The 114087-nt window shown below is 63.1% G+C and carries 107 protein-coding genes and 1 riboswitch (1 of these 108 only partly in view); of the genes, 52 read left to right on the forward strand and 55 right to left on the reverse strand.

The genetic code is table 11. From position 1 onward, the window contains the following. Together IGW04_RS09790 and IGW04_RS09795 are read right to left on the reverse strand one after the other, a co-directional pair. Positions 1-277, reverse strand: a 277-nt coding sequence (locus IGW04_RS09790) for a thiamine pyrophosphate-binding protein (protein WP_267253688.1), incomplete at its 3' end; no start/stop codon positions are given. A gap of 530 nt (positions 278-807) precedes the next feature. Further along, positions 808-984 (reverse strand): hypothetical protein, encoded by a 177-nt coding sequence (locus IGW04_RS09795; RefSeq protein WP_194712894.1) that lies wholly within the window; start codon positions 982-984, stop codon positions 808-810. A gap of 279 nt (positions 985-1263) precedes the next feature. On the opposite strand from IGW04_RS09795, the gene IGW04_RS09800 reads away from it, so the two are divergent. The 6 genes from IGW04_RS09800 to IGW04_RS09825 all read left to right on the forward strand — a co-directional run bounded on the left by IGW04_RS09800 (position 1264) and on the right by IGW04_RS09825 (position 7821). After that, the gene (locus IGW04_RS09800) at positions 1264-2289 is read left to right on the forward strand and encodes a Bug family tripartite tricarboxylate transporter substrate binding protein (protein ID WP_194712895.1); all 1026 of its coding nucleotides are present in this window, start codon (positions 1264-1266) and stop codon (positions 2287-2289) included. 101 nt (positions 2290-2390) lie between these two features. Continuing rightward, positions 2391-2912 (forward strand): tripartite tricarboxylate transporter TctB family protein, encoded by a 522-nt coding sequence (locus IGW04_RS09805; protein WP_194712896.1) that lies wholly within the window; start codon positions 2391-2393, stop codon positions 2910-2912. Positions 2913-2975: 63 nt separating this feature from the next. Continuing rightward, complete coding sequence (locus tag IGW04_RS09810) at positions 2976-4505, forward strand: tripartite tricarboxylate transporter permease (RefSeq protein ID WP_194712897.1); 1530 nt, start codon at positions 2976-2978, stop codon at positions 4503-4505. 13 nt (positions 4506-4518) lie between these two features. Next, entirely contained in the window at positions 4519-5352 is an 834-nt protein-coding gene (locus IGW04_RS09815; protein ID WP_194712898.1) for a cytidylate kinase family protein, read from the forward strand. Positions 5353-6066: 714 nt separating this feature from the next. Then, positions 6067-7398 carry a M20/M25/M40 family metallo-hydrolase gene (locus IGW04_RS09820; RefSeq protein WP_194712899.1) on the forward strand — a complete coding sequence of 444 codons (1332 nt, stop codon included), beginning with the start codon at positions 6067-6069 and terminating at the stop codon, positions 7396-7398. 279 nt (positions 7399-7677) lie between these two features. Then, positions 7678-7821 carry a hypothetical protein gene (locus tag IGW04_RS09825; protein WP_194712900.1) on the forward strand — a complete coding sequence of 48 codons (144 nt, stop codon included), beginning with the start codon at positions 7678-7680 and terminating at the stop codon, positions 7819-7821. Between the two features lie 197 nt (positions 7822-8018). Here the strand turns inward: IGW04_RS09825 and IGW04_RS09830 are convergent, their stop codons facing one another. Then, entirely contained in the window at positions 8019-8435 is a 417-nt protein-coding gene (locus IGW04_RS09830; RefSeq protein WP_228526968.1) for a DUF1772 domain-containing protein, read from the reverse strand. Positions 8436-10038: 1603 nt separating this feature from the next. On the opposite strand from IGW04_RS09830, the gene IGW04_RS09835 reads away from it, so the two are divergent. The 4 genes from IGW04_RS09835 to IGW04_RS09850 all read left to right on the forward strand — a co-directional run bounded on the left by IGW04_RS09835 (position 10039) and on the right by IGW04_RS09850 (position 13124). Continuing rightward, positions 10039-10995: a CAP domain-containing protein gene (locus tag IGW04_RS09835; protein ID WP_228526969.1), complete on the forward strand. Its 957-nt coding sequence runs from the start codon at positions 10039-10041 to the stop codon at positions 10993-10995. Between the two features lie 339 nt (positions 10996-11334). Then, complete coding sequence (locus IGW04_RS09840) at positions 11335-11943, forward strand: hypothetical protein (protein WP_228526970.1); 609 nt, start codon at positions 11335-11337, stop codon at positions 11941-11943. Positions 11944-11975: 32 nt separating this feature from the next. Next, positions 11976-12569 carry a hypothetical protein gene (locus IGW04_RS09845; RefSeq protein WP_228526971.1) on the forward strand — a complete coding sequence of 198 codons (594 nt, stop codon included), beginning with the start codon at positions 11976-11978 and terminating at the stop codon, positions 12567-12569. Between the two features lie 27 nt (positions 12570-12596). Beyond that, positions 12597-13124 carry a hypothetical protein gene (locus IGW04_RS09850; protein ID WP_194712902.1) on the forward strand — a complete coding sequence of 176 codons (528 nt, stop codon included), beginning with the start codon at positions 12597-12599 and terminating at the stop codon, positions 13122-13124. 399 nt (positions 13125-13523) lie between these two features. On the opposite strand, the gene kdgD is transcribed toward IGW04_RS09850, so the two are convergent. Continuing rightward, positions 13524-14438, reverse strand: coding sequence for a 5-dehydro-4-deoxyglucarate dehydratase (kdgD, locus tag IGW04_RS09855; protein WP_194712903.1), 915 nt, complete (start codon positions 14436-14438; stop codon positions 13524-13526). A 382-nt stretch (positions 14439-14820) separates the two neighbouring features. Here kdgD and IGW04_RS09860 point away from each other — a divergent pair, with 382 nt between their 5' ends. After that, the gene (locus tag IGW04_RS09860) at positions 14821-15456 is read left to right on the forward strand and encodes an SAM-dependent methyltransferase (RefSeq protein ID WP_194712904.1); all 636 of its coding nucleotides are present in this window, start codon (positions 14821-14823) and stop codon (positions 15454-15456) included. A gap of 72 nt (positions 15457-15528) precedes the next feature. On the opposite strand, the gene IGW04_RS09865 is transcribed toward IGW04_RS09860, so the two are convergent. The 6 genes from IGW04_RS09865 to IGW04_RS09890 all read right to left on the reverse strand — a co-directional run bounded on the left by IGW04_RS09865 (position 15529) and on the right by IGW04_RS09890 (position 22810). Beyond that, on the reverse strand, positions 15529-17208 hold the full coding sequence (locus tag IGW04_RS09865) for a sensor histidine kinase (RefSeq protein WP_194712905.1): 1680 nt from the start codon (positions 17206-17208) through the stop codon (positions 15529-15531). Between the two features lie 153 nt (positions 17209-17361). Next, positions 17362-17760, reverse strand: a complete 399-nt coding sequence (locus IGW04_RS09870) for a response regulator (protein ID WP_194712906.1) — start codon at positions 17758-17760, stop codon at positions 17362-17364. Positions 17761-17763: 3 nt separating this feature from the next. After that, positions 17764-20055, reverse strand: a complete 2292-nt coding sequence (locus tag IGW04_RS09875; RefSeq protein WP_194712907.1) for an ATP-binding protein — start codon at positions 20053-20055, stop codon at positions 17764-17766. A 497-nt stretch (positions 20056-20552) separates the two neighbouring features. Next, positions 20553-20873: a hypothetical protein gene (locus IGW04_RS09880; RefSeq protein WP_194712908.1), complete on the reverse strand. Its 321-nt coding sequence runs from the start codon at positions 20871-20873 to the stop codon at positions 20553-20555. A 364-nt stretch (positions 20874-21237) separates the two neighbouring features. After that, positions 21238-21672: a hypothetical protein gene (locus tag IGW04_RS09885; RefSeq protein WP_194712909.1), complete on the reverse strand. Its 435-nt coding sequence runs from the start codon at positions 21670-21672 to the stop codon at positions 21238-21240. Positions 21673-22066: 394 nt separating this feature from the next. After that, on the reverse strand, positions 22067-22810 hold the full coding sequence (locus tag IGW04_RS09890; protein ID WP_194712910.1) for a FadR/GntR family transcriptional regulator: 744 nt from the start codon (positions 22808-22810) through the stop codon (positions 22067-22069). 195 nt (positions 22811-23005) lie between these two features. Here IGW04_RS09890 and garD point away from each other — a divergent pair, with 195 nt between their 5' ends. Then, positions 23006-24583 carry a galactarate dehydratase gene (gene garD / locus IGW04_RS09895; protein ID WP_194712911.1) on the forward strand — a complete coding sequence of 526 codons (1578 nt, stop codon included), beginning with the start codon at positions 23006-23008 and terminating at the stop codon, positions 24581-24583. Between the two features lie 66 nt (positions 24584-24649). Continuing rightward, positions 24650-25633, forward strand: a complete 984-nt coding sequence (locus IGW04_RS09900; protein WP_194712912.1) for a Bug family tripartite tricarboxylate transporter substrate binding protein — start codon at positions 24650-24652, stop codon at positions 25631-25633. A 65-nt stretch (positions 25634-25698) separates the two neighbouring features. Here IGW04_RS09900 and IGW04_RS09905 read toward each other — a convergent pair whose 3' ends face one another. Then, positions 25699-26748: a LacI family DNA-binding transcriptional regulator gene (locus tag IGW04_RS09905; protein WP_194712913.1), complete on the reverse strand. Its 1050-nt coding sequence runs from the start codon at positions 26746-26748 to the stop codon at positions 25699-25701. Between the two features lie 294 nt (positions 26749-27042). On the opposite strand from IGW04_RS09905, the gene IGW04_RS09910 reads away from it, so the two are divergent. From IGW04_RS09910 to IGW04_RS09935, 6 genes are read left to right on the forward strand one after another with little or no spacing between them, the layout of a single operon-like run. Further along, on the forward strand, positions 27043-28455 hold the full coding sequence (locus IGW04_RS09910; protein ID WP_194712914.1) for an ABC transporter substrate-binding protein: 1413 nt from the start codon (positions 27043-27045) through the stop codon (positions 28453-28455). A 10-nt stretch (positions 28456-28465) separates the two neighbouring features. Then, entirely contained in the window at positions 28466-29383 is a 918-nt protein-coding gene (locus IGW04_RS09915; RefSeq protein ID WP_194712915.1) for a carbohydrate ABC transporter permease, read from the forward strand. After that, on the forward strand, positions 29380-30231 hold the full coding sequence (locus IGW04_RS09920) for a carbohydrate ABC transporter permease (RefSeq protein WP_194712916.1): 852 nt from the start codon (positions 29380-29382) through the stop codon (positions 30229-30231). Before IGW04_RS09915 ends, IGW04_RS09920 begins: the two co-directional genes overlap by 4 nt. Continuing rightward, the gene (locus IGW04_RS09925; protein WP_194712917.1) at positions 30228-31280 is read left to right on the forward strand and encodes an ABC transporter ATP-binding protein; all 1053 of its coding nucleotides are present in this window, start codon (positions 30228-30230) and stop codon (positions 31278-31280) included. The genes IGW04_RS09920 and IGW04_RS09925 overlap by 4 nt, the downstream gene beginning before the upstream one ends. Before the next feature lie 55 nt (positions 31281-31335). Next, a complete protein-coding gene (locus IGW04_RS09930) occupies positions 31336-32952 on the forward strand; it encodes an arylsulfatase (RefSeq protein WP_194712918.1) in 1617 nt (538 codons plus the stop codon). Continuing rightward, positions 32949-33899: a formylglycine-generating enzyme family protein gene (locus tag IGW04_RS09935; protein ID WP_228526972.1), complete on the forward strand. Its 951-nt coding sequence runs from the start codon at positions 32949-32951 to the stop codon at positions 33897-33899. The genes IGW04_RS09930 and IGW04_RS09935 overlap by 4 nt, the downstream gene beginning before the upstream one ends. An 18-nt stretch (positions 33900-33917) precedes the next feature. On the opposite strand, the gene IGW04_RS09940 is transcribed toward IGW04_RS09935, so the two are convergent. After that, positions 33918-35135: an MFS transporter gene (locus tag IGW04_RS09940; RefSeq protein ID WP_194712998.1), complete on the reverse strand. Its 1218-nt coding sequence runs from the start codon at positions 35133-35135 to the stop codon at positions 33918-33920. Positions 35136-35232: 97 nt separating this feature from the next. Here IGW04_RS09940 and IGW04_RS09945 point away from each other — a divergent pair, with 97 nt between their 5' ends. Beyond that, a complete protein-coding gene (locus IGW04_RS09945; RefSeq protein WP_194712919.1) occupies positions 35233-36150 on the forward strand; it encodes a LysR family transcriptional regulator in 918 nt (305 codons plus the stop codon). Between the two features lie 497 nt (positions 36151-36647). On the opposite strand, the gene IGW04_RS09950 is transcribed toward IGW04_RS09945, so the two are convergent. Then, the gene (locus IGW04_RS09950) at positions 36648-37115 is read right to left on the reverse strand and encodes a hypothetical protein (protein ID WP_228526973.1); all 468 of its coding nucleotides are present in this window, start codon (positions 37113-37115) and stop codon (positions 36648-36650) included. Positions 37116-37225: 110 nt separating this feature from the next. After that, a complete protein-coding gene (locus IGW04_RS09955; protein WP_194712920.1) occupies positions 37226-39457 on the reverse strand; it encodes an ATP-dependent DNA helicase in 2232 nt (743 codons plus the stop codon). A gap of 655 nt (positions 39458-40112) precedes the next feature. Between IGW04_RS09955 and IGW04_RS09960 the strand changes: the two genes are divergently transcribed. Continuing rightward, positions 40113-40427: a TM2 domain-containing protein gene (locus IGW04_RS09960; protein WP_194712921.1), complete on the forward strand. Its 315-nt coding sequence runs from the start codon at positions 40113-40115 to the stop codon at positions 40425-40427. A 381-nt stretch (positions 40428-40808) separates the two neighbouring features. Here IGW04_RS09960 and IGW04_RS09965 read toward each other — a convergent pair whose 3' ends face one another. The 13 genes from IGW04_RS09965 to IGW04_RS10025 form a co-directional block, all read right to left on the reverse strand. Beyond that, positions 40809-41687 carry a universal stress protein gene (locus IGW04_RS09965; RefSeq protein WP_228526974.1) on the reverse strand — a complete coding sequence of 293 codons (879 nt, stop codon included), beginning with the start codon at positions 41685-41687 and terminating at the stop codon, positions 40809-40811. Further along, positions 41684-44530, reverse strand: coding sequence for a beta-phosphoglucomutase family hydrolase (locus IGW04_RS09970; RefSeq protein WP_194712923.1), 2847 nt, complete (start codon positions 44528-44530; stop codon positions 41684-41686). The genes IGW04_RS09965 and IGW04_RS09970 overlap by 4 nt, the downstream gene beginning before the upstream one ends. 62 nt (positions 44531-44592) lie before the next feature. Then, positions 44593-45156: a cytochrome b gene (locus tag IGW04_RS09975; protein WP_228526975.1), complete on the reverse strand. Its 564-nt coding sequence runs from the start codon at positions 45154-45156 to the stop codon at positions 44593-44595. A gap of 401 nt (positions 45157-45557) precedes the next feature. Beyond that, positions 45558-45728 (reverse strand): hypothetical protein, encoded by a 171-nt coding sequence (locus tag IGW04_RS09980; protein WP_194712924.1) that lies wholly within the window; start codon positions 45726-45728, stop codon positions 45558-45560. Positions 45729-45836: 108 nt separating this feature from the next. Further along, on the reverse strand, positions 45837-46580 hold the full coding sequence (locus IGW04_RS09985; protein ID WP_194712925.1) for a hypothetical protein: 744 nt from the start codon (positions 46578-46580) through the stop codon (positions 45837-45839). A gap of 48 nt (positions 46581-46628) precedes the next feature. Next, on the reverse strand, positions 46629-47957 hold the full coding sequence (locus IGW04_RS09990; protein ID WP_194712926.1) for a hypothetical protein: 1329 nt from the start codon (positions 47955-47957) through the stop codon (positions 46629-46631). Positions 47958-48024: 67 nt separating this feature from the next. After that, the gene (locus tag IGW04_RS09995) at positions 48025-48774 is read right to left on the reverse strand and encodes a hypothetical protein (protein WP_194712927.1); all 750 of its coding nucleotides are present in this window, start codon (positions 48772-48774) and stop codon (positions 48025-48027) included. A gap of 194 nt (positions 48775-48968) precedes the next feature. Further along, a complete protein-coding gene (locus IGW04_RS10000) occupies positions 48969-49175 on the reverse strand; it encodes a hypothetical protein (RefSeq protein WP_194712928.1) in 207 nt (68 codons plus the stop codon). Next, the gene (locus IGW04_RS10005; protein WP_194712929.1) at positions 49169-50491 is read right to left on the reverse strand and encodes a hypothetical protein; all 1323 of its coding nucleotides are present in this window, start codon (positions 50489-50491) and stop codon (positions 49169-49171) included. The genes IGW04_RS10000 and IGW04_RS10005 overlap by 7 nt, the downstream gene beginning before the upstream one ends. 866 nt (positions 50492-51357) lie before the next feature. Beyond that, positions 51358-51816: a single-stranded DNA-binding protein gene (locus IGW04_RS10010; RefSeq protein ID WP_194712930.1), complete on the reverse strand. Its 459-nt coding sequence runs from the start codon at positions 51814-51816 to the stop codon at positions 51358-51360. Positions 51817-51858: 42 nt separating this feature from the next. Continuing rightward, positions 51859-52365, reverse strand: coding sequence for a siphovirus Gp157 family protein (locus IGW04_RS10015; RefSeq protein ID WP_194712931.1), 507 nt, complete (start codon positions 52363-52365; stop codon positions 51859-51861). Beyond that, on the reverse strand, positions 52362-53390 hold the full coding sequence (locus IGW04_RS10020; protein ID WP_228526976.1) for an ATP-binding protein: 1029 nt from the start codon (positions 53388-53390) through the stop codon (positions 52362-52364). The genes IGW04_RS10015 and IGW04_RS10020 overlap by 4 nt, the downstream gene beginning before the upstream one ends. Before the next feature lie 106 nt (positions 53391-53496). After that, on the reverse strand, positions 53497-54141 hold the full coding sequence (locus tag IGW04_RS10025; protein WP_194712932.1) for a hypothetical protein: 645 nt from the start codon (positions 54139-54141) through the stop codon (positions 53497-53499). Positions 54142-54341: 200 nt separating this feature from the next. On the opposite strand from IGW04_RS10025, the gene IGW04_RS10030 reads away from it, so the two are divergent. Continuing rightward, positions 54342-54755, forward strand: coding sequence for a hypothetical protein (locus IGW04_RS10030; RefSeq protein WP_194712933.1), 414 nt, complete (start codon positions 54342-54344; stop codon positions 54753-54755). A gap of 667 nt (positions 54756-55422) precedes the next feature. Here IGW04_RS10030 and IGW04_RS10035 read toward each other — a convergent pair. Beyond that, positions 55423-56349, reverse strand: a complete 927-nt coding sequence (locus IGW04_RS10035) for an ornithine cyclodeaminase family protein (RefSeq protein WP_194712934.1) — start codon at positions 56347-56349, stop codon at positions 55423-55425. 14 nt (positions 56350-56363) lie between these two features. Continuing rightward, positions 56364-57071 (reverse strand): GntR family transcriptional regulator, encoded by a 708-nt coding sequence (locus IGW04_RS10040; RefSeq protein WP_194712935.1) that lies wholly within the window; start codon positions 57069-57071, stop codon positions 56364-56366. A 394-nt stretch (positions 57072-57465) separates the two neighbouring features. On the opposite strand from IGW04_RS10040, the gene IGW04_RS10045 reads away from it, so the two are divergent. From IGW04_RS10045 to IGW04_RS10090, 10 genes are all read left to right on the forward strand, one after another. After that, a complete protein-coding gene (locus tag IGW04_RS10045; protein ID WP_194712936.1) occupies positions 57466-58998 on the forward strand; it encodes a hypothetical protein in 1533 nt (510 codons plus the stop codon). Between the two features lie 380 nt (positions 58999-59378). Next, positions 59379-60110 carry a TenA family transcriptional regulator gene (locus tag IGW04_RS10050; protein WP_194712937.1) on the forward strand — a complete coding sequence of 244 codons (732 nt, stop codon included), beginning with the start codon at positions 59379-59381 and terminating at the stop codon, positions 60108-60110. A gap of 79 nt (positions 60111-60189) precedes the next feature. Beyond that, positions 60190-61641, forward strand: a complete 1452-nt coding sequence (locus tag IGW04_RS10055) for an aldehyde dehydrogenase family protein (protein WP_194712938.1) — start codon at positions 60190-60192, stop codon at positions 61639-61641. Positions 61642-61670: 29 nt separating this feature from the next. Continuing rightward, entirely contained in the window at positions 61671-62150 is a 480-nt protein-coding gene (locus IGW04_RS10060; RefSeq protein WP_194712939.1) for a GlcG/HbpS family heme-binding protein, read from the forward strand. Between the two features lie 38 nt (positions 62151-62188). After that, a complete protein-coding gene (locus tag IGW04_RS10065) occupies positions 62189-63208 on the forward strand; it encodes a 2Fe-2S iron-sulfur cluster-binding protein (RefSeq protein WP_194712940.1) in 1020 nt (339 codons plus the stop codon). A 44-nt stretch (positions 63209-63252) separates the two neighbouring features. After that, entirely contained in the window at positions 63253-63594 is a 342-nt protein-coding gene (locus IGW04_RS10070) for a 2Fe-2S iron-sulfur cluster-binding protein (RefSeq protein ID WP_194712941.1), read from the forward strand. An 18-nt stretch (positions 63595-63612) separates the two neighbouring features. After that, on the forward strand, positions 63613-63909 hold the full coding sequence (locus IGW04_RS10075; RefSeq protein WP_194712942.1) for a ferredoxin: 297 nt from the start codon (positions 63613-63615) through the stop codon (positions 63907-63909). 31 nt (positions 63910-63940) lie between these two features. Then, entirely contained in the window at positions 63941-64240 is a 300-nt protein-coding gene (locus tag IGW04_RS10080; RefSeq protein WP_194712943.1) for a 2Fe-2S iron-sulfur cluster-binding protein, read from the forward strand. Positions 64241-64274: 34 nt separating this feature from the next. Further along, positions 64275-65015: a sulfite exporter TauE/SafE family protein gene (locus IGW04_RS10085; RefSeq protein ID WP_194712944.1), complete on the forward strand. Its 741-nt coding sequence runs from the start codon at positions 64275-64277 to the stop codon at positions 65013-65015. A gap of 577 nt (positions 65016-65592) precedes the next feature. After that, complete coding sequence (locus IGW04_RS10090; protein ID WP_194712945.1) at positions 65593-66126, forward strand: hypothetical protein; 534 nt, start codon at positions 65593-65595, stop codon at positions 66124-66126. A 262-nt stretch (positions 66127-66388) separates the two neighbouring features. Here IGW04_RS10090 and IGW04_RS10095 read toward each other — a convergent pair whose 3' ends face one another. After that, positions 66389-67066: a dienelactone hydrolase family protein gene (locus tag IGW04_RS10095; protein ID WP_194712946.1), complete on the reverse strand. Its 678-nt coding sequence runs from the start codon at positions 67064-67066 to the stop codon at positions 66389-66391. A 1-nt stretch (position 67067) separates the two neighbouring features. Then, positions 67068-67577, reverse strand: coding sequence for a c-type cytochrome (locus tag IGW04_RS10100; RefSeq protein WP_194712947.1), 510 nt, complete (start codon positions 67575-67577; stop codon positions 67068-67070). 838 nt (positions 67578-68415) lie between these two features. On the opposite strand from IGW04_RS10100, the gene IGW04_RS10105 reads away from it, so the two are divergent. From IGW04_RS10105 to rarD, 3 genes are all read left to right on the forward strand, one after another. Then, entirely contained in the window at positions 68416-69192 is a 777-nt protein-coding gene (locus tag IGW04_RS10105) for an SDR family NAD(P)-dependent oxidoreductase (RefSeq protein WP_194712948.1), read from the forward strand. A 1149-nt stretch (positions 69193-70341) separates the two neighbouring features. Next, positions 70342-72024 (forward strand): ShlB/FhaC/HecB family hemolysin secretion/activation protein, encoded by a 1683-nt coding sequence (locus IGW04_RS10110; RefSeq protein WP_194712949.1) that lies wholly within the window; start codon positions 70342-70344, stop codon positions 72022-72024. Between the two features lie 265 nt (positions 72025-72289). Then, positions 72290-73201 carry an EamA family transporter RarD gene (rarD, locus tag IGW04_RS10115; RefSeq protein WP_323744839.1) on the forward strand — a complete coding sequence of 304 codons (912 nt, stop codon included), beginning with the start codon at positions 72290-72292 and terminating at the stop codon, positions 73199-73201. A 110-nt stretch (positions 73202-73311) separates the two neighbouring features. Here the strand turns inward: rarD and IGW04_RS10120 are convergent, their stop codons facing one another. Continuing rightward, positions 73312-75897: a bifunctional aconitate hydratase 2/2-methylisocitrate dehydratase gene (locus IGW04_RS10120; RefSeq protein WP_194712950.1), complete on the reverse strand. Its 2586-nt coding sequence runs from the start codon at positions 75895-75897 to the stop codon at positions 73312-73314. A gap of 344 nt (positions 75898-76241) precedes the next feature. Then, on the reverse strand, positions 76242-77525 hold the full coding sequence (locus IGW04_RS10125) for an FAD-dependent oxidoreductase (RefSeq protein WP_194712951.1): 1284 nt from the start codon (positions 77523-77525) through the stop codon (positions 76242-76244). A 47-nt stretch (positions 77526-77572) separates the two neighbouring features. On the opposite strand from IGW04_RS10125, the gene IGW04_RS26035 reads away from it, so the two are divergent. The 3 genes from IGW04_RS26035 to IGW04_RS10135 all read left to right on the forward strand — a co-directional run bounded on the left by IGW04_RS26035 (position 77573) and on the right by IGW04_RS10135 (position 79769). Continuing rightward, positions 77573-77695, forward strand: coding sequence for a hypothetical protein (locus tag IGW04_RS26035; protein ID WP_267253689.1), 123 nt, complete (start codon positions 77573-77575; stop codon positions 77693-77695). Between the two features lie 84 nt (positions 77696-77779). After that, positions 77780-78766 (forward strand): Vgb family protein, encoded by a 987-nt coding sequence (locus IGW04_RS10130; protein ID WP_194712952.1) that lies wholly within the window; start codon positions 77780-77782, stop codon positions 78764-78766. A gap of 223 nt (positions 78767-78989) precedes the next feature. Continuing rightward, complete coding sequence (locus tag IGW04_RS10135) at positions 78990-79769, forward strand: PEP-CTERM sorting domain-containing protein (protein ID WP_228526977.1); 780 nt, start codon at positions 78990-78992, stop codon at positions 79767-79769. Between the two features lie 56 nt (positions 79770-79825). Here IGW04_RS10135 and IGW04_RS10140 read toward each other — a convergent pair whose 3' ends face one another. The 8 genes from IGW04_RS10140 to IGW04_RS10175 form a co-directional block, all read right to left on the reverse strand. Then, a complete protein-coding gene (locus tag IGW04_RS10140) occupies positions 79826-80968 on the reverse strand; it encodes an ABC transporter permease (RefSeq protein ID WP_194712953.1) in 1143 nt (380 codons plus the stop codon). After that, the gene (locus IGW04_RS10145; protein WP_194712954.1) at positions 80965-81906 is read right to left on the reverse strand and encodes an ABC transporter ATP-binding protein; all 942 of its coding nucleotides are present in this window, start codon (positions 81904-81906) and stop codon (positions 80965-80967) included. Before IGW04_RS10145 ends, IGW04_RS10140 begins: the two co-directional genes overlap by 4 nt. Position 81907: 1 nt before the next feature. Continuing rightward, entirely contained in the window at positions 81908-82924 is a 1017-nt protein-coding gene (locus tag IGW04_RS10150; protein WP_194712955.1) for an HlyD family secretion protein, read from the reverse strand. A 103-nt stretch (positions 82925-83027) separates the two neighbouring features. After that, positions 83028-84254, reverse strand: a complete 1227-nt coding sequence (locus IGW04_RS10155; RefSeq protein ID WP_194712956.1) for a type II toxin-antitoxin system HipA family toxin — start codon at positions 84252-84254, stop codon at positions 83028-83030. Next, positions 84251-84577, reverse strand: a complete 327-nt coding sequence (locus IGW04_RS10160) for a helix-turn-helix domain-containing protein (protein WP_194712957.1) — start codon at positions 84575-84577, stop codon at positions 84251-84253. Before IGW04_RS10160 ends, IGW04_RS10155 begins: the two co-directional genes overlap by 4 nt. 339 nt (positions 84578-84916) lie before the next feature. After that, complete coding sequence (locus IGW04_RS10165; RefSeq protein ID WP_194712958.1) at positions 84917-85984, reverse strand: lysylphosphatidylglycerol synthase transmembrane domain-containing protein; 1068 nt, start codon at positions 85982-85984, stop codon at positions 84917-84919. A 436-nt stretch (positions 85985-86420) separates the two neighbouring features. Then, positions 86421-87857, reverse strand: coding sequence for a heavy metal sensor histidine kinase (locus tag IGW04_RS10170; protein ID WP_194712959.1), 1437 nt, complete (start codon positions 87855-87857; stop codon positions 86421-86423). Continuing rightward, a complete protein-coding gene (locus tag IGW04_RS10175) occupies positions 87854-88525 on the reverse strand; it encodes a heavy metal response regulator transcription factor (RefSeq protein ID WP_194712960.1) in 672 nt (223 codons plus the stop codon). The genes IGW04_RS10170 and IGW04_RS10175 overlap by 4 nt, the downstream gene beginning before the upstream one ends. 151 nt (positions 88526-88676) lie before the next feature. On the opposite strand from IGW04_RS10175, the gene IGW04_RS10180 reads away from it, so the two are divergent. Continuing rightward, positions 88677-89189, forward strand: a complete 513-nt coding sequence (locus IGW04_RS10180) for a GlcG/HbpS family heme-binding protein (protein ID WP_194712961.1) — start codon at positions 88677-88679, stop codon at positions 89187-89189. Between the two features lie 15 nt (positions 89190-89204). Next, positions 89205-89627: a hydroxyisourate hydrolase gene (gene uraH, locus IGW04_RS10185; protein ID WP_194712962.1), complete on the forward strand. Its 423-nt coding sequence runs from the start codon at positions 89205-89207 to the stop codon at positions 89625-89627. A gap of 299 nt (positions 89628-89926) precedes the next feature. Here uraH and IGW04_RS10190 read toward each other — a convergent pair whose 3' ends face one another. Genes IGW04_RS10190 through IGW04_RS10200 form a run of 3 tightly spaced genes read right to left on the reverse strand, consistent with a single transcriptional unit; the run spans position 89927 to position 94740 of the window. After that, positions 89927-91411 (reverse strand): efflux transporter outer membrane subunit, encoded by a 1485-nt coding sequence (locus IGW04_RS10190; RefSeq protein WP_194712963.1) that lies wholly within the window; start codon positions 91409-91411, stop codon positions 89927-89929. Then, entirely contained in the window at positions 91404-93503 is a 2100-nt protein-coding gene (locus IGW04_RS10195; protein WP_194712964.1) for an ABC transporter permease, read from the reverse strand. The genes IGW04_RS10190 and IGW04_RS10195 overlap by 8 nt, the downstream gene beginning before the upstream one ends. Before the next feature lie 4 nt (positions 93504-93507). Beyond that, complete coding sequence (locus IGW04_RS10200; RefSeq protein ID WP_228526978.1) at positions 93508-94740, reverse strand: efflux RND transporter periplasmic adaptor subunit; 1233 nt, start codon at positions 94738-94740, stop codon at positions 93508-93510. A gap of 465 nt (positions 94741-95205) precedes the next feature. Here IGW04_RS10200 and IGW04_RS10205 point away from each other — a divergent pair, with 465 nt between their 5' ends. Further along, positions 95206-95853, forward strand: a complete 648-nt coding sequence (locus IGW04_RS10205; RefSeq protein WP_228526979.1) for an NADPH-dependent FMN reductase — start codon at positions 95206-95208, stop codon at positions 95851-95853. Between the two features lie 15 nt (positions 95854-95868). On the opposite strand, the gene IGW04_RS26040 is transcribed toward IGW04_RS10205, so the two are convergent. The 9 genes from IGW04_RS26040 to cobT form a co-directional block, all read right to left on the reverse strand. Beyond that, positions 95869-96003 (reverse strand): hypothetical protein, encoded by a 135-nt coding sequence (locus IGW04_RS26040; protein WP_267253690.1) that lies wholly within the window; start codon positions 96001-96003, stop codon positions 95869-95871. Then, positions 96000-96806 carry an ABC transporter substrate-binding protein gene (locus tag IGW04_RS10210; protein WP_194712965.1) on the reverse strand — a complete coding sequence of 269 codons (807 nt, stop codon included), beginning with the start codon at positions 96804-96806 and terminating at the stop codon, positions 96000-96002. Before IGW04_RS10210 ends, IGW04_RS26040 begins: the two co-directional genes overlap by 4 nt. After that, positions 96803-98086, reverse strand: coding sequence for a cobalamin-binding protein (locus tag IGW04_RS10215; protein ID WP_323744840.1), 1284 nt, complete (start codon positions 98084-98086; stop codon positions 96803-96805). Before IGW04_RS10215 ends, IGW04_RS10210 begins: the two co-directional genes overlap by 4 nt. After that, positions 98083-99462, reverse strand: a complete 1380-nt coding sequence (locus tag IGW04_RS10220) for a cobyrinate a,c-diamide synthase (protein WP_194712966.1) — start codon at positions 99460-99462, stop codon at positions 98083-98085. The genes IGW04_RS10215 and IGW04_RS10220 overlap by 4 nt, the downstream gene beginning before the upstream one ends. After that, positions 99455-100240: an ABC transporter ATP-binding protein gene (locus IGW04_RS10225; RefSeq protein WP_194712967.1), complete on the reverse strand. Its 786-nt coding sequence runs from the start codon at positions 100238-100240 to the stop codon at positions 99455-99457. The genes IGW04_RS10220 and IGW04_RS10225 overlap by 8 nt, the downstream gene beginning before the upstream one ends. After that, a complete protein-coding gene (locus IGW04_RS10230; protein ID WP_194712968.1) occupies positions 100240-101304 on the reverse strand; it encodes a FecCD family ABC transporter permease in 1065 nt (354 codons plus the stop codon). The genes IGW04_RS10225 and IGW04_RS10230 overlap by 1 nt, the downstream gene beginning before the upstream one ends. A 165-nt stretch (positions 101305-101469) precedes the next feature. Continuing rightward, positions 101470-101700: riboswitch (cobalamin riboswitch) on the reverse strand. Positions 101701-101756: 56 nt separating this feature from the next. After that, the gene (locus tag IGW04_RS10235; RefSeq protein WP_194712969.1) at positions 101757-102317 is read right to left on the reverse strand and encodes a histidine phosphatase family protein; all 561 of its coding nucleotides are present in this window, start codon (positions 102315-102317) and stop codon (positions 101757-101759) included. A 4-nt stretch (positions 102318-102321) separates the two neighbouring features. After that, positions 102322-103122 (reverse strand): adenosylcobinamide-GDP ribazoletransferase, encoded by an 801-nt coding sequence (locus IGW04_RS10240; protein ID WP_194712970.1) that lies wholly within the window; start codon positions 103120-103122, stop codon positions 102322-102324. Continuing rightward, entirely contained in the window at positions 103119-104159 is a 1041-nt protein-coding gene (gene cobT, locus IGW04_RS10245; protein ID WP_194712971.1) for a nicotinate-nucleotide--dimethylbenzimidazole phosphoribosyltransferase, read from the reverse strand. Before cobT ends, IGW04_RS10240 begins: the two co-directional genes overlap by 4 nt. Positions 104160-104512: 353 nt before the next feature. Here cobT and IGW04_RS10250 point away from each other — a divergent pair, with 353 nt between their 5' ends. Continuing rightward, a complete protein-coding gene (locus IGW04_RS10250; protein WP_194712972.1) occupies positions 104513-104887 on the forward strand; it encodes an alpha/beta fold hydrolase in 375 nt (124 codons plus the stop codon). An 11-nt stretch (positions 104888-104898) separates the two neighbouring features. Beyond that, positions 104899-105372 carry an alpha/beta fold hydrolase gene (locus IGW04_RS10255; RefSeq protein ID WP_194712973.1) on the forward strand — a complete coding sequence of 158 codons (474 nt, stop codon included), beginning with the start codon at positions 104899-104901 and terminating at the stop codon, positions 105370-105372. Positions 105373-105414: 42 nt separating this feature from the next. On the opposite strand, the gene IGW04_RS10260 is transcribed toward IGW04_RS10255, so the two are convergent. Beyond that, positions 105415-106398: a Bug family tripartite tricarboxylate transporter substrate binding protein gene (locus IGW04_RS10260; RefSeq protein WP_194712974.1), complete on the reverse strand. Its 984-nt coding sequence runs from the start codon at positions 106396-106398 to the stop codon at positions 105415-105417. 160 nt (positions 106399-106558) lie between these two features. On the opposite strand from IGW04_RS10260, the gene IGW04_RS10265 reads away from it, so the two are divergent. From IGW04_RS10265 to IGW04_RS10275, 3 genes are all read left to right on the forward strand, one after another. Next, on the forward strand, positions 106559-107485 hold the full coding sequence (locus tag IGW04_RS10265; RefSeq protein ID WP_194712975.1) for a LysR family transcriptional regulator: 927 nt from the start codon (positions 106559-106561) through the stop codon (positions 107483-107485). A 158-nt stretch (positions 107486-107643) separates the two neighbouring features. Further along, positions 107644-108165, forward strand: coding sequence for a hypothetical protein (locus IGW04_RS10270; protein ID WP_194712976.1), 522 nt, complete (start codon positions 107644-107646; stop codon positions 108163-108165). Positions 108166-108297: 132 nt separating this feature from the next. Then, complete coding sequence (locus IGW04_RS10275; RefSeq protein ID WP_194712977.1) at positions 108298-108621, forward strand: hypothetical protein; 324 nt, start codon at positions 108298-108300, stop codon at positions 108619-108621. A gap of 10 nt (positions 108622-108631) precedes the next feature. Here the strand turns inward: IGW04_RS10275 and IGW04_RS10280 are convergent, their stop codons facing one another. After that, on the reverse strand, positions 108632-109867 hold the full coding sequence (locus IGW04_RS10280; protein WP_194712978.1) for a methyl-accepting chemotaxis protein: 1236 nt from the start codon (positions 109865-109867) through the stop codon (positions 108632-108634). Positions 109868-110232: 365 nt separating this feature from the next. On the opposite strand from IGW04_RS10280, the gene IGW04_RS10285 reads away from it, so the two are divergent. The 6 genes from IGW04_RS10285 to IGW04_RS10310 all read left to right on the forward strand — a co-directional run. Further along, a complete protein-coding gene (locus tag IGW04_RS10285) occupies positions 110233-110391 on the forward strand; it encodes a hypothetical protein (RefSeq protein ID WP_194712979.1) in 159 nt (52 codons plus the stop codon). Positions 110392-110465: 74 nt separating this feature from the next. Continuing rightward, the gene (locus IGW04_RS10290; RefSeq protein ID WP_194712980.1) at positions 110466-111128 is read left to right on the forward strand and encodes a TetR family transcriptional regulator; all 663 of its coding nucleotides are present in this window, start codon (positions 110466-110468) and stop codon (positions 111126-111128) included. A 77-nt stretch (positions 111129-111205) separates the two neighbouring features. Beyond that, complete coding sequence (locus tag IGW04_RS10295) at positions 111206-111958, forward strand: molybdate ABC transporter substrate-binding protein (protein WP_194712981.1); 753 nt, start codon at positions 111206-111208, stop codon at positions 111956-111958. A 458-nt stretch (positions 111959-112416) separates the two neighbouring features. Beyond that, entirely contained in the window at positions 112417-112794 is a 378-nt protein-coding gene (locus tag IGW04_RS10300; RefSeq protein ID WP_228526980.1) for a DUF1622 domain-containing protein, read from the forward strand. After that, the gene (locus IGW04_RS10305; protein WP_228526981.1) at positions 112791-113324 is read left to right on the forward strand and encodes an HPP family protein; all 534 of its coding nucleotides are present in this window, start codon (positions 112791-112793) and stop codon (positions 113322-113324) included. Before IGW04_RS10300 ends, IGW04_RS10305 begins: the two co-directional genes overlap by 4 nt. Beyond that, a protein-coding gene (locus IGW04_RS10310; protein ID WP_194712982.1) for a cation:proton antiporter crosses the window boundary here: on the forward strand, positions 113317-114087 show its 5' portion. Its footprint extends 477 nt past the window's final position; 771 of the gene's 1248 nt are visible here — the first part of the coding sequence; the start codon lies at positions 113317-113319; its stop codon lies beyond the right edge, outside the window. The genes IGW04_RS10305 and IGW04_RS10310 overlap by 8 nt, the downstream gene beginning before the upstream one ends.

The following is a 114087-nucleotide window of genomic DNA, read 5'->3' on the forward strand; positions in this document are numbered from 1 at the left end:
TCTTGGTCAGGTAGCCGGCGATGGCGGCGGCATTGACGGCATTGGCTTCATGGCGGAAGCCGATGAAGCGAAAGCCCTCGGCCTGGGCCAGGCGGGCCAGGTCGGTGATGGGGATGCCGACCAGGCCGTAGATGGTCTCGACGTCATTGGCCTTCAATGCATCGAGCAGCACGTGGAAGCCGTCGGTCTGTTCGGCGACGGCTTCGACCGGTTCCTGATCCTGCGTGGCCAGCAAGGTGGTCTCGTCGGTCTCGGTCTTTTTCAGTACTGAAGACATGCGTTCTCCTCTGTATGGTTTTATGCGTGTGGCTCGCCATGAAGGGACATGGCCAGGCAGCTTGTCTGCCGACCCGTGCCGCAGGGTGCCCCCGGGTCAGGTTGCGGCCATCATAGCGATTGCCCGGCTTTTTTCTCATTGACCAGGGTCAAGTTTGACAACATGAGTTTTGGCCTGCAATTTGGGCGGGACAAGCGCGTGCGCAATTACTGAAACAGGGAAAAGGCCCGCCCACAAAGGCTGAAATGCGATCGGCGTTGCCACGCGCGGAAGCCATGCCCTGGCTGACGCGCATTAAATTTGCGGAATTTTGGAAACTTAACCGCGATCAAGGAGAAAGCTGGGGCGTTCTCTGAAAATCAGGCCCAAGTTACCAGAAGCCATCAGGCATACCATCGGCATCCCACGATACGGTTCCGCATCCTGGCCACCCGATCCTGTGGAAGCCGGCCAAGCGGGAAGGGCGGCTTGCAGGCAGCATCATGCTGTCACGACCGCCCTGCATTGAACGAGGAGACCAAGTTCATGAATCAGCCCGGTAACACCATCGCCACAGCGGTCGACCCATGTTCGCTCCACATGCCCTTGCCGGCCCTGCCATGGGTGCCGACGCCGCGCCTCGGGCCGCACACACCCTTTACCTGACGAACCGGTCCGGCCACGCCAGCCAGCGGGATCGTGATCCTGCTTTCGCAGTCAGCAGACATGATGAACACGCCGTATTCGCGGCCAAACGTCAAGCGCGGACTGAACCAACGACACAGATAGATCAAGCGACGTCTCCGCTTTCCCGGCAAGCCGGCCGCATGGCGGGAAAATTTAAAAACTTGACGTCGGTCAATTGAATTTCGAGCAAAGTTGTCCAGTATTTTTGTACCCATCCATGAATCGGAAAGATATCCGGACAAGGCCGGTAGCTTCTAAGGCGGCAAATGGCAATACCAGCGCCCTGCTGGTTAAACAATATAACTACGACGGAGACTGAAATGGATAAGACATTGCAATCAAGGGTCATCAGCGGTTCTGTGAAATTTGCCGGCTGCGCGCTGGCAGTGGCGGCCGCATTCGCGAGCGCACCCGCTGCGGCATGGGAGCCGACCAAGCCGGTGGAGTTCGTGGTCCCGGCCGGCACCGGCGGCGGCGCCGACCAGATGGCGCGCCTGATACAGGGCATCATCGTGAAGAACAAGCTGATGAAGCAGCCAATGATCGTGGTGAACAAGTCAGGCGGCGCCGGCGCCGAAGGCTTCCTCGAGATCAAGGGCGCCAAGGGCGACCCGCACAAGATCGTCATCACGCTGTCCAACCTGTTCACCACGCCGATGGCGACCGGCGTACCCTTCAGCTGGCGCGACATGACGCCGCTGTCCATGCTGGCGCTCGACCAGTTCGTGCTGTGGGTGAACGCCGATTCGCCCTACAAGACATCGAAGGATTTCGCCGCCGGCGTGAAAGCCGCCGGACCCAACAAGACCAAGATGGGCGGCACCGGCTCCAAGCAGGAAGACCAGATCCTGACGGTGGGCCTGGGCAAGGCGATCGGCACCAAGTTCATCTACGTGCCATTCAAGGGTGGCGGCGAAGTGGCAGTGCAACTGGTGGGCGGCCACATCGATTCCACCGTCAACAACCCGATCGAGGCCGTCGCGCAATGGCGCGCCGGCAAGCTGCGTCCGCTTTGCGTGTTCGACGACAAGCGCATGGACTACAAGGAAAAGGTGACCGACGCCCAATCGTGGGCGGATATCCCGACCTGCAAGGAAGGCGGCATTCCCACCAGCTACACCATGTTGCGCGGCATCTTCATGCCGCCGGGCGTGACCAAGGAGCAGACCGAGTTCTATCTCGACCTGCTCAAGAAGGTGCGCGAGACGCCTGACTGGAAGGACTACATGGAGAAGGGCGCCTTCAACCAGACGGTCATGACCGGCACCGAATTTACCCAGTGGCTCGAAAAGACCGAGACCATGCATCGGGACCTGATGAAGGAAGCAGGCTTCCTGGTGCAGTAACAGGGTTGGTGGATGCGGGAACGCCGGTTAAGCCTTCCCGCATCCGCGCCCGTCCGGTCCCATCCGGTTTCGTCGTCCAATCAATCTATCGGGGCATACAAATGGAGCAAATCAAGGAAGCCGACGAGGGCGCTCGCACCGGCGTTCCCACTTATGTCGTTGAAGCCGTTGTCGCCGGGCTGGTGCTGATCGCCGGCCTGGTCGTCATCTTTGGCAGCCGCAAGCTCGGCTCCGGCTGGACCTCGGACGGTCCCGGCGCCGGCTATTTCCCCTTCTACATCGGGCTGATCACCGCCATCTCGGGCCTCGGCGTGCTGTACCAGGCCCTGCTGGGCAAGAACCGCAACACCGAGATCTTCGTCGATGGCGAGCAGTTCAAGCGCGTGATGTCGGTGCTGGTTCCGGCCGCCGTCTATGTGCTGGCCATCCAGGTGATCGGCATCTATGTCGCGTCCGCGATCTATATCGCGCTGTTCATGGTCATCCTGGGCAAGTACTCCTGGGTGCGCAGCGTGATCCTTGCGCTGGCCGTGGCGGTCCTGTTCTTCTGCCTGTTCGAGGTGTGGTTCAAGGTACCCCTGTTCAAGGGGATGTACGATCCGCTGAGTTTCCTCGGCTACTGATCCCCACAGGCGCGGCGCGGCCTGCATGGCGCGCCCTTGAAACGGAATTAAAGGAGTTTTCTTATGGATGAAATCAGCGCGCTGTTCCATGGCTTCGCGGTCGTTCTGACACCGATGAATACGGTCCTGATGTTCGTGGGGATCATTCTTGGTGTGCTGATCGGCGTGTTGCCCGGGCTGGGAGGCGCCAACGGTGTGGCGATCCTGCTGCCCCTGACCTTCAGCATGTCCCCTACCACCGCCATCATCATGCTGTCCTGTATCTACTGGGGCGCACTGTTCGGCGGCGCAATCACCTCGGTGCTGTTCAATATCCCCGGCGAGCCGTGGTCGGTGGCAACCACCTTCGACGGCTATCCGATGGCGCAGAGGGGGCGGGCCGGCGAAGCACTGGCCGGCGCTTTCACCTCGTCCTTCGTCGGCGCCTTCGTCGCAGTGGTGATGATTACCTTTATGGCTCCGCTGGTGGCCAAGTTCGCGTTGAAATTCGGCCCGCCGGAATTCTTCGCGGTCTACCTGCTGACCTTCTGCAGCTTCGTCGGCATGGGCAAGGGATCGCCGTTCAAGATCCTGGCATCGATGGCGCTTGGTTTTGCGCTGGCGTCGGTCGGCATGGATACCGTTACCGGCCAGCTGCGCCTGACCTTCGGCTGGGCCGAGCTGATGCGCGGCTTCGACTTCCTGATCGCCGTGATCGGCCTGTTCGGCATCGGAGAGATCCTGCTGTCGATGGAAGAAGGCCTGGCCTTCTCCGGCAAGTCGGCCAAGATCAGCCCGAAGGTCGTGCTCGAAACCTGGAAGCAGCTGCCCAAGTTCTTCATGACCTATGTCCGCAGCTCCCTGATCGGCATCTGGATGGGCATCACCCCGGGCGGCGCCACGCCGGCATCGTTCATGAGCTATGGCATTGCCAAGAAGACCTCCAAGAACGGCGCGAAGTTTGGCACCGGTGAACTCGAAGGCGTGGTCGCGCCCGAGACCGCGGCGCATGCGGCCGGCACCAGCGCGCTGCTGCCGATGCTGGCGCTGGGCATCCCTGGCTCGCCTACCGCCGCCGTGCTGCTGGGCGGACTGCTGATCTGGGGCCTGCAGCCTGGTCCGCTGCTGTTCGTCGAGCAGAAGGACTTCGTCTGGGGCCTGATCGCCAGCATGTATCTCGGTAACCTCGTTGGCCTGATCGTGGTGCTGACCACCGTGCCGCTGTTTGCGTCCATCCTGCGCATTCCGTTCTCGATCATTGCGCCCATCATCATCGTGATCTGCGCCATCGGCGCCTACACGGTGCATAACGCGATGCTCGACATCTGGTTCATGCTGCTGTTCGGCGTGATCGGCTATGTGTTCAAGAAGCTCGACTATCCGCTTGCGCCGCTGGTGCTGGCGCTGGTGCTGGGCGACAAGGCCGAGGACTCGTTCAGGCAGGCGATGCTGGTGTCGCAGGGCGAGCTCTCCATCATGTGGTCCAACTACCTGGTGGGCGGCATCACCCTGCTCGCAATGATCCTGCTGTTCTGGCCGCTGATCTCGCTGGTGCTGCGGAAAGTACGCCCGGTCCCCGTCAATACGCTGGCTGCGCAGCAGCCGGTCGACTGATCAGGAGGATGCCATGCCCGTGATTGCAATCACGCAGGAAATGGGTTCGCTTGCCAAGGATGTCGGCATGCAGCTGGCCGACGCCCTGAAGCTCGACACCATGCGCCATGAAGTGGTGGAACGCCTTTCGGAAAAGATGAACATGCCGAAAAGCGTGATCCGCCGGCTTCGGGAAGGCAAGGCCGGCATCGTCGAACGCCTGACTACCGACCGGCAGAAGATCGCGGTCTATTCGGCCGAAGAGGTGTTCGAGCTGGCCAACAGGGGCAACATCGTGCTGCGCGGCTGGGGCGCCACCTGCATGCTGCGGCCCGTGCCGCATGTAGTGGGCGTGCGCATCACGCGCTCGTTCGAGAAGCGGGTGGACTGGCTGATGGAGAATCTCGGCACTGACGACCGCGGCTTCGCCGAGGATGAAATCCGTCGCAGCGACGAAGCCCATGCCGCGCGCATGCATCAGCAATTCGGCGTCACCTGGGGCGATCCGCTGCTGTACGACCTGGTGCTCAACACCGACCGGGTCTCGGTCGCCAGTTGCGTGGAACTGATCACGCAGCTGACCCGGCGTCCGGAGTTCGAGGAAACCGAGGCATCCCGCGCGATGCTGGCCGACATGACCCTGACGGCGCGCATCCGCGCCGCCTTCAAGGACAACGAGGCCACCCGCGATACCAAGGTAACGATCGAGTCGCACGGCGGGCATGTCAGCCTGCAGGGCATCGTGATCAGCGATGCCGAACGGGGCGCGGCGCAGCAGGTTGCGGCTGCGGTGCAGGGCGTGACCGGGGTCGACAACCAGCTGCGGGTGATGTCGACGTCGAGGCGGTTCACATCGGCGAAGTATTAGCGCCGCTGCGGTGCAACTGGCGCGCCTGGCTGAAGCAATTCAGCCAGGCGTTTTCATTTGTGAACATCGTGGTGTGTTCCAGGGCTCATGCCCATACGAGGCTGGATTGATGGGTTGTCATTTCTGCTTCCACAGTTGCCGTTGCGTTTGAAATGGCGGTTGCAGTTCAATCCGGTGATCGAGCCTCGCTGCCGCGGGGCTCGCGTGCTGCCGACGTTTGCAGCGGAACGCGGCTAAATTCGCTTCGCTCCACTCAGACTGACACTGCGTCTTTTCCCGCTCCGGGCACCGCTGACACGGCGCGTTCAACGGGATTCAAACCCAACGGCGGCTGCGCAGCGAGCTCGACAAATGGCGCACCGTCGCCCAGGAAAGCAGATCAGCACGGGGTGACCGCACGACAGGCTAGCGCTTCAAGCACGGCCGCCAGGTTAGAACTGGGGCGGCTTAGGGCCGGATTGCCAGCTCGGCAGGCTCAACCTGATCGGCCAGGCGCAGCGGCCGGCAGACAATGCCGTTCGCCGCGACCTGCCGATTCCTTTGACCGAATCCGCGTCACGGCCGGGAAAGCCCGTCAACCGTGCATGCCGGCTCGTACAATCGGCAGGCTGCGCCGCAGGCATTGCCGGTCGATGCGTTCCAGTCCATATCGCATGGCTGGCATGGCTGCGCTCAATTGCCGCGCCCTCAATCACACTGAACGGGACCCACTCAATGCATTCCAGCTTCCGCCTGCTCCCTCTCCTCATCGGCATCTCGGCCGCGCCGCATGCGATCTCCGCCGAAGCCGCTCCGCCTCTTGCGCCCGCCATCGACGCGCCGATGAGCCAGCTCGCCAGGCAGCCATCGGTCAAACAGGCGCTCGACTTCATCGAACAGAACGAGGCGAAAACAGTGGCCAACACCAAGGCCATCAATGCCATTCCGGCACCGACCTTCGAAGAGGGCAAGCGCGCCGCCGACTTCGCTGCTCGCCTGAAGGCGCTTGGCCTGGAGCAGGTGCATATCGACGAAGCGGGCAATGTGATGGGAACCTTGAAAGGCAGCGGCAATGGCCCGACGGTGATGCTGGCCGCCCACCTCGATACGGTCTATCCGATGGCAACCGATCTCACGCTGTCGGAGAAGGATGGACGGCTGTACGCGCCCGGCATCGCCGACAATGCCCGCTCGCTGGCAGCGATCCTGACCATCGCCGAGGCGATGAAGGCGGCAAAGATCCAGCCGGAAGGCGACATCATCTTTTGCGGCAATGTCGGTGAAGAGGGACTGGGCGACCTCAAGGGCGTCAAGCATATCTTTGCCCAGCACAAGGAGATCAGGGCCTTTGTCGGCCTGGAGCCGACCCTGGGCGGCGACGAGGGCGAGCCGGTTACTTATCTCGCCACCGGCAGCCGCCGCTACAAGATCAATTTCAAGGGACCGGGCGGCCACAGCTACGAAGCCTTCGGCCTGCCTTCGGCAATCCATGCGCTGGGAAGGGCGGTGGCCCATATCGACGAGCTGCGCGTTCCCGCCGACCCGAAGGTGACGTTCAATGTAGGCGTGATCGAAGGCGGCCAGTCGGTCAACACCATCTCGGGCGCGGCGTCGATGCTGGTCGACATGCGTTCGGAGGACAAGGCGGCGCTGCAGACGATCGAAAAGCAGGTCCTGGCCGCAGTGCAGCAGGGCGCGGACGAGACCAACAAGCGCTGGAACAGCACGGCGATCAAGGTGGAACCCGTGCTGATCGGGGACAGGCCGGCCGGCAAGATGGCGGTGACGTCCCCCATTGTCCAGATCGCCCTCGCCGCGGCATCCGCACAAGGCAGAAAGCCCGCGCTCGACAGCGCTCACTCGACTGACGCCAACCTGCCGATGAGCATGGGCATCCCGGCGATCACGATGAGCGGCGGCGGTGCGTCCTCCGGCATCCACTCCGCGAAGAATGAATGGTGGTCGCCGGTGAATGCGCATGCCGGGCCGCAGAACGTGCTGCTCACCATCCTGGGCCTGGCTGGCGTAAAGGGGGTTCAACCTTCGCTGCTCAATGCAACGCCGTAATACGGTATTTCGGGGCTATGCATGGAAGGGGCGTGGGCTAGCAGTCCCTGCAACAGGCCGTCGTCCCGGACTGCCGGCGGCCTATTAAGCTTGCGAATTTTCAGCAATGGACCGCGAATAGGACCGGCTATTGCAGCGCGGCAGTATGCATCTTGCATCCTGCCGCCGCTCTCCGAAACGTGTCGGAGCACGCCTACCTGCAGATGAGACATCGTGGAATGGTGCGCTGCAGCAGACATGGGTAACCTGCGTGTTGTAAATCGACATTAAGGAGTAATCATGTTTGACCACTTCACGCAAATCGCAACAACGCAAGGCGATTTTTCAGCCGAGCAGGACGAGTTCAGCGCCTTCGGTTCCCTGGAAGGTCCGCCGGCGCAGCTTGAGCATTTGCCGCAGGGGCTGATCGAAGACCAGCTGTAAATTTTCCGCACTGCCGCACCATTAGAGGCGCGACGCGTCGGCCGAATCGTCGTGCCCCAAACGCCATGGCAGTTGCCCGGGCGTTGGACAAAACGCCGGCCACGCAAGCCGGTCGTTCAACAAGGCGCTGTGCTTACACGGCGCCAATCGGCTTGCTGAAACAGGCTCTTATCGCCGGTTGAACATGATGGAAAGCGTCAGCGAAGCGAGAGCGACCAGATACAGCACTGCGCCAGCCGCATGGGAATATTCCCATTGCCGCGGAGCGCTTCCCACCCCGGCGGCAGGATGGCCCAGTTCTGTGTTGCCCTGTTGACCGGAAGCGTAAAAATCAGGAACACGGCGAGCCCGAGCGCGATAGCGAGCGCGGCGATAGCGACGAAATAAAAGGCAATGCCCTCCCCACGCTGAAGCAGGGCAAGCAGTACGGTGACAACCAGCGCGCCCACCAGCACGAATCCAAGCAAGGCCCAGCCACGATAGATCTGCTGCACGCTAAGGTAGTCCGCGTGACTCAGCGCCATCTTGTTGGGAAGCTCAAGCAGATGCGCCCAGCCGGCCGCCATGGTGATGGCAGTAAGGAGCACAGCGAGAAACTGCAGCGTCCTGAACATTATCGCCTCCAGCGCATGCGATGAAGAATCAACGCATATAGACCACCGCGGGTGGGAAAAATTTGCTTGTCGCATGGCAGGGAGCGGGGAGGCTGCGTTTGTTTTTAGCTCTGAAGCGGACCTTCAACGTTACGATCTCCGGCCGAGCGGTATGAGCCTGAAGCGATTCCTCGCGGGCCTCGCCGTACTCTCTTTATCACGAAACGAGTGAATAAATGCTTAGGGCTTAACGAAAATCTTAATCTTGAGCAGCGGACCAATTTTTCAGTGCAGACGTCGAAGCGACCGAGAGGATTTTTGCTCAGTGAAACCATAACCGCGGAATCCCAAACAACAGGATAGAAGTTCCCAGAAAAAATCCGGTAGCGACCGCAGCGGCGATACTGAGAGAACGGCCAAAAATACGTTTTCGCCACCATATAAAAACATAGGTCAATAAAAATGCAAGCGACCACACTAAAAGAGGAACGACGAGAACGATATCTTTCTCGCTACTGAAAGATTGCCTCTCCAGCATAAGCCAGGCGAACAGGAAAGTCAGGAATAAAGGTGCAACGGCTACCAACAAGTTGGATAAGATTCGCATAAGTTTAATTGGAGCGTTGCGTATCTGGGCATGACGATTTAGTTTATACCGGTCAGTTAGCCTCAATTTTGTCCTCATATTGCTTCAACCGCTTGATTACCGCTAAATTATTCTTGTAACGCATCCTTAATGCTGCTTGTCGCCGGTCCGTGCCAGAACAATAAATCTCGATGCTTTCTTGGATAAACGCTCGTCTTTCCCTCATCTGCGGTGTATCTCCATCATACGGCCCATCCGGAAAATGCTCGCAAATGTCCCGTTCCTCAATGAAGTGACTGACTTCAATAGGAACCTTTTCCTGAGCCCGTGTGGCTAAAGACCAATTTATACACAATAGGAAAAGCGCAGCAGTTCTCATTGGATATTTAACGTTTGGTTTGAAACAGACTGTCATGCGCAAATGCGCTTTAGGGAAGGCAGTGGCATCTGGTGGATTTTAGGAGCTTGATTGCCGAGGCAGTGTAAAGACTAGTCGTCGAGGGTGTCTAGACTGGCTGGCTAACGCCTCCTTGATCGATTGAAAGTTTGATTGATTTTCCCAAGGATGGAATGGAGTCAAGAAACGCCTCCAATGCTGTTTGCAAACTCCAACTAGTCGCGCCCTACTTAATTTACTGATGCGTTCATGAAATTAAATCGCGACCCGTCATTTGGCGTGACCTCGAGGATTTTCCTGCTTCCGCTTCGATGTCGCGCAAAGGCTTGTAACTAAATTGGCTTAAAAAATGAAAACTTGCATCAATTGCACATTTGCAGCAACCGTTTCCCCGTCGAATCAAATATTCGCATAACCGCATCTCGCTTGAGACACGCCAACATCGCAAAACTTTGCCCTTCAAATACGAGAGCAGCCGCCTACTCTCTAATCATGGTGTCACAGCGAGAAAATGCATTGAAGTCCCTTTTCTCATATGAGGCACATAGTGCTGTGCAAATTAATGACCAGAGAAGCCGTGAGGGAAATTTACAGTTGAGATTATTGTGAAGCCATGGCTCTTGTTAGAAGCGAAGCGACCAATGTTACGGATTTTGCTATTTATCACAACTATAGCGGTTTCTGGTTGTGGTGGAGGCAGTGGCGGAAATAGCAATACCCGGAATCAGCAAGCCAATGTTGATTCCCTCACACCAAAGCCAAATGACGTTGCCGCCGAGATAAGCCAACCTGTGCCAACAGGCCAGACAGCCATTGATGGCTATTACTGGTTTAACTTTCGCCGGCAGCAAATGGGGCTAGCGATCGTGTCGGAAAACCCGATCATCAGCAAAGCGGCGCAAGCGCATTCCGACTATCAGCGCCTTAACCAAACGATTACCCATCTGGAGGTGCCGGATCGGCCGGGATATACTGGGGTAACGCTGGCTGACCGGCTAGATGCGGCGCATTATCAGCTCCCTCCTGTTAATTATGCCTACGGAGAAGTCATCTCGGCGGCCGGCTATACCAGCGGTATTCTGGCTGCTGAATCGCTGCTCGGTGCCATTTATCACCGCTTTGTCGTATTCGAGCCAAAGTTCACCCAAGCTGGTGTGGGTGCGGCAACAGCCACCAATGGCTATACTTATTTCACAACCAATTTCGCGAGTAACGATCTATTCCGAGCCGGTCTTGGTAGTGGCCGCCTAGTCGCTTTTCCGTTCCCTGGCCAGCGAGAAGTACCCACGACGGTTTTCTCTGATCAGGAACAGCCGGATCCAGTGCCCGATCAAAACGAGGTGGGCTACCCGGTAAGTGTGCATGCGGATATCACTTCTGTAGTCCAGGTGGACACCTTCACAATACATCCACGAGGCGGCACGCAGGCAGCGACCCGATTGCTGACGCGCGAATGGGATAAAAATATTTCTTTTCCTTCCGTCGCCGCCATTATTCCTTTGTACCCGTTACAGCCCAAAACCGACTATGACGTGCAGTTTACCGGCACTGTGGATGACATCCTCGTCAGCCTGTCATGGACTTTTAAAACCCAATGAAAATTTCACACTCCTCAGTATCTTCATAGCCTATAGGCCTGGTTTTTAATTGATGCTTACCCTCTGCGACGTACTGGGCTTAGTGACGCTGGGCAGCGTAATTCAGAAACACGGAGCCCACTCCCTGCAAATAGCTTATCCCTTTAAATATTTGCATGCCAATAATTTCTTAGGACCGCCATTTCGCGTAACACCCATCAGATGCGTCGTTACGTAAAGACAACATTTCGTTGACGCATTACTATTTTCGCAATTACAATCAATTTCCTTTTTGCAAGTGAAAAAGGAAGCCGTACGGGTTCCGGCGATAAGAAGCCAATACCAAAAAAGAAAGTAGCAATGCAACATAAAAGACACAGGGACATTCCGGCAGTGGCCAATTACCGGCGGGCGATGAGCGTACTAGCTGCGTTACTAGTCACATTAGGTAACACCGGCTGCACGATGATGGCACCGCAGTATGCGCCGCTATTAGAAAACGTACAGACCTTACGAAACGGTGGGATGTATTCAGCGCAAGTGGCGGAGTTCGACTCACAGCCGGGTCAGCAAAATGAAAACCCGCTTTCGATTCGTGGAAATACGATCGTATCGCCATACGGCGGCAACTATGCAGGCTATCTGGCTGAGGCGCTGCGTCAGGAATTAGCATTGGCCAAAAAATGGTCTCAGTCAGCTGATACGACTGTCACAGGCATGGTCCTCAGAAACACAGTGGACGGATCAGGGATGAATACCGGCACCGCGGACATCGCCGTACGCTTTGTCGTCAAACGCAGTAACCAGGTGCGCTATGAACAGGTCAAAAGCGTACACCACGAGTTCCCGTCAGCCTTTGCAGCCGCCGTCGCAGTGCCGCGCGCTATGCAGGAATACCAAGTAGCAGTGCAAAAGCTGCTTGGTACCTTGTACGCGGATCCAGCCTTTTTTGCCGCCGTAAAACCGTAAAACCGTAAAACAACTTCATTTCCGGAGGAGTCATGATGTATTTCACCAAAGTTGCGACCGTATTCTCCATAGCCACCGCTCTAGTCGGATGCGCGCACCCGATTGTCGTCAGTCCTGATGTCGCGAAAATTGAAACGACAGCGAAGGTAGCGCCGCACAAAGCAGTGGTCGGCTACTTCATTAGCGACGAGCAGCGTGCGCGAGAAGTCATTACCCCTGGCGGCGGTGGCGATCGCGTCAGCTATTTCCCTTATCGCGATATGGAGACGGGTCTGTATAAAGTATTGGGCAATACATTCACTGATGTAGTCCGCCTAAAGTCGTCCACTGATAAAGACGCTATTACTCAAAATAATGTCGGCTACATAATTACTCCGCAGGTAACGACCAACTCTCAATCGCCTAGCCCATTTACTTGGCCACCAACACAATTCACCGTGGACCTAAGCGCCAACATTACGGACAACGTCGGCAAGCCTATTGTCACTAAAACAGTGCAAGGTGTCGGGCGCGCAGAGTTTGAAGAATTCAAGTCTGATTTTGGCTTGAGTGGCAAGCGGGCGATGCAAGATGCGCTCCAGAAGCTGCAGGAACTTCTTTCCGATGCCAAAGCTTTAAGCAATTAACAAGGCAACGACCGAATCGCAAATCTTGTGATCGACTGCCGCGATCAAAACCCGTCCTATCTGGAAAGAAAAATGTTCCTTCGAATTTCAACCGCTTTTATTCTGGCCGCCTCCTTGGTATTGACAGGCTGCGCTTCGATCGTAAATGGTAGCAACCAAGTGGTGTCAGTTGAGACCCGTAACTCGGCCGGGCCGGTAATCGGCGCTAATTGCAAACTGGAAAATCCTAAAGGGGTATATTACGTAACTACACCAGGCACTGTGTCAGTTAACCGTGCTTATGACGAACTCAACGTGAAGTGTGAGAAGGCGCAGGAGCAGCCCGGCCTGGCGAGCGTGAAGTCCAATACAAAGGCAATGGCCTTTGGCAACATTCTCTTCGGGGGTGTGATCGGCGCCGCCGTGGATGTTGGCACTGGGGCTGCGTACGATTACCCGATGCTGATTACAGTGATCATGGGACAGTCTATCAACGCGCCGGTCAACACTGGACCATCAAGCCCGGTATCAGCGAACCCTGTAGTAGCGCCTGACAAAGTCGCCGCTAACCCATAGGACCATAGTGCAGTCTTGTGCTCAGCGCGGAGTGCTTGCCGTTCTCGCTTGCGCTACCAGGAAAAAAGCCTTGAGTATGTCCAGTATGTGAAAAGTGGACATGCAGTGGAAAACGGGAATGCCTGATAAGCCTGCGGCATCGGGCAGTGCAGAAGAATCAGGGCAATAGGCCATGCCATGGCTTAGGTGAATGAGCCTTGGCAGGCAAGAGAGCATAGGGACCAGTGTTTAACGTCGTCGCAACACAAGCGGCAGAACATCCCCTGGCTGCGCGGCGTTTTGGCAGCCCGCCCAGTGCGGAAGCTTGCGGCGGGCGTGAGGCAGGGGGCCGGCCAGCCTGCCGGCTTCCCACACCGCTTTTATTCCCGAAGGCGGCCACGCCGCCCTCCAACTCTGCTCTTACTGCGGCCCGAGCGCCTTGATCAGCGCATCCAGCTGCTCGCATTCCTCCCCGGTCAGGTCGGTCAGCGGCGGCCGCACCGGGCCGGCGCCGCGGCCGACCAGGGTTGCGCCAGCCTTCACGATGCTGACCGCGTAGCCGGCCTTGCGGTTGCGGATGGCCAGGTAGGGCAGGAAGAAACTGTCGATCAGGCGCTCGGTGGTGGCGTAGTCGTTGGTGCGGATCGCTTCATAGAATTCCACCGCGGTCCTCGGGATGAAGTTGAACACGGCCGAGGAGTACACCGGCACGCCGATCGCCTTGTAGGCAGCGGCGTAGACTTCGGCGGTGGGCAGGCCGCCGAGGTAGCTGAAGCGATCGCCGAGGCGGCGGCGGATGGTGACCATGGATTCGATCTCGCCGACGCCGTCCTTGAAGCCGATCAGGTTGGGGCAGCGGTCGGCCAGTTTCAGCAGCGACTCCGCATTCAGGCGGCACACATTGCGGTTGTATACCACCACGCCAAACTTCACCGATTTGCACACGGCCTCGACATGGTCCACCAGGCCGTCCTGGCTGGCCTCGGTCAGGTAATGCGGCATCAGCAGGATGCCATGCGCGCCCAGCCGCTCGGCTTCCTGCGCATAGGCGATCGCGGTGCGGGTCGGGCCGCCGGCGCCGGCCAGGATGGGCACCTTGCCACGGCAGGTCTCCACCGCTGTCTTCACCACTTGCGAATAATCCTCCGGTGTCAGCGAAAAGAATTCGCCGGTGCCGCCGGCAACGAACAGCGCGGTCGCGCCATAGGGCGCCAGCCATTCCAGGCGCTCGATATAGGCGCCGGCCTTGAAATCGCCATTGGCATCGAAATCGGTGATCGGGAAGGACAGCAGGCCGGACGACAGGGTTTGTTTCAGGTCTTGTGGAGTAATCATTTGGCAGATGGACGCGGTCAAGGGTTAAAGGGACAGCAACACTGAAATGCAGCGTTGAAAAGGAAGTTAAGAGGTGTGTTATCAGTCATCGTACAACATGGTCCGATCAGATGCAAGCTTGGCACCGCGGCGCGGCTCGCCAATGTGGGCGGACTTATTTGCCTTCCGGCTGCGCCGGCGGCCGGTTGTTCTGCCTGCCGCGCTTACCTCGGGCATGACCGGCGGGCGACCTGCTGCCTCCTGCAGGCGGTGCAGTTCGTGGCTGTGCTGCGCCTGAATGTGCTGCTGCTCGTCTCCCATGCACTGGACAGGCGCGGCAGCCAGCGAAAGAAATGGCCGGCGGCGTGCTGTATCATCCCGTTCCGTAGAACGAAAGCTGCACATGCTCATCATCACCATTAAACAGGGTAAGGAAAAAGGCCTGCTTGCCGGCGACCCGTGGATTTATGTCTCCGCCATCGAAAAGGTCGAAGGCAAGCCGCAGGAGCGCAACAGGCCAGGCGCCACGGCGATCGTACAGTCGTCGGCCCGCCAGTTCCTGGCCCGCGCCGCCTATAACGCCAAATCGCAAATTGCCGCCCGCGTCTGGACCTTGCGCGAGGACGAGCCGGTTGACCACGCGATGATCAAGCGGCGCGTGCAGGCTGCCGTGCTCCTCCGTGCCGATGCGCTGCGCAGCGCCGATCCGCAGGCGCTGGTCCAGTTGGTCGATGGCGAAAAGGACGGCTTGCCGGGCCTGCTGGTGCACAGCTATGGCGGCGCCGCAGGCTATCTGATCTGCCAGTTCAATGCCGGCGGCGTCGACCTGTGGAAGGTGCCTGTGGTGCAGGCGCTCCTTAAAGACACGGGATGCCGCAACGTCTACGAACGTTGCGATGCCATGTTGCGCAAGGGCGAAGGCCTGTCCGCCACGCCGCGCGCGCTGGCGGGCGACGAACCGCCCCAGCGGCTGATGGTGCGCGAGGGCGGCCGTCTGGTGCCGATGGATATTCGTACCGGCTTTACCTACCCGCGCTGAGGGGCGCGCCGGGTGGGGAATGGCCGGAGCCATGCGCGAAGGCGTGCCGCAACTCGCAGCCATGCGCTGCCGTCACTGGGTCGATCTTGCATCCAATGGCAGCGTGACCCGGAACGTCGTTCCGAGTTCCGCAGCGCTTTCCACTTCCACTGTTCCGCCATGCGCTTCTGAAATGCCGCGAACCACCGTCAGCCCGAGCCCCCATCCCCTCTGTGATGCAAGGCCATCAGACTCATTGCGTCGAAATGGCTGGAACATGTTGAGCTGATCCTGCATCGGTATCGCCGGGCCTTCATTATGGACTTCGATCCTCGCCTGCATTGCGCCGTGCCGCAGCAGCCTGACCGTCACAGGACGGACCGCCGCACCGTATTTGATGGCATTGCCGCACAGGTTTTCCAGGAGGCGGCGGATAGCGCTCATGCACCAATAGCCCTCGATGGGTTCCATCGCCTGCAGGTCAAAGCGATTGCCATGGATGGTGGCAAGCTCATCCAGGGTTTCCGATACGAGTCCGCGCAGTTCGCAGTGCCCGACCTTGATAGGCAGTGTCTCTCCCGCCCTGATGCGGTTAGCGTCAAGCAAGTCGCGGATCATCTGATCAATACGATCGAGATTGCGTATGACCCTGCCTGTCAGCTTCACTACTTCCACTGGATTGTCCGCTTTGCGGGAGATGAGACTCGATCCCATCTGAGCCGCTGCCAGGGGTGTGCGCAAGTCATGGGTCAGTGTCACCACGAACTGCTCGCGCAATGCGCGCTCCTGTTCCAGCCCGGCCAGCGCTGCCCTGATCGCTGCGTCAGTGCGCACCTGCTTCGTTACATCGATCGTCGCGGTAATGACGCCCTTGACCTTGCGATCCTCGCCCAGCAGGGGGTGCCATGACAGGTCATAGAAATGTTCATTTGCTTTGCCGGTCCGTTCCGCATCCCAGACGATGCGTTGCTGGTTAGCCCAGAAAGGCTGGCCCGTCTGGAATACGCTGTCCAGGATGGGAAGCACATCGTCAACCGCATCGGGGACTGCCTCTCGAAATGTTTTTCCGACCAGCTCCCTGCCGGCAGACATGACCCTGTGGGCATCGTTTTCGAGATAGAACCGATGCTCGGGCCCAAGCAGCACGGAAACCGGAACGGGTACCGCCATCAGGAGCGAATGCAGATACTCACGCTCCGCATTCAAGGCATGCGTGCGCTCGGAGACCAGCTGATCCAGTCTTTCCTTCGCTTCCTGCAGATTCTGGTTGGCCCCTTGAATCTCCATTGCCTGCAACTCGACTTCGGGTGCCAAGCCATTGACGCCTGTTTGCCTCTGCATGAACTGCGTCACATCCTCCACGCGATGGATGATATGCGTGAGATCGCCTTGTTCGTCAAACACCGGCGTGTTGACCGGGCTCCAGTACCGCTCTTCGAACAATCCCGGTTCAACGCCCGGAAGATCATATTTTTGCACCGCCATCGTATCGGGTGCCCTGCCTTGCACGACCCGATTCAGGGAAGCGCGCAAATTTGCCAACGTTATGGCGTTAGGTCCATGCGCATGCTCTTGGAACGCTTCGAACAGGTTTTTGCCCACGATATCGTCGATCACGACCTGACTGCGATGCAGATAAGCATGGTTGGCCGCGACGATCGTCAAGTCGGCAGACAAAACCAGGTAGGGCGTTGGCAACTGGGCGAACAGAGTGCGGTAGTCCAGTTCGCTGGCATGTCGTGGTTCAACAGGATCGAATATATGTTCAGGCATTTTTTTTCGGCGGGACGGCTTCTGGCCGAATGCGGTCCGACTGCAACCGGTTATTTCGACCCAAATATGACACTCGCGCTTTGAATGACGGTAATTGGGAAACCTGGGAAATCCGGCCTTATTTCAAGGACAACCTTATCAGGTAACGCTTGTTCATATGCATTGGAGTATTGCGTCGCGCAATGCGGCGATTCCAATCGGCTTGGCAAGCACAGACGCTTGCAGATGCTGCAGGCGTTCCGATGACGGAATGTAGCCACTCATTAACAGGATAGGCAACTCGGGCCGCTGTCTGGCGATTTTTTCAGCCAGGCTGACACCATCCATCGAGCCTGGCATCTGCACATCCGACAGCAGCAAATCATAATCCTGGATAGGTTCTTGCAGAGCTGCATCGGCACTGCACACCCACCGTGTTTTGCATCCCATCATATCCAGCAGGATGGAAACCAATGCGCCGACGTCCGCTTCATCTTCTACATAGAGGATGCGAATACCTTTCAGACGGTCGGTGTTGGTGGAGACGCTGGGATTCATTGAGAGTGCCGCCATTTTCTATATCGCCTGTACCTGTGCATGGATGTCTACATCAGCAGCCAGGGGAAGCGTGAACAAAAAGGCGCTGCCGCCCTCAGGGATACTGCGCGCCCAGATCCTGCCTTGATGCTGTTCCACGATTTCCCGCGCAATGGCAAGTCCAAGACCAGTGCCCTCGGCGCTCGCCTTTTCTTCCTGCCAGAAGCGGACGAAGATCCGTTCTATGTTTTCCGGTGAAATGCCCACCCCCGTATCCTCTATGCTGAAAATCAGCAAGTCCTCGGATTTCCTGGCCGAGACAGTAATGCGTCCATCTTGCGGCGTGAATTTCAACGCGTTGCTGATCAGGTTGCCCAATACCTGGTCGATCCGATTGCGCTCGCAGAATACTTCGCTGTCAGACTCCTCCACGCATTCCAGCAACGATATTGACTTTCTTTCGGCAAGCGGCATGGCGAGTTCGATTGCATCCCGCACCAGTTCGCCGGCTCCCACCCTGGTGCGGTTACGCTTGGCCGTACCGTTTTCCACCTTGACCAGGTCGAGAACGCCGCTGGCCAGGCGATCGATCGCATCCGCGGCTCGCAGGCCGCGCTGCAGCAGGGAATGCACGGATTGCGGTAACTCGTTTTCTTTACGCTGCATCATATCGAGGCTTATCTTGATAATGCTGAGTGGCGTTCGCAAGTCGTGCGAAACCACATGCACCATGTTTTCCTTTTCCAGACTTGCCTTCTCGGCCGCAGCCCTTGCGTACTGCTCCTTGTGGAATTCGCGCTCCAGGTCCAGCGCCAGTATGCTGTTCCTCAATTCCGTAATCGCATCGATCTCTACCCTTTTCCATGGCAGGGAAACACCCTCGACCGTTTCCAGCCACGACTTGAACGACGCGCGCGGATGCAGGGTGAAATGATCTCCCTCCTGCCGAACCGCCTTTTCCGGGTTGCCGGCCCAGACCACCGTCGTAGCCACTTCCGGCCTGAACCACAGGATGTAATTGCGCTCGGACTTGGGTATCGGTACAGCCGCCAGGCCGCTTGCAACATTCTTGTAGCCATGGGCCGGCGGGAAGTGTTTGCTCAACTGGTTGGTGAAATACAGGTCATTGCGGTTGGGCCGTTGGCTCAGCCAGTCAACCAGCTTTTCAATATCTGCTATGTCCGGCGTATCGCCGACAACCGTCCATTTATTGTCGTGATAGACCGCAGCCGCAGCGCCCCGGGCGGCGGCCAGGTCAAGCATGTTGGGTTGATGCTTGACCAGACCCGCTACCAGGTCCTCCTCCTGCTCCATGTGATGGAGCAAGGACCGGTGCACCGTGCGCAGTCGTGCTCTATAGTGCGTGTCGTCGAGCGAATGTTTCAGGTGGATCTGGGAAGACACCAGCTGGCCAACCATCCTTGCGCCGACGCGGCTGCTGGTATCGAGAAGCCGCGGCGTTGCGTGGTGACAGGCAATGAGACCCCATAACTTCCCATCGTCGAGCAGGGAGACGGTGAGCGTGGCCTTGACCTGCATGTTGCGCAGGTACTCCAGATGGACGGGCGCAACGCTTCTCAGTGCCGCATGGCTGAGATCCAGGGGCGTCCCATTCAGAGGGTTAATGCCTGGATGCAGAGGGACAGGCGAATACGTGACTTCAGGAATCATGCGCAGCCAGTTTTGCAGGAAGACCGCCCTTGCCTGGGGAGGAATGTCGGAGGCGGGAAAATGGTGGCCGAGATAAGAATGCATATGCGGCGCGCAGGCTTCCGCTATCACCTTCCCGTGCCAATCTTCCGTGAACTGGTAAAGCATCACGCGATCGAACCCGGTGATTTCCTTCACCTGCCGCACAGCGACGTCACACAGTTGTTGCAGGCTGCCGGTCGCATAGAGCATTTGCACGGCGGTGCCCAGTCTGCGGTTGTAGGAAAGCAGGTCCAGGTTTCCGGCGCTGCTTGGCTCCAGTTCAAGAAGCAGGCAGCCGGAATGCCTGTGCGCCGTCAGTTCCCAATGCCGGTTACGCAGGGAAGACGGCAGAGAGAGAGTAAGGTCGAATGCAGGCTGCTCGCGTACATTCTCGCTGACGAGATATTCCTGAAGCCGCGCAAATTGATCTTCAGGGATGAATTCTGCGAGTGACCGGCCGATCAGGTCCTCTGCTCTGACACCGAATGCTTCCTGACAATTCAGGCTGGCATTGTGGATGCCCAGACTCGGGTAATGAACGCCTAGCAGCAGTCCGAATGGCTGAACGGCACCGGGAATGTGGATGGGTTCTTTTGCGCAATCCGGGAAAGACCCTGGATCGATTGTGTTTATTTCCATACAGAAGATTTTAATCAGGGCCGCTGACAGTTGCGTTCCTCCATGCGGGCTATACCGATTTGATCAACATCCTTATGTGAAGGGCAGTTGTCAAATTAAAAATCAAATTTCCAGTTAATTGCCGTCTCATGCACCAGGCACTGGCGTGCGCATTCTGTTTTGTATCCCGAAATACGATGCGTTATTCGCGGCAGCCGTGAGAAAGGATCTTTGTCATTTTCCGACGTGCGCAATGAGTTGTTTAAAGAGCCGGAAGGCTAATGCGCGAAGCCGGAATGCAAAGCAAGCACCGGAGGCAACAGGAGGGTTTCGCTGGAAAGCACCATGCGATTGCGCGGGCACAGAAATGTTCATTCTGACAATTTGTTACAACCCGGATAGAACCTTAGTCGGATGGAGCGACTCAATTAAAGGTGCTTCTACTGAGTACACGGCTTTAAGAAACACCAATGAATTACAAGGAGAAAATCCATGCGACGCAAAACTGAACGATTCTCTTACCTGATTGCAGCCTTTATCACCGCAGCCTCTGCGACGGCATTTGCCCAGACAAGCACGACACTGGGTACGGGTGCCAGCACGGCGGGCAATGGGAATGCCAGCTCCACGCTGGGCACTGGCGCAAGCAGCGCTGGCGGCGGCAGTTCCGGCAGTTCCAGCACCCTGGGTACAGGCGCAAGCTCCGCAGGCAATGGTTCGACCGGATCGGCCATTGGCACCGGGGGCAGTTCTGCCGGCAGCGACCGCTCCTCAGGCAGTTCCAGCACCCTGGGCACGGGCGCAAGCTCGGCAGGCAACGGTTCGACCGGATCTGCCATCGGCACCGGGGGCAGCACCGCGGGTAGAGGATCGACCGGATCGACGGTTGGTACGGGAGGCAGCGCTGCAGGAGCCGGTTACTCTGGATCGACGGTTGGGACCGGAGGCAGTTCAGCGGGTCATTCCCGCGATAGCGGCATGAATTCGCGCACTTCGGGAGCGTCCACATCAGGCACGACTGCATCGGGCAGCGCCATGATGGATGACGACCGTGGCGGCAGGAAGGGCCACAAGGAGCATAACGGCAAAAACTGCCCGCCGGGCCTGGAAAAACAGGGCCGCTGCTAACGGCTCGCCGCGTGTTCCAACAGCCTCATCCTCGATGGGGCATTCATGAGATGAATCTGCGCCGCACAACGGAAGCTATCCATGAGCGGCAAGAGGAGAATGAATGATGAAGACCAGACTCGGCATGACCCTGCTCGCCGGCGCCATGGCGCTTGCGGCTTCAGCGGCCCTGCACGCCCAGGGAACCACGTCAGGCAGCACCAGCACGACCGACAGCAGCGGCTTTGCCGCGGGCCGCCATGCGGATGGCGGTACCGGCGTTCGCAAGGCACAGAGCAGCAGTACGACCAGCACGAGCGGCGTCAGTACAGGCGGCTCCAGCAGCGCGGCTGGCAGTTCCAGCACATCCGGCAGTGGCGGCAGCGCAACCGCTGGCGGCGGCGTCAGCGCCTCCACGCTAGGCACGGGCGGCTCGTCGGCCGGAACGCGGAACAGCACTGGCGGCACGGCCACCAGCGCAACCGGCACCGGCAGCAGCGCCACTGCGACGGGCCCGAGCGGCAGGAGCACGTCGAGTTCCTCGGGCAGCAGCGCAGATCCTGCGCCAGGCGCTTCCGGTTACGCGCACGATAAGGCGCATTCCCCTGCGCATGGAAAAGATGCTGCACCAGGCCAGCGAATGAAGTGAATGAAGCAGGAATGGACAGGCCAGGACGGTTCTTCAACCTCCAGCCGCTCATGTGCAGTGGTTCCAGCTTGATCTGACAGAACGCGTCAGATCAAGCCTATCGCAGCCCGACCCGTCGTAGCTGTCGCAGCAGAAAGGGCTGCCGGCCTGTTGGTAGAGCCAAGCCCGGCAAGATGCAGTCCTTCGACAAGCACATCCGAGATGGGCACGCAATTATCCTCCTCCACATAATCGTTCAGACGCCCGCCTTTATTCAAGTGGCGGTTCAAACTGCGGCTATTTGGGCGCAGCCCGTTCCTGCGCCTGGCGCAGCCGTTCCCGGCTGTTGGAAAGATGGGTGCGCATGGCCGCGCGCGCCGACTCCGGGTCCTGCCGCGCAATGGCGTTGAAGATATCCTCATGCTCGCGTATCACCCGCTCCATATAGGCCACCGGATCATCCTGGGCCAGCTTGGCCGAGTTGAGGCGCGAGCGCGGGATGATATTGGTGCCGAGCTGGCCAAGGATGTCGTGGAAGTAGCGATTGTCCGAAGACTGGGCGATGGCCAGGTGGAATTCCATGTCGGCCGCCACGGTGTCGCCGCCATTGCGCACCTGTTGCTGGAAACGGTCGAGGGCGTCCCGCAGCGCCTGCAGTTGCGCCGCGGTGCGGCGGTTCGCCGCCAGGCCGGCGGCTTCGGTTTCGAGGCTGATCCGCAGTTCAAGGATCGCCAGCACGTCGCGCATCGTGACCACGGTGCTGGGGTCGATGCCCAGCGCCTGGGCGGGCGCCGGCTGCAGCACGAAGGTGCCGATGCCGTGCCGCGTCTCCACCATGCCGGCGGCCTGCATGTGGGAAATCGCTTCCCGCACGACGGTACGGCTCACGCCCATCAGCCGCATGATCTCCGATTCGGTGGGCAGCTTGTCGCCGGGCTTGACCGTGCCGTTGCGGATGCCGTCGGCGATGTAGGCAACCACGCCCTGGGCGAGGTTGCGGGGCTTGCGGGATGCGGCGGGCGGAAAGGGGACGGTATTCATGCTGTCGGCCTGGACGGAAGTTGTATCGCTTGACGGTTGCCAATTTCGGACGGGGTAATTATACTCTGTCATATGTTGTCTGATGACTGATGACATGTTCATGCTCGTCTTGGCAATACGCTTCAGCGAACACCGCAGCCTGGGAGTTTTAACGTCCTGTGGCGTGCGGTACAGCGGCAATCTTTCAGGAATCCCATGGAAATCCGGCACACCGAATCAGAGCAGGGCGCGGCGGCAATCAAGCCGCTGTATATCAGGATGCATCCGGACGACAATGTCGCCATTGTCGTCAACGACGGCGGCCTGCCCGCCGGCACCGAATTCCCCGGCGAGTTCGTGTTAAAGACGCGGGTGCCGCAGGGCCACAAGATCGCGCTGGTCGACCTGGCCGAGGGCGATGCCATCCGGCGCTACGACGTCACCATCGGCTACGCAATGCGCGACATAGCGCAGGGCAGCTGGATCGAGGAGTCGGCGGTGCGCATGCCGCCGGCGCGCGAGCTGACCAACCTGCCCATCGCCAACCGCGCGGCGCAGAAGGTCGAGCCGCTGGAGGGCTATACCTTCGAGGGCTACCGCAATGCCGACGGCAGCGTCGGCACCCGCAACATCCTGGCCATCACCACCACCGTGCAGTGCGTCGCCGGCGTGGTGGAGCATGCGGTGCAGCGCATCAAGACCGAGCTGCTGCCGCGCTACCCGAACGTGGATGACGTGGTCGGGCTGGAGCACAGCTATGGCTGCGGCGTGGCCATCGATGCGCCCGATGCGGTGGTGCCGATCCGCACCCTGCAGAACATCAGCCGCAATCCGAATTTCGGCGGCCAGCCCATGGTGGTCAGCCTGGGCTGCGAAAAGCTGCAGCCGGCGCGGCTGTTCCCGGCCGGCAGCATCCCGATCCGCGGCGACGAGCCATCCAATACCGTCTGCCTGCAGGACGACGCCCATGTCGGCTTCCAGTCCATGATCGATTCCATCATGACGATGGCCGAGCGCAGGCTGATTGAGCTGAACCAGCGCCGGCGCGAGACCTGCCCGGCGTCCGAGCTGGTGGTCGGCATGCAGTGCGGCGGCAGCGACGCGTTTTCCGGGGTGACCGCCAACCCGGCGCTGGGCTATGCCACCGACCTGCTGGTGCGCGCCGGCGGCACGGTGATGTTCTCCGAGGTGACCGAGGTGCGCGACGGCATCGACCAGCTGACCTCGCGCGCCGTCAGCGCCGAGGTGGCCGAGGCGATGATCCGCGAGATGGCCTGGTATGACGACTACCTGAAGAAGGGCGGCGTCGACCGCAGCGCCAACACCACGCCCGGCAACAAGAAGGGCGGCCTGGCCAACATCGTGGAAAAGGCGATGGGCTCCATCATCAAGTCCGGCACCAGCCCGATTTCCGGCGTGCTTGCGCCCGGCGAGAAGGCCAGGCAGAAGGGCCTGCTGTATGCGGCCACGCCGGCCTCGGACTTCATCTGCGGCACTTTGCAGCTGGCCTCGGGCATGAACCTGCATGTGTTCACCACCGGGCGCGGCACGCCCTACGGCCTAGCCGCGGTGCCTGTGGTGAAGGTCGCCACCCGTTCCGACCTGGCGCGCCGCTGGCATGACCTGATGGACGTCGACGCCGGCCGCATCGCCACCGGCGAAGCCACCATCGAGGACGTGGGCTGGGAACTGTTTCGCCTGCTGCTCGACGTGGCCAGCGGCAGGAAGACCTGGGCCGAGCAATGGAAGCTGCACAACGCGCTGACGCTGTTCAACCCGGCGCCGGTGACCTGAGCACGGGCGCAGCCGCATCGCCATCGATACAAAATCACCGATACAAGACCAACGAAGGAGACAACCATGCAAGTCGCACGCCGCACCCTGATCGCCGCCTCCCTGTCGGCGCTGGCGCTTTCCGCCATTGTCCTGCCGGCGCATGCCGAAGATAAATGGCCCAGCAAGCCCATCACTTATGTCGTGCCGTTCCCGGCCGGCGGCACCACCGACATCCTGGCCCGCCTGATCGGCCAGAAGCTCGGCCCGGCGCTGGGCACCACCGTCATCATCGACAACCGTCCTGGCGCCGGCGGCAACATCGGCTCCGAACTGGTGGCGCGCGCCGCGCCGGATGGCTACACCATCATGGGCGGCACCATCAGCTCGCATTCGATCAATGCCAGCCTGTACAAGCTGTCCTATGACCCGCTGAAGTCGTTTGCGCCGATCACGCTGATCGGCACCAATGCCAATGTGCTGGTGGTCAATCCGGGCAGCCCGTTCAAGTCGGTGAAGGAACTGGTCGCCGCCGCCAAGGCCAAGCCCGGCAGCCTGTCGTTTGCGTCCGCCGGCAACGGCACCTCGCAGCACCTGTCGGCCGAGCTGTTCAAGACCATGACCGGCATCGACATGGTGCACATTCCCTACAAGGGCAGCGCGCCGGCGATCCAGGACGTGATCGGCGGCCAGGTGCCGCTGATGTTCGACACCACGGTGGTGGCTGGCCCCTTCATCCAGAGCGGCAAGGTGCGGCCGCTGGCGGTCACTTCCGCCAAGCGGGTGGCCAGCCTGCCGGATGTGCCGACCATGGCCGAAGCCGGCGTGCCGGGCTATGAAGTGGTGTCGTGGCAGGCGATGTTCGCGCCGGCCGGCACGCCGAGCGCCATCGTGCAGCGCCTGCAGACCGAGGTGGCGGCCATCCTCAAGCAGCCGGATATTCAGGAGCGCCTGGCCAAGCTGGGCGTGGACCCGTCCGGCATGGCGCCGCAGCAGCTGGCCGAGTTCCAGGCTGCCGAGATCGCCAAGTGGGCCAAGGTCGTCAAGGCGGCCAATGTGAAGGTCGACTGAGGCCAACCCTTCCGCCGCATCCCGCGGCGGCGCTTCGTTCCCGAGCCAGGCAAGCCGGCGCGCCGTCAGGACGCCGGCTTGCCCGTGCTTCCGCGGTACACCACTTCGATCGGAAATGCTTCGAACGGCTCGTACGGCTGGCCTTCCAGCCGGGCGATGACCTGGTTCGCCGCCGCATGGCCGATTTCGATGATGGGCGTACGTATGCTGGTCAGGCCCGGCGTCTGGGTGGCGCCGAGATCGGTGTTGTCGACGCCGGTGATCGAGATGTCTTCGGGTATCCGCACGCCCACCTCGCGGCAGGCGACCATCGCGCCGACCGCGAACACGTCATTGGTCGCCACCACCGCGGTGGGCGGGCGCGGCAGCGCCAGCAGGCGCGCCATCGCCGCCTGCGCCGCCGGCAGCGAGATCGGCGCGTACTGCACGCATGCCGCATCGAGCGCCAGCCCGGCCTCGGCCAGCGCATCGCGCACCCCGGCGCCGCGGGCGCGCGCCCGGTCGTTGCCCTCAACCGGCGCGCTGATCAGGCCGAAGCGGGTGTGGCCCAGCGCCAGCAGGTGGCGCGTGATCTCGTAGGTCGCGGCACGGTTGTCGAAGCCCACGCTGGGATGCCGGCGGAACGGGTCCACGCCCCAGGTCAGCACATAGGGCCGGCCGTAGTCCTCCAGCAGGCCGAACAGGTTGGGGTCGTGGTCCAGGCCGACGAAGACCAGCGCATCCACGCCATGCTCGATCAGCTGGCCCGCCATCTTCAGTTCCATCGCCAGGTCGTAATGATGCTCGGCCAGCACCAGCGAATAGCCGCGCTCGCCCAGGCGCTGCTGCAGCGCGCTGGTGGTCCTGGCATAGAGCGCGTAGTCGAACGAGGGCACCACCGCGCCCACCATCTTGCTGCGATGGCTGCGCAGCGAGCGCGCCGCGCCATGCGGCACGTAGCGCAGCTTGGCTGCCGCTTCCAGCACCCGGCGCCGGGTGTCCGGCTCGACCTGCTCGGGCGTGTTCATCACCCGCGACACGGTGGCGGTGGAGACGCCGGCCAGCCGCGCCACGTCCTTGGCGCCGGCGCGTGCCTTTCCGTCTTCCGGCCTGGGGTGGGGCGTGGTTTGGCTCATGGGTGGCAGGCTTTCCTTGAAAAGCGTGATGATATCGATTTCAGAAAACCAATAAGTAAATGCAAAAACATTCTGGTTCTCCCCTGTTGTGGAGGCCGATGTTCAATGTTACATTGAATCCGTGTAATCGATTACATGAAAATAAATCGATACGCATGTTTTCCGTAGTGGCAGGCCCGCAGGTTCAGAAACGCACGGCAGGACCGCACCCGGCACGACAGGCGTTCAGGTATTGATCCAGCCTGGACGCCGCACCGGGGCGGCGATATCGCTGGACATCAAGGAGACGACCGCATGAACAAGAAAACAGTCCGCAGCGCGCCGGCCCAGCCGGGCAGGCGCAAGCTGGTGGGCGCCGCCGCGGCGCTGGGCGCATGGGCGCTGACGCCGGCCATGATGCGCAATGCGCAGGCCCAGGGCGACGACCTCGCGCCCTACCGCAGCGCGAAGATCAACTGGCGCCAGGCGGAGGGCGAATCGATCGCGGTGGCGGTGATCCCGGCCAGCTACTTCGATAACCTGGCCACGCTGCTGCCGCAGTTCGAAGCGCTGACCGGCATCAAGGTGCGCGTCGAGAAGGTGCCGCCGGGCCAGATCCGGCAAAAGGCGACGCTGGACCTGTCCTCGAAAACCGCAACCTACGCCACCCATGCCGCCGACCCGATGTATTACCCGCTGTACGTGGCCAACAAGTGGGTGGACCCGCTGGACCGCTACCTGACCGACCCGGCCCTGACCGACCCGGCCTGGTTCCGCTACGACGACATCCTCAAGGCCTGGCGCGACGCCGATTCGGTCGACGGCAAGCCCTACGGCATTCCCTATGACGGCGAAGTCACGGTGCAGGTCTACCGCAAGGACCTGTACGCCGCCAAGGGCCTGAAGCCGGCCGACACCTACGACGAGCTGCTGTCGAACGCGAAAGCCCTGACCGACGCGCCCAACCGCCAGTACGGCCTGGCGCTGCGCGGCTTCGCCGGCGCCGGCCAGAACATGTACATCTATCCCTCGCTGCTGCGCGGCTTCGGCGGCAGCTGGTTCGCCGGCAAGAATGTCACGGTCAACACGCCCGAAGCGGTGCAGGCGCTGCAGTGGTATGTGGACGCGCTGGGCAATTACGCCTCGCCGGCGGTGCGCAACTGGAACTGGCCCGACATCGCCGACGCCTTCTCGCAGGGCAACCTGGCCTGCTACATCGACGCCCATTCCTCGGCGGCGGTGCTGAACAACCCGGAGAAGTCCAAGGTCATCGGCAAGATCGCCTATGCGCGCTGGCCCAAGGGACCGAGCGGCAAGCGGGTGACCTCGATCTGGAACTGGGGCTTCCCGATCAATGCCGCGCTGAGCGAGCGGGCCAAGAAGGCGACCTGGCTCTTCATCAGCTGGGCGGCATCGGCCGAGACCCAGGCCCGCACCTCGTGGAAGTTCGCCGGGCCGGCCAAGCGCTCCGGCATCAACCGCACCTCGCTGTGGCGCTCGCCCGAGTTCGCCAGCGCGATGCAGGGCATGGGCGACAACTTCATCCCGGCCGCGCTGGAGTCGCTGGAGCAGGATACCGATGTCGACTGGCGTCCGCGGGTGCCGCAGTGGCCCGCCATCGGCGACACCATGGCGACCGCGATCCAGGCCGCGCTGACCGGGCAGAAGAAGCCCAAGGAGGCGCTGGACGAGGCGCAGAACCGCATCCAGCAGATCCTCAAGGGCTAGGGCTGATTAGATGACCCATACCCTGACGGCGGCGCCGGCGCAGGACGCCGGCCCGGTGACCCTGGCGCGCCAGGAGCAGCGCTTCGCGCTGGCGCTGCTGGCGCCGGCGATCATCCTGCTGCTGCTGACCACCACCATCCCGCTGGTCTACCTGGCGTGGAACAGCCTGCACCGCATCGACCTCGGCATGCCCTGGCTGTCCGGCTTTGCCGGCCTGGACAACTACGCCAAGATGGGCAACGACCCGCGCTTCTGGAGCTCGCTCTGGCTGACCGTGGTCTATACCTGCAGCACGGTGGCGTTGCAGGTGGTGGTCGGCCTGTCGCTGGCCCTGCTGGTGCTGCAGATTCCCAGGGGCCAGGGCCTCTTGCGCATCGGCGCCATCCTGCCCATCGTGCTGGCGCCGGTGGTGGTGGGCCTGTTCTGGCGCACCCTGGTGCTGGCGCCCGACGTCGGCCTGGTCGACCTGGTCACCCGCTCGCTGGGCCTGGGCAGCTACAACTGGCTGGGCGACCCGCAGCTGGCGCTGATCTCGGTGATCGCGATCCACACCTGGCAATGGACGCCGTTCGCCTTCCTGGTGATGCTGGCCACGCTGTCGACGCTGCCTTCGGATGTCTATGAAGCGGCGCGGCTGGACCGCGCCCGGCCGTGGCAGCGCTTCGTCTACATCACGCTGCCGCTGATCCGGCCGGCGATCGTGATGGTGGTGATCATGCGCACCATGACGGCGCTGTCGGCCTTCGCCGCGATCTTCGCCGCCACCGGCGGCGGTCCCGGCTCGGCCACCGAGATCCTGAACCTGTATGCCTACCGGACCTCGTTCTCCGAGCTCAACATCGGCTACGGCGCCTCGCTGGCAATGGTGCTGATGGGGATCACGCTGGCGATTTCCTGGTTGATGTTCCGCCTGAGGAGAAGCCGATGAAGCGCCATGCGCTGCGCCACGCGCTGCGCCACGCGATGCTGTGGCTGGTGGCCGGCCTGCTGCTGGCGGTATGGGCCTTCCCGGTGCTGTGGGGCCTCCTGACCTCGTTCAAGTCGGAGCGCGACGTGCTGGCCTATCCGCCCGTATGGCTGTTCGAACCGACGCTGGCCAATTACCGCGAAGTGCTGTTCGGCGCGTCCTCCATCCTGCCCAACCTCTGGTCCAGCCTGGTGGTGTCGTGCAGCGCGACGCTCTTGACCATGCTGTTCGCGGTGCCGGCGGCCTATGCGCTGGCGCGGCTGAACTACCCGGCCAAGCGCGCTTCCGGCTTCTACGTGCTGGCCACGCAGATGCTGCCGCCGATGGGCCTGATCATTCCCTACTACCTGGTGCTGCAGAAGATCGGCGGCCTGGACACCTACAGCGGCCTGACCGCGCTCTACCTGTCGTTCTCGCTGCCGTTCGCGATCTGGCTGATGGTGTCCTACTTCGAGGACATTCCGTACGAGATGGAGGAGGCGGCGCTGCTGGACCGGGCCGGACGCCTGCGCACGCTCTGGTACGTGATCCTGCCGCAGGTGCGCGGCGGCATCGCGGTGACCACCATCTTCGTCTTCCTCAATGCCTGGAACGAGTTCCTGTTCGCGGTGGTCCTGGGCGGCAACAAGGTGCGGCCGGTGACGGTGGCGATGTTCAATTTCATTTCGGTCGAGCAGACCCAGTGGGCGCGGCTGGCGGCCGGCGCGATGCTGGCAATGGCGCCGGTCATCCTGATCGGCCTGGCGGCGCAGCGCCATATCGTCAAGGGCCTGACCGTGGGCGCAGTCAAGGGAGGAGGACGCCGATGAAGCAATCAGGCAATGTACGCATGGAAGGGGTGGTGAAGCAGCACGGCAGCTTCACCGCATTGCACGGGCTGGACCTGGAGATACGGCCGGGCGAGTTCTTCGCGCTGCTCGGGCCTTCGGGCTCCGGCAAGACCACCACGCTGCGCATCCTGGCGGGGCTGGAATCGGTCAATGCCGGGCGGGTGCTGCTGGACAATGCCGACGTCACCCATGCCGAACCGGGCGCGCGCGACGTGGCGATGGTGTTCCAGAGCTATGCGCTCTATCCGCACATGACGGTGGCCGAGAACATCGGCTTTCCGCTGAAGATGATAGGCACGCCGATTGCTGCGCGCAGCGCCGCGGTGCAGGACGCCGCGGCCAAGGTGGGCATTGCGCACCTGCTGTCGCGCCGGCCCGGCCAGCTGTCGGGCGGGCAGCAGCAGCGCTGCGCGCTGGCGCGCGCCATCGTGCGCCAGCCGCGCCTGTTCCTGCTCGACGAGCCGCTGTCCAACCTCGACGCCAAGCTGCGCATCGAGACCCGCGCCGAGCTGCGCCGGCTGCAGCGCTCGCTGGGCGTGACCATGGTCTACGTGACCCACGACCAGGAAGAGGCGATGACGGTGGCCGACCGCATGGCGGTGTTCATGGAAGGCCGCGTGGTGCAGGTCGGCACGCCCAAGTCCATCTTCCAGCGCCCGGCCAGCGCCGCGGTGGCCAGCTTCATCGGCACGCCGCCGATGAACATGCTGCCGGCCCGGCTCGAGGCCGGCATGGTGGAAGTGGCCGGCGCCAGGCTGCCGGTGGCGGAGGCGGCCGGCAAGTCGGGCGCGGTCACGCTGGGCGTGCGGCCGGGCGACCTGCGCATCGCGCCGGACGGCATGCCGGCCACGGTCGAATTCATCGAGGACCTGGGCGACAGCGCCGTCGTGCTGCTGCAGCTGGCCGGGCAGCAGGTCAAGCTGCGCGCCGGGAATGCGCAGGCGCTCACCGAGGGCCAGCCGGTGTTCCTGCGCTTCGACCCGGCGGCGGCCCACCTGTTCGACAGCGCCAGCGGCCTGCGGCTGTAGGACCAGGCTCCCCAGCGCAGCCGCGAGAACAACATCAACGACACGGAGACCGGAAATGAGCAAGAAGCCTAACATCCTGCTGATCCTGAACGACGACATGGGCTATTCCGACATCGGCTGCTACGGCGGCGAAGTACAGACGCCCAACCTCGACCGGCTGGCCGCCAACGGCCTGCGCTTTTCCCAGTTCTACAACACCGCCCGCTGCAGCCCGTCGCGCGCCTCGCTCTTGACCGGCCTGCATCCGCACCAGACCGGCATCGGCGTGCTGACCTACAGCTTCGGTCCGGAAGGCTATGCCGGCGACCTCAACGACCGCTGCGTGACCATACCCGAGGCCCTGAAGGCCGGCGGCTACCGCAACTACATGAGCGGCAAGTGGCACGTCGCCGCCAACCTGACCGAGCCGACCGCGAGCTGGCCGCTGCAGCGCGGCTTCGACGAGTTCTTCGGCACCATCATCGGCGCCGGCAGCTTCTACGATCCCAACACCCTGACCCGCGGCAACGAGAACGTCGAGCACGAGGCCAGGCGGGAAGGCTTCTTCTACACCGACGCCATCAGCGACCAGGCCGCCGCCAACATCAGGAAACATGCGGAGCAGCACGGCGGCCAGCCCTTCTTCCATTACGTGGCCTATACCGCGCCGCACTGGCCGCTGCATGCACACGAGGAGGACATCGCAAAATACAGGGGCCGCTTCGACGCCGGCTGGGATGCGCTGCGCGAGGCGCGGCTGGAACGCCTGGTGGCGTCCGGCATCCTCGACAAGGCCTGGGCCCTGACCGGGCGCGACCCCAGCCAGCCGGCCTGGCCGGAGGCCGAGCACAAGGACTGGCTGCTGCGCTGCATGGAAGTCTACGCGGCCCAGATCGACCGCATGGACCAGGGCATAGGCCGCATCCTGCAGGCGCTGGAGCAGACCGGCCAGCTCGACGACACGCTGGTCATCTTCATGTCCGACAACGGCGCCTGCGCCGAGGACATCCCGGAAGGCGTGCCGGTGGACGAACTGGTCAACAACCTGATGATTGCCCGTTCCCATACCCGCGCCGGCGCCGAGGTCCGCTTCGGCAACCAGCCCGACATCATGCCGGGGCCGGAAGACACCTACCAGAGCTATGGCACGGCCTGGGCCAACCTGTCGAACACGCCGTTCAGGCTGTACAAGCACTGGATCCATGAAGGCGGCATCGCCACGCCGCTGATCTTCCACTGGCCGTCCGGCATCGCCGAAAAGGGTGGCGTGCGGCATACGCCGGGCTACCTGCCCGACATCATGGCGACCATCCTCGACATCTCGGCCACTGACTATCCGGGCGAGCGCGCCGGCAATCCGGTGCCGCCGCTGGAAGGCGTGACGCTGGCGCCGGCATTCCGGGCCGACCTCGCCGAGCGGGCGCCGATGTTCTGGGAGCACGAGGGCAACGCCGCGGTGCGCATCGGCAAATGGAAGCTGGTGCGGCGCTATCCGGAAGCGTGGGAACTCTACGACATGGCGCAGGACCGCACCGAGACCCGCGACCTGGCGGCGCAGCATCCGGAGCGGGTGGCCGAGATGCGGGCCCGCTACGAGGAATGGGCCGAGCGCTGCGGCGTGATCCCGCGCGAAAAGATCCTGGAGCTGATGCGCCAGCAGCCGGCCGCCTTCTGGGAGGAAGAGGAACTATGAGCGCCGCCGCGCCGCGCAAGCCCTGCTGCATGCCGGCCGCCGCAAGCGCGCCGGCGCCGCTGCCGCAGGCCATGCCGGCGCAGCAGGCGGCCCCGGCAGGATTGCTGTGCATCCCGGGCGGCAGCTTCATCATGGGCACCGATACCACCGAAGGCTTCGCCGCCGATGGCGAAGGCCCCAGCCTGCGGGTTGACATCGCGCCGTTCCGGATCGCGGCCACGACGGTCACCAACCGCGAGTTCGCCGACTTCGTGCGCGCCACCCGCTACGTGACCGAGGCCGAGCGGCTCGGCTCGTCCTTCGTGTTCTACCTGCAGGCGCCTGAACGGTTCAGGGTGCAGACCGGGGCGCCGCCGTCGGGATTGCCGTGGTGGCTGGACCTGCCGCATGCCTGCTGGCAGCGTCCCGAGGGGCCGGGTTCCCATATCCATGGCCGGCCAGACCATCCGGTTGTGCATGTGTCTTGGAACGATGCGCAGGCCTACTGCGCCTGGCGCGGCGTGCGACTGCCCACCGAGGCCGAATGGGAATATGCGGCGCGCGGCGGCCTGGAAGGTCGGCGCTATCCCTGGGGCGATGAACTCGCGCCGGGCGGCGTGGCGCAGTGCCATATCTGGCAAGGAGACTTCCCCAACCGGCCGGCCGGGGGCTGGCAGCCGGGCGCAACGGCGGCGCGTTCCTTCGCGCCCAATGGCTACGGGCTGTACAACGTGGCGGGCAATGTCTGGGAATGGTGCGCCGACTGGTTCAGTCCCGACTACTTCCGCGACGCGGCGGCGCGCGATCCGCGGAAGGCCAGCCCGACTGCGGCCAGGTCCATGCGCGGCGGCTCCTTCCTGTGCCATGAATCCTATTGCAACCGCTACCGGGTCGCGGCGCGCGGCTCGAACACGCCGTCCAGCACCGCGTCCAATTGCGGCTTCCGGGTGGCAGCCGATTTGGACTGAGCACGGCCCGGGAGGCTCCTAGCACACCGGCTGTTCCCGGCTGGACGCCGCCGCGGGGCGCGCAGGAAGCCGTGCCGCGCCGCGCCGGTCCAGCCGGCCCGCCAGCGTGGTCAGCGCCAGCGCGCCCAGCACCACCAGCGCGCCGATCCAGGGCGTGGCCAGCAGGCCCAGCCGCGCCACGATCAGGCCGCCGGCCCAGGCGCCGCCGGCGATGCCGACATTGAAGGCGGCAATGTTCAGGCCCGACGCCACATCCACCGCCTGCGGCGCATGGCGCTCGGCCTGCCGCACCACGTACAGCTGCAGGCCGGGCACATTGCCGAATGCGACCGCGCCCCAGGCCAGCACGGTGGCTACCGCCAGCCACGGATGCGGCGCGGTGAAGGCCAGAATGAACAGCACCGCGGCCAGCAGGCCGAACACGATCTGCAATGCCCGCACCGGGCCCTTGCGGTCAGCCAGCCTGCCGCCCCAGATATTGCCGGCCGCGACCGACACGCCATAGACCAGCATCACCCAGCTCACGCTGGCGGCGGAAAAGCCGCTGACCTGCTGCAGCATCGGCGCCAGGAAGGTGAAGGCGATGAAGGAGCCGCCGTAGCCGAGCGCGGTCATCGCATAGACCAGCAGCAGGCGCGGCTGCTTCAGCACCGCAAGCTGCTGCCTGATGGACGCCGCCGGCGGCGTCGGGATGTCGCCCGGCACCAGCGCCAGGCTGCCCAGGAAGGCGACCACGCCCAGCGCCGACACGGCCAGGAAGGTGGTCTGCCATCCCAGCGTCTGCCCGATGAAGGTGCCCAGCGGCACGCCGGTCACCAGCGCCACCGTCAGTCCGGAAAACATCAGCGCGATCGCGCTGGCCGCCTTCTCCTTGGGCACCAGCCCGGTGGCGATGGTGGAGCCGATGGAGAAGAACACGCCATGGGCCAGGCCGGTCAACACGCGCGCGGCCATCAGTGCGCCATAGCCGGGGGCCAGCCAGGCCACCAGGTTGCCGGCGGTGAACAGGGCCATCAGGCCGAGCAGCAGCGGCTTGCGGCGCATGCGGCCGGTGGCGGCGGTCAGCAGCGGCGCGCCGAGCGCCACGCCGAGCGCATAGAGGCTGACCAGGAGGCCGGCGGAAGGCAGCGATACCGACAGGCTGGAAGCGATGGTGGGCAGCAGCCCGACGATGACGAATTCGGTGGTGCCGATGGCGAATGCGCTGAGTGTCAGCGCCCAGAGTGCAAGAGGCATCATGATTCCCTTGGTGTGAACGATGCCGTAGTCTGGGGCAGGAAGGCGCGCGGAAAAACCGGCTTGGCTACAATACACTTTTGACGCGGAGTCACGAATGCTCAATATCGAGGCGCTGCTTGCCTTTGTAACCGTGGTCGATGCCGGCTCGTTTTCAGCGGCGGCGCAACAATTGGGCCAGACGCCGTCCGGCGTGAGCCGCACCATCGCGCGGCTGGAGGCGCAGCTCGGGGTGACGCTGATCACCCGCACCACGCGCCGGCTGGACCTGACGGCGGAAGGCGAATGGTTGCTGGCACGGGCGCGCCAGATGCTGGCCGACCTGCGCGAGACCGAGAACGAACTGGCCGGCAGGCTGCGCCAGCCTTCCGGGCTGGTGCGCATCAATGCCGCCAGCCCGGTGCTGGACCACCTGGTGGCGCCGCTGGCGGCCGAGGCGCTGGACCGCTATCCCGGACTGCGGCTGGAGCTGGTCAGCGGCGAAACCCTGGTCGACCTGATCGAGGAACGCGTCGACGTGGCGATACGCATCGGCAACCTGGCCGATTCCACCCTGAATGCCAGGCGTTTGGGCAGCAGCCGCCTGCGCCTCCTGGCCGCGCCGGCCTACGTGGCGCGGCAGGGCATGCCGCGGCTTGCCGCCGATCTCTCGGCGCGGCACCGGGTGCTGGGTTTTACCGCGCCGGCCTCGCTGAACATCTGGCCGCTTCGGCACGATGGCAGGGAAGGCTATCCGGTGACGCCGGCCATTGCCGCTTCCAGCGGCGAGACCCTGCGCCACCTGGCGCTGGCCGGCGCCGGCATCGTCTGCCTGGCCGACTTCCTGACCCGGGCCGACCGCGCCGCCGGCCGCTTGGTCGAGGTGCTGCCCGACTGTACGCTGGCCTGGTCGCAGCCTGTATGGGCCGTGTTCTACCGGCAGGGCGCATTGGCGCCAAGGGTGTCGGCGGTGGTGGACCTGCTGGCCGAGCGCCTGACCGGGCAGATGCTGGATGATGAGCGCGGGCCGCGTTAAGCTCTTGGGTCAATATTGTTTCTGGCCCAATCTCACCTACCTTTCCCGCGAGAGCTGCCGTTGTAAGGTGGAATACCCCGCAGGGTATTCCACCATTGGTCGATCAGGGAAGTCCCCGGCACCGCCATTCCATTTCGCAAAGAACGGCGCAATGCCCTTCGGGTATTGCGCCCTACGAAAGCACCCAAAGTAGGGTGGAATCCCCCGAAGGGGCATTCCACCATTCGCCGATCAGGAAAGTCCCCGACACCGCCATTCCGCTTCGCGAAGGACGGCGCAATGCCCTTCGGGTATTGCGCCCCGCAAAAGCACCGAAAGTAGGGTGGAATCCCCCGAAGGGGCATTCCACCATTCGCCGATCAGGGAAGTCCCCAACACCGCCATTCCATTTCGCGAAGGATGGTGCAATGCCCTTCGGGTATTGCGCCCCGCAAAAGCTGCAAAAGCTGCAAAAGCTTCTGCCCGGACAGGCGCCGTTCGATGAAGCCGCGCCCGGCCTACCTTCTCGACCGGCGGTACAGCGCCAGCAGCAGCCCGGTGCCCAGGCCCCAGGCGGCATTCACGCACAGGCCGGTCAGCATGTTGTTGGGCTTGAAGCCGCCCGCCATCGGCAGCCCCTTGATCGGCGCCACCACGAACCAGGCCACCAGCGTCGGAAACACCATGCCGAACAGCAGGCATTTGACGACGAAGCCCGGTGTCACCGGCCAGCGCCGGCTCAGCGCATGCAGCACGATGCCCCAGACGCCGCCCCAGAACGCGGCCGAGATGAATTGCGGCACGCCCAAGGGGCCGACCGCCTTGCTGGCATAGGGCGTGGCCTGGGTAATGCCGGCCGATGCCAGCAGGCCAAGCACGGGCTGATGCAGCGCCAGCACCGCGATGAAGCCGGCGGCGAAGGCCACCAGCCATTGCGCGCCGCCTCGCAGCGTGTCGGGTGAGGAATGGGTTCGGACCTGGTTCAAGGCAATGTCTCCCGTCTGAGGTGGAAAAACGTCGCCCATCCTATCCCGGCGCCGGCCGCGGCGCATTGCGCCGGCTCGCCTGGCCGCGCCCGCCGGTTGCGCAAGTCAGGTCAGCGATGCCCCGCATGATGCATGCGCCGCGCCGCCTGCCGTGCGCATTCCACCAGCCGCGCATTGCGCCGCGGCGCCGGCCGCGCGCAGATGGCCTGGATCGCCGCCGGGTCGCCGATCACGGTAAGGCGTTCGCGGGCCCGGGAAAACGCGGTGTAGAGCATGCCGCGATGAACGAAGGCGGGCGAGCCAGTGGTGCAGACCACGATCACTTCCTGGTATTCCGAGCCCTGCGCCGCATGCACCGTCAGCGCATAGGCCAGCGCCAGGCTGTCGAGCGCGCCGCCCGGAAACAGGATCTCGCGGCCATCGTCCAGCGCCAGCGCCAGGTGCAGCACACTGGTGCCGGCCTCATCCGCCTCGCAGCCCGCCACGGTGCCGGTGTCGCCATTGACCACCAGCGCCAGGCCCTGTTCGTCCAGCGCAAGATTGCGACGGATGATCACCCGGTCGCCCACGCGCAGCGCGCTGCCGGGAATACGCTCGCCGGACGGGTTCAGCACCTGCCGCAGCGCTTCATTGATGTAAGTGGTATTCCAGCCCGGCGCATGGATATCGCCCTTGCGCCGCGGCATCAGCAGCGCGACCCGCTCCAGGCCGCAGCGTCGCACCGCATCCAGGTAGGCATGCACCACGCGGGACAGGCCGACATCGTCCGGCGGCGGCAGCGAACGCGAAAAGCGCACGCCCGGCCGGTCATGGCAGGCGACCGCGCCCAGCCGGCATTGCTGCACCAGGTCATGGATGCCGCCGTCGTTGCGGTGGCCCTGGTGCAGCCGGTGATGGTCGCCGGGCAGCAGCAAAATATTGGCCAGCACATCGCCGGGGCCGACCGAGGCCAGCTGGCCGGTGTCGCCCAGCAGGATCAGGTGGCAGTCGGGCGGCAGCGCATCGAACAGCGCGCGGGCAAGCAGCAGGTCGAGCATCGACGATTCATCCACCACCACGATATCGGCCTGAAGCGGCTGCTCTTCATCATGCAGATAGCCTTCATCCCGGACGCCCAGCAGGCTGTGCACGGTGACGGCGCCGCAGCCGTAGCGCCGCACCCGGCCGGACAGCACCTTGGCCGCCTTGCCGGTCGGCGCGCAGAACAGGATGCGGCGATCGCGCGCCACATGAGCCAGCACTTCCATCATCGCGGTCTTGCCGCAGCCGGGGCCGGCGGTCACGGTGTGCACCATGTGCGACGAGGTCAGCATGCGCTGCAGCGCGCTGCGCTGGCCGGCATCGAGCGCGAAGTCCTGGCCCATGGCCTGCTCGGCGGCGCTGATTTCCGCCTCCAGCGCAGCGGCATCCAGCGCCACCATCGGCGCGGCCATGCGCAGCGCGCGCCGCGCCAGGTGCAGCGCCAGCGCCTGTTCGCAGTGATACAGCTGCGCCGGATAGTGGCAGCCATCCTTCACCACGAGCGGTTCGCCGATTTTTTGCGCCGCCTCCAGCGCCGCCTCGGGCGGCACCTCGGGATCGCAGGCGGCAATGCGTTCAGCCAGCCCGTCGGCATCGAGAAAGCTGTGGCCGTTGCGCTCGCAGCCGTCGCGCAGCGCATGGGTGGCCAGCGCCGCCATCCTGGCCTGGTGAAAGCGCGGAAAGGCCAGGCAGGCCAGGGCGATCCGGTCCGCCGCCGGAAACACATAGCCCTCCACCTGCCGGATCGGCGCATACGGATCGGCGCCGAACACGTTCCATGCCTGGCGCACCGGCTCGGCGGCATCGGCCACCAGCGGCAGCAGCCAGTCGGCCAGGCGGCGCAGCACGGCCGGCCTGATGCCGGTGGCGCCGACCCGTCCCGACAGGTCGCGGCAGATCAGCGCGGCGGTGTCGAGGCCTTCGGCGGCTGCGATGCGGCGCCGCGTGACCGCCGAAAAATCCACCGCATGCGGATTCTCGATCAGCAGGTCGCGCAGTTCATGCAGCCGGCCTGCGTAATGGTCAACCAGCTTGCGGGCCGTGGCTGCGCCGCAGCCGCGGAAGTTGGCCTTCAGGTGGGCGGCCAGCGCATCGGCCGAGCAGGGCAGGTCGACCGCGGCGGCGGCCACCAGGATCTGCGGGCCGTACTTCGGATGATTGACGATGCGTCCCTCCAGCCGGTAGCGGTTGCCCGCCGACAGTCCGGCCAGCGCCTCGCCGACGCAGGTCAACCGCTTGCCGTCATCGAGGCGGACGTTGCCCCGGCCCCATTTGTCGTTGTAGACGGCGAGCGAAGAAAGAATGCCTGCGACCTGGTCCATGGAAGAAAAGCGATAAGTGCCAATGAGTACAGCCAATGAAAAACGCACCGGCCTTCACGGTCCGTGTGGAGGGCTGTCTTGCCGTAGGGCTACGAGGCGAGACTGCAGGGAGGTCAAAGGTCGAAGGGGCAGAGGGAAGGTTTTCTGCCCACCACCGTGCTTGATTGAGCCTCTTTTTTCAGCTGCCAAGCTCCTGCTTCAGCCATAACAGGGCGATGTCGAGGCCGACTTGCATGCCCTGTTGAAAAAGAAATTGCAAAAAAGAAACTATTGGGGTTTAACATTCAACAGAATTTTTTACATTCCTTGGTACTGTATAAAAAATCAGTAGTCGTCGTCAAGCATTCAATTCTGAGGCGGGCAAAAGTTGCCTTTTGGAAAGCAACGATTCCAGTGCTGTATTCGCCCGTGATGGAACTGAACAGTCGTCTTGCAGGTGCCGACCCGGACGATCCCGGTCGATGTGCCGACCGCCATTTGCAGGAGTGCCGGGCCCGCCGCAATACTTTCGAGGCAAAGATATGAGTCAATTCCGCTACCATTCTTCGGGAGAAAGGGAAGCACGGTCATGGCATCCTGCAGTTCATGCGGACATCAGATTCTTGTGTCGGACCGCGTCTGTCCCCAGTGCGGCGCGGTGCCTCATTCCAAGCGCATGAAAAAACAGACCGTGGCCCTGCTGCTCGCCTCCACGCTTGGCTTGTTCGGCGTGCATCGCTTCTATCTTGGACAGCGACGCGCCGGACTGCTGTATCTGCTCTTTTGCTGGACCGGCATTCCGGCCCTGCTGGCACTAGTTGAATCCCTAGTCTATGCATGCACGAGCCGGCAGAAGTGGGCCGACCGGTATAACCAGGGAAGGGTGGACTCCCCGGTTCCCAAACTGGTCGTTGTCCTGACTGTCGGACTGCCGCTGCTCTTGTTCGCCGCCTTCGTGGTTTCCGTCCTTTTTCCCGATCTCGATTTCTAGAGCGAATTTGGCCAGACTAGCCCCATGCTGCAGGCTCAGTGCGGCGCACCTGCATCCTGCGCCCTTGGCATGCCCCTGGTGCCGTAGGGTGGAATACCCCGAAGGGGCATTCCACCGATGGTGAACCAGGGAAGGTCCCTGGAATGATCTTTGCGGTATGCGACCACGGTGCGATGCCCTTCGGGTATTGCACCCTGCCAATCCCTGGGCGGCTCTTCCAAAGGCGATCTTGCTTGGTCGGTTGATGCCAGTCAGGCTGGAAATGCGTTAGAGCGACGCCGGCCGGGACAAGCTGTGTTCCACCAGGCAGAGCAGGGATTTGACGCTGTGAAAGCCCACTCGCCCCGTCCTGCTCGAATTGCGATGGCAATCCTCCTTCCCTCATTCATCCATTTCCTTTCCAACTTTGAGACGTGCCGGCGATCTTTCTCTTCTGCGCACGAGAAGCAATGCGCACTCGGCTTCTTCCAGCAGGCGCTTGAATACCAGCGCGCGCCCGGCGCCGAGCGCACCGTGCCAGCCAAGCGCGAGAACGCTGGCGGCGTGCTGTCTAACCTGCTCAAGCAACACCGCCGCCGGATCGCCCTGCCGCAACATGACCCGGTTGATGCAATGACATTCCTCGGGCGTGCAACTGGCCACGCCGCGCTCGATCATTTCCTGCATGCGGCGCGGGTATTCATGGTGGGCGGCATCGGCATAGGCGCCGAGCGGCGCGGTGTCCGTTGCGCCTGGTCCATCCCCGGCATGCACCACTGTCACCTTGAGTCCCAGCATGGAGGCAAGCTGCGTCGCTGCTTCGAGTGCCTGGTCCGCCGCCTTGTCTCCGCTGGCCGCTGCCAGCATGGATGTCCACGGCAGCACTTCCCGGTAACGGATCGGAAGCAGCAGCACCGGAACCGGGCTGCCCTCGATGACGGCCTGCGCGATATTTCCCAGGCGCTGGGACAGTTTGAGGCCGGCGGAGGCGGACTCGCCACGGGCGCTCATCACAACGAGATCCACGCCATAGGTGTTGATTGCGTCAAGCACGGCAGCCTCGGCACGCGCGGAAAATTGATGCAGGATGATATGCGCGCGTTTCGCATCAAGAATGTGCAGGTGCGCGAGCGCTTCCTGTCTGGGGATGGGCTGGGCTGCCGCATGCAGCACATGCAGGCTGGCGTCGAGCGATGCAGCCAGCCAAAGGGCGCAACCGGCGCCCTTGGCCGCTTCCGGCGAGCCGTCGAGCGGCAACAGGATGGCATTGAAGCGTTTCATTGGCGGCCCTTTTCATCAGGTGATCGCGCCACCTTCACTACATGCGCGCGGCCACGATAGGCCAGCGTCAATTCGACGCTGTCCCACTCGGACGGAAGTCTTTCCGCGGCGCGCGGCTCCGGCTGCGGGCCCGCCTCATTGAAGCCAACGCCGAGGAATCCAAACACGAGCGCCTGCCAGGTGCCCCCCATGGAGGCCGGATGCACGCCCAGCATGCTATTTTCCATTGCGTCCGAAAGATCGAGCCACAGGCTCTGTTTCCAGTAGCGCTCGGCATCCTCGCGCAGGCCGATACGGGCGGCGATCGCGGCGTGGACCGAGGGAGAAAGGCTGCTGCCATGATCAGTGAGCGGCTCGTAATAGCGGTAGTTTGCCGCCACCACCGCTTCGGAAAATTCCTCTGGAAACAGCAAGGGCAGCATCAGCACATCCGCCTGCTTGAGCAGCTTGAGGCGATTGATCTGTTCCCAGTCGAACAAGCGGCTGACCGGCGCCTTGAAACGCTCCTTCGTGGGGAGCGCGTAGTCGTCGAGCGCGAAGAAGCCGTCGAACTGCTCGATGACGCCGCTCTCGTTGGGCATCGGAATGTAGAGCAACTGCGCAAGCCCGGCCCATTCGTCCGCCTCGGCCAGGTTGGTCCCGGATCGCCGCGCCAGCCATGCCGCCCGATCCAGGTTGAAGCGCACCATCCAGTTGGTGTAAGCGTTATCGTCCACCGAATGATGGTATTCATCGGGTCCGACCACGCCGCGGATGTGGTAGTGGCGCTCGCCGCGGGCCATCCGGCTGGTCCAGAAGCGGGCTGTCTCGAACAGGATCTCGCTGCCGGGACCAGCCAGAAAGCCCTCATCGTTCGTCGACTTCCAATATCGCCATACCGCATAGGCAATGTCCGCCGTCACATGCACTTGCTGGCTTCCGGTGAAGATCGGAATTTCCTTCCCGGTGCTCTTGAGCAGGATGCTGGAGGGGGTGACATCATCCCCCGTGACGGTCGACTCCCAGGCAAAGCACGCCCCTCGGTAACCGAGCTCGCGTGCATGCCGGCGCGCACCTTCCAGGGTGTTATAGCGGTAAAGGAGCAGATTGCGCGCCAGGGCGGGCTCGACATGCAGGAAGAACGGCAACATGAAAATTTCCGTGTCCCAGAACACATGTCCTTCATAGGCGCGGCCGGTAAGCGTGCGTGCGCCGATGGAAACCCGTGCATCGTTGGCCAGCGGCAGCCGCAGATGATAGCTGTTGAAGCGCAGCGCCTGCGCGATGGCTGGGCGGCCCGGCACGCGGATATCCGCCCTGGTCCAGAAATCCGCCCACTGCGCTTCATGCGCCTCGAACATGCGCTCGAAGCTTCGTATATCCAGCGCCTGCGAGTGCGCCAGTGCTGCCGCCTTGGGGTCGGCGGTATCGCGGCTGCAAAACACTGAAATGAGACGGCGCAGCATGTTCGGCTCGCGCAGGATGCGGGAAGCGATGCAGATTTCAATCTTCGATGCGCGCGTGACATAGCGCACGTATTCCGTATCGCTTGCATCGCTCGAATGTTCCAGAAGCTCAAGATGTGGATGGCGCGCAGCCAGTTCCGGATCAAGCAGCGATGCAGAAAGCGCCGCTTCACTCCAATGGTTTTCGGGCGTGGCAGTCGCCTCCTGAAGCAGCAGGTGCGGATCGGCGAGCGAGGCGCAGCGGCGCGTGCGGATCAGCGTGCGTCGCCCGCCGGCCGTCTCGTACATGGCTTCGTGATGCAGCACGCCGCCGCGCATGTCGAGCACGCGACGAAGCTCGCGCCCATGCGGGCCGGCGAAGTCGAGGCAGGCGCCCTCGACGGCGATCTCCAGGCGGAACGGAAAGGGCAGGGGCACCAGTTCGGCAAATGGATTCGTGTCCCGTTCCGGCGTGAGGAACTCGGTTTCCGAGTACGGCAGGTTGGCGCGCTTTCGGTCATAGACGCCTGCGATGAACAGGTCGCCCTGCGAGGCGGGCAGCGGGCTGTCGAGTGCGCCGCGCACGCCGAGATAGCCGTTGCCGACGGTGAAAAGGCTTTCCATCTGTCGCTCGCGAGCGCGGTCGAAGCCCTCCTGCTCGACCCGCCAGGCGATCTTGTCCTGGTGTGCCCGGAAGCCGGCGTCCAGCTGTTCGACGCCGAGTGCGCAGAGATCCTGCACCACGATGTCCGCGCCGCCGCTTTGCAACGCATCGGCGTTGCCGCCGCGGTCCACGCCTACCACAAGGCCAAAGTCGCCACGGCGGCCCGCCTGCACGCCAGCCACTGCATCCTCGACGATCATCGCATGTGCCGGCGCCGTGTCCAGCCGTTCGGCTGCGCGCAGGAACATGTCCGGGTCCGGTTTGCCCTTGATCCCGAGTTCATCGAGATCGATGCCGTCCAGGCAGGTGTCGAAGAGTGACCTGATGCCGGCCGACTGCAGGATTGCGCGGCCATGGCGGCTTGAAGTGACCATGCCGATCTTCATGCCGCGCGCGCGCAGTGCCTCGATCAGCATGATCGTGGACGCATAGGTGCGCACACCCTGCTTCTCCAGCAGGCGCGCAAACAGCATGTCCTTGCGCCTGGCGACGTCCTCCACCTCTTCGTCGGAAACGTCCATGGCGCGTGCCCGGAGAAAGCTGCGCACGCCTTCGCGGCGCGGCTTGCCGTCGACATAAGTGCGGTATTCCCTGTGCTGATCGAATGGCATATAGGGCTTGGCATCTGTCGCGTGAAGATGAAGAAGATCGTCGAAGGCTTCCTTCCACGCGGCCGCGTGCAGATCGGCAGTCCGGGTCACGACACCGTCCATGTCGAAGATCGCGGCCTGCAGGCCTGTGCTTGACTGCGTCACCCCTTCACCCCTGGCGTAACTTCAGCGACATGGAAACATCCGGCATGGCTCTATCGTCGTTATCAGAACCACATGCGCTGGAACACCCGGTCCCGGTTCACAAGCAGGTGCTTGAGGCCGGCGGCAGTATGAATGGCAACGAGAACGACGAGCGCCCACGCCAGTGCCTCATGGACTTCGAAGAACTGCTCTGCAGTGTCATGGTTCGGAAGAACCCATGCCGGAAGGGAGATGCCGAAGAACGCAATGCCGGCCTTGCTGTATAGCGCACCGATAAAACCTGTAACCGGGAGCAGTATCATGCATCCGTAAAGCAGCCACTGGATAATGGATGCCATCGCCACTTCCCATTTTGGCAGGCTTGCCGGCAGCTCGGACGGCTTGTGGCCGATACGCCAGACGGCGCGAATCAGAACCAGCCCGAAGATGACAATCCCGATGGACTTGTGCAGATTGAAATATTTGTCAGCGCCCGGGTCATCCTCGATTGCCGTCATGTACCACCCCAGGCCGACCATGCCGGCGATGAGCAGGGCCAGGAGCCAGTGCAGCAGGACGGCGACACCGCTGTAACGCCAAGCAGCAGGCAGAGAGAGATTGCCCGCATCCCTGATGGTTTCCATCATGCCTCCATGCGTCTGGTAGAGACGGATTCATGGTATTCACCGGTATTCGGAATCGAATGATGTGGATCAAAATTTTCCGGATCCGAGACCGGCCGGTGCTTGGGTGATTGCGTTTTTGACCTCTTCGAGGCAGCGATGCATCAAACTCGTCTCTCGGAAACCTTATCCTTGTTTAAGTAATCCATCACCAATTCCGGGCAAGGCCTTTATTGCCGAATCCCTCCAACAATGAAAAAAGCCCCGTAATCACAGGGCTTTATAAGAACGCTTGCAAAACAGTCCTGCCATACTGAACCGCCCCGGGTTTGGAGGAAGCCGGTTGCCGTGAGGGAGGCCAAAACGAACTGACCGATAAGCTATACGGGCAACTGAAGATCGCGGATTCAAGAGTTCTTCATTCTTTACCTTGCAGCGCCGGTTTGCAGCACGTTTCGCGCATCTCCCTGTGCCGGATCGATGATCCCGCGAGCGCCAAGGTTTTTGCCGACAAACTCGATGGTTGTCTCGATCTCTATCTTGTAGTCGTCGCACAATTTCATGGCGCTGGAAATCGAAGCCTTGACGATGGCCAAGGCGTTCTCAGGCAGCGGGCCAGGCAGGAAGTCGCCGAGAATCGCGACGAGCTGTTCTGCGAGCAGCGCAACGGCAACCGGCTCCGGACGCGGGAGAGCCTGTCCCAGCTAAATCATGTCCCTGCGGTGGCTGTACACGGCCGCGGTCAATTCCGTGGTCGCGGTCGCGAGGTCGCCATTGAAGCAATAGGCCGCGTAATCTGCAGCGTATGCCTTCACCAGCAATGGCGTAAAGCGTTTCGCTTCACTTCGCGCCGCGGCGGCGAGCTTGCGTCCGAGCAGGGGATGCGCCTCCTGCGCCAGTCGGATGTCTATTGCATATTCCGCGATCACGTGCGCAATCGGCAATGCCGCTTCTTGGCCCGCTCCAAAACTGCCGGTGAAGACTTCGCCAAAGGTCGGGTTGGGGTAGGAAGGATCTATCGGTGTGTCCAGCAGTTGCCTGGCCTTGATGATGATGTACCCCCCGCTTTCGTATCCGGGTCGCAGACCCGAGACATGCGCGACGTAATCGTTTCCCCATTGTTGATTGTGGCTGACGAAGCCATAGGCAAGCGTCTTCTCCCTCGCTTTACTGGCGGCGTTCCAAAGTTTCATGAACGTCTCGCCGGTCGTGCCATGCGGCTGATCTGATACCCAGCCGCTGGAGACCTTCGGATCAAAAATGTAGTTGAAGAAATCGGGCGCGGTGCTGCCCCACATCTCCTTCAATTTTTGAGGCCCGGCGAGACGCTCTGCAATGTAAGCGTGGGTCGCCTGATTCCAGGCATGTGCGGCCCCGGGAAGCAAGAAAGACAGGAGGCACGCCAAACTCACTGCCGTAACGCTTTTCTTCATGATGTTCTTCTCCATGTAAGTAAGCCTTACGATTTCCGGTGGGCTCAAGCTCACTGCTGCCTGTTATCGCCCGCTGATGCAGGCCTGCCAGCCTCCCGAAACGAAGGTCGACTTATCGCACCAGGCTGCCATCGGGTAATAATCACCCATCACTTTTTGGGCGCATTGGCCCGCAGGTATCGTGGCATCGCTGTTCGGCACATTCGGCAACGTCAGGTCAAAGGTACAGCCTTTCTCCACTGCACGTTGTATCGAGTAGGGAAAGTCCGGTGCCGGCAACATGTTCCGGAAGAACAGGAGTTTGGGATACTGCTCATCTCCCCATCGCATCCAATTGACACTGGCCGGCACCCAGTCGGGACGCAGCAGATCGTCCGAGATGACGACCGTGTAGTTGCCGTTTTCAAGATTCGCGGTCAGATCGGACGCACAGTCAACGCTTGTTATCGGCAACTCGAAATTAACGCTGCAAAGCGCCCAGTACCGCACGTCGACACTCCTGGAGCCCCGCGTCGGCCGCCAAATTGGTGAGCCGTCATAGGTTCGTGGAGCGCCTGGCGCCTTACCGTGGATCACGATGATACGGCCCGGCTGGTACCGATCGCCTGGCAGCATGGCAACGTATTTGTTGTGCGGATTGGGAAATAGCCGCATCGGAGGGCTCAATAGCGGCGCAAACCACAAGCGGTCGGAGGACGGCATGTCGACGGGATTATTCAGGACAAGACCGCCGAAAAGATCTTGCAGCAACGCGCCCACGTCGCGCAGGTCGTTGACTGGTGAGCATTGCGATAGCGCTTGGCTCGCTCCTCCCCGCGTTACGGATACGGCAGGCAGCGGTACCGACCCTGTCAGGCTGTGGCCGCTCAAGCTCGGATCGGCATTCGGTATGTAAATCCGAAGCATGACCCAGGCAAAGTGGCCCGGGGGGACGCCAATCGTGTTCCCGGCAGACGGCTGGGCGTGCGAAATGACAATGGTGTACGTGCCGTCGCCCGGTTGCTGTGAAGGCCGAGCATGGGCAGCCTGAACCCGTATGTCCTTGGGGCGGACATACGGGTTCAGGCTGCCCGGATCAGGCGCAATTTGCGCATCGTACAGATCGCCGATGATTGCGGTCGGGGTCTGATCCTGGTAAACCACGTAGGAAAAATACCGGGCATGAGGATAAGCCCCCTTGATAACCAAGGAGTCGGATTGCGCGTCGAAGGGAATGAGGTAATACCTGGCCAACAATTCGGGCCCGGTCGCGTTTCCGTATCCCTCGGGCGAGAGTTCAATCGGCCATGCACAGTTCTTGACGTTCTGCGCTTGAGCGAAACCAGGAATGATGAAAACTGCGAGAGCCATGAGACAGCCCAACAGGGCAATTCTGCTGAACACATTTTTCATTTGCCGCTCCTTCAATATTCAATCCGCAGCATCATGCGCTGTTCGGTTTCGTAGCTCGACACGATCTTTACTTCGTCGGCAACGGATCGGATTTCAACGGCATGCACGCGCTCAGTACATAGTCAGCGCCCGGGACGGGCACGGAGAAATTGTTCTTTTGAAAATCCCATATCCATTGCGGCGAACTTGAGATGATTCCGCCATTAGCACCGGTGCAACTGCCGAAACCGAGGAATGGGTCCGTCTGCACCCGGCACTGGCAGGTCAAGGGCTTATTCGGATCAGCAGGATTCGGGTTTTCGGTACAGGGCGCAGCATCACAGATGGCCCAATACCTGTCTCCGGAATATCCTGGCTCCTGAGGATTGCACGCGATCGGCTTGTTCTGCCCTGATAAGCTGCACCATCCCCGATACGAGAACGTGGATACCCAGTTGTATCGAATGTGATCCACAGTGTATTTTCCATCCTTGATGGCTTGGCACGCCGGCGCCTCGTCGATCTCGCAAGGATGCCCGTTCGTGCATCTGGCCAGCGTCAGGCGTTTCATCGCCGCGTCCTGGATCTCACTGGTCTGAACGATATGCGGCTCGTTGACCCGAAGACAGTCGCAGTCAGCCTTGTCGCCATTCATTCGGCAGTCCGGGGAAGCGCTGCATAGCGCATGCCAGCCCGTACAGGCGACAGCTTCCTGCGGCGCCTCGGAAGAGGGAGGATGTTTGCGATCCGTACTTTCAACAGCCCCTGCTGAAAGTACGATCCCGGAAGCCAGGGCAACCCAGACCATGAACATGAATGCCAGCGATCTGAATGTCATTTCCCACCTCATCAGGTCCGCTTACCAAGCCAGAGTAGGTAACGGGTCTCACCGTCCTTTTGTGTGATATCAAATTAGCCGTGTCATTGACTATCGGTTTTTATCTGAACTCAATCAATAGGCTGATTGCAATTCCTTTTCCTCGCAGTAGCCATTCGCTCGATAACTGTGGAAGAGGTAATTTTCATTTTGAATCAGGCTAATCCAATTGAAAAATCCCTGGCATTTCCAGCGTTTTGATTATTGGTCATTAATGGAAATTGATCTGTCTCATTTTTTTCCTGTTGAGGCTTGCACATGATCAACCAAAACAGAAGCGCCAAGCGCAGTGACTGCGGCTCGAAGAATGTGTAAGCCACGCCCACGTTGTCGCGGGCGTGGTGTCGTTGCAGGCTCACCATTTCTTGTCGTGCTTTGCCCGTGTGACGCACTTTGCCCATCCGCCGTACTTGAAGTCCTCGCGGTCGCACCACAGTGCGGTCGGGTAGTAGAACCCCATGATTTTCTCGGTGCACTGTCCGGCCTGCGCGATCGCCTCCTGCGTGGGAAACGTCGGGAAGTTGAAGGCCACGCCGCAGCCCTGGTTTACGGCAGTTTGGGCCGTCTGCGCAAAGTCGGGCGAAGCCAATGTGTTGCGCTGAATGATGGCCTTCGGCACCATGTCTTCATCTCCCCACGGTATCCATGCAATCTGCGACGGCAGCCAGTCCGGTCGCAGCGCATCGTTGGAAATAACCACGGTGTAGAAGCCGTTCTCATCGGTCGGCGTTCTCGCATCCACTGCGCATCCCTCCACCGGTATCGGCGACACAAACGAGGCGAAGCACATCGACCAGTACCGCATCTGTACGGTGTCGAAACCGGGGGCCGGCTTGTTGATCGGCGCGCCAGCGTTAAAGGTGTCAGGGAAGCCCGGCATTTTTCCATGCACGACGAGAATGCGGTCCGGGTCATAGTCGGACATGAAATAGGAAATCAGGTACTTGTTGTCCGGATTCTGAAAAAGCCGTGCCGGTGGCTGGGGAATCGGCGCAAACAGCACATGGTCCGGTACCGGCGGCTGCGGCGTGGGATTCTCCAGCACGGGCGGGATGATGATGGGTTGCAGCACGGCGAGTTCGGACTGGCGGTTGCTCACGGGGCACGGCGGCAACGTGCGCGTCTGGCCGTTCGCGTCGGTCACGCTCATGCCCGGCAAAGGTACGCCGCCCGTCGTGCCAATGGCGGCATTGGGCAGATAGAGGCGGTAGACTAGCCAGCCGCCATTGGCGGGCAGCTGCAGGTTATTGCCACCGCTCTTGGCGCCCGTGCGCACAATATGCATCGTGTAATTGCGCGGCCGCCCGGTGGCTCTGCCGCTGGCGTCGGGCGAGGCAAACGGGTTGATGCTGCCTGGATCGGGGGCGATCTGCGCATCGTACAAGTGGTCTCCCAGAGCCGTGGCAGTCGGCAAGCCCTCGTACAAGGCCAGGGAGAAGAACCGCGCGTACGGGTAACTCCCGTTGATCATCACCTTCTGCCATTGCGGATCAATCGGCATGTACCTCCAGTGGCTGCCGGCATCGGGGATGAGCCAGTTGGAAAGGCCCGTGGGACCCCACTCGAACTGCCAGGCGCAGGTGGGGGTCGGTATCGACTGCGCCGCCGCGGCGCCCGGGCCAGCCAGGATCGCCAGCGCTGTCACCAGCGGGGATATAAGGGTTCGTAGGGTTCGCATCGCTCGCTCCTTCTGCGATAGGGCCGGCCAAGGCGGCGCGACATTCAACGGAGTGCAAGAAACAGGAATAGGCAATTACTGAAAGAGTCCCTTTCAAACATCCTTGTCAGGCTTTGCCCGAAAAGCGGACCGCGGAAATAGCCGGATATGTAAAGGCAGGCCCGGCTTACAGCGGATAGTCAGGCGCTTTCGCGCGACAAAAGTCGCAAAAATCCACGCCTATTGCGGCGGCCTGTGAGATGGTGCAGCGTCAGAATAGACCCGTGCATAAGTTTCGATCTTTGTGCGCCATCAAATCTCTTATGTACGGTCAACCGACATGACGGCATCAAGCCCGGTGCAGGACAGCGCCCCGAGGATGGTGACATTGCGCCCGAAGTTCTTTGGCACGGCATCCGGTACGCACCCACCGTAGGGAGCGCGGCCGTACCGGGGGTGGTGGCGATGTTGCAGCCGGACTCGTCAACGAACTTCAGCCGTCGGCTAACGCATTTCCAGGCTGACTGGCATCCACCGGCCAAGCAGGATTGCCTTTGGAAGAGTCGCCCGAGGGTTAGTAGGGTGCAATACCCGAAGGGCATTGCACCGCGGTCGCATACCGCAAAGACCATTCCAGGAACCTTCCCTGGTTCACCATCGGTGGAATGCCCCTTCGGGGTATTCCACCATACAGCATCAGGGGTATGTGCAGGATGCAGGTTGCGCCGCGCCTAAACCTGCGGCATGAGGCTAGTCTGGCCAAATTCGCTCTAACGCCTTCCCAAATTTCGACTAAAAAAATTTTTACTTAATTTGGTCAACAAAGAAAAAAGCCCTGCGAGAACAGGGCTTTACAAGAAAGTTTAAAAAAATACCGTAGGTGTACTTCAGAACGGGATCGCGTCGTCTTCCAGTTCGAATTCCGACAGCGCCGGCTGGCTCGACTTGCGGGTGGTGCCAGTTGCCACTTCTGCGCCTGGCTTGCCGGCTTCATGCGACTCGTCGCCATGCGGCCGGCCGCCCAGCATGCGCAGGTCGTCGGCGATGATCTCGACCACGTAGCGCTCGACATCATCCTTGCCGGTCCACTTGCGGGTCTGCAGCCGGCCTTCGACATAGACCAGCGAACCCTTCTTCAGGTACTGTCCCGCGATCTCGGCCAGCTTGCGGTAGAGCACCACGCGATGCCACTCGGTGGCTTCCCGCTTTTCGCCGGTGGCCTTGTCCTTCCAGGTCTCGGTGGTGGCCAGCGTGAACTGGGCAACGCTGTCCCCGGCGGCGGTGGAGCGCGTCTCCGGGTCGCGTCCGAGATAGCCGATCAGGGTGACTTTGTTCAAGGTACTCATGCGATTCTCCTTCAGGGTGCGTAATGCGTGCTTGTTGACTGCTCAATGAATGTCGAGCCGCACGCGCTGTTCCGCGTGGGCGCCCGGCACCGTCATGCCGGCTTTCAGCGAGGCCGCGATCGCCTTCTTGTCCGGCGTCGGCGGCGGCGGTTCATGCCGCACCAGGAACTGCGGCGGCAATGCCTCCTCCTGGTCGATCACCACCAGCGGCGGGTTCCTGCGCACCGCCAGCGAGAACAGGGCGGTGGTCACCTTGTCCCGTCCCGCGGCCTGCATCACGTCCAGCGCCAGCCTGCGGCCGCGCTCGGCGGCGCGCAGCAGGCCCGCATGGCGGGCTTCCAGCGCGGCAATGGTTTGCTCCACGCCACGGGCGGCGGTTTCCACGTTGCGAACCATCTTGGCCAGGTTTTCCAGGCGCTCGTCGAGCGGGCCGGAGATGCTGTCGAGCGTGTCGGCGATCAGCCTGGGATCGTCATGCTGCTCGGCCAGGATCTCGGCCAGCCGCCGATACTGCGCGGCCAGCTCGAAGGCTTCGAACACCGGGTTCATGCTGCAATGCCCAGCTGTTCTTCGTTCTGGGCTTCCAGCCAGGCCTTGCGCTCGTTCTTCAGCGCGGTCAGGTCGGCCAGGGTCTCGTTGTCCGAGAGCGCGGTCGCCACCCGGTAGGCCGCGGAAAACGCCTTGAACAGGTCGTCCAGCGTGACGGCGCCGGAGAGGGCCTGGCGCATCTCGACCTTCTGTTCCTCCGACACGGTGCGCTTGACCGGCGCATCCACGCCCGCATCCAGCCAGGACAGCAGCTGGCGGCCGGTCTCCATGTCCGGCTTGAAGATCGAGCCGTCGAACAGGCGGGTACGGTCCTTGCCGGCAAAGGCCATGTGGTGCAGGTCCAGTTCCAGGAAGGTGGTGAACTCGTACTCGATGCCGTCGCGCATGATGGGCGCCAGGCCGATCTTGCGCACGGTCTGGCGACCGGTCCGCTCATCCTTTTCCTGCACGTACTCGGTCTTGGCGCGCATGGTTGCAATGATGTGGCACTTGCTCTGCAGGAGCGCTTCCACCAGCGCATTGTGCTCCGGCGTGACCTGCCGCCAGGCCTGCCAGCTGTTGCCCGACTTGTCGGCGATCTTGCCCTGCCGGTCGAGCGAACCGCCTTCGCCGGTCCAGGCATGGGTCAGGCTGTCGACGATGATGGTCTGCACGCCGGCATCTTCCAGCGCATGGATCGCCTCGACATAGCGGGCCGGGGTGTACGGCGGCGTCAGCTGCAGCACGTCGTAGCCTTCCGGCAGCAGGTCGGCATACAGGTCGCCGCTGCCGTGCTCGGTGTCGATCATGCCGATGCGTCCACCCAAGCCGCCGGCGATCAGCAGTGCGGAGTAGGTCTTGCCGCTGCCGGCCGGTCCGGACATGCCCAGACGGAGCTTGGCGCGGCGCTTTGTAGCACGATGAATTTCAAATCCAGCCATGATGACTCTCTTCCTTTCAGTTTGGGTTTCCTGCATCTGTTGCCGACGGCCGACTTCCTCGAACCACTGCATGCCGCCATCGTCACTACTGTCCTGCTCGTCCATGTCACCTCCCTTGCTGCCCCATTCGGCTTAAAGAGCGACTTAAAAGGTAGTTCAATAATTGATGCGGGCGCTTCATCGGGCCACGCTGCAGCCTCCTGTCCTTGCCTCAGTGCAGCTTGCGCGCGCGCGCCGGGGCGTCGTTCGCCGCCATCGGCAGCAGGTCGCCCGGCGGCAGCAGGGCGCTGGCCTGGGTCACCGTCAGCCGGCCCTTGCGCACCGCCTCCAGCACCGCCGCCTCGCGCGCCTTCACGTCGCTGCCCAGCGAGGGCATCCAGCGCACCGGCTCGCGCTTGATGCGCGCCTGCTGCACCGCCCTGGCATAGTTGTCGCCGAACACGGTGCGTGCGGCGCCGACGTCGCCGGCTTCCAGCAGCGGCAGCGCCAGGCCCCAGGCACGCGCCATTTCCTCTGTCCAGACGATGGATGCCGTCTCGTCACGCGGCAGCATGTCCCAGGCTTCCTCGGCGTCCGGCCGGCCGTCGGCGATGCGCACGACGATGTCCGACACCTTCAGCCGCCCCTGAACTTCCATCCGGCAGCGCGACAGCGCGCCCAGGATCGCGGTCTCGTCGAAGTCGGCCAGATCGCCCGCCAGTATCCTGGCGGCAGCCGCCGACAGCGTCTGGCCGCAGATTTCCGAGGTCACCAGTATCGCGTCCACCAGCACGCCCTGTGCTGCCTGGGCAGGCGGGCTGACTTCGAATGTGTCCGAATTGATCGGTTGGGAATAACGAACTCTCAGCTTTTTCATGGCACTCCAGGCTTAACCTTCCTCAGTGATCGGATGAATCTCGGCGGCTCTTGTGCCAGCACAAAAAACGCCTAAATTGGTTGCATTACAACAACGAAAAATCCGGGTTCCTCGGCTACACTAGGCGGCATTCGTGGCAACCATCCCGGACCGGGCGCCGCACGCCATTCGTGAAGAATCCATAGCGAGGGAGAACGTCGATGAACAGCAGCCAGATCAGGCACAAGAACTTCCACGCCCTGTTCACCGACTACATCGCCCGTCATCCCGACCAGCCGCAACGCGGCATGCTCAAGCAGTTCGCCCAGCAACTGGGCTTGTCCGACCGTTACCTCAGCCACATCAAGTGCCAGCGCAAGAACATCGGCAACAGCGTGGCCCGCGCGATCGAAACCGCGCTGAACCTGCCGCACGGCTGGATGGACCGGGAACACGACCGGCCCGCGCCCCCGGCCGATGAACGCGAACGACTGTTCCTCGACACGGCGCTGACGCTGTTCCGCGCCCAGCCCGACTATGCGCGCGAGCTGATGCTGGACCTGCTGCGCCAGCAACTGGCAGCGCCGCGCGCCAACCTGTCACCGGCCGCGCTCAACGACACGACGACGGCCTGACTGGCGGGAGCAAACGCCACAGCCACGGACGGTTATTCAGGCAGCATCAAGGCAGAGCTGCCGCAGTAATTAATTAAGGAAATTCCGGCATGTTCCTGCCGGTCAGTGATTGCGAAATAGGCTGTATATAAACACAGTGCCCATGTTAACTAAATCTGCGACCAATTGCAATACCTTTCCGGTAGTTTTTGCTGAAAAATTCAGCAGAAAGTCACAAGGTTGAAGATTGGAAGAAAATCATAAAGCACTGTTTCTAAATAAAAATAAAATGTCGCGCAGTGCTTTTCGTCTCCATCGGAGATGAGGTTGCAGAGCTGGTTTTTCAAGGGGTTTCAAGCGTGACCAAAAGGTGTTGAAACGCGGGTGGAAACTGCTGTTCGGTCCGCTTTGACGTTAAGGCAACAAGCAGAGGATTGCCGGCATTCATGTTGTCGTAGCATTAATCTCGCGATGCCAGCCTGCATCCTCCCTTAATCCGGATCGGCTTGACTGTTGAGCTTTAATCCGGCAACCGTGGAGGCCAACAACTGCAGGCGAGAGCGGAGTGGCGCTTTCCCGGAGAGCAGCAGCCCGTCCGGTCCCATGGCATCGGCTGTTCGCAGGCGGCGTTTGGCGCTCCGCTACACTGCAGCGCCGTGCATAAAGTACACAAACGGGGAAGAATGTTCTATGCCGCTGCGCCGGCCGCCATGATGCGCTGATAAGCCAGCCCCGCCAGCGCCACATCCTGCAATCCCACGCCCACTGCCTTGTAGATCAGGATGTCATCCGCATCGCGGCGTACTGTTACCTTGCCGGCCACCAGGTCGCCGAGTTCATGGATGCTGCCGGCATCCACTGCGCCTTCCGCTGCCCGCACCAGGTCGCCGGCCTCGCGCAGGGTCTGTGTGCGCCACTCGACCACGACTGCCGCGGCCCGCGACAGGGCTGCGTCATCCAGTTCACGGGTGTGGGGCAGGCTCGAACCCACGGCAGCGATGAATGTGCCAGGCTTGAGCCAGTCGCCGGAAAACAGCGGCTCGGTTGACCGTGACGCGGTCACCACGATGTCAGCCTCGCGCACCAGCTGCTCAGGCTCCGCAGTCGTCACCTCCACGTTGCATAACGCCTGCAGGCGCTCGGCCAGCCCGACGGGCGCATACGGATCGCACACCAGGATGCGCCGCAGCGGGAAAGCCAGCGCGAACTGCTGCGCATGCTGGATGCCCTGCACGCCGGCGCCGAACAGGCCCAGCACGGACGACTCGGGCCGTGCCATCTGGCGCGCGGCCAGCACCGAGCAGGCGGCAGTGCGCAAGCGGGTGATCGTGCCGGCATCGAACGACGCCAGCGGCCGGCCAGTCTCGGTGGAGAACAGCAAAATCACGAACTGGAATTGTCCCTTGATGGTGGTATAGACCTTGGCGCCGGTCACGCCTTGCGCGGGAATTACCGCGCCCAGCGTCGACAGCTTGACGCCGCCCGCTTCGGTACGGATGCGCTCCTGCATCGCGGCTTCTCCGGCGGCGAAGCTGGCGAACGCATCGCGCATGGCGGCTTCGGCATCGGCAGCCGTCACGTGGCTGTCTATCATGTCATCGGTGATATGGATCAAGGGACTTCCTTTCGTCAGGTGGAGGGGCTTGGTGCGGCTGGCGGCCTCAGCGAGGCGTTGGCGGCGTTATGCACATGCTGGGCGGCGAGCAGGGCGGCCAGTTCGGCATTGCCGGCAATGACCGCCTGCAGGATCTGGGCATGCTCTTCCCAGTTCTGCCGGGCGCGCTGCGCGCCCGCACTGGCAAACAGCATCACGGTGCGGGTGCGCAGCGAGCGCACCATGTCGGTCAGCACATCGTTGCCGGCCACGGTGGCCAGCAGTTCATGAAACCGGTTGTTCAGGTCGGCCAGCAACTCGACCTTGTCGGTCCTGGCGGCTTCGATGCCCATGTTCAGCACCGCCTGCAGGTCGGCGACCGCCTTGTCGTTGCGGCGCTGCGCGGCCAGCTTGGCATTCAGGCCTTCCAGCGTGGCCCGCACCTCGACCAGGTCGCGCGCAACCTCATTGGAGAGGAAGGCCACCGAAGCGCCGCGGCGCGGCTCGATGGTCACCAGCCCTTCGGAGGCCAGCGCGCGCAGCGCCTCGCGCACCGGAATGCGCGAGGCGCCCAGCTCGTCGGCCAGCTTGCCCTCTACCAGGCGGTCGCCCGTCTTGAGGTCGCCGCTGAGAATGCGGGCGCGCAGCGTGTCGCGGATGACCTCTCCCAGCGATACATGCTGGTCGGCCAGCTTGACTGGCGGGTGCCGCGGCTCGGAAGTGCTGAATGGAAAGTTGGACATGAGATTGCTTACAGGAATGGGATACGGAACATTGTATGCCAGCCGCCCCTGCGGAGGGCTGCATTGCACCAAAGCCGGCACGTCGCGCTCCTTTGATGCATGTTCCGTCGGCAAACGCGCGTGGCGGCTAGTGTCGTCCTCCGCCATGCAGCTCAAATAACGATATATTGTATACCGTATTGGCGCGCAGACCCTTCTTCTGATCCTTAACTGGCAGACTTGGCGCGATATTGCCGTCTCCTCAGCAATGGGAACGCTTCTTGCTCAGCTGTGCAGTGCCAGCTGCCTCGCTTTTCTTCGAACTTGCTTGTTGCCGGTCCAGATTAAACGGTATACAGTGTACCAAGTTGGAAGGAGACAGTTTTATCTATAACTATTCAATTGGGATGACGCAATGCAAAATGCCATTACCCTTACCGCTGCCCACTGGTTTTATCTGGCAGGGGTTGCCGCCGTCGTAGTCACCATGATTTTCCGGGCCAATGTGGTCGTGCCTTCGGTCATTGCCACATTCTTCGTCGTCCTTGCGCTATCGGGCAGCATGATCAGCGCCCTGGGCGGTATTTTCACCGCCAGCCTGGTTGCCGCCAAGGAGCTTTTCAATATTTTCCTCGTCATCGCCTTCATGACCGCGCTGCTCAACGCGCTCAAGACCATACAGTCCGACGTGCGCATGGTGGAGCCGTTCCGGCTGGTGATGAAGAACGGCCATGTCGCCTACTTCATGCTGGCCGGGATCACCTATGTGATTTCGCTGTTTTTCTGGCCGACGCCGGCCGTGCCGCTGGTGTCGGCGATCCTGCTGCCGGCAGCGATCGCCGCCGGCCTGCCGCCGCTGGCGGGCGCGATGGCCATCGCCATCGCCGGGCAGGGCATGGCGCTGTCGTCGGATTACGTGATCGGGGTCGCGCCCGGCATCAGCGCCAAGGCGGCCGGGGCAGGGGTAAGCGCCGCGCTGGTGGCCGACCGCGCACTGATGCTGTCGCTGATCACCGGCGTGATCGCGCTGGGCCTGGGCTATCTGATGACACGCAAGAATTTCAAATCGGCCAGCCCCTTGCACCTGGAAAAATGGCAGGCGACCGCCGCCAACGGCACGGCGGACCTGGGCGGCCCCGGCACCTTTGAAAAGGCCGAGATCGCCCATGGCACCGAGCGCGCGCCTCTTGCCACCGAGTCCGACATCGACGCGCTGCTGATGCTGCAGAGCCAGCGTCGCAACCGCTGGTCCAAGATCTTCGCCGTGGTGACGCCGCTTGCCTTCCTGGCAGTAGTGCTGGTGATGGTACTGCCGAAGATGGGCACCGGGCTGCCCGACCTCAAGGGCGGCGACGCGGCCGCGCTGGTGGGCGGCGTGGCGGCATTGCTGATGATGCTGGTGACACTGGTGTCGGTCGGCCCGCGCCGCATGCTGGACGTGTGTCCAGACCATGTGACCGACGGCCTGGTGTTCGCTTTCAAGGCCATGGGCTCGGTGCTGCCGATTGCAGGCTTCTTCTTCCTGGGCGCCAGCGAAACCGCGGCCCAGGTCCTGGGCGTAACGGCCGACAAGGCGCCCAGCCTGCTGTTTGAACTGGTCCAGGCCGGCAAGGATTTCATTCCCGATAGCCGTATCTTCGTCGCATTCGGCGTGCTGCTGGTAGGCATGATCACCGGCATCGACGGGTCGGGATTCTCCGGCCTGCCGCTGACGGGCGCGCTGTCCGGTGCATTGGGTCCGGTGGTCGGCCTCAATCCCGCCACCCTCGCCGCGGTCGGCCAGATGGGCGCGGTATGGACCGGTGGCGGCACCCTGATCGCCTGGTCGTCGCTGATTGCGGTAGCCGGCTTCGCAAGGGTGCCGGTGCTGGAGGCGGTGCGCATGTTGATGCTGCCGGTGCTGATCGGGCTGGCAGTAGCGACGCTAGCGTCCACCATGATCTGGTAAGTCGCCACAGGCGTGCATGGCGGCGATGGTATCCCGCGCCATGCTGCCGCGTCGGCCGGGCTGAAAGCCTGGTGGAAGTGGTCAGGAGACGGCCCCGCCCGGCGCAGATGCCAAACGCCAGCATGGCGGAAGCGCCGCGGGAACTGGGCCGGCAGCGCCCGCTTCTGCAGCACCGGGCAGCGGCCGAATCGCAATCCAGACAACTGTAAAAAAACCGCAATACGGCGTAGACAAACAAAAACAACGGTATACAATATACTGGAATGCTGAAAAACACGGTGAAGCCCGCCAAGGTAATCCGCAGGCCAAGCTGAAAACGATGTTCAAGCGCAGCGCAGCACCGGCGCTTTAATTACCCCAACCTTGAATCGGAGACAACCATGACTGCATTAATGAACCGGGATGAATTTCGCACTGCGCTGGAGAACGCGATCAAGGGCCGCAGCGCCAACACCTCGCCGTTCAGCCTGGCCTGGGCCAATGGCACCCTGACCCGCGAGCACCTGGCGCGCTGGGCGGAAAACCATTACCACTATGTCGGCCCGTTCGCCGACTATCTCGGTTATCTCTATGCCCGCATGCCGGAGCGCTACACCGAAGCCAAGGACTTCCTGCTGGCAAACATGTACGAGGAAGAAATCGGCGGCGACCGCCACACCGACCTGCTGATCCGCTTCGCCGAAGCCTGCGGCACCACCCGCGAGCGCGTGGTCGACCCGGACAACATGTCGCCCACCACGCTGGGCCTGCAGAGCTGGTGCTATGCCGTTGCCATGCGCGAAGATCCGATCGTCGCCGTGGCCGGCCTGGTGGTCGGCCTGGAATCCCAGGTGCCGTCGATCTACCGCAAGCAGACGCCGACGCTGCGCGAGAAATACGGCTTCACCGACGAGGAAGTCGAATTCTTCGACCTGCATATTTCGTCCGACGAAATTCACGGCGAGCGCGGCTACCAGATCGTGCTGGAGCATGCCAACACGGTCGAACTGCAGCAGCGCTGCCTGAAGATCTGCGAACTGGGCGCCCGCATGCGCCTGCTCTACACCACCGCGCTGTATCACGACTATGTCGAGCAGCGCGGCGAAGCCCCGGCCCTGGCCAATGCGGCCTGAGTCAAGCGGGCAGGGTAACGCCGCATCCGATGCGATGCGGTGCTCCCGCAGTTCAGCACCAATTCAAGAAGGCCATGCAATGAGCAATCCACAGCAGTTTTCCAATTACATCGATGGTGAATGGGCCGCGAGCGTGACCGGCCGCACCTTCGAGAACCGCAACCCGGCCGACAGCAGCGACCTGGTCGGCCTGTTCCAGGCTTCCAGCGCCGACGATGCGCGCCAGGCCGTCAGGGCCGCCGCCGCCGCCTTCGACGGCTGGAAGAAAACCCCGATTTCCAAACGCGCCGCCATCCTCAACAGCGCCGCCGCCTACCTGGAGCAGAATGCCCAGCGCTTCGCCGAGGAACTGACCCGCGAGGAAGGCAAGGCGCTGGCCCTGGCCAAGGACGAGGTGCTGCGTTCGGCGCAGACGCTGCGCTTCTATGCGGTCGAAGGCCAGTCCTTCAGCGGCGAGACCTATCCGCAGGACGATGCCGACATGATCGTCTACAGCCAGCGCGAGCCGCTGGGCGTGGTCACCGTCATCGCGCCGTGGAATTTCCCGATCTCCATCCCGGCCCGTAAGATTGCGCCGGCGCTGATCACCGGCAACACCGTGGTATTCAAGCCGTCCAGCGAAGCGCCGCTGTCGGGCCTGCGCCTGGCCGAGGCGCTGGTGCAGGCCGGCATCCCGAAAGGCGTGCTGAACTTCATCACCGGCCGCGCCGGCGACATTGGCGCCGCCATCACCGAGGCGCCGGAAGTGCGCGCCATTTCCTTCACCGGCTCCACCGTGGCCGGGCAGCATATCCACCGCTCGGTGGGCATGACCACCCGCACCCAGATGGAACTGGGCGGCAAGAACCCGCTGATCGTGATGGAAGACGCCGACCTCGACCGTGCCGTCGACCTCGTGGTCAAGGGCGGGCTGTCGCTGTCGGGCCAGGCCTGCACCGGCACCAGCCGCATCCTGGTGATGGCCCAGGTCAAGGCGCAGTTCACCGAGAAGCTGCTGGCGAAGGTGAAGTCGATGAAAGTCGGCAGCGGCGCATCGGGCGCCGAGATCGGCCCGCTGGCCAGCGAGAAGCAGATGGAAAACGTGCTGTCCTACGTGGCCATAGGCAAGCGGGAAGCCACCCATTTGATCGGCGGCGAGCGCCTGCAGGACGGCGACTTCGCCCGCGGCTATTACGTCGCGCCGGCGGTGTTCACCGACGTCACCCAGCAGATGCGCATCGCCCGCGAGGAAATCTTCGGCCCGGTGCTGGCCATCATCGAAGTCGACAGCTATGAGGACGCGATCGCCAAGGCCAATGACACCGAGTACGGCCTGTCGGCGGCGATCGTCACCAGCAATCCGCGCTACAGCCACCGCTTCCCGCATGACATCCAGGCCGGCACGGTGAAGATCAACCGCACCACCACCGGCAACCTGATCAATGCGCCGTTCGGCGGGCTGAAGTCGTCGAGCACCTCGACCTTCCGCGAGTCCGGACGCGCCGGGCTGGAGTTCTATACACAGATCAAGACGGTCTATCGCGGCGCCTGAGCGCCGCCAACAAGCAAAAGGGAATACACATGAAGCAGGCAATCAAGCTGGAATTGCGCGAAGCGCGCCTGATGATCGCGGCGGCCATCGAAAAGGCGCGCCAGATCAAGGTGCTGGAAACCATCTGCGTGGTGGACGACGGCGGCTATCCGATCGCGATGGACCGCATGGACGGCGCCCGCATCACCGGCCCGCAGATCGCATGGAACAAGGCCTTCACGGCGGCCGGCCACAAGCGCTCCACCCATCTGTTCAACACCGCGCCCAACGGCCCGGCGCTGCCCGGCAATGAAGCCTTCGGCATCCAGTGGAGCTTCGACGGCAAGTTCGCGGTGTTCGTCGGCGGCTTCCCGGTGGTGGTCAATGGCGAAGTCATCGGCGGCGTGGGCCTGAGCGGCGGCAACGGCGAGCAGGATACCGCCTGCGGCCTGGCGGCATTGCAGGCGCTGAAGGACGCGCTGGCCGGCGAGGGCTATGACGTGATGGTCGAGGCGGACATCAAGAAATAAGGCAGTCCCGGCCTGGCCGGGAACGGATGGAGTGGACGATGGCATACCAGGTAATTCTGTTCAACACGGACAGCAGCTTCACGGTGCAGGACGACGAGTCGGTGCTGGACGGCGCACTCCGCGCCGGCGTGCCGCTGGCGCATGACTGCCGCATGGGCGGCTGCGGCACCTGCCGCGTGAAGCTGCTCGACGGCACGGTGTCGTATGAGGACGAACCTTTTGGCCTGAGTCCGGAAGAAGCGGCCGAAGGCTATGCGCTGGCTTGCCAGGCGAGGCCGCAAAGCGACCTGGTGATCCAACCGGGCGCGTCGGCCGCCATGCCGGAACCGGAGCGCCGCAGCGCCGTGGTGCGCGAGGTGCGCAGCCTGTGCGACAGCGTCCGGCACCTGCTGCTGGAAGTCGAAGGCGATGCGCCGCCGGTGTTCCTGGCCGGGCAGTACATGAATGTGCATCTGGAAGACGGCAGCGCCCGCAGCTTTTCAATGGCGTCCGCCCCGAATGGCAGGCTGATCGACTTCCATGTGCGGCGCATTCCGGGCGGCAGCTTCACCGACCGCCGCCTGGCGCAATTGCGTGCCGGCGACCGGGTTGACATCACGCTGCCGCTGGGCGGCTTCCACTACCGCAGCGCGGACTACCGGCCGCTGATCATGGTCGCCACCGGCACCGGCCTGGCGCCGATCCGCAGCATCCTGCAGTCGCTGATGGACGACCCGGACTGCCCGCCGGTCACGCTGTACTGGGGCATGCGCAACGAGGCCGACCTGTACCTGGACGCCGAAATCCGGGCCTGGGGCGAGAAGCTGTATGACTTCCGCTATGTGCCTGTGCTGTCGCGCCCCGAACCCGGCTGGACCGGCCGCACGGGCCATGTGCAGCAGGCGGTGGTGCAGGACCATGGCAGCCTGGAAGAGCATGCGCTCTACCTGTGCGGCGCGCCGGCCATGGTGCGCGACGCAAAGCAGCTGTTCATGGCCAACGGTGCCAGTGCCGACCATATCTATGCCGACAGCTTCAGCTTTGCCCACGAGTTGCCGGGCGAGCCGCTGGGTGCCTGAGCCTGGCTTCACAAACCAAAGATCAACCAGACGCGGACATCGTCATGCCGAAAATCCTGTTGCACAAGAACGGCCAGGTCCACGAGGGCGAGGTGAAGGAAAACACCAACCTCGTGGTGCGGGCCGGCATCAAGCAGTTTCCCTACCCGAACCTCTCCTACAGCTGCGGCATGGGCAAGTGCGCCAGGTGCGCCTGCATCGTGCTGGCCGGCGGCGAGCATTTGCCGGCGCCGAACTGGAAGGAGAAGAAGCAGCTTGGCGACCGGCTCGACCAGGGCTACCGCCTGGCCTGCCAGCTCTGGATCAGCCATGACATCGAGCTGAGCCAGGACAACATCGATCCGGAGCTGGCAGCGCGCAGCGACGGCCTCACACGCACCGTCTGACCGCGAGGAGCCAGCGCCATGTACATCATCCTGACCAGCAAGCCCGGACAATACCGCACCGAGCCTGCGCAAGGCATGCGGCCGGTGGAACAGTACGACTACCTGTTGTGCGGCAAGAAAAGGGCGGAATTCGTGCTCGCTGAAATGACTGCCGAAGGCAAGGTCAGGATCACCGAGGAAGGCGAGGGCGGCGTGGTCAATCACGTGCCCTCCAAGTTCCTGCCGCGTTTTGCCACTATCGAGCAGGCGCGCAGCGAACTGAAGCATCTTGCGGGCTTCGGCACGCTGGAAATCGAACTGGTGCGTGTCGCCTGACAAGGCGGCGCCCACATCCTGGAATACCGACATGATCGAAGTCACATTCATCACCAATGACAACAAGGTCGCCACCGCGCCCGACAACAGCAACCTGCTGCGGGTATCGCTGCGCGAACAGGGCGGCATTCCATTCCTGTGCGGCGGCGGCAAGTGCGGCACCTGCAAGTGCCGCATCGAGAAGGGCATCGAATATACGGACCAGGTCAAGGACAAGGAACGCAAGCACCTGACCCAGGAAGACCTGGACCAGGGCTACCGCATGGCCTGCCAGACCTTCGTGCTGGAAGGCAGCATCAGCGTGTCCTGGGTGCCGAAGAAGAAGGCATGAGTCCGCATCCCCGCGCAGCCTGCCTGCGGATGCCATGCTGATCACGCCCGTCACCCTGTCCGTGATCGGCATGGCCTTCATGCTGGCCGGCATGGTCAAGGGCATCATCGGCATGGGCTTGCCGACGGTTGCCATGAGCGTGCTCGGCCTGCTGATGGGTACGCCGGAAGCGGTTGCCCTGCTGGCGCTGCCGACCCTCGTCACCAACACCTGGCAACTGCTGGGCGGCCCCGGCCTGGGCCGGCTTCTGCGCCGCTTCGCGCCCTTGCTCGCCACGCTGATGGTCGGGGGGTTTCTCGGTTCCACCATACTTGCGGATGGCAGCTTCGCGGGCGGCATATTGGGCGCCGTACTGGCTGTGTATGGCGCCTTCGGCCTGCTGGCGCCGCAGTTCCATGTGCCGCCGCGGCTGGAGCGGCCGCTGGCGCCGGTGGTGGGCCTGTTGTCCGGGCTGCTGTACGGCTCCACCGGACTGGCGGTGATCCCGCTGATTCCCTACATGGGCTCGCTGAAGCTGGACAAGGAAGAACTGATCCAGGCATTCGGCCTGGCCTTCAGCGCCTGCGCGATCGGCCTGACCCTCGGCCTGATGATGGGCGGCCGGATGCAGATGTCGGTCACATGGACATCGCTGCTGGCGCTGTTGCCGGCGATGGCCGGCATGATCCTTGGCCAGCGCATCCGCCACCGCATGCAGCCGGAAACCTTCCGCCGCTTCTTCCTTATCTGGATGCTGGTCATCGGCAGCTACATGCTGGTCAAGGCGGTGCGGTGAAGGCTGCCGGGGAGGGCGGCAGCGCATGGCCGGGAGTGGTCGCATGAAGTGGCCCAGCCGTGCCGCGAACACTTCTTCATGATCTCTTCCGCGCTCTGAAAACAGGCCAGACCTGATTCGAGGGCCTTCCTGGCGGCATTCTGCAGCCTGCTGCTGCATTCCTGATAGGTTTTCCAGGCGCGGTCGTGTGCGCACTGGAAGTTCGCCTCCAGCACAGGCCGGGATCGGCCTTTCTGCTCATTGGGCGCATTGATGGCCTTGAATGCCAGTGTATAGTCGCAGACGATTGCGGCGGTCTGCCCTTTCCCGCAACGCATGCTTAAGCGGTCGCGTCACCAGCTCGGCATCGTTCCGCAATTTCGGGTACGGCGACACAGGGAGCGCGTCGATCCGCGCCGTGGTCTCCGGATGGACAAAAGTCGCATCATTTCAATGAGAACGGGAAAGTGATTTCTTGCAAGATGTGCATCTATCCCGGGTGACAGGCGTTAAAATCACAGCGTTAACACATGGCCTGTCATTGCGAATGCGATTCTGCATTCCAATGGAGCAATCACCACTAAAAGGAAATATTGCGATGTCCAACGCACGAAAAGTCTTTCTGTCAGCCGGGGTACTGGGCGCCTTAGGTTGGCTGGCTTCTGGTGCCTTGAACTTCAAGCGGGACAACGATGAATTGCCGGTCGAGCCAATAGCAGTGAATCTGACGCCTGAATTGGCGCGCCTGATCGAATTCTCAGGCAAGGTAGCGGCCGCCATCGGCGTATGCAGCGCTTATGCGCTCAGGTCAGACAATGGCGACCGGCCCATGCAGCGTGAGGACCTGATGTGGTTGTCAGATGCGCTGCACCGTTTGCAGGCGCTGGGCGCCTATATTGGCCACGGATCGGCAGACCAGATTGTCCATGCCTGTGATGGCCTGATCGCTACTTATCAGGAGTACCGGGCGAAGGACACGAAGTCGCATAAAGCGCGCGAATGTTTCGAGCGTCATGCGCAGCGGTTTTCCGTGGAGGATGGCATTGCCATTTTCACCGCCATCCGGAACAAGGTGCTGCCACTGTCGATGCCAGCCAAAGAGGCCGACGCAGCCGAGGCGGGTCCGGTTTGATGAATCCGAACGGCTGAAACGACTCCTTCAAGAATTCAGAAGCGTTTGACCATGACCAGCGGCGCGGCGGCGGCAATAAATGTGAGGTTCGGGGCTGTGACACACGCAGTCCAGGCTGGGCGTCCAGAAGCGAGTGAAAGTTGGAAAGGCAAATATTCTCGAGTCCCCCTTTTTCAAAATCAGAATACTTGTAATTTACGTTATGTAAAATGAAGTATGTCGGCGCCATCGGCAGGCTTCCCGCCTCTCCCGCCGAGGTCATTCATTGAATGGGCCCACAGCGCTGCTTCGCAGATTGCCGAAAATGGATTTCGAACCAACTCGCTGCAAGCATTGCCACTTCATCCAGCGTGCCTGGTTCCTCAAAAAGATGAGTAGCTCCCGGAATGATTGCAAGCCGCTTTTCACCGGACAAGAATTCATAAGCGGTCTCATTCAACTCAATCACTCCATGATCGTCACCTCCGATGATCAGCAGACATGGCGCCCTTACGGCCGCAAGTATTTTCTGACCCGCAAGATCAGGTCTTCCGCCGCGTGAGACCAGCGCAGTGATTTCCTGTGGGTGCCTTGCGGCAACTCGGAGCGCTGCCGCTGCGCCGGTGCTGGCACCGAACAGGCCCAGCGGCAGCATCCTGGCGAAATCTTGAGCCATTAGCCACGTAACGGCGGCGTCGAGACGCTGCGTCAGCAAATCGATGTCGAATCTGGTCTGATAATGCCGATCCTCATCGACGGTCAACAGATCAATCAGCAGCGTGCCAAGTCCGGCTTGCCGGAGAAAAGTTGCGACATGGTTATTGCGCACGCTCAGCCTGCTGCTGCCGCTCCCATGTGCAAACAACACCAGTCCAATTGCGTGGGCAGGAATTTCAAGCATGCCTTCCACCTGCAGTGCATCGACCGGGATGTGTACCAGCAGATTCAAGGGGGCGTTCATTCTAGTACTCGGTTGAAAAGCCTTGAAATAAGGCAACAGTACCCTGCTCTTTGCCTGTACGGCGCCGACGATCGAACAGCGAGATTGTCTTGTCTTTCGGCGGATCAGGAAACTGATAATAGAGCTGATTCAAATACTGGCTCACTGCTTCAACGTCTTCCTCGCTCCATGTTAGGCCGGTATTGCGTTCCCACCGGCGCACCTGCGCACGAAGCGACGGCCAGTCCTTTGCAAGACGCTGGTCCCGCCAATGTACCTGTGTCGTGTGACAGGCAACGCAGTGATTCTGATAAAGCATTTCTCCTCGCCCTTCTTCAAAAGGTGCGGCCTCGACGTCAGCAAGAGGTACTGCGAGCAAAAGGGCCAAAATGACCACGCCGTGGTTTCTCGCAAGTTCGCGAAAGTAAAATCGCCGGGCAGACGCAAATGCTGCAGCGACAGGCCTGCTTGGCCTGTACAACCGTGATCTTGCTGTCACATCGACATTTCGTACCACAGTTAAAGAGGCCATCACGACTCCCGGTTAAAGACAAGTTTCCCAAGACCGTCTCACGGCACGGCCATGGCGCTCTTTGGCGGACGGGACCGCGCACATAGTCCGAGTATTTCAGCAAGCCGGTGCGACGCCACCAAAAAGATTTTTCAGACGCACTATCATGACCGTTATGGCGATTGGTTTATACGACGCTATCCTGGATTAAGGAGCAGTCCCCGGCGAGCACAACGAATCTTCGATAACGCCAGAGGAGCCATAAGCGCAATGTTTCATTGGCGGAAATTCATGCGTCTTCCCACCTGAGTTGATACGGCACTGCATGGGTAGGAGCTTGGAAACTGATTTATCGCCGGTAACGCGATGGATATACGTTTGCATCTCCGACCTTCAGCCGCATGGCCCTGTTTCGAATACCAGCAAAGCAGACCTCCTTATCTAATCTAAGCAGCTCAGGCAACGAGACTTTGCGATTCCTCAGTTTTCCTGGCCCGACCCCAACGCAGGCAGACGAGAGCATGAAAGGATGCAAAAACGCCATCGAGCGGATATCCGAATTAACGCCAAACGACGTTTGTCTGCTGCGCCGGGCTCCATAAAATGTCATTGCTTTTCCTGCCAAGCATATATAGAGATTGCAGTAATGAATGCATGTTCGCTTAATGCATGTAACCAAAAAAAAAATCAAGGGTATCAGAGTTGCAAACCCTTTGCCGTTAATACGGAAAATGGTTTGGATGTTAATTGTTGAAATGTCCGTCCATCAGAAGTTAGAAGCTTCATAATGCTTTGCTGATGATCGGACACATTCCCATCCGACCACCATTCTTAGCGTTTTCGACAGGAGGAGAAAAAAGTGGAAAAGAAAGTTGCTGTAATTACAGGTTCGTCATCGGGTATCGGCGCCGCTACTGCCCGCCTCTTCGCACGTCATGGCTACAATGTAGTTATTAATTTTGCGCGGAATGCAAATGCAGCTGAGAGCGTTGCTATGGACTGCAGAGAGTATGGCGTCGAAGCATTAGTCATTCAGGCTGACATCGCCGAGGATGCGCAATGCAGAGCGCTGGCAGATGCAGTGAATCAGCAATGGGGGCGCGCAGACGCATTGGTGAACAATGCGGGTACGACAAAGTTTGTAGCCGCGAATAATCTCGAAGGGCTTTCGGCGCAAGACTTCCACGATATCTATTCGGTTAACGTCATAGGCGCTTACCAGATGATCCGGGCCTTTGTGCCTTTACTGAAGAAATCGCCTGGCGCAGGAATCGTTAATATCTCATCAGTCGCATCGGTGATGGGGGTGGGCTCCAGCTTGGCCTATATGGCCTCGAAGGGCGCGCTTAATGCCATGACATTTGGCTTAGCAAGGTCGCTGGCCCCGGAGATAAGAGTCAACGCAATAGGCCCAGGCATGGTCGAAACGCCGTGGCTTCAGAACGGTTTAGGTCAAGAGCAATTTGAAGCAAGGCAGCGGGCTTATGAGTCAGCGACACCGCTGGCGAGCACGATTGAGCCTGAAGATGTAGCCGAGGCAGCTTACTGGCTGTGCACCGGCGCACTCAAAACTACCGGAGAATTCATGCTGGTCGACAGCGGATTTGCCCGTTTCAGCAAGCTTCCGCGCGGTTGAATCTGAGCCCACGGCGGGCAAGGTACTCTTTCCCAGGATGAGCCACTGCCTATAAAGAAAAGTGAAAAAATGGAATGGCTCATCTCGCACAGCGGCTTTTCGATAGTTGCATATCTAGTAGTGGCATAAAATCAATACTGCTATGAATTCCGGGAGCGTGCCTCGCTGCCTGCAGTCGTATACGCTACGGCATCGATCGAGTGGCATTACGATTCGCCGCCGTAGCTGCACTCATCGACAGAGGCAATAGCCGAGCTGTCGAACTGGCCTACTTCTCAGTACAACAAAAACCCGCGGGTTCGTGGTGTGTTTTGAGGTTGCCATATCACAACATTTGTATTGTCGTATTCAAAACACTTCAGCATCGATTGCCTGCGTCCGTGCAAACAAGGACGAATTTCATAAGCGTGAAACCGCTGGTAATCCGCTTATACGGCTTTCTGTCGCACTGAATCTCAGGCACGACGGGCTGGGAGGAAGCAAATTAAATCACGCGAAAGACACGTCTTGCAGGTTAAGCACTTTTGGGCTAGCAACCCTGCCCGATTGCTGACTCAAAAGAATTTATGACGAGTGACGACGGTCAGACATCTCCATGTCCGTGCAGGCGTGGCTGAAGTTCTTTCGCGTCTAACGATCCTGGCAATGCAGAACCGCCTCTTGTGCTCATTGCCGGTCACCATGTTTTGTTTGCCCAGCCTAACTCCAACTTCACTTTCGTAAAGTTGCCAAAAATACACGCCAGGAAAAGCATGAACAATCCCGGACAAAAGTTTATTGGTTGAAATAAGTTGTCCGATCGGAACTAGCAAAGGCTTTTTTTCACTTAGCAGTCGTTACTTCTGATTCAAGAAAAATACTACTTTTCATAAACGGCTTTTGTATTTAACGACGTTACCTGTGCCTATGACTCTTAAGCGGAATCCTGCAGCTTTTGTGAGGAACGTGGTTGATGGCTCGCGCTTAATACTTCCAAGAAAAGGTTTGGAGAGCTTAATAATATTGCATTAATACATTACTTAAAAGCTCCAGAAACTAGGATCCCCACAGTCTTGCAACCAAGATTTAAAAAAGTTCTCTGGCATCCCAGCCACAACTGAAGTCAGGGGTCCAGCAGAGATAAAGACCTCATTACTCTTAAGAACAATAATGGCCAAATCCTTTCGTTATTACAGAGCGTTTATCCTGACTTCCCTTTCCCTGGCACTTGCCCATGTAACTGCCTCTCTGGCGCAGTCGGTCCCTGACGCTGGTCAGATCATGCGCGAGTTGAGGCAGACAAGTCCCGGCGGGTCGAAGTCATTATCTCCGGCGAACCCTACGGAGAGGCCGGAAGAAGGCCCTGGTAACGATGTTCGAATCACAGTGACCAGGTTCGATATTGAAGGCAATACTTCCATTTCAAGCGATGATCTGCAGGACGTCCTGACAGATCAACTCGGGCGGCAGCTCAGCCTTTCAGATCTGAAATCCGCAGCTTCCCGGCTTACCGCACTCTATCGAGAACGTGGCTTCCTGGTCGCGCGTGCTTATCTTCCCGTTCAGGATGTACAGGGCGGCAAAATTAAAATATTGATCCTTGAGGGCAATATTGCGCAGCTCCAGCTGCGCAATACGTCTTCCTTGTCCGACGAACGGGCCCAGGCATTTTTGAATCAGGCCGTGGCCGGCAATGTGATCCGCTCCGACCCAATCGATCGTGCCCTGCTGTTGTTGAATGATGTGCCGGGAATAGGTGCCGTGCGCGCGACACTGCAACCCGGCTCCTCGGTGGGCACCTCCGATCTGGTGGTGGATGTCGAGCCTGGCCCACGGGTCACAGGCAGCGTCGGCCTGGATAATTACGGCAGCCGTTATACCGGGGAAAAACGGCTGTCCGGCGCTTTTTATATCAACAATCTGGTTGGCATAGGAGACCAGACAGTTGTCAGCGGATTGCTTAGCGACCGTAAGCTTGGATACGGAAGAGTGGGTTACTCCGTTCCTGTTGGTGGAAACGGCTTGCGCGTGGGCACCTTTGTTTCTTCGACCAAGTACGAACTGGCGCGTGAGTTTGCCGTGCTGGATGCACATGGTACGGCCAAAAACGTAAGCATTTATGCAACCTACCCTCTAGTGCGCAGCCAGCGGGCAAATCTGACGACTTCAGTCAGCCTAGAATCGAGACGCTTGAACGACCGAATTGATGCAATCGGCGCGACAAATGACAAGAAAGCAAGGGTATTTGGCTTGGGGCTGAGCGGCTCCTATCGCGATGATCTCGGAGGTGGCGGCCTCAGCAATTTCGATGTCTCCACCAACTTCGGCAAACTGACAATCGAATCTCCAGTAGCCCTGGCAATCGATGATATATCTGCCAAAACTAACGGCGCATATAAAAAGGTATTTATCACCGGAAACCGGCTGCAACGGATTTCCGACAATGACTCCCTATGGCTGGCACTTAGTGCCCAGTGGGCAAGCAAGAACCTGGACTCCTCTGAGAAGTTTGTACTTGGCGGGGCAAACGGTGTTCGTGCGTACCCACAAGGTGAAGGCATTGGTGACCAGGGGTATCTGGCATCAGTCGAATATCGCCACAATTTTAGCGAGGCCTTGCAGGCGGCGCTGTTTTACGACACAGGCTCCGTGTCGATCAATCGCGAAGTATTTGATTCGGCATCGTCCAACAAGCGCACCTTGAGTGGCATGGGACTGGGTTTCAATGCTGTCCTCGGCGGCGCCGATCTGAGGGCGTCGCTCGCGTGGCGCAGCGGTGGCGAGCCTCTCTCAGTGCCGGTCGGGACCAGCAAGTCGCCGACATTATGGCTACGCGCTAACAAGCCTTTCTGAAAACGCTGTGAACCATGCGGGCCGCTGGAGCGCTGAACAATGCTGTCCAGCGCGCTCCAGGCAGTTCATGCGGACACCAAAGTTATTCACTCACGTTATCAATCTGGCTGCATCTGGCGAAGCGGCGGCTTTCCACGCTGGATCAGCACAAGCGTCGATAAACGAGGCTCAACGATTTTTCTCAAGGAACAATTCCTTGCCTAAGCAGCAAAACGCTGGAAGTCGCGTCGCTTTCCGTTTATAACGTGGCATCGCCGGCGGCGCTGTGCCGCTGGTGAACGCTGCGAAAGGGATTGCGTTGCACATTGGCGTCTTGCTATCCGTAACAGCCTCGGTGCTGTTTGCGGTCATGTATTTCTACACCACACGCTTGAGTCCGCTGACAGGAGAGGAAATCTTCGGATGGCGGATGCTGCTGACTTTTCCGTTCGCCACTCTGCTGATGTGGCGATTCGGCGATTGGCCGCTTGCGGCAGGGATGTTCCGAAAGATGCTCACGGCGCCACGCATGCTGCTTGTTCTGCTTGCTACCTCATCGCTGCTGGCGATACAGATCTGGCTCTTCATGTGGGCACCGCTACATGGGCGCGCACTTCAGGTCTCGCTCGGTTATTTCCTGTTGCCGTTGACGATGGTGCTGTCGGGCTGGGTCTGCTATGGCGAACGGCCGTCGGGCCTGGAAAGAGCGGCGATTGTCTTTGCCGCGGCGGGCGTAGGCAACGAGCTGTATCAGGTCGGCAGCCTGTCATGGGAAACGATGCTGGTGGCGCTGGGCTATCCGGCGTATTTCCTGCTGCGCAAAAAACATGGCATGGCGCACCTGACCGGTCTCTGGTTCGAAATGGGTCTGATGATGCCGGTGGCCGCATGGTTCGTCCTGCAACGGCCAGACGTCCTGGCCACGTTTCAACACCGCCCTACCCTGCTTCTGATGATTCCTGTGCTCGGCCTGATCAGCGCTGCGGCACTGGCCTGTTACATCGTGTCGAGCCGCTATCTGACACTGACGCTTTTCGGCCTGCTTGGATACGTGGAGCCGGTGCTGCTTGTATGTGTTGCGCTGGTACTTGGAGAGAGTATCGCGCCGCAGCAGTGGCCGACATATATGTCGATCTGGGCCGCGGTCGTGATGCTGGCCACAGGCGGCCTGCGGCACGCGCTGGCCGGGCGACGCTAGCGTTGGCTCCATTGAAAAAGGCTTCCATCAGGAAGCCTTTGCCTTGGCCCTTGCAGCAACGGGCTGGATCAGCAGGATGAGGGAACGCGTCTCATCCTGCCATGCCTTGCTTATACCTTGACGGTATCCGCGACCGAGCTGAACTCTTCGAGCTTGTCGAAGTTCATGTAGCGGTAGATATCCGCCGCATTCTTGTCGATCACGCCGGTGTGCTCCAGGTACTCCTCGCGGGTCGGGATGCGGCCCAGCGTCGAGCAAACCGCGGCCAGTTCAGCCGAACCCAGGTAGACCTGGGTATCCATGCCGAGGCGGTTCGGGAAGTTACGGGTCGAGGTCGACATCACGGTGGAGCCCTTGCGCACCTGTGCCTGGTTGCCCATGCACAGCGAGCAGCCCGGCATTTCCATGCGGGCGCCGGTGCGGCCGAGCGTGCCGTAGTGGCCTTCGGCGGTCAGCACCTGCTGGTCCATCTTGGTCGGCGGCGCGATCCACAGCTTGACCGGGATATCGGTCTTGCCTTCCAGCAGCTTGGAAGCGGCGCGGAAGTGGCCGATGTTGGTCATGCAGGAACCAACGAAGACTTCGTCGATCTTGGCGCCGGCGACTTCGGCCAGGGTCTTCACGTCGTCCGGATCGTTCGGGCAGGCGACGATGGGTTCGTGGATGTCGGCCAGGTCGATCTCGATGACCGCTGCGTATTCGGCGTCGGCGTCCGGCGCCAGCAGTTCCGGCTTGGCCAGCCAGGCTTCCATCGAACGGATGCGGCGCTCCAGCGTGCGCTTGTCCTGGTAGCCGTTGGCGATCATCCACTTCATCAGCGTGATGTTCGAGGTCATGTACTCCATGATCGGGGCCTTATCCAGATGCACCGTGCAGCCGGCGGCGGACCGCTCGGCCGACGCATCGGACAGCTCGAATGCCTGTTCGACCTTCAGTTGCGGCAAGCCTTCGATTTCCAGGATGCGGCCGGAGAAGATGTTCTTCTTGCCCTTCTTTTCCACGGTCAGCAGGTTCTGGCGGATCGCGTACAGCGGGATCGCATTGACCAGGTCGCGCAGCGTCACGCCCGGCTGCATTTCACCCTTGAAGCGCACCAGCACCGATTCCGGCATGTCCAGCGGCATCACGCCGGTGGCGGCGGCAAAGGCAACCAGACCGGAACCGGCCGGGAAGGAAATGCCGATCGGGAAACGGGTATGGGAGTCGCCGCCGGTGCCGACGGTGTCCGGCAGCAGCAGGCGATTGAGCCAGGAGTGGATCACGCCGTCGCCCGGACGCAGCGCCACGCCGCCACGGTTGGAAATGAAGTTGGGCAGTTCCTTGTGCATCTTCACGTCGACAATCTTCGGATACGCGGCGGTGTGGCAGAAGGATTGCATCACGAGGTCGGCCGAGAAACCCAGGCAGGCCAGGTCTTTCAGTTCGTCGCGGGTCATCGGGCCGGTGGTGTCCTGGGAACCGACGGTGGTCATCTTCGGCTCGCAATAGGTGCCGGGACGCACGCCCTGGCCTTCCGGCAGGCCACAGGCGCGGCCAACCATCTTTTGCGCCAGCGAGAAGCCCTTGGTCGATGCGACCGGGTTCTGCGGCAGCCGGAACAGGGTGGACGGCGCCAGGCCCAGCGCTTCACGCGCCTTGGCGGTCAGGCCGCGGCCGACGATCAGCGGAATACGGCCGCCGGCACGGACTTCGTCGAACAGCACGTCGGACTTGACCTGGAATTCGGCGATGACGTCGCCGTTCTTCAGTGCAAGGCCTTCGTACGGACGCAGTTCGATCACGTCGCCCATGTCCATTTTGGACACGTCGAGTTCGATCGGCAGCGCGCCGGCGTCTTCCATCGTGTTGTAGAAGATCGGCGCGATCTTGTTGCCCAGGCAAACGCCGCCGAAGCGCTTGTTCGGGATGAAGGGGATGTCTTCGCCGGTGAACCACAGAACGGAGTTGGTCGCCGACTTGCGGGAGGAGCCGGTGCCGACCACGTCGCCGACGTAGGCAACCAGGTTGCCCTTTGCCTTCAGTTCCTCTATCTGGCGGATCGGGCCGACCTTGCCCGGCTCGTCCGGGTGGATGCCGGTGCGGGCGTTCTTCAGCATGGCCAGCGCGTGCATCGGGATGTCGGGACGGGTGGTGGCGTCCGGCGCCGGCGACAGGTCGTCGGTGTTGGTTTCGCCGGTAACTTTGAACACGGTCAGTGTCAGGCTCTGCGGCACTTCCGGCCGCGAGGTGAACCATTCGGCATCGGCCCAGGACTGCATGACGGCCTTGGCGTTGGCGCTGCCCTTGTCGGCCAGTTCCTTCACGTCGTGGAAGTAGTCGAACATCAGCAGGGTTTTCTTCAGGCCTTCAGCAGCCACGCCGCCAACGACGGCGTCGTCGAGCAGGTCGATCATCGGCTTGATGTTGAAGCCGCCCAGCATGGTGCCCAGCAGGCGGGTAGCCAGTTCGCGCGAAATCAGCGGGCTGGTCTCGGCGCCCTTGGCAACCTTTTCCAGAAAGGCGCTCTTGACCTTGGCGGCATCGTCCACGCCGGCCGGAACGCGGTGGGTGATCAGGTCGACCAGGAAAGCCTCTTCGCCAGCGGGCGGATTCTTCAGGAGTTCAACCAGGTCGGTGGTCTGTGCGGCGGAAAGCGGAAGCGGAGGAATGCCCAGGGACGCGCGTTCGGCGACGTGGGAGCGGTACGCAGCTAGCATGAGAGTGCTCTCTAGATAAAGGATTAAAGGACAAGGGAATCGCCAGCGATTCCAAATTCCCCGCTATTGTACATCAACAACTCTTATATAAGACATAAGACCAGTGAGATTAGTCGGGAATTTGTAACGTAATGTGGGATTGCAACGTCGCAAGCGCGCGCGGAAACGGCAGACAGGCACGAACATCTGTCATTCGGCCCAGGGGGCCATGCTCCGACGACCGGGTACCGGTCGCAGCGCCATACCGGGCGGTAAAGGTTGCAGCCTTATTCATGAAGTTTCATCAGCAGATTCGCGCATTGCGTGAATGCAACAGCATTCTTCGCTGCGATTTCGCCGATTGGCTAAACGCCGTCCAGGTGTTCCGCCAGCCGCCGGCCCAGGCACAGCAGCGTGACCGTCGGCGGCAGGCCCCACGCTTCGGGGATCACGGACGCATCACAGACGAACAAGCCGGCCGTCGACGTCTGCAACTGCTCGTTGACGCCCTCGCCTATCCTGACGCTGCCGCCCGGGTGCGCGGCGAAGTGGACGCTGTTGAAGATATGCCGGGCACCCGCCTGCGCCAGGATGCGCCGCGCCAGATCCGCACCATGGCGCAATTTCCGTCGGTCTCCCGGCTGCAGCGACTTGCTGATCCAGCGCGGCCCGATGGCGCCGCCGATCTCGTCGCGGATCTTGACCATCACGGTAAGCGTGCGGCGGTGCGCCAGGAGCCGGTCGATGCGGCCGGCCTGGGCGGCGAATCCCTGGTACATCGGCCGCGGCAAGGTCATGTCGGCCAGTGTGATGCCCTGTTCCGGCAAATGCATGCCGGCCGCCATCGGCACTTCGGCGCCGCCGTCGACATCGTCCACCGCGCCCATCACGGCAATCACGGGGTCGGCGAAATGCGCGGCACGGGCCGCGCCAAGGCCGGAGGCATGCAGCAGGCGCGGGCTGCCGATGCCGCCGCCGGCAAGCACGATGACGTCGGCGAAGCGCTGCTGCACTTGCTTGTGTCGCACGAATTCCACGCCGACCGCCCGACCGCCCCGTACGATCACCCGTTGCACCCTTGCATCCGCAACCAGTTCGGCGCCAGCGGCGACCGCTTCCTCGACCATGTTGCGGGCTGTCCATTTCGCGCCAAACGGACAGCCATAGACACAGCGCCAGCAGCCGGCGCGGCACTTGTCGGGCAGGATCATCTTGTCGAGCTTTTGCCAGTCATGCCCGAGCGCCCGCGCCGCTTGCGCGATGCGTGCGGCCATGGGTCCGACCAGCGCGTCGGGCAGCGGCGCCATCGGTATTTCCTGCTGCAGCGCCCGCAGCGCCGGTTCCAGATCGATGCCGTATTTCGCGAACATCGGCATGGGCGGCGCCATGGCGGTGGCAAAGTTGATCGCCGAACTGCCGCCGGAGGTCACGCCGCGCACCAGCAGCGAACCGTCCGCATTGATGAATGCGCCCTTGCCCGGGACCGCTGCCATGGCGGCCATCTGGCGCAAGGTGCCTTGCAGCGGCGCGGCGCTGCCCTGTTCCAGCAGCAGCACGCGCCAGCTGCGACGCGCCAGATCGCGCGCCACGATGGCGCCGGCCGGACCGCTGCCAACGATGATCGCGTCAAGGGCTTGCTCTGTATGCATGCGAGTCCGGGAAAATGGAAAAGGTGGATGCCTTGGCTTGATGGAAAATGGCGGAACGCATCATCCTGCGCGCCATCCAGGCGGATTTTACAGAACCTGGTGCGGACGATCAGAACGAGCTTGCCGTACAGACGGTCTTAGCTGCTGTGGGCAAGCGGAAGAATCGATGAGACTCTGAAGCACAGGCGCTGCGTCGGTCGGGCTTGATCGATGCCGCCATCATGCAGACGACAGCAAATGAAGGACATCAAGCCATGCTGAAAGCATTCGCATTATGCGCACTCCTGCCGGCACTGGCCATCGCAGGCGGCTCCAATTACACCGTGGCGCCCGGCGTGTCGCGGCCAGCCGGAAAAATCAGCGAATGGAATGTGCCAACGCCCAAATTTGCCCGCGACCCGGCGCCCGCTCCCGACGGACGCATCTATATAGCCGTGATGGCGGGCAACCGGCTGGCGCGCTTCGATCCCGCCACTGAACGCTTCGAGGAATGGGAATTGCCCGCCGGCACCCGGCCGCATGGCCTGGTAGTCGATGAACGCGGCACGGTATGGATGACGGGCAACGGCAATGGCACCTTGCTGGAAATACCGTTCAGCAACGGTCAGCCTCAGGCAATGAAGCCGCATCCGACACCTTCCGGCGGCACGCCGCACACGATCGTGTTCGACGGGCGCGATACGCTCTGGTTTACCAACCAGTCCGCCAACAAGGTCACCCGCTACCAGCGCGGCAGCGGCAAGATGGAAGAATTCAGCACGCGCGACGGCCCGTACGGCCTTGCAATCGACCGTGACGGCAACGTCTGGTTCTGCCAGGCCAGTGGCCAGCGGGTCGGCCGTATCGATGCACGCTCCGGCAAGATCACCGAAATCGACCTCGGCGCTGGGTCGCTGCCACGCCGCATCGCGGCCGCACCTGACAATACGCTGTGGGTAGTGCGGTACGGCGACGGCAAGCTGACGCATATCGATGCAGGCAGGCAATCCGTACTTAAAACCTATGACATGCCCGCCGGGCCACGTGGCAATCCGTACGCAGTGACCGTTGACGGGGCCGGCAAGGTTTGGGCAAATGAAATCTCGGTCGACACCGTTTCCCTGCTTGATCCGGTTACCGGAAAATTTCAGGTATTTTCATTACCTACCAGCAATGAAGGCATACGCAAGATGATCGTCGATGCGGAAGGCAGGCTTTGGTACATGGGAAGTCATAGCGGGAAGCTGGGTGTCGTGCGATAACGCCAGCATCGCCGCGGCGTTTCCTTTCGGAAATTTAATAATGGCAAAGATGTCGATATCCTTTCCATGTTTTCCATAGGAAAATCCTGTATTCATAGCCAATGCCAATGAAAAACTTTTTCCCTATATAAAATCCGCCGAAACAATTTCCTAGAAAAAATAATTCCCTCGATTTAAATGCATGAAGGCATTTGTGTCCTGAATTTTTCATCCAGAGGTAACGTTGAAATCCTTAAGTTTCTACAGGTTTATAAAAAACAATGTATTACGTCACTTCTATAACTGTATTTTGTCGGTCGCCTTTACATTAATTCAAGAAATCAAAAGCCGGCTCCTGCAACCTACTGTTTTCGTAAAGAAAAACCTCGTTGGCACGGGGCTTGCTCACGAGGCGACCTCGCAAATTGTTTTACAGGAACTATTAATGACTTTTTCTTCTGTTCTCAAATCCAGCCGCAATCTGGCTGTGACCGCCGCGGTGTCTTTAGCCGCCATGTCTTCGGCTTCGGCGCTGACCCTCGACAACCTGATCGGATCGGCGTCGCTGAGCAACTCCGGCGATCAAACAGAACTCAATGCAATCCAGAAGGCCGCTGGCGCGACGCTGACCCTGACAGACAAGGTCAGCACCGGCGCAGGCAACACCGCTGTCGCCGATACGGTGAGCGGACAATGGGTAATCGATGTCGGCAACGAGGAGCCGGGTTATTTTGTGCTCAAGTTCGGCACCGGCAACCTTGGTGGCGATGACACCTACTTCTTCCAGAACGTCGGCGAACTCGACAAGCTGGTCTTTTCCAACGACCAGGTCAATTTCCTGACCGGCGGCTGCGGCGCCAACAACTGCAACATCGGCCGTCTGAGCCATTACACCCTGTTCGAAGGCGCAGCGGGCGGCGGCGGCGGTGCCGGCGGCGAAGTGCCTGAACCGGCAACCGTCGCCCTGTTCGGCCTGGGCCTGCTGGGCTTCGCGGCTTCCCGCCGCAAGGCGCGCAAGGCATAAGCAAGGCCATGCCTCTGAAAACCCGCTCACGGAGCGGGTTTTTTTATGCCCTTATCTCAATCCATCGTGCGCCTGTAAGTCTTCAGCCCGAGCGCCAGCACGAGCGCCGTGAACAGCAGCAGCGGCCAGATCTGCGGCCACAATAGCGCCAGCCCATTGCCCTTCAACAGAATGCCGCGCACCAGCACCAGGAAATGGGTCAATGGCAGAAGGCTGCCCACTGCTTGCGCCCATTCGGGCATGCCGCGAAACGGGAACATGAAGCCGGACAGCAGCATGGAGGGCAGAAAGAAAAAGAAGGTCATCTGCATCGCCTGCAGCTGGTTGCGCGCAATCGAGCTGCAGGCGATGCCCAGCGTCAGGTTGGCGCAGATGAACAGCAACACCACGGCGTACAGCAGGAGCAGGCTGCCATGCATGGGCACGTTGAATATCCAGCGCGCGGCCAGCAGGATCAGGCTGACCTGGACCAGGCCGATCAGCACATAGGGGATGATCTTGCCGGTGATGACTTCCAGCGGCGTGGCCGGCGTCGCCAGCAGATTTTCGAAGGTGCCGCGTTCCCGTTCGCGCGTCATTGCCAGGCCTGTCATCAATACCATGGTCATGGTCAGGATCACCCCCAGCAGGCCCGGCACCACGTTGTAGGCGGTAATGGCTTCAGGGTTGTAGCGGCGGTGCACCCGCAGCTCCAGCGTGCGCCCCGACTGGGCTGGCTGGACCTGCTTCCCGGGCAGGTCGGGGGCGAACAGGTTCGGGCCGAGCTGGTTCAATACCGCGATCGCGCCGCCGGTAGCCATCGGATCGGTTGCATCGGCTTCCACCAGCACCACCGCCGGCGTGCCGCGCACCAGGTCGCGGTGCAGGCCGGGCGGAAAGGTCACGACGAATTGCACGCGCCCCTGGTCGAGCAGCCGCGTTGCCTGGCCCTCGTCGACGCTGCCCACGATGCGGAAATAGCCGCTGGCCGCCATCGCCGCGACATAGGAGCGGGCGAAAGGTCCGGGGTCGGCCATCACCACCGCGGTGGGCAGGTTCCTGGGGTCGGAATTGATGGCGAAGCCGAACAGCAGCAACTGGATCAATGGAATGCCGACGATCATGCCGAAGGTCAGCCGGTCGCGTTTCAACTGGATGAATTCCTTGACCACGATGCCCAGCCAGCGCGACAGGGAAAAGGCCAGGACATGGCGCTTCATCGGGCTGCGCCCTGGGAACCGGTGCTGCCGCTGCGCTGCATCAGGTCGATGAACACATCTTCCAGCGATGCGGGAATTTCCTTCATCGCCAGCGCCGTGCCGTCCAATGCCTGTTCCAGGCTGGCCTGCAGACCGGCAGCGTCGCGGCCGCTGACATGCAGCGTGGCGCCGAAGCTGCTTGCCAGCTCCACGCCCGGAAGACTGCGCAGCGACTGCGCCAGGCCTGGCGGGATGTCGCCGCTGACTTCCCAGGTATGCAGGCGCCGGCTCTCCACCACCTCCTGCGCCGTGCCCGAGGCCAGCAGCCGGCCGTCGGCAATATAGGCCAGCCGGTGGCAGCGTTCGGCTTCATCCATGTAATGGGTGGACACCAGCACGCTGACGCCGCTGGCGGATAGTCCATGGATCTGCTCCCAGAAGTCGCGCCTGGCACGCGGGTCGACGCCGGCGGTCGGCTCGTCCAGCAGCAGCAGGCGCGGCTGGTGCAGCAGGCATGCGGCCAGCGCCAGCCGCTGCTTCCAGCCGCCCGACAGCGCGCCGGCCAGCTGGCCGCGCCGGTCCGCCAGCCCGAGCCGCGCAAGCATCGCGTCGACCGCCGCGCGCCGGCCGCGCATGCCGAACATGCGCGCGATGAAGTCCAGGTTCTCGGCAACGGTGAGGTCTTCCCACAGGGAGAAGCGCTGGGTCATGTAGCCGACCTGGCGCTTGATCAGGGCGCTGTCGGCCATTACGTCCATGCCCAGGCAGGTGCCGCTGCCGCTGTCGGGCGCGAGCAGGCCGCACAGCATGCGGATCGACGTGGTCTTGCCGCTGCCATTGGGCCCCAGGAAGCCGAAGATCTCGCCCTCCCGCACCTGCAGCGCCAGGTCCTTCACCACGTGCCGGTTGCCGAAATGCTTGTTCAGGCCGGCCACATCGATCACCAGCGGCGACGTCACGTCAGCGCTCCAGGATGCGCACGTCGATCGGCAGGCCCGGCCGCAGCCGGGCGGCCTGTTCCGGCAGCGGCACGGCTTCCACCCGGAACACCAGCTTTTCCCGGCTGCCGCGGCTGTAGATCACCGGCGGCGTATATTCGGCCTGCGGCGCGATGAAATCGATGGTGCCGCGGATCGGCTGGGTGCAGCCGTCGCAGCCGGCCTCGACCGTCAGCCCGGGCCGCAGGCGGGCGAGCGCGGTTTCGGGGACGTAAAAGCGCAGGCGGCGGCGCTGGTCGGGCAACAGGCTGGCCACCGGTGCGCCCGCAGCCACCCATTCCCCGGCACGGTAGTAGGTCTCGCTGATCTCACCGGCGGCCGGCGCCCTGACCGTCTTGCTCTCCAGCCGCCAGCGCATCTGCGCAGCCTGGGCCTGGGCTGCCAGCAGGTCCGCTTCCGCCGCGCGCACCTCGGCGCCGCGGCCCAGCGCGGCGCGGTAGGTAGCGAGCTGCTGCTGCGCCGCGTCCACCTGGCCCTGCATCTGGTCGCGCTGGCTGCGCGCTTCATCCAGGCTGGCCGGGGAAACGAAATGACGCTCCGCCAGCGACTGCTGCCGGCCCAGGCGGCTTTGCGCAAGAGACAGGCTGGCCTGTGCCGCGCGAAGGTTCGCCTCCAGCGCCGCGATTTCCGGCTGGCGACGCGGCGCGGCCAGATTGGCCAGCCGCTCCCGGGCCGCAGCGACCCGTGCCTGCGCTTCGTCCAGCGATTCCGCATCCGGGTCGCCGGCAAGGGCGAAGGCCGCCTGGCCAGGCGCCACGCGGCTGCCGCGCAGCGCGTCCAGCGACCTGAGATAGCCGGCCTGCGGCGCGGAAAGATAAAGGAACTCGCCCTCGATATAGCCCTGGTAGAACGGCTGCCTGCTCTCGCTGCAGGCACACAGCAGGGCGGCCAATGCCGGCGGCAGACAGGCCAGCCGGCGCGGCCTGGGCCGGCGGGCGGCGCCGGTCTGTGCTTCCGGCAGGCGTTGTCTGGCGACCATGGACGGCATTTGCGCTGGCGCTTCATTGCTCCAGATAGGGATTAGAAACCCGATGCCCCGGCAATGACCTGATCAGGCGCAGTGTTCAGCGCTGCCAGGCGCCTCAGGCCATGCGCCCGCGGTTGGCCTCGATCGAGCGTGACATCTGCCGGCGCGTGGCCGGGCGTATTGCATAGTCCTTGCAGATCGTGCCGAATTCGCCGGCCACGCCGGCAATGCGATCGATCGTGGCGGCGGCCCATGCGGCGTCCAGGCTGTTGGACGCGGCCAGGCGCATCAGGTGCGCCCGGCCGGGCGCGCGCCCTTCGCCCTCGACATCCATCTGGTGCTCGCCTCCCGGACCCTCGCAATAGCTCAGGTCATAGCAGGGCGCGAGCTTCCACGAGCAGGTATGGTCCATGCGGAAGGAAAAGTTCTTCGCATGATCGTCGCGGTTATGGAAAACCACGTTGAACACGCAGCGCTCGAAGGCCTTTTCCACCTCGCGCTCGCTGTGCGTGAAAAGGCGGGTGGCGCGCAGCAGTGTCTGGTAGCTCACGCCCGGCAGCCGGAAGTCGGCATGCAGGGCGCCGGCCAGGCTGTGCATCGGCACGCGCATGCCATCCTCGCGGTCGAAGCGCTCGATGCCGAAGGCCGCATGGCGCGGGCCAAGGTCGAAATAGCGGGTGCGGGGCATGTCCAGGCCGCACGCCTGCGCAAGCCAGGCATAGCAGGCCTCGATGGCGCAGACTTCCCGGTGCTCGTGCCTGCCGGGAAATTTCACCAGCCACGGCGTGCCTGGCGCATCGCTGCGGGTGCTGACCGCGCTGGCGGCGACATCGTACTGCACCAGCACCTTGGGCCTGGCGCCCTGCGGGCTGCCGCCCAGCACCAGCAACTGCTTCAGCGCGGCGGTGTCGCGGTCGGCCACCACGGCCTGCACTTCCCTGGCCAGCGCCAGCAGTTCCAGGTCCGGCGTTTCCAGGGTGCCGTCCACGGCTGGTTCAAACGTCAGCGCGCCCATCGCGCGGTCGCCCAGGAAGGCAAGCCGGTGCAGCGGCGACAACTGATGCGGCTGGCGTTTGAAATGCCTGCTGAAGAAACGGTCCGTCAGCAGCAAGCCCCAGCCGTCGGGCAGGGCATCGGCCACCAGGCCCGGCAGCCTCGACTGGTATCCGGGAAAGCCGCCATAAGCGCCTGCCCGGAGCTTCAGATGCCGCGGCGACAGTTCGATGCCCCGGCTCAAGGCTTCCGGCGAATACTCGAAGAGCAGATGCTGTCCATTCTCGGCGAGAGTGGCCAGCGGCCAGCGCTGCCCCCAGCCGCAGAAGAACACCGCCAGCTTTTTCATTTGTCTTCCCCGGCACGGCGCCTGGCGCGCGGTGCGCGTATCCGGCTGGCCTGCTCGGCCCGCTCCATCCGGGCGATCGAGTCGATCTTCAGCAAGAGCAGCGACTGCAGTTCATCCGCCAGCCCCAGGGCGAGGACGGTGCGCATGAAATTCTCGAAGGTGCATTTGCCCTTGCCTTCGAGAAGCTTCAGGGTATTGACGCCGATCCCGGCCCGTTGCGCCACTTCCACCTGGGACAGGCCTTGCGCCAGGCGCTGGGCGCGCAAGCGCCTGCCCAGTTCCAGGCGGATTTCCAGTTCGCTTGCGAAGCCGAAGTCGAGCATGGGTGTGTGGTTGGGGACAGGGAAGCCAGTGTAGCAGCCGGGCGCCGTCCTGGCTCATTAAAAGCCTTTATTTAATCCCTAAAAGGCATTTTCCCGAGATAAAGGACTAATTTATGGCTATTTTTTCTAAATTGCCTCGCGCCGGCCATGAGGATGAAATGTCGATTCAGGATGCGTGAATTCTTCCCGTGCATGAGCGTGCGCGAAGAACAATGGCATCGTCGGCACCTGGCCAATGCCCATGAACCGTTCGCGTCTTGCGATGCGGGCCTTCACAAGCGAAAAGGCGGAGAACAGAAGCCATTTCTTCGCCAAGACCAGATCGCGGCACGGGAACATTCATTTCGCGCTGGTTATGGCGCGGGAAAAGAAGAGGCCTGGCAGCATTGGAAGCCAGAAGCTCAATCCACGGAATAACAGGGTCGCCGCCAGCGCCACAGGAAGTGAAATGCCAGCGTGCTGCAGCGTCAGGACCGACGTTGCCTCATATACCCCTAGCCCGCCCGGCACGATGCTGATGGTCCGCAGCAGGGTGGCCGCAATGAAGCTCATGAATACGCTGGTAAAGGAAGGGATTTCACCGAATGAACAGATCAGGACCCACACGGTCGACACGTCCAGCATCGTTATCAGAAGATGATACAAGACCCCCTTGATGATCAGCGAAGCGCTGCGGGCAAGGGCCGGATCGGCTTCCCCGAGAAGCGCAATCGCCCTTTCGAGCAGGGGAATGCGCATCAGGAAATGGGGCGCGCCGCCCTTGCGCCCGGCAAAGACGAGGGCGGCGCTTACCAGGACCACGGCGAACAGGACCAGGCATACCGCTGGCACCAGGATGAGCGGATTCACGTTCTCGCCGACTATGGCGATGCCGAGCGCGACAGCGAGCGTGAGGACGTAGGCGCCATAGTAAGAGACACCGTCGATGACGACCGATGCCATGACCGTGGCGCGGGAAATGCCGCGCAGCGCAAATGCCCGCGCGACAACCACGGTTCCGCTGAGGCCGGCCGATGGAAGAGCCTGGTCAATAAACAGCTTCGCGATACTCAGCTTGAATGCAACCAGCGAGGGCACCATATGCCCGGCAGCATGCAGAACCATGCGCCAGATGCTGCCCTGGGCGATATAGGTTCCCCCCTGCAAGACGAATGCGACAAGCAGCCACCATGGCTGGGCTCTTTCCGCCATGCGCACGAATTCCCGTTCTTCCGAGAAGTGCAGTGCAAGGACAATGGCGGCAACAAGGGTTGCGAGCCCGAGGATCCAGGAAAACCATTGCGCGGTGCGACCCGCGGCCTGGAATCCATCGCTGTCCCTGGCGGCGTTGCGCCCTGCGTTTGCCGGGTCGTGGCCAATCGGACGGGAAGGCTTTGATGGGACGGCGTTTGTATCACTATCTTTCATCCGCAATCTCCCTAGCAAGCTCTGCGCTGAAAGCGATGCCTGTCTGCCGCAGCAGCAAGACTCGGCGGTCTGGCTGCTACAGATGGTGCAAGTCCAGGGTTGGAGGGGGCTTGGCCGCAGAAGTGCACCGGTCCCGAGAAGTCTTCGCCAGATATTGCCTTGCGCAACAACCCTTCATCTGTCGGACGATGAAGATGCCGGCATGACGACATGACGACATGAATACCGCGTTCAGAAGGCGCATTGATTTCTACCAATGGCAGTAAAGAGTCAATAAGAGAACGCCGCCGAAGCCTCGTTGGGCGCTATGTTGATGAGCTCATGCAAGCATGTGCTGCGGCAACCGTGTGGAACGACCGGCGATCCGCTGCCTGGAAAGCACCGGGCTGACGATGATTCGTCGCTACGGCAGGATTGCGGCCTTATCAGACAAAGCCTAGCCCGATGCGCCGCTTGCGGCCTCGTGATCATCCGTCTCCCGCGAGATGGCGGAACATGCGGGAACGGCGCGTGCGGGAAGGATCAGCGTGAAGCGCGTTTCATCGGGATCGCTGCGGACCGAGACGCTGCCGCCGTGCAGCTGTGCAATGGTGCGGACGATTGCCAGGCCCAGTCCACCGGAATCCCCGGGCTGGTTGCGTGACGCGTCGCATCGGTAGAAGCGCTCGAACAAGTGCGGCAGATGTTCCGGCGCGATTGCATCGCCCCGATTGCAAACGCTGATTTCCACTTGGCCATTTCGTAACGCGCTATCGATGAGGACCAGGGTTCTCTCCGCCCCGTAGCGCAGGGCGTTGGCTATCAGGTTGGCGAGCGCCCTGCGAAGAAGCTCCGGGTCGGCGCTGATCATGCCTTGCGCACGATTCATCAACGGCATCCCGCGCTCTTCGGCAAGGCCTTCGAAGTAGTCGCACAACTGCTCTCCCAGGTCATGGAGATCAATGCCGCTGTGCCTGACAACGACCGCAGGCTGCTCGCTGCGGGCCAGGAACAGCATGCTGTCTATCATGCGCGCCAGCCTTTCATATTCTTCCTGATTCGATGCCAGCAGGCTCTGGTATTGATCGATGGTGCGTGTGCGCGCCAGGGCCTGCTGGGTCTGGCCCATCAGGTTGCCGAGCGGCGTGCGCATTTCATGCGCCAGGTCCTCGGAAAAACGCGAAAGCTGGCCAAAGCCTGCCTCCAGGCGCGACAGCATCTGGTTGAACGCAGACCGCAGGGCGCGCAACTCTGTCGCCTCACTGGCTTCGTCCAGCCGCAGATGGAGATGCTGCGAATCGATGGCGGCCGCCCGTTCAGCCAGCTCGCGCACCGGCCGCATCCCGTTCAGGCTGATGGACAGACCCAGTCCAAAGGCAAGGAGCGCGCCCGCGCCCAGGGCCAGCCCCAGTTTCATCCGGTACACGGAAAGCATCTGGTTCCGCTCGCCCAACAGCTTGCCGGCGATCAGGGTCAGGCTACCGTCGCGGCCTGGCACGCGCATCCAGGCGAGCCTTGCCGGCATGCCCGTGCGTATGGTCTGCCAGCGTACATCCGCGTCCCCGCGCGGCAGCGCAGGCACCTGGAAGCCGGCCGGATTGATCTCGATTTGCACCTGGCCGCGATCGTCGATAATCCACAGCATGCTGTCGCGATTGCCGAGCATGTTGCCATAGAGCTGAGGCCGGCTGCGCAGCGCTTCCAGGCTCTCGGTGTCATCGATCAGGGCACGCATGCGGTCGACGCGTCCCGCGAGCGCCTGGTCATCGAGCCATGCAATCTCCTTTTCCAGGGACTGGTAAAGGTAGAGCCCGATGCCGCCCAGCAGCAGCGCGCTGCTCAGCGCGAACAGCAGCGCCAGCCGCAGGCTCAGCGCGCCTGGCCAAAGCCTCAAGGCTGCACCTCGAGGGTATAACCCACGCCACGCACGGTGTGGATCAGCTTCACCGGATAAGGATCGTCAATCTTGGCACGCAGGCGGCGGACGGCGACGTCGACCACGTTCGTATCGCTGTCGAAATTCATTTGCCAGACCTGCGAGGCGATATAGGTGCGCGACAACACTTCCGCTTCGCGCGATATCAAAAGGTGCAGCAGCGCGAATTCCTTGTTGGTGAGCGCAATCCGCTCGCCCTGGCGCGTGACGCGCCGCCGCAGCACGTCCAGGTGCAGGTCGGCGACCTGGAAAAGCTCGACCGCCCGTGGCGGGCCACGGCGCAACAGGGTGCGCACCCGCGCGAGCAGCTCGGCATAGGAAAACGGCTTGATCAGATAATCATCCGCGCCCAGTTCAAGTCCCCTGACCCGGTCCTCCACTGCGTCGCGGGCAGTCAGGAACAGCACCGGCACCGAGGACTTGCGGCGAATCAGGGGCAGCAGCTGCCAGCCGCTCAGCCCGGGCAGCATCACGTCCAGGATGACCAAGTCGAATTCCTGCTCATGCACCAGGTGCTGGCCGTCGAGCCCGGTCAGAGCCACTTCCACCAGGTACCCGGATTCGCTGAGTCCCTTTTGCAGATAGTCCGCTGTCTTTTCTTCGTCTTCAACAACCAGAATGCGCATGAGTTATTCCCAATGAAGCAACGCAGCTTACCCTGCCCGCCCTGTTTTTCCCATTACAAATCTGTAATGCAAAGGTAACCGGATTGACGGAAGGAAGCCGATAGCATGGCGCCATCAGATCAAGTCATCCGTTCAGCCAAGGAAAATCATCATGTCATTCTTATCAATACGCCTGGTCACCGCCGGCTTGGCCTTCAGCATGTCATCGGCTTTTGCCGCGTCTTCTCCCCAGCCCGGGCAGCCGCTGCAGCATTCGGAGGTGTCGGCGGCACTGGCCATGCAACTGGTCGAGGGCGCGCTGGCGGCCTGCCATGCAAAGGGCCGTACTGCCGTGGCCGCAGTGGTCGACCGCGGCGGCAACCTGGTGGCGCTGCTGCGCGACGACAATGTCGGTCCGCATAACACGGTTGCGGCCCAGCGCAAGGCTTACACCGCGCTGTCGACCAAGACCGCGACAAGGCTGCTGGCCGAACGTGCACGCAACGACGCAGACAGCGCCAATCTCAACACCATCGATGAACTGCTTCTGCTCGGCGGCGGCGTGCCCCTGGTCGCGGACAGGCAGGTGATCGGCGCCATAGGCGTGGCCGCGGCCGGCGGCGCCACGATGGACGAATATTGCGCGATGCAGGCAGTCGGACAATTTTTACCTCCCACAAACTAAGCAAGGAAGACCATCATGAAACATATCTGTTCAGTTATCGCTGCTGTCGCTTTATCGAGCTTGCCGGCCCTCGGGTTCGCAGCCGGCCCCGCCGCAGGCAATCCATTGAGCGTGCATGTCCTCAACCTGCAGGACGGACTGCCTTCGCCCGATGTGGACGTTGTGCTCGAGAAGCAGAATGGCACCCAATGGGGCACATTGAGCAGCGGCGTCACCGATGCGCAAGGCAGGGTGCCAGCGCTTTATCCGGAAGGAAAGAAGCTGGAAACAGGCACATACCGGGTCACATTCAAAACCGGAAAATGGTTCGCCAGCCAGAAAGGCGTTACCTTCTTCCCGGAAATTCCGGTGATCTTCAGCGTGGATGGTTCGGTTGCGCATTACCACATTCCCCTCCTGCTGAGTCCCTACGGCTATTCGACGTATCGCGGCAACTAGCAAATTCCCGCCTGTCGGGCAACTTATCCTGGCCGAGGCGGTGGGCATCAGCCGAAGCCGTTCGGCCGCCGCCCGCCTTGCAGCCAGACCATCGTGAATTGCCCGCATCGGCGGCAACGCCGATGGCATGGCGCCGTCGCCCAGGGTCGCTTCTTGGGCGACGTCAGCAAGGAATCGACCAATCGAAGAGGCTGGCTGGAGGCGCCATCTCCCGGGATTGCCTTTCACGCAGATCCATGCCGTTGCAGCTCACCCTTTGCCCTATCAAGTCCCGGCATGAATGCAGCGTTGGAGCGCCGTCAGCGCCCCCATCCGGGCGCCGTCGACATGGGTTCAGGCCTGGCGTCGGTCGGCCGCTCTCCCCCCATCGCGACGAAAAACTGCGCCGTGTCAGCGTAGCGCTGCCCGCTTGCGCGCGCCATTCCGAGACGCGACTCCAGGTAGAGCCGCTGCGCCGTCAGCAACTGCAGCAGGCTTGCCTGCCCCGCCTCATAGCTCTGTTGCGTCAGGCTGAGCGTGGCACGCGCAACCTGCAGCGCCCTGCCCTGCGTGGCCAGCAGGCTGCCGTCCTGCTCCAGCGCTTCCAGCCGGTCGGCCACCTGGCCGAATGCCTGCAGTACTGCCTGCGCATAGTTTTCCAGCGTCGCGGCATAAGCATGTATCGCGGCGTCGCGCTGCGCTGCCAGGGCATGGCCATTGAACAAGGGGGCCAGGAGATCCGCCGCGACGCTGACGGAGGAAGCGCCGCCGAACAGTCCGGCCGGGCTGCTGGCGGTCCTTGCCCACGATGCATTGAGCGTGATGTTCGGGTAAAGCTGCGCAGCGGCGACACCGATTGCCGCGTTCGCTGCGTGGAGAAGCGCTTCCGCGGCCCGCAGATCGGGCCGGCGCCGCACCAGGTCGGAAGGCAGCGATAGTGGCAGCTTGTCCGGCAAACGCAGCGTGCTGAAGTCGAACTCCGGCGGCGCCCATTCGCCGGAGGTCTTCCCCGCTAGCACTGCCAGCGCATGCCGCGCAATGCTGGCCTGCTGCAGCAAGGGCGCCAGCAGCGTTTGGTCGGCGGCAAGCTGGCTGCTGGCAGTCAGCACGTCGAGCTGGGCCGTTTTCCCGGCGCCGGTGGAAATGCGGACCAGTTCGAGATTTCGTTCGTCGACCGCGATGATGTCCCGCACCGCGGCAATCTGCTCCAGCGCCGATGCCAGCGCGATTGCCTGCAAAACGATATTGGCGACCAGGCTGAGCCGTGCGGCTTCCCACTGCGCCTGCTGATAGGCAAGCTGCGCCTGCGCCGACTCGATGCGCCGCCGCGTGCCGCCAGACAGATCGGGCAGGAAGCTGATTGCCGGCCCGCCGCTGTAGCGATTGCCAGCCGCGCCTCTTGCGCTTGCCGCCATGGTGCTGTGCTGCCCGCTGAGCGTGAACTCCACCACTGGATACATTGCCCCGCGCGCCGCGTCCAGGAGGCTGCGCGCCTGCTCCACCGTGGCGCGTGCGCTGTTGACAGTCGGACTGGCCTCCAGGGCGCTGGCGACCAGGTTGTCGAGCGCGGCAGATCCAAAGGCTTGCCACCATGAGGAAGGCATCGCGATATCGCTTCGTATCTGCTGCGCCGGCGCGTCGCCGGCCGTAATCTGGCGTTGATCGTCGGGCGTATAGCGCATCCGGGCCGGTGGCGCGGGCGCTTCGTAGTCCGGGCCGACGGCGCAGGCCGATAGCGCCAGCGTCGAGGCCAGGGCGGCGAGGACGCTGATGCGGGAGGCCCTGCATGCAATGCCTTCATTCATAACGCAGCGCCTCGATCGGATTCAGGCGGGCTGCCTTGCGCGCCGGATAGTAGCCGAAAAAGATACCGACCAGCACGGAAAACAGGAAGCCGCCCGCGATCGACGCCGGCGATATGAGCGTGGGCCAATTCGCCATCGTCGCAATCAGCATGGTTGCCGCAATGCCGGCAAGGATGCCAGCCAGGCCGCCGACCACGCTCATGAACACGGATTCGGCCAGGAACTGCAGCAGCACATGGATGCGGTGCGCACCAATGGCCATGCGCAGGCCTATCTCGCGGGTTCGCTCCGTGACCGAGACCAGCAGGATATTCATGATGCCGATGCCGCCGACCAGCAGCGATATCGACGCCACCATGGCCAGCAGCGCCGCCATGATCCTGCTGCTGCCTTCGGCCGCATCGGCAATCTGGCTCAGGTTGCGCACGTTGAAGTCCGGCGTGTCCCCCGGCCTGATATGGTGCCGCCGTGCCAGCAGCGCATTCACTTCGGCGATGGCGGCATCGAGCTGCGCGGCCCCCGCAGCCTGGACCTGGATCTGATTCACATAACCCGTCAGCCGCGGCTGCAGGCCGAACGGATTCGCCGCTTGCGGATACTGCGCATTGGCGACGGCGGAGGTGCTGGGCGTGGCCACGCCCAGCACCTTGCGCTCGGCGGTGCTGAACGGAATCATCACAACGTCGTCCTGGTCCTGGCCGAACGCGGTCTGTCCCTTTGCCGCATAAAGGCCAACCACGCGCAGCGGAATGCCGCGCACCAGGATGGTGGCGCCGACCGGGCTGACCGCGGGCCCGAACAATTGGCGCCGCACGGTCTCGCCGATCACGGCCACCAGCCGGGCCGATTGCTGGTCATCGTTTTCCAGCATCCTGCCTTCGGCGGCATGCCAGTTGGTGATGGGCGGATAGGAGGGGGTCACGCCCTGGATTGCCGTAGTCCAGTTCTGATCCCGAAACTGCACCTGGCCCGACTGGCGGATCAGGTAGCTGACCGCATGCACATTGCGGCTCTCGCGCAGGATTGCATCGGCATCGGCCACCGTCAGGGTCGACGCGCTGCCAAAGCCGCCGCGCACGCCGCCGCTCATGGCCGCGCCCGGCACCACCACGAACAGATTGGTGCCAAGGCTTTCTATCTGCTTGCGCACCGCCTCCTTGGCGCCCTGACCGATCGCAATCATCGTAATCAGTGCGGCCACCCCGATGAAGACCCCGAGCATGGTCAACGCCGAGCGCGTCTTGTTGCGCCCCAGGGCCTGCATCGCCGCCGACAGGATCATCATGGCGAATGCCCAATGCGAGGCAGCGCGTCCGGCCCGGCGCGCCGCCGCCTCTCCTTCGACGCCGGCCGGCGCCGCCGGCCGTTCATCAGCGGCGCCGCCTTCCGCCCCTGCCTTGCGCTGGTCGGATACGATCTCGCCATCGCGCATCGTGACGACGCGCCGGCAATAGCTGGCAATGTCCGGCTCGTGGGTCACCACGACCACGGTGACGCCCTCCTCCCGGTTGAGCCGCAACAGCGTCTGCATGATCTCGCGCGAGGTCTGCGTATCGAGGTTGCCGGTCGGTTCATCGGCCAGCAGCACGGCCGGCGCATTGATGAGCGCGCGCGCGATCGCTACCCGCTGCTGCTGCCCGCCGGATAATTGTGCCGGCGTGTTCTTTTCACGCGCCGCCAGGCCCAGCATGGCCAGCATCGCGCGTGCCCTGGAAGCACGCTCGGCGCCATCGGTCACCGAAGACCCGGCATAGAACAGCGGCAAGGCGACATTGTCGATGGCGCTGGTCCGCGCGAGCAGATTGAAGCTCTGGAACACGAAACCGAGTCGCTCGCTGCGTATCGTCGCCAGTTCCGGCTCCGTCAGGCGCGCCACATCGATGCCTTCGAATCGATAGCTGCCGCTGTCCGGCCGGTCCAGGCAGCCGAGTATGGCCATCAGCGTCGACTTGCCCGAGCCCGAGGAACCCATGATGGCCACGAACTCCCCGCGCTCTATCGTCAGGCTCACGCCGCGCAGCGCATGGACATAGACATCGCCGACATGGTAGATGCGGCTCGCATTCCTGACTTCGATGCAGGCGGTTTCCATCGCCTCACCTTGCCGGCGCAAACATGCCGGCTGCCGGCGGCCGGCCGCGAGCCGGCGCATTCGGGCGCTCGGACAGGATGACCTGCTGGCCCTCCTGCAATGCGCCGCCCAGCACCTGGCTGTACTGATCGTCATCCAGGCCCAACTGCAAAGGAACACGCTTCGGACGTCCATCAGCCAGCACCCAGACCGCGCCGGTGCGCGCCTCGCGCGCCTTGCCGCCCTCCTCGGCGTTCGCCGCATGCCGCGTGCCGCCACGACCGGCGCCGGCATCTGCGGCCAGCGATGGCGGCGCCGGCTTGAACCTCAGCGCCTGGTTCGGGACCCGCAGCGCATTGTCCACCCGGTTGGTGGTGATCCGCATCGACGCGGTCATGCCGGGCTTCAATGCCAGATCCGGATTGCTCACGGCCACCACGACGTCGTAGGTGACGACGTTTTGCACGGTCAGGGGCGCCTGCCTCACCTGCTGCACCTGGCCCCGGAACTGCCGGTCGGGATAGGACTCAACGGTGAAGGCGGCCTCATTGCCGACCCTGACCCTTCCGATATCGGACTCGCTGACGTTGGTGTCGACCTGCATCTCGGTCAGGTCGGCGGCGATCAGGAACAGCGTCGGCGTCTGAAAGCTGGCGGCGACGGTCTGGCCCTGGGTCACGTTGCGTGACACCACGGTGCCATCCACCGGCGAGGCAATGTCGGTATAGCCCAGATTGATGCGCGCCGCTTTCAGTTGGGCGGCGCGCTGCAACAGCGTCGCCTTGTCCAGCGCAAGCTGGGCTACGGCTTGCAGGTAGGCATTGACCGACGTATCGACCGTCTCCTGGGACACGATGCCGCGCCCGAGCAGGTTGACATTGCGGTCCCGGATCTGTTGCGCATAAGCCAGGTTCGCGCGGTCCTTGGCAACCTGCGCGCGTGCGGTCGCCAGCGCCGCGTCGGCCTGATCGACGAGGCTCTGGTAGGGGCGCGGGTCGATCTTGGCGCACAACTGGCCCGCCTTGACCCGGGTATTGAAATCGCAGGAAATGGTCTGGATCACGCCGGAAACATAGGTCCCGACCTGTACCGTGGTTACCGGATTGACCGTGCCGCTCGAAATCACGACCGGGGCAATCGTGCCGCGGTCGGCAGGCGCCGTCTCGTAGTGCGGCGTTGCCCTGTCCTTCCCGCGCAGCAGGTAGGCCGCACCGGCCGTGGCGACGATTGCGGCGATGACGACTGCGGCAATCCGCATGGACCTGGCGGCAGGCCTCGCAGAGCGACGCTGCGGGCTCTCCTCTATTGCCTGGGAGGATGCCGGAGTGCCGTCCATGGCATTGCCGTACTTGAAATCATCGATGCTCCGCGCGCTTCATCCCGAAACGATCCCTTGAAGCGTTCGACATGGCCGTCGTCGGTTGATTTTCCCGGCCGGCTGAAATCTGCCTGTGCCTGCCGATGACGAGCCTCCGGATTTAGCGCCAGCCGGCCAGTAGGCAGCCCTTGCCGATCCGGACCTCCCGGCGGCCGGGCGGGCGTTGCCTGCGACAGTGACGACCGTCGGTTTTGCGACAGTCCGCCGGCCAACTCCGATCCGGCCGGCCGGATCGGCAAAGGATGCGCAGACATTGCGCCGGCGCGTGCATCAGCGGAAGCCATCTGCAGTATGCTGCGACGCACAGCACGGGCGGGAAGCCCGGTCCATCACCGCAGACAAAGGATGACTACCATGACAACCACGGCGCCGAAGATATTGGCCTTCGCGGGCAGCGCCCGCAAGGCTTCCCTGAACAAGCGGCTGGTGCGGGTCGCTGCCGAAGGGGCGCGGCGCGCCGGGGCCGAGGTCATCGAGATCGACCTGCGCGACTTTCCGGCGCCCATCTACGACGGCGACCTGGAAGCCGAGCAGGGCCTTCCGCCCAAGGCGCGCGAGCTGCGGCAGCTGATGCTGGAGCACCAGGGCTTCCTGATTGCCAGTCCGGAATACAACGGCTCCATCCCGGCGCTGCTGAAGAACCTGATCGACTGGACTTCCCGCGCCGTCGACGGCCAGGACGGCCTGGCCCCGTACCGCAACAAGGTGGCGGTGCTGATGAGCGCATCGCCCGGCAGTTATGGCGGCCTGCGCGGCCTGGTGCATGTCAGGGCCATCCTCGGCAACATCGGCGTGATCGTGCTGCCCGAGCAGCTGGCGGTGGGCAAGGCGCACGAGGCCTTCAGCCTGGACGGCAGCATGCAGAACCCGAAGATGCAGCAATCGGTGGAGACCCTGGGCCGCACGCTGGCCACCACGCTGGCCAGGCTGCACGGCATCAACCTTTACGAGGAACCGGCAGAGCGCCGGCATGATCCGGGCCGGTTGCCGTAAAGCCGGTCCAGCACATCAGCGCATTAGCGCATCGCAGGCCTCGGACAGGCCCAACCGGCCATGCAGATAGGGCGGCGCCGCCGCCGCGGCGATTTCCCGGCGTCCGAGGTGCTGCCATGGACCATCAGGATGCGGAAAAGGAAAGCTCATGGCCGGCGCGGCGTGGCCGCATGCCACTGTTCCACCAGTTGGGCGAGCTGCGGCAGGCCGCGCCGGATGGCCGCCGGTCCGGGCGACAGGATGTCGGGCGACTTGATCTCGAACACCATGCCGTTGCGGATCGCCGGGATGGCTTCCCAGCCCGGCCGCGCGGCCAGCATTTCGGGCCGGAACTTTTTGCCGCACCAGGAGCCGATGATGATGTCCGGCGCGCGCCGCACCACCTCGGCCGGGTCGGCGATGATGCGCTGCCGGGCCTCGCGGTGCAGCGCCAGGTCGGCGAAGGCATCGGCCCCGCCGGCGATCGCTATCAGTTCGGACACCCAGCCTATGCCGCTGATCAGCGGCTCGTTCCATTCCTCGAAATACACCAGCGGCCGGGTCGGATGGCGTTTGGCCCGCGCCGCCACCAGCCCGATCTCGAGCTGCAGCGCGCCTGCCAGCTGCTCGCCCTGCATGCGCCGGTCCACCAGCGCCGCCAGCGTGCGCACCATCCGCAGGATGCCTTCCACGCTGCGCTGGGAAAACAAGTGGACCTCCACGCCGGCCGCGGCCAGCGCATGGCACAGCTCGGCCTGCAGGCTGGAATACGCGACCACCAGATCCGGCTGCACCGCCAGGATGCGGTCGATGCGGGCGCTGGAAAAGCCGCTGATCTTGGGTTTCTCGCGGCGCGCCTGCGGCGGATACACGCTGTAGCCGGAAATGCCCGCCACCAGATCCTGCGCGCCGATGGCGTACAGGGTTTCAACCGCCTCGGTCGACAGGCAGGCAATGCGGCGATAGTGGCTCATGGCTGCCGGCTCCGCTTGCCGCGCGCCTCGTCGAGGCGCTCGCACAATCCGGCGATGCCGTCCAGGATGCGCGGCCCGGCCCGCGCCAGCAGGTCGGCATCGACAGTAAACAGGTTGCCGCGCTGCGCGGCCAGCAGGGACGGATACTGCTTCCAGGCCTCCAGGCCGGCGTTGTCCTGTTCTTGCTGGCCAGGCCGATTGCCCGAAACAATGACCTCCGGGTTTTCCTTCAGCACCGCCTCCACCGTCACCATGGGCGCGGTCACCGGCAGCGACGCGAAGATGTTCTCGCCGCCGCAGAGGCGGATCGCGTCGCTGGCCGTGTGGCTGCCGTTCAGGGTATAGAGCGGCCGGTCCCAGACCTGGTAGAACACCTTCACCGGCGGCCGGCCGGCATACCGGGCTTCGATTGCGGCCCGCCTGCGGTCGAAGGCGTCGGCGGCGCGCCCGGCCGCGGCGTCGGTGCCGAGCAGCCGGCCCAGGCGCCGCACTGTCGCGCCGATGTCGGCGATGCGGTGCGGCTCGCTGACATAGACCGGTATGCCCAGCTTGCGCAGCGGCTCCAGCTGCCGGGCAGCGCCGCCGAAGGGCCAGACCACCAGCAGGTCGGGCTTCAGGGCAATCAGCCGCTCAAGGTCGATCTGGCGGTGGCTGCCGACCCGCGGCAGCGCCTTCGCTTCGGGCGGATAGTCGCTGTAGTCGACCACGCCCACCACCTTGCGTGCGCCGCCGGCCGCAAACAGCAGCTCGGTCACATGCGGCGCCAGCGACACCACCCGCTGGGCCGGCTTGTCCAGCGTGACCCTGTTGCCCTCGTCATCCTGCGCCGTGACGGCGGCGCCCGCCTGCAGGCCGTGCAGGCACAGCATGGCCAGCGCCAGCTTGATCCAGTCCTTCATCCTGTTTCCTTCCATGCCGGCAGCGCCGTTTCCGGCCGTTTCCGGCCGCTGCCATCCGGCCTCATCCGGCGGCAGGCCGCAGCGCATGCCGCCCGCGCCGCGGTTGAACAGGCGCACCCGGGTGCCGTGTCCGGCCATCGTACGCCAGAAAAGTTCGGCCCGTGCTTCAGGCCACCATTGGCAGGGCGCGCTGCCGGCTATGGCAATGCCCGCCTCGCGCAGGGCCGCCTGCAGCCGCCGCCCGGACAGCCCGAAAAACTTGCCGGTCGAGCGCGGCGCGGCCAGCCTTGGCTGGCAGAGCAGCCGCTTGGATAGCCACACCGTCAGGCGATCCGCCGGCACTATCCGCTGCGGCGCGTTCCACGCCAGGGCGCGGCTCATGCCGGCCCTCCCAGCAGCGCCGCCGCAGCCTGCGGGCAGGATGGGAAGTAGGCATGAAAATAGGAAGCTGTCAGGGAGCCGGCTCGATAAACCGCCTCGCCGCTGTCGCCCGACGGATGCCTGCGGGCATGGCCGGCGGCGGCGATGTCGCCTTCCAGCGTCGAATAGTGGAAGGCATGGCCGCGCAACTGGCCATGCGCGGTCTGCCAGCCCTGCAGGCCCAGCGCCGCCAGCCGCGCTTGCATGCGGGTGCGGGCCGGCAGCAGCCCGGCCATTGGCCACGGCTTGCCGTCCTTGTCGACCAGGCTCTCGCAGACCGCCATCAAGCCGCCGCATTCGGCCAGCATAGGCTTGCCCTGCGCATGCGCCCGGCGCAGCGATGCCTGCCATGCGGTGCCGGCGGCCAGCGCCGCGCCATGCAGTTCCGGATAGCCGCCCGGCAGCCAGATCGCGTCGGCGTCCTCCGGCGCGGGCTCGTCGGCCAGCGGCGAGAAGTACTGGATGTCTGCGCCCATCCCGCGCAGGCAGTCGAGGTTGGCCCGGTACAGGAAGGCAAAGGCGGCATCGCGCGCGACGGCGATCCGCTTGCCCTGAAGCAGCGGCGGCAGTATTTTGGGCGGCGCCTCCGGCAAGGACGCGGCCGGCAGCGCATCCCAGGCCGCATCGTCCAGTTGCAGCGCATCGGCCAGGCTGTCGAGCAGATCGTCGAGCGCATCGACTTCGCCCGGCAGCACCAGCCCGAGATGCCGCTCCGGCAATGATGCCGCCTGGCCCGGCAGGCTGGCCAGCAGCGGCATATTGCGCAAGGCCTGCGCCACCATGGCGGCATGGCCGCTGCCGGCGACGCGGTTGGCGATCACGCCCGCCATCCGCACCGGGCCATAGTCGCGCAGGCCGAGCACCACCGCGCCGGCGGTCTGCGCCATGGCCGACGCATCCAGCACCGCCAGCACCGGCACGTCGAAGGCGCGTGCCAGGTCGGCCGACGAGGGCGTGCCGTCATACAGGCCCATCACGCCTTCGATCAGGATCACGTCGGCCTCGCCGGCTGCCCGCGCCAGCATGGCGCGCGATGCCTCGGCGCCCACCATCCACAGGTCGAGGTTGTACACCGCCGAGCCGGCGGCGCGTTCCAGCATCGCGGGATCGATGAAGTCGGGGCCGGCCTTGAACACCCGCACCGCCAGGCCGCGCCGCGCCAGCAGGCGCGCCAGCGCGGCCGTGACCGTGGTCTTGCCCTGGCCGGACGCGGTGGCCGACACCAGCAGCGCCACCGCGCCGGCGCGCCGCGGCGCTGCCCTTCCATCGCCTGCCTGGCCACGGCCCTCCCGCCGGCCACGTCCTTCCTGCGCCGCATGTTCCGCGTTGTCATCCATGCCGTCTTCGCTCCTGGTGCCATGCAGGAAGGAAGATGCGGCGGCCGCCGTGCTCGACGACATCGATTGCCGCGCCCAGGCATTGCGACAGCAGCTGCGCCTGCATCATTTTCCCGGCCGGGCCGGCCCGCCATGCGCCGCCGCCCATCAGCAATAGCGCATGGCTGGCAACGCCATGCGCGAGATTGAGGTCATGGCTGACCATGACCACGGTCTTGCCGGCCTGGCCGCACAGCCGCGCAAGCAGGGCCATCATGTCGACCTGGTGCGACAGGTCGAGCGCGCTGGTCGGCTCGTCCAGCAGCAGCAGCGGCGCATCCTGCGCCAGCGCGGCCGCCATCGCCACCCGCTGCCGTTCGCCGCCCGAGAGGCTGCGCACGTCGCGCTGCGCCAACCCGGCCACGTCCATCTCGGCCAGCGCCCGCCTGGCGATCTCCTGGTCCCGTGCCGACTCCCAGTAGCCGCTGCCCTGCCACGGATGGCGCGAGGCCAGCACCACGTCGATGGCGCGGTAGCCGAAGGCGTCGTCGCGTCCCTGCGGCAGGTAGGCGCGCCGCATCGCCAGCTGCTGCGGCGGCCAGGCCTGCAGCGGCCGCCCGTCCAGGCTGGCGGCACCGGCGGCAAACGGATGCAGGCCGGCCAGCGCGCGCAGCAGCGTGCTCTTGCCGGCGCCGTTGCGGCCGATCACGCACCAGCATTCGCCGGGCCGGGCAGACAGGGTCAGCCGCTCCACCAGGGTGCGCTCGCCGATGCGCAGCGTCAGTTCATGCAGCTCCATCAGCGCTTCCTCATCTGGTGCAGTTGCAAAAGGAAGGCCGGCACGCCGATCAGCGCGGTGATCACGCCCACCGGCAACTGCTGCGGCGCCAGCACGGTGCGCGCCAGCATGTCGGCCACGGTCAGGAAGATGCCGCCCGCCAGCGCCGCCGCCGGCAGCAGCAGCCGGTGGTCCGGGCCGAGCGCGAAGCGGCAGGCATGCGGCACGATCAGGCCGACGAAGCCGATGCTGCCGGCGGTGCCGACCGCGCTGGCCGTCAGCAGCGCCGCGCAGAAGAATAGCGCGCGGCGCAGCGCGCCGACCTTCACGCCCAGCGTGGCGGCGGCCTGGGCATGCATCGCCAGGATGTTGACGGACCCGGCCAGCCGCGCCGCCAGCAGCAGCGCCAGCAGCAGCACCGCCCACGGCAGCAGCCGCGGCGATGTCGCAGACAGGTCGCCGATCAACCAGAACACCATGCCGCGCAGCCGGCCCTCGGGCGCGACCGACAGCATCAGCGTGACCAGCGCGCCGCAACCGGACGACACGATCACGCCGGTCAGCAGCAGGAACGGGCCGTTGCCGTCGGCTGCGCCATGCCGGAAGTCGCGCCGCGCCAGGGCGTACAGCAGCAGCGCCACCGTCACCGCGCCGCCGAAGGCCGCCAGGTCCACCATCCAGGCCGCCGGCAGCAGCAGCATCGCGGCCAGCGCGCCGACCGAGGCGCCGCCGGAGATGCCCAGCACATAGGGATCGGCCAGCGGATTGCGCAGCAGCGCCTGCATCATCACGCCGGCCAGCGCCAGCATCGCGCCGGTGACGAAGCCCGACAGCGCGCGCGAGAGCCGCAGCTCCAGCAGGCTGGCCGCCAGGCTGGCGCTGTCGCCGCCGGCCAGCCCGGCCAGCCCGGCCAGCGCGCGCAGCGCGCCCAGCAGCTCGGAAGCCGGCAGCGGGACGGAGCCCACCGCGCCGGCGAGCAGGATGCTGGCCACGGCGCAGGCAAGGAGCAGGCCCAGCACCAGCAGCGCGCGCCGGCGCCCGGCATGGGCCGGGGCGGCCCGCGACGGCGAGGGCAGCGAGCTCATCGGTGCAGCTCCAGGCCGCGTTCAATCAAGGCCATGGCGATCGGCCTGAAGCCGTCATGGGCCGGACCTGTTTGGATAGCAAGCATGAAATGGTCAATGGCGAATTTTCCGGCCTGCCTCCCCGCAAGCCGGATTACCAGGAAGGCCAGGGCCCGTTGCGGCTCTTGTCTTCCCCCTGTCCTGGCCGGTATCCGGGCTGACAAGGCGGACCGCCCTGCCTTCCCGCGCTTGTCGCACAGTGGCTTTCAGGACGGCCGTCGCATGCAGCATGCGACGCTTGCTTACCGTTGCGGGGGCAGCACACGTTGATCTCGCGACGTCGATCGCCGATTGCGTGTTTCCCGTTTGACTGCGGACATGGACATGTCCGCGGGCACCAGAACGGCGCTATTGTAATCGGCCGCTTGACAATCAACCAAACGAATTGACCAGGCGCGGTTTCGAAAAGGCAATCAGCACCCGGTTGCGCAGTCGGCAATCACCAGCTCGCCATAGGCGATCCGGTGCGGCGCGCTGGCCGCCGCGATGGCCATGCCAGCGGGGCTGTCATGTGCCGGCGCCGCCAGCAGCAGCCGGATCACGCCGGCATGGCAGACCAGCACTGCGTCCCGCCCATCGGTTTTTAGCCCGTCGTGGAAGGCTTTCACGCGCCGGGCGACGTCCAGCACCCGCTCGCCGCCGCCGGGCCGATAGGTCGTCATGCCGGCGGCCCAGGCATCCACCTCGCTGCGCGGGATGCTGTCCCAGGCCTGCATTTCCCAGGCGCCGAAGTCCATCTCCAGCAGCCTGGCGTCGTAGCGCACCGTGGTGCCCAGCGCGCCGGCGAGGAGCCCGGCCAGCGCCGCGCAGCGCGCGGCCGGGCTGGACCAGAGTACGGCATCGCGCGGCAGCCGCGGCGCCAGCGCGCTGGCCGCCTGCGCCGCACGTTCGACAGGCACCGCCAGGTCGCTGCGGCCATAGCAGATGCCAGTGGCGACCTCGGGTTGCGGATGGCGGATCAGGTAGAGCCGCATTGCCTCAGCGCCCGACCATGGCCAGCAGGCCAAGGTAGAACAGGACCTCGGCCACCTGCTGCACGGCGCCCAGGCAGTCGCCGGTATAGCCGCCCAGCCGGCGCAGGAACATGCGCGCCATCCATAGGGTGCCGCACAGCGCCAGCAGGCAGGCCAGCAGCGCGCCCTGCCAGGCCAGCAGGCCGGCCGCGCACAGCGCCAGCAGCGGCGCCGCGCCGGTGCACACGGCAATCGCGAATTCGCCATTGCTCATGCGGGTGGCCAGCGGCTTGGCCTTGCCTTCATGCCGGGCGTAGGCCATCAGCCGGATCAGCGAGCCCGACAGCAGGCGCGACAGCGGATGCGCGGCCAGCAGGCTGGCCGCGGCAGTCCATGCCGGCAGGCTGGCGAGCGCCGCGATCTTCAGCGCCAGCATCAGCATGATGCCGATCGCGCCGAAGGCGCCGACGCGCGAGTCCTTCATGATTTCCAGCGTGCGTTCGGCGGTGTAGCCGCCGCCCATGCCGTCGCAGACATCGGCGAAGCCATCCTCGTGAAAGGCGCCGGTGAGCAGGATGCCCAGCGCGGTCGACAGCAGCGCGGCCACCGCGGGCGGCCATAGCTGCGCCGCGGCGGCATGGGCGGTGGCGGTGGCCAGGCCGACGATCAGGCCCACCGCGGGGAAATAGCGCGCCGCATGATGCAGCCACTCGGGATCGAAGCCCACCCGCTGCGGTATCGGTATGCGGGTGAAGAACTGCAGGGCCACGAAGAACAGCCGCACCTGGTGCTTCAATGCCGGTGCCACGCCGGCCGGCCGGCTCATGCCCGGGCCGCCCTGTTGCTCACCGCGGCCGACTCGAAGGTCGACATCTCGCAGAGGAAGCCCGCTGCCGCCCGCACCAGCGGCAGCGCCAGCGCGGCGCCGCTGCCTTCGCCCAGCCGCATGCCCAGCTGCAGCAGCGGCCGGCCGCGCAGGTGCCGCAGCAGCTGCGCATGGCCATGCTCGCCCGAGCAGTGGGCAAACACGCAGTAGTCGAGCACGGCGGGCTGCAGGCGCGCCGCCACCAGCAGGGCGCTGCTGACGATGAAGCCGTCGACCAGCAGCACCATGCGCCGCTCTGCCGCCTTCAGCATTGCGCCGGCCATCATCGCGATCTCCAGGCCGCCGAAGGTAGCGAGCACATCCAGCGGCGCCGTCACGTCCCGGTGCAGCGCCACCGCGGCTTCGATCACGGCCGCCTTGCGGCGCACGCCGTCGGCGTCCAGGCCGGTGCCGGCGCCGACGCAGTCGGCCAGCGGCAGGCCGGTCAGCTTGTGCATCAGGGCCGCGGCCGAGGTGGTATTGCCGATGCCCATTTCGCCTAAGGCCAGCAGATTGCCTGGCAGCGCATCGGCCAGCGCCTGGCCATGCGCCAGCGCCGTCTCGCATTGGGCCGCGCTCATTGCCGGCTCGCGCGCGAAATTGCGGGTGCCGGGCGCGACCTTGCGGTCGGTCAGGCCGGCAAGCGCGCCGAACTGGTGGTTGACCCCGGCATCCACCACCTGCAGCGCGCAGCCGTTCTGGCGCGCGAACACGTTGATGGCCGCGCCGCCGCCGAGGAAGTTGGCCACCATCTGCGCCGTCACGCTCTGCGGATAGGGCGAGACGTTTTCCGCGACGATGCCATGGTCGGCGGCAAACACCAGCATCGCAGGCCTGTCGATGCGCGGCTGCACGGTGCGCTGGATCAGGCCCAGCTGCAGCGCCAGGTCTTCCAGCATGCCCAGGCTGCCGGGCGGCTTGGTCTTGGCGTCGATGGCGGCGGCAAGCCGGCTGGCCAGGGCGGCGTCGGCAATGGCATCTACTGTCGGGATGGGCATGAAGGAAGGGTCGGAAGAAAGCGTGGAGTGTAGAAGCGCCGGCGGGCAGCGTCAAATCAGGCGCGCGGGCGACGGCCAGAAGAGGGGCACGCCGCTGCGCTGATAGTGCCGGCAGCGCTTGCCGTAAGCGGCGGCCGGCCGCGCCTCTTCTGCACAAGGCATCCGGGCGACGCTGGCCCGGCAGCCGCGCTGGCTGCCGCTTGGCTGCAAGGCGTCAATGCACGCGTCGACAGGCGGCGTGGCAACGGGTTCCGGCGCCCGGCGCCAGCATGCGCCGGGGAGGACTGCCATCAACCCACCCGCCCCCGCCGTGCCCATAAAATGAGCCTTTAACCACAGCCATGGAAAGCCCGATGCCGCACGCCACCCGCATCCTGCGCCTGCCCGGCGACGGGCTGGAACTGCATGTCGAAGTCACCGGCGAGGGCAGCCCGGTGGTCCTGCTGCATGGCTTCCCGGAGAGCGGCCACTCGTGGCGCCACCAGGTCGGGCCGCTGGCCGAGGCCGGCTATGCGGCCTGGGTGCCCAACCTGCGCGGCTATCCGCCGTCTGCCGTGTCTGCGGGGCAGGAGGACTACCATCTGCGCCGGCTGGCCGCGGACGTGGCCGCCATCGTGCGGGCCAGCGGCCATGCGCGCGCCCATGTCGTTGGCCATGACTGGGGGGCATCATCGCATGGACATTTGCCGGCCTGTATCCGGCGCTGCTGGACAAGCTGGTCATCCTGAATGCGCCGCACATGGCGATCTATTCGGGCAGGGTCTGGCGCAGCAGCCAGCTGCTGCGCAGCCTGTATGCGGTGTTCTTCCAGCTGCCGCTGCTGCCGGAAGCGGCGATCTCGGCCATGGACTACCGCATGATGCGCGAGATGTTTGCCCGCCTGCCGCTGCAGAACGCCGCCTTCGGCCCCGAGGACATCCAGCGCTACGTGGATTGCCTGTCCCGGCCCGGCGCGCTCAAGGCCGCGCTCGACTACTACCGGGAAAACATGCGCAGCGACGGCATGGCGCTGGCGGCTTCGGTGCATACCGATGCCAGCACGCTGGTGATCTGGGGCGACCGCGATCCTGCTCTTGGGGTGTTCCTGCTCGAAGGCCTGCCGCGCTATGCGCCGAATGCGCGCATCCGACGCATCGGCAAGGCCAGCCACTGGGTGCAGAACGAGGCGCCGGCCGAGGTCAACCAGGCCCTTCTGCGGTTTCTGAAGCAATGATGCCGGCGGCGCGCTGGCACGCACAGCCGGCGAAGGAAAGGTTCAGTCGAGCTTGATCTGGGCGTCGGAAATGACCTTGCCCCATTGCGCGATCTCGGCCTTGAACCAGGCGCCGAACTCGTCCGGCGTATTGGTCTGGGGCTCGGCGCCCTGCCCGGCCATCTTCTCGCGCACGTCGGGCATCTTCACGATGCGGGCCATCTCGGCATTGAGCTTGTTGATGATGGGCTTGGGGGTGCCGGCCGGCGCCATCACGCCCTGCCAGCTGCCGGACACGAAGCCCGGCACGGTCTCGGCGATGGTGGGCACGTTCGGCAGTTGCGGCAGCCTCCTGGCGCTGGACACCGCCAGGAGGCGCAGCTTGCCGTCCTTCACATGCGGATAGGTGGCCACCATGCCATTCATGGTCACGTCGATCTGGCCGCCGACCAGGTCGGTGATGGCCTGGGCGCCGCCCTTGTACGGAATGTAGCCCCATTCGGCGCCGGTCTTCTGCGCAAACAACACGCCGGCCAGGTGGGCCGCGCTGCCGGTGCCGGCGGCCGCCGCGAAATTGACCTTGCCCTTCTGCGCCTTCGAATAGCTGACCAGTTCCTTCACCGACTGCACCGGCATGCCGGGATAGGTCACGAGCAGATGCGGCGAATAGGCCAGCAGCGTCACCGGCGCCAGGTTGGCGGTCGGGCTGAACGGCAGCTTGGGATAGAGCGTCGGGCTGATCGCCAGGTTGCCCACGTCCATCAGCAGCAGGGTGTAGCCGTCGGGCTCGGACTTGGCGACCAGGTCGGCGCCGATGTTGCCGTTGGCGCCGGCGCGGTTTTCCACCACCACCGGCTGGCCCCAGGCGTCGGTCAGCTTCTGGCCTACCATGCGCGCCAGCACGTCGGAGGTGCCGCCGGCCGGGAACGGCACCACGATGCGGATCGGCTTTTTCGGATAGCCGGCGGCGGCGTCCTGCGCGGTGGCGGCCGTGGTGGCCAGGAAGCCGGCACAGGCGGCGGCCAGCAACGCTGCGGTTTTCATCATCTTCGTCTCCAGTGGTCTTGCGGGCTTGCATCGGAATGGCCCGATGCAAGACGGTCTTTGTCTGCGGCCTGTCTGTGCAGCGCCTGTGGACCGATTATAGGCATCGCATCGATATTCGTCTAAGCTAGAAAATGGATCCATCCATGCGGGAATTGAATCGATGATTGAACTGTTCCAGATCAGGTGCTTCGCGGCGGTCGCCGAGGAACTGCATTTCGGCCGCGCCGCCGCCCGGCTGTTCATGACCCAGCCGCCGCTGAGCCGGCAGATACAGATGCTGGAGCAGGCACTGGGCGTGCAATTGCTGGAGCGCTCCAGCCGCAGCGTGCGCCTGACGCCGGCCGGCCAGGCGTTCTACCGCGACAGCACCGCCGTGCTGGCCATGACCAGCCAGGCGGCAGACACCGCGCGCCGCATTGCCAGCGGCGATGCCGGCCGGGTGGTGCTGGGCTACACCGCGGTTGCCGGCTATGCGCTGATACCGGAACTGGTGGCGGCGCTGCAGAAGCGCTTCCCGGCGGTTGACATCGTGCTGCGGGAAATGGTGTCGTCCGACCAGCAGCAGGCGCTGTCCTCGCACGGCATCGACCTCGCCTTCCTGCGCCCGCTGATCTCCGGCGAGGCTTTCGGCTATGCGCTGGCGTCGAAAGAGCCGCTGCTGCTGGCGATTCCGGCCAGCCATGCGCTGGCCGCCAGGCCGCGCCCGGCGCTCAAGGACCTGGCGGGACAGGACTTCATCATGTACGACCCGGTGGAGGGAAGCTACTTCCACCAGAAGATCGCCAGCCTGTTCGCCGCCTCCGGCGTCGCGCCGCGCTATGTGCAGCAGATCGCGCAGACCCACACGATACTGGGCCTGGTGCGCGCCGGCATCGGCATGGCCATCGTGCCGGCATCGGCCCAGTCGCTGCGACTGGAGAACATCGTCTACCGGCCGTTGTGGCGTAGGGATGCGGTGGCCGAACTCTACATGGCATGGCCGCTGGCGCATCGCAATCCGGCGCTGGATGCGGTCAGGGACTTCGCGCTCGGCTGCCTGGCCGGCCAGGGCGGCATCGCCGCGCCGCGGCTTCCGCCCGCACGCTGAATCATTGACTGCCGGCAAAGGTTCTGGCCGCGCCGGCGCCTTCCCGTGATTTCACGCATGGCTGGTGTGCGCGCAGCCAGAACCATGGGCTTGGCACAGGACTCGAATTTTCAATGGATGACGCCATATGCCATCCCATCTTCCCGATGAAACAAACCATGCAAAAACTGACCGCGAAACTGTTGTTGACCCTTGTTGCATGCACCCTGGTCGTGCCGGAGTCGTATGCGAAGCGCCTGGGCGGCGGCCGCTCGGTGGGCCGCCAGTCCCAGGTGGCGCGGCAGCGTGCCGCGCCACCGCCGCCACTGGCCAGGCCGCGCCCGGCGCCCCCGGTAACGCCTCCTGTCGCGCAGCCGCGCGCGGTGCGGCCTCCTTATGTCGGACCGGCGCCGGCGCAGGTGCAGCGGCGCCCGGGCAGCTCGCTGGGCGGCATGTTCGGCGGCGCGTTGCTGGGCCTGGGCCTGGGCTCCGTGCTTGGCTCCAGCCATGCACAGGCACAGGCCGCGGCCGAGCAGGAAGCGGCGCTGCAGGAGGCTGCACGGCAGGAAAGCGCAAGGCTGGAGGCGGAGAAGCGGCAACAGGAAGAGGCGACTGGCGCAAGCGCTCAGGGCGCCACGTCCGCCGGCGCCGGCGAAACGCCGGCCGCGCCGGCGGCACCATCCGCATCCGGCAACTGGTGATTGGTGATTGGTGATTGGTGATTGGTGATTGGTGATTGGTGATTGGTGATTGGCAGGCCGTACAGACCCAGCCTGCCGCAGGCCAGGCTTCACGCCAGCCTGCAGCGGGCATCAGCGGATCGGAGGACCAGCATGCGACACAATGCACGCCCGTTGTTCTGCATCGCAGCCATCGCGCTGCTTTCCGGATGCGTCACCCGCACGGTGGAGATAAGGCCGGTCGCTCCCGTGGTGGAGTCGCGCGCCGCGCCGGTGGTTTCGCGCGGCGCCATGGCTGCGCCGCCAGTGGCGCCGTCCCTGCCCCAATTGAGCGGCGCCAGCGCCGTGTCGCGTCAGCAGAGTTCGGGCGGGGCCGACGAAGCGGCAACACCGCCTGGCGTGCAGGTCGAGGCCGTCATCCCGGGCGTGTATTCCGGCCGCTCGCTGTCGTTCGAAAGGGACGCAGCGACGAAGTAGCAGGTATTGCTCAGGCCGGCAGCAGTTGCGGCGCCCGGCCCATCTGCAGGGCCTGCATGCCGGCAGCGGCCGGCTCTTCCGCCTCCAGCCTGAAGGCGCCAACCACGCTTGCCAGCACGGCCGCCTGCTGCTGCAGCGCCGCCGCGGAAGAATTGGCCCGCTCCACCAGCGCGGCATTCTGCTGCGTCACCTGGTCCATCTGCGCAATGGCTGCATTGACCTGCTCGATCTCGGCAGTCTGCTCGCTGCTGGCTGCGCTGATGTCGGCCAGGATCTCGCTCACGGTACGGGTGCTGGCAACGATCTCGTTGATGGTCTGGCCTGCATGCTGGACGCGGTTGCCGCCTTCCTTCACCTGACCGACCGACGCTTCGATCAGCACCTTGATTTCCTTGGCGGCGCTGGCCGAGCGCTGCGCCAGGCTACGCACCTCGCTGGCCACCACCGCGAAGCCGCGGCCGTTCTCGCCGGCACGCGCCGCTTCCACGGCCGCGTTCAGCGCTAGGATATTGGTCTGGAACGCGATGCCATCGATCACGCCGATGATGTCGACAATCTTCTTCGACGATGCGCTGATGGCTTCCATGGTGCCGGCCAAGTCGGCCACCGCGTTGCCGCCCCTGGCCGCCAGACCCGAGGTGGACGTCGCCAGCGCATGCGCCTCGTGTGCGCCGTCGGCATTGCGCTTCACCCGGCTAGTCAGTTCCTGCATGCTGGCCGCGGTCTGCTGCAGCGAGCTGGCCTGCTCCTCGGTGCGGGAAGACAGCTCCAGGTTGCCCGACGCGATCTGGTCGGATGCCAGCATGATGGCGTCGCTGGTGTCGCGAATCTCGGTAACGACGTCGGTCAGCTTGTCTTCCATCGCGCCCAGGCCGCGCAGCAGGCGGCCGAAGTCGCCGCCGCGGTCGCTGTCAAATTCCTGGCTGAGGTCGCCCGAGGTCACGGTGTCGGCAATCAGCACGGCCTGTTCCAGCGGCTGCGCGGTGCTCCACCTGAGCCACAGCGCGCCACCCACCCCGGCGGCCACCGCCAGCAGGCCGGCGGCCAGCATCAGCATGCGCGCCGATGCCACGTCCGCAGCAAGCGCGGCGGTCTTGTTCGCGGCAACAATGGCTTCCAGCTTCGATGGATCGCCCAGTTCGCCCAGTTGCAGGGCGCCGGCGGCGATGCCGCACAGGCTCAGGGCGAGGACCGTAGTAAAGCTGATGCCGATACGCGTGCCGATCTTCAGATCGTCGAGTGCCATTGTGTCTCCTGTATTGAATGATTTCTGTTGCGCCTGCCTGATTCTGGGCATGCCAGATTAGCTTTTTGCAATAAGTTGTCTGGCGGAAATACATTATTTCACAAAATCGTTCATCGCTTCCTGATTCTCCGGAAATAAACCCGGTTACAGCCGCTAGCGGTGGCCATGAGACGAGGAAGGCCTGGCAGGGCCGGTGCGGCCGAAGCGCGTTGCGTCTCAAGCAGTCCGAGCGAAGGCGGGCTGTCGCTGACGGACCCTGTCGATCTTTGCCATCGCTGCCCAATCGGTGGCGAACCCGTCGTGAGCGCTACTGCTCGGCTGCCCGAGAAGCGAGATCGTGCCTGGGACGGACGGAAACCCCTGCCATGATGGCCTATTATCCAGACAGTGAATTACACCGTGAAAACTCCACATGCATGTACAAGCCATCACCAGGTTTTCCTCCAGCTGCAGCAAGCCATTTTTTCCTGGCCACGCCCGGAAAACATGACCGTCAAGATTTTATTAACCATTTGGTTAATTGAAACCCTTTCCAGCCGGCACGCCAGCGGGTATCCTTGCCGCTTTCACCATCGTTTCAACCAGGCAGCCAAGGCCAATGAGCGATCCCATTCCTGAAGACACGGCCGATGCGCCTGCCGGCTTGACCGCCCGCAACGCGGCGCGCACCCGCCAGGCCATCATCGACGCGGCCACCGGTGAATTCGCCGCCCTCGGGCTGGGCGGCGCCCGCATCGACGCCATCGCGGCGCGCGCAGGCCTGAACAAGCGCCTGCTCTACTACTACTTCGGCAACAAGGAAGCGCTGTTCCAGGCGGTGCTGGAGCGCGCCTATCAAAACATCCGCAGCGCCGAGCGCGAACTGCGGCTCGACGAAATCGACCCGGTCGAGGCGATACGGCGGCTGGTGTCCTTCACCTGGCATTACTACGTCAAACATCCGGAATTCCTCACGCTGCTCAACAGCGAGAACCTGCACCAGGCCGCGCACCTGAAGAACTCGGCGCAGATACAGGCAATGAATTCGCCGCTGATCCAGAGCCTGGACCAGTTGCTGGAACGCGGCCGCGCCGCCGGCCTGTTCCGCGGCGGCGTCGATCCGCTGCAGCTGTATATCTCGATTGCGGCGCTGTCCTTCTTTTATCTGTCGAACCGGCATACGCTGTCGGTGGTGTTCGGGCGCGACCTGCAAAGCCCGAAGGCCGAGGCCCAGCGGCTGTCGCACATGACCGAACTGGTGCTGGGTTACGTTCTGCGCTGAATAACAATACGACTGATCAAGGGAGAAACAACGTGCCAACCATTTTCTCAGGCAAGCAATGCAGCCGGAGCCGGACTGTGATCGCCGCATTGCTCCTGCTGGTCACGACGCTGGCCGCCTGGCTGCCGGCCGCCGCGGCGGACATGCGCCTTTATGCAGCGGCCGGCGTGAAGGCGCCGCTGGAGCAGGTTGCGCGCGACTTCGAAGCGGCCACCGGCCATCGCGTCACGCTGCTGTTCGATACCGCAGGCGCCGCGGAGCAGCGTTTCCTCGCTGACCCGGCGGCAACATTTCTCGTGACCACCCAGGCCAGGCTGCAGGCGGCCGAGAAGGACGGGCGGCTGCGTAATGGCATGACCAGCGTGATCGGCGCCACCGTCGGCGGCCTGGCCGCGCCGCCCGACGGCCCGGGGCCCGCGATCGCCACGTCCGAGCAGTTGCGCGCCGCGCTGCTTGCCGCGCCGCGCATCGCCTTTTCCGACCCGGCGCGCGGCGCCACCGTGGGCAAGCATTTCCTGATGGTGATCGAGGAACTCGGCATACGCGAGCAGGTGCTGCAGAAGGCCACGCTGGCCAGGGACGGCGTCGAGACCATGCACCTGGTCCTGGAAGGAAAGGCCGACCTCGGCGTGACCCAGATCAGCGAAATCGTCCAGGCCGATCCGCGGGCATTGCTGGGCCCGTTCCCGGACCGGTTCGACCTGGCCACCACCTATGCGTTGTGGCTGAGCGCGGATGCCGCGCCCGAGGCCAGGGCATTCGCCGCGCTCGTCACCAGCGCCGCCGAGCGTGCGCGGCTGCGCGCGCATGGCCTGCGCCCGCCCGAATAGCACGGCCGGCGTCTCCATGCGATGCACAGCACCGGTGCGGGCCGCGCTGAATTCAGCCCGCTCGAATTCAAGAAACGCTATGCCGGTCAGGTGTTCTGGTGACGCAGGCAAGGCCGGCGAGCCCGGCGCCGTACACGGAGAGGTCCAGGCAAAACACGCCTGCGTCCCAACGCCCTGCTGAAAGCATCCGTTACGCTTCCTGCACAAAAGACCAGCCGCAATGGCGGCATGCCATATCGCGAGCGCCACGGTAGCCGCCGCGCCCTTGAACCTGATTTGCTGCCTTGCGCCCGCTCAACGCGTCGGCTCATGGCAATCGGCGCACCGCACTCTCCCTGGGCGCCGTACGATTGCGCGCAAAGTGTCCTCGCCGATGTCGGATTAGCCTGACCGCGGCACACATCGCCGTAAGCGCCGCTTCATCCGGCCTGCATGCATTGATCGGGGAGGAACCAGCTTTGTTCGCTCAAGTCGAGGAAACCGTACAGTCCAGCGTTGAATGGCTGCGCCTGATGGTGGAAACCCTGGGCGCCATCGTGATTGCCGTCGGCGTGGTGGTTGCCGTGATCGGGCTGCTGCGCCAGATGCGCAATGCGCAGTCGGCCGGCTTTGGCGCGGTGAGGCTGTCGTTTGCCCGCTACCTGACGCTGGCGCTGGAACTTCAGCTGGCGGCCGACATTTTATCGACGTCCGTGGCGCCGACCTGGGAGCGTATCGGCAAGCTGGCGGCGATCGCCATCATCCGTACCGCGCTGAACTATTTCCTGAGCAAGGAAATGGAACAGGAAAGCAAAATGACCAGGCCGGCGGAAGCCAGGCCAAACATCCCGCCATGAGCGCGCGCCGCAAGCGCGTCGGCCTGAAGGGCGAACTGCTGCCGGCTTTCATGCCGATGGCGACCGTGGTGCTGGCGCTGGTCGCAGCGCCGAGCAATCAACGGCTGCTGTTTGCGTCGCTGGCCTCCAGCGCCTTTTTGATCTATCTCGGTCCGGAACATGCGGTCAATCAGGTCGGGACGCTGCTGCTGGCGCAGATCGGTTCGGCCGTGATTGGCCTTGTCTGCTGGCAGTGGCTGGGGCCGGGCTATCTGTCCGGCGGCCTTGGCATGGTGCGTGCCACCGGCCTGATGATCTTCAGCGATGCCATGCATCCGCCAGCGGTCTCCAGCGCACTAAGTTTTGGCCCGAGGTCGGGCGATGCCGGCAACCTGCTGCTATGTTGCTGGCGGTCGGCATTACGGCGCTGCTGGTGGTCGTGCAGCGCATGGCGCTGTGGACCCTGCGCCGGGTCAGCCGCCACGACAAGGCCTGCGGCCATGCGCATCCTGTCTGGCGCACCGGGAACAACAAGGGAGCTGCATGCTTGATATCGCCGCGATTTTTCTGACGCTCACCGCCGTACTGGCCTATCTGAACCGCAGGTTCATCGGCTTTCCCGCCACCATCGGCGTGATGATCATTGCACTCGCGCTGTCGCTGGTCACGATCGGCCTGGATGCGCTGGGCTTTGGCGTATTGCGCGACTTCGAGGAATCGCTGCTGCACAGGGTGGACTTCTCGGACCTGCTGATGGAAGGCATGCTGTCGCTGCTGCTGTTCGCCGGCGCCCTGCACGTGGACCTTAGCGAACTGCGGGCCTACCGCTGGCAGATCGGCCTGCTGGCCATCATCGGCACCATGGCCTCCACGCTCGTCGTTGGCCTGCTGCTGTGGCTTGGCCTGTCCTACACGCCGCTGGCAATGCCGCTGACGTATTGCCTGCTATTCGGCGCGCTGATCTCGCCGACCGACCCGATCGCCGTGATGGGCATACTCAAGTCCGCCGGGGCGCCAAAGAACGTGGAGCTGGTGATTGCGGGCGAATCCCTGTTCAACGACGGCGTCGGCGTGGTGCTGTTCTCCCTGCTGCTGTCAGTGGTTCACAGCGGCAAGGTTCCCGGCTTCGCGGAAGGCGCGCTGCTGCTGCTGGAGGAAGCCGGCGGCGGCATCGTGCTGGGACTGGTCATCGGCTATGCCACCTATCGCATGCTCAAGAGCATCGACAGCTACCAGGAAGAAGTCCTGATCACGCTGGCGGCGGTGATCGGCGGCTATGCCCTGGCCAGCACGCTGCATGTGTCGGGACCGCTG

It is taken from the genome of Noviherbaspirillum soli (assembly GCF_015352955.1).
GTDB lineage: Bacteria > Pseudomonadota > Gammaproteobacteria > Burkholderiales > Burkholderiaceae_D > Noviherbaspirillum_A > Noviherbaspirillum_A soli.

Bases quoted from the DNA above. Each gene is read 5' to 3' on its own strand.
- IGW04_RS10165 (WP_194712958.1), bottom strand. From the start codon at position 85,984: ATGAAAGATAGTGATACAAACGCCGTCCCATCAAAGCCTTCCCGTCCG.
- IGW04_RS10020 (WP_228526976.1), bottom strand. From the start codon at position 53,390: ATGGACGAGCAGGACAGTAGTGACGATGGCGGCATGCAGTGGTTCGAG.
- IGW04_RS10200 (WP_228526978.1), bottom strand. From the start codon at position 94,740: ATGCGGATTGCCGCAGTCGTCATCGCCGCAATCGTCGCCACGGCCGGT.
- IGW04_RS10060 (WP_194712939.1), top strand. From the start codon at position 61,671: ATGAAGCAGGCAATCAAGCTGGAATTGCGCGAAGCGCGCCTGATGATC.
- IGW04_RS10010 (WP_194712930.1), bottom strand. From the start codon at position 51,816: ATGAGTACCTTGAACAAAGTCACCCTGATCGGCTATCTCGGACGCGAC.
- IGW04_RS09875 (WP_194712907.1), bottom strand. From the start codon at position 20,055: ATGGAAATAAACACAATCGATCCAGGGTCTTTCCCGGATTGCGCAAAA.
- IGW04_RS10150 (WP_194712955.1), bottom strand. From the start codon at position 82,924: ATGGTCGCCAGACAACGCCTGCCGGAAGCACAGACCGGCGCCGCCCGC.
- IGW04_RS10285 (WP_194712979.1), top strand. From the start codon at position 110,233: ATGATGGCCTATTATCCAGACAGTGAATTACACCGTGAAAACTCCACA.
- IGW04_RS10050 (WP_194712937.1), top strand. From the start codon at position 59,379: ATGACTGCATTAATGAACCGGGATGAATTTCGCACTGCGCTGGAGAAC.
- IGW04_RS10230 (WP_194712968.1), bottom strand. From the start codon at position 101,304: ATGAGCTCGCTGCCCTCGCCGTCGCGGGCCGCCCCGGCCCATGCCGGG.
- IGW04_RS10305 (WP_228526981.1), top strand. From the start codon at position 112,791: ATGAGCGCGCGCCGCAAGCGCGTCGGCCTGAAGGGCGAACTGCTGCCG.
- IGW04_RS10265 (WP_194712975.1), top strand. From the start codon at position 106,559: ATGATTGAACTGTTCCAGATCAGGTGCTTCGCGGCGGTCGCCGAGGAA.
- IGW04_RS09985 (WP_194712925.1), bottom strand. From the start codon at position 46,580: ATGGAGAAGAACATCATGAAGAAAAGCGTTACGGCAGTGAGTTTGGCG.
- IGW04_RS10100 (WP_194712947.1), bottom strand. From the start codon at position 67,577: ATGGCCTCTTTAACTGTGGTACGAAATGTCGATGTGACAGCAAGATCA.
- IGW04_RS10250 (WP_194712972.1), top strand. From the start codon at position 104,513: ATGCCGCACGCCACCCGCATCCTGCGCCTGCCCGGCGACGGGCTGGAA.
- IGW04_RS09840 (WP_228526970.1), top strand. From the start codon at position 11,335: ATGCAACATAAAAGACACAGGGACATTCCGGCAGTGGCCAATTACCGG.
- IGW04_RS10180 (WP_194712961.1), top strand. From the start codon at position 88,677: ATGTCATTCTTATCAATACGCCTGGTCACCGCCGGCTTGGCCTTCAGC.
- IGW04_RS10260 (WP_194712974.1), bottom strand. From the start codon at position 106,398: ATGATGAAAACCGCAGCGTTGCTGGCCGCCGCCTGTGCCGGCTTCCTG.
- IGW04_RS10255 (WP_194712973.1), top strand. From the start codon at position 104,899: ATGGCGATCTATTCGGGCAGGGTCTGGCGCAGCAGCCAGCTGCTGCGC.
- IGW04_RS10120 (WP_194712950.1), bottom strand. From the start codon at position 75,897: ATGCTAGCTGCGTACCGCTCCCACGTCGCCGAACGCGCGTCCCTGGGC.
- IGW04_RS09995 (WP_194712927.1), bottom strand. From the start codon at position 48,774: ATGACATTCAGATCGCTGGCATTCATGTTCATGGTCTGGGTTGCCCTG.
- garD (WP_194712911.1), top strand. From the start codon at position 23,006: ATGGAAATCCGGCACACCGAATCAGAGCAGGGCGCGGCGGCAATCAAG.
- cobT (WP_194712971.1), bottom strand. From the start codon at position 104,159: ATGCCCATCCCGACAGTAGATGCCATTGCCGACGCCGCCCTGGCCAGC.
- IGW04_RS26040 (WP_267253690.1), bottom strand. From the start codon at position 96,003: ATGAGCTTTCCTTTTCCGCATCCTGATGGTCCATGGCAGCACCTCGGA.
- IGW04_RS10225 (WP_194712967.1), bottom strand. From the start codon at position 100,240: ATGGAGCTGCATGAACTGACGCTGCGCATCGGCGAGCGCACCCTGGTG.
- IGW04_RS10110 (WP_194712949.1), top strand. From the start codon at position 70,342: ATGGCCAAATCCTTTCGTTATTACAGAGCGTTTATCCTGACTTCCCTT.
- IGW04_RS09820 (WP_194712899.1), top strand. From the start codon at position 6,067: ATGCATTCCAGCTTCCGCCTGCTCCCTCTCCTCATCGGCATCTCGGCC.
- IGW04_RS09905 (WP_194712913.1), bottom strand. From the start codon at position 26,748: ATGAGCCAAACCACGCCCCACCCCAGGCCGGAAGACGGAAAGGCACGC.
- IGW04_RS09830 (WP_228526968.1), bottom strand. From the start codon at position 8,435: ATGTTCAGGACGCTGCAGTTTCTCGCTGTGCTCCTTACTGCCATCACC.
- IGW04_RS09945 (WP_194712919.1), top strand. From the start codon at position 35,233: ATGCTCAATATCGAGGCGCTGCTTGCCTTTGTAACCGTGGTCGATGCC.
- IGW04_RS10175 (WP_194712960.1), bottom strand. From the start codon at position 88,525: ATGCGCATTCTGGTTGTTGAAGACGAAGAAAAGACAGCGGACTATCTG.
- IGW04_RS10030 (WP_194712933.1), top strand. From the start codon at position 54,342: ATGAACAGCAGCCAGATCAGGCACAAGAACTTCCACGCCCTGTTCACC.
- IGW04_RS09880 (WP_194712908.1), bottom strand. From the start codon at position 20,873: ATGGCAGATCCGGTCGAACCGTTGCCTGCCGAGCTTGCGCCCGTGCCC.
- IGW04_RS09845 (WP_228526971.1), top strand. From the start codon at position 11,976: ATGATGTATTTCACCAAAGTTGCGACCGTATTCTCCATAGCCACCGCT.
- IGW04_RS10235 (WP_194712969.1), bottom strand. From the start codon at position 102,317: ATGCGGCTCTACCTGATCCGCCATCCGCAACCCGAGGTCGCCACTGGC.
- IGW04_RS26035 (WP_267253689.1), top strand. From the start codon at position 77,573: ATGGCGGAACGCATCATCCTGCGCGCCATCCAGGCGGATTTTACAGAA.
- IGW04_RS10240 (WP_194712970.1), bottom strand. From the start codon at position 103,122: ATGAGCCGGCCGGCCGGCGTGGCACCGGCATTGAAGCACCAGGTGCGG.
- IGW04_RS09825 (WP_194712900.1), top strand. From the start codon at position 7,678: ATGTTTGACCACTTCACGCAAATCGCAACAACGCAAGGCGATTTTTCA.
- IGW04_RS10085 (WP_194712944.1), top strand. From the start codon at position 64,275: ATGCTGATCACGCCCGTCACCCTGTCCGTGATCGGCATGGCCTTCATG.
- IGW04_RS09990 (WP_194712926.1), bottom strand. From the start codon at position 47,957: ATGAAAAATGTGTTCAGCAGAATTGCCCTGTTGGGCTGTCTCATGGCT.
- IGW04_RS10275 (WP_194712977.1), top strand. From the start codon at position 108,298: ATGCGACACAATGCACGCCCGTTGTTCTGCATCGCAGCCATCGCGCTG.
- IGW04_RS10025 (WP_194712932.1), bottom strand. From the start codon at position 54,141: ATGAAAAAGCTGAGAGTTCGTTATTCCCAACCGATCAATTCGGACACA.
- IGW04_RS09835 (WP_228526969.1), top strand. From the start codon at position 10,039: ATGTTACGGATTTTGCTATTTATCACAACTATAGCGGTTTCTGGTTGT.
- IGW04_RS10205 (WP_228526979.1), top strand. From the start codon at position 95,206: ATGACTACCATGACAACCACGGCGCCGAAGATATTGGCCTTCGCGGGC.
- IGW04_RS09810 (WP_194712897.1), top strand. From the start codon at position 2,976: ATGGATGAAATCAGCGCGCTGTTCCATGGCTTCGCGGTCGTTCTGACA.
- IGW04_RS10095 (WP_194712946.1), bottom strand. From the start codon at position 67,066: ATGAACGCCCCCTTGAATCTGCTGGTACACATCCCGGTCGATGCACTG.
- kdgD (WP_194712903.1), bottom strand. From the start codon at position 14,438: ATGATTACTCCACAAGACCTGAAACAAACCCTGTCGTCCGGCCTGCTG.
- IGW04_RS10130 (WP_194712952.1), top strand. From the start codon at position 77,780: ATGCTGAAAGCATTCGCATTATGCGCACTCCTGCCGGCACTGGCCATC.
- IGW04_RS10280 (WP_194712978.1), bottom strand. From the start codon at position 109,867: ATGGCACTCGACGATCTGAAGATCGGCACGCGTATCGGCATCAGCTTT.
- IGW04_RS10210 (WP_194712965.1), bottom strand. From the start codon at position 96,806: ATGAGCCACTATCGCCGCATTGCCTGCCTGTCGACCGAGGCGGTTGAA.
- IGW04_RS09795 (WP_194712894.1), bottom strand. From the start codon at position 984: ATGTCTGCTGACTGCGAAAGCAGGATCACGATCCCGCTGGCTGGCGTG.
- IGW04_RS09935 (WP_228526972.1), top strand. From the start codon at position 32,949: ATGAGCGCCGCCGCGCCGCGCAAGCCCTGCTGCATGCCGGCCGCCGCA.
- IGW04_RS10090 (WP_194712945.1), top strand. From the start codon at position 65,593: ATGTCCAACGCACGAAAAGTCTTTCTGTCAGCCGGGGTACTGGGCGCC.
- IGW04_RS09975 (WP_228526975.1), bottom strand. From the start codon at position 45,156: ATGATGGAAACCATCAGGGATGCGGGCAATCTCTCTCTGCCTGCTGCT.
- IGW04_RS10155 (WP_194712956.1), bottom strand. From the start codon at position 84,254: ATGAAAAAGCTGGCGGTGTTCTTCTGCGGCTGGGGGCAGCGCTGGCCG.
- IGW04_RS10045 (WP_194712936.1), top strand. From the start codon at position 57,466: ATGCAAAATGCCATTACCCTTACCGCTGCCCACTGGTTTTATCTGGCA.
- IGW04_RS10190 (WP_194712963.1), bottom strand. From the start codon at position 91,411: ATGAATGAAGGCATTGCATGCAGGGCCTCCCGCATCAGCGTCCTCGCC.
- IGW04_RS09920 (WP_194712916.1), top strand. From the start codon at position 29,380: ATGAAGCGCCATGCGCTGCGCCACGCGCTGCGCCACGCGATGCTGTGG.
- IGW04_RS10160 (WP_194712957.1), bottom strand. From the start codon at position 84,577: ATGCTCGACTTCGGCTTCGCAAGCGAACTGGAAATCCGCCTGGAACTG.
- IGW04_RS10015 (WP_194712931.1), bottom strand. From the start codon at position 52,365: ATGAACCCGGTGTTCGAAGCCTTCGAGCTGGCCGCGCAGTATCGGCGG.
- IGW04_RS09930 (WP_194712918.1), top strand. From the start codon at position 31,336: ATGAGCAAGAAGCCTAACATCCTGCTGATCCTGAACGACGACATGGGC.
- IGW04_RS10040 (WP_194712935.1), bottom strand. From the start codon at position 57,071: ATGTCCAACTTTCCATTCAGCACTTCCGAGCCGCGGCACCCGCCAGTC.
- IGW04_RS09960 (WP_194712921.1), top strand. From the start codon at position 40,113: ATGAAAAAACAGACCGTGGCCCTGCTGCTCGCCTCCACGCTTGGCTTG.
- uraH (WP_194712962.1), top strand. From the start codon at position 89,205: ATGAAACATATCTGTTCAGTTATCGCTGCTGTCGCTTTATCGAGCTTG.
- IGW04_RS10195 (WP_194712964.1), bottom strand. From the start codon at position 93,503: ATGGAAACCGCCTGCATCGAAGTCAGGAATGCGAGCCGCATCTACCAT.
- IGW04_RS10125 (WP_194712951.1), bottom strand. From the start codon at position 77,525: ATGCATACAGAGCAAGCCCTTGACGCGATCATCGTTGGCAGCGGTCCG.
- IGW04_RS10140 (WP_194712953.1), bottom strand. From the start codon at position 80,968: ATGAAGCGCCATGTCCTGGCCTTTTCCCTGTCGCGCTGGCTGGGCATC.
- IGW04_RS10220 (WP_194712966.1), bottom strand. From the start codon at position 99,462: ATGGATGACAACGCGGAACATGCGGCGCAGGAAGGACGTGGCCGGCGG.
- IGW04_RS09910 (WP_194712914.1), top strand. From the start codon at position 27,043: ATGAACAAGAAAACAGTCCGCAGCGCGCCGGCCCAGCCGGGCAGGCGC.
- IGW04_RS09940 (WP_194712998.1), bottom strand. From the start codon at position 35,135: ATGCCTCTTGCACTCTGGGCGCTGACACTCAGCGCATTCGCCATCGGC.
- IGW04_RS09955 (WP_194712920.1), bottom strand. From the start codon at position 39,457: ATGGACCAGGTCGCAGGCATTCTTTCTTCGCTCGCCGTCTACAACGAC.
- IGW04_RS10075 (WP_194712942.1), top strand. From the start codon at position 63,613: ATGTACATCATCCTGACCAGCAAGCCCGGACAATACCGCACCGAGCCT.
- IGW04_RS10000 (WP_194712928.1), bottom strand. From the start codon at position 49,175: ATGGTGAGCCTGCAACGACACCACGCCCGCGACAACGTGGGCGTGGCT.
- IGW04_RS09860 (WP_194712904.1), top strand. From the start codon at position 14,821: ATGCTCATCATCACCATTAAACAGGGTAAGGAAAAAGGCCTGCTTGCC.
- IGW04_RS10290 (WP_194712980.1), top strand. From the start codon at position 110,466: ATGAGCGATCCCATTCCTGAAGACACGGCCGATGCGCCTGCCGGCTTG.
- IGW04_RS10270 (WP_194712976.1), top strand. From the start codon at position 107,644: ATGCAAAAACTGACCGCGAAACTGTTGTTGACCCTTGTTGCATGCACC.
- IGW04_RS09805 (WP_194712896.1), top strand. From the start codon at position 2,391: ATGGAGCAAATCAAGGAAGCCGACGAGGGCGCTCGCACCGGCGTTCCC.
- IGW04_RS09870 (WP_194712906.1), bottom strand. From the start codon at position 17,760: ATGGCGGCACTCTCAATGAATCCCAGCGTCTCCACCAACACCGACCGT.
- IGW04_RS09915 (WP_194712915.1), top strand. From the start codon at position 28,466: ATGACCCATACCCTGACGGCGGCGCCGGCGCAGGACGCCGGCCCGGTG.
- IGW04_RS09800 (WP_194712895.1), top strand. From the start codon at position 1,264: ATGGATAAGACATTGCAATCAAGGGTCATCAGCGGTTCTGTGAAATTT.
- IGW04_RS10070 (WP_194712941.1), top strand. From the start codon at position 63,253: ATGCCGAAAATCCTGTTGCACAAGAACGGCCAGGTCCACGAGGGCGAG.
- IGW04_RS10065 (WP_194712940.1), top strand. From the start codon at position 62,189: ATGGCATACCAGGTAATTCTGTTCAACACGGACAGCAGCTTCACGGTG.
- IGW04_RS10055 (WP_194712938.1), top strand. From the start codon at position 60,190: ATGAGCAATCCACAGCAGTTTTCCAATTACATCGATGGTGAATGGGCC.
- IGW04_RS09925 (WP_194712917.1), top strand. From the start codon at position 30,228: ATGAAGCAATCAGGCAATGTACGCATGGAAGGGGTGGTGAAGCAGCAC.
- IGW04_RS10215 (WP_323744840.1), bottom strand. From the start codon at position 98,086: ATGAGCCGCGCCCTGGCGTGGAACGCGCCGCAGCGGATAGTGCCGGCG.
- IGW04_RS10080 (WP_194712943.1), top strand. From the start codon at position 63,941: ATGATCGAAGTCACATTCATCACCAATGACAACAAGGTCGCCACCGCG.
- IGW04_RS09865 (WP_194712905.1), bottom strand. From the start codon at position 17,208: ATGCCTGAACATATATTCGATCCTGTTGAACCACGACATGCCAGCGAA.
- IGW04_RS09815 (WP_194712898.1), top strand. From the start codon at position 4,519: ATGCCCGTGATTGCAATCACGCAGGAAATGGGTTCGCTTGCCAAGGAT.
- IGW04_RS10005 (WP_194712929.1), bottom strand. From the start codon at position 50,491: ATGCGAACCCTACGAACCCTTATATCCCCGCTGGTGACAGCGCTGGCG.
- IGW04_RS09900 (WP_194712912.1), top strand. From the start codon at position 24,650: ATGCAAGTCGCACGCCGCACCCTGATCGCCGCCTCCCTGTCGGCGCTG.
- IGW04_RS09965 (WP_228526974.1), bottom strand. From the start codon at position 41,687: ATGAAACGCTTCAATGCCATCCTGTTGCCGCTCGACGGCTCGCCGGAA.
- IGW04_RS09890 (WP_194712910.1), bottom strand. From the start codon at position 22,810: ATGAATACCGTCCCCTTTCCGCCCGCCGCATCCCGCAAGCCCCGCAAC.